At 69.7% G+C, this 112746-nt stretch carries 109 protein-coding genes and 1 pseudogene (2 of these 110 running past the window's edge); 27 read left to right on the top strand and 83 right to left on the bottom strand.

Translation table 11 applies throughout. The features are described from left to right. The 17 genes from C6V83_RS09470 to C6V83_RS09390 all read right to left on the bottom strand — a co-directional run. Nucleotides 1–518: the 5' portion of a TerC family protein gene (locus C6V83_RS09470; protein ID WP_105942196.1), read on the bottom strand. It extends 478 nt beyond the left edge of the window; the window shows 518 of its 996 coding nt (coding positions 1–518); its start codon is at nucleotides 516–518; its stop codon lies beyond the left edge, outside the window. A gap of 232 nt (nucleotides 519–750) precedes the next feature. Further along, the gene (locus C6V83_RS09465) at nucleotides 751–3663 is read right to left on the bottom strand and encodes a DNA translocase FtsK (protein ID WP_199832481.1); all 2913 of its coding nucleotides are present in this window, start codon (nucleotides 3661–3663) and stop codon (nucleotides 751–753) included. Between the two features lie 95 nt (nucleotides 3664–3758). Beyond that, nucleotides 3759–5654 carry a ribonuclease J gene (locus C6V83_RS09460; RefSeq protein ID WP_105942195.1) on the bottom strand — a complete coding sequence of 632 codons (1896 nt, stop codon included), beginning with the start codon at nucleotides 5652–5654 and terminating at the stop codon, nucleotides 3759–3761. Next, nucleotides 5654–6559, bottom strand: a complete 906-nt coding sequence (gene dapA / locus C6V83_RS09455; protein ID WP_199832480.1) for a 4-hydroxy-tetrahydrodipicolinate synthase — start codon at nucleotides 6557–6559, stop codon at nucleotides 5654–5656. Before dapA ends, C6V83_RS09460 begins: the two co-directional genes overlap by 1 nt. 38 nt (nucleotides 6560–6597) lie before the next feature. Beyond that, nucleotides 6598–7347: an FAD-dependent thymidylate synthase gene (gene thyX / locus C6V83_RS09450; protein ID WP_105942194.1), complete on the bottom strand. Its 750-nt coding sequence runs from the start codon at nucleotides 7345–7347 to the stop codon at nucleotides 6598–6600. Between the two features lie 158 nt (nucleotides 7348–7505). Continuing rightward, complete coding sequence (locus tag C6V83_RS09445) at nucleotides 7506–8282, bottom strand: HAD-IIB family hydrolase (RefSeq protein WP_105942193.1); 777 nt, start codon at nucleotides 8280–8282, stop codon at nucleotides 7506–7508. A 10-nt stretch (nucleotides 8283–8292) separates the two neighbouring features. Beyond that, complete coding sequence (locus tag C6V83_RS09440; protein WP_105942192.1) at nucleotides 8293–9210, bottom strand: beta/alpha barrel domain-containing protein; 918 nt, start codon at nucleotides 9208–9210, stop codon at nucleotides 8293–8295. After that, a complete protein-coding gene (locus C6V83_RS09435; protein WP_105942191.1) occupies nucleotides 9203–10423 on the bottom strand; it encodes a CaiB/BaiF CoA transferase family protein in 1221 nt (406 codons plus the stop codon). Before C6V83_RS09435 ends, C6V83_RS09440 begins: the two co-directional genes overlap by 8 nt. Beyond that, entirely contained in the window at nucleotides 10420–10803 is a 384-nt protein-coding gene (locus C6V83_RS09430) for a PNPOx family protein (protein WP_105942190.1), read from the bottom strand. The genes C6V83_RS09435 and C6V83_RS09430 overlap by 4 nt, the downstream gene beginning before the upstream one ends. Before the next feature lie 39 nt (nucleotides 10804–10842). After that, nucleotides 10843–11364, bottom strand: a complete 522-nt coding sequence (locus C6V83_RS09425) for a hypothetical protein (protein WP_234353666.1) — start codon at nucleotides 11362–11364, stop codon at nucleotides 10843–10845. Between the two features lie 10 nt (nucleotides 11365–11374). Next, nucleotides 11375–11782, bottom strand: a complete 408-nt coding sequence (locus C6V83_RS09420) for a VOC family protein (RefSeq protein ID WP_105942189.1) — start codon at nucleotides 11780–11782, stop codon at nucleotides 11375–11377. A gap of 70 nt (nucleotides 11783–11852) precedes the next feature. After that, nucleotides 11853–12251: a helix-turn-helix domain-containing protein gene (locus C6V83_RS09415; RefSeq protein WP_199832479.1), complete on the bottom strand. Its 399-nt coding sequence runs from the start codon at nucleotides 12249–12251 to the stop codon at nucleotides 11853–11855. Continuing rightward, nucleotides 12251–12991 (bottom strand): class I SAM-dependent methyltransferase, encoded by a 741-nt coding sequence (locus tag C6V83_RS09410; RefSeq protein ID WP_108702772.1) that lies wholly within the window; start codon nucleotides 12989–12991, stop codon nucleotides 12251–12253. The genes C6V83_RS09415 and C6V83_RS09410 overlap by 1 nt, the downstream gene beginning before the upstream one ends. A 50-nt stretch (nucleotides 12992–13041) precedes the next feature. Next, a complete protein-coding gene (locus tag C6V83_RS09405; protein ID WP_105942188.1) occupies nucleotides 13042–14262 on the bottom strand; it encodes a winged helix-turn-helix domain-containing protein in 1221 nt (406 codons plus the stop codon). Continuing rightward, nucleotides 14259–14762: a dihydrofolate reductase gene (locus tag C6V83_RS09400; protein WP_105942187.1), complete on the bottom strand. Its 504-nt coding sequence runs from the start codon at nucleotides 14760–14762 to the stop codon at nucleotides 14259–14261. Before C6V83_RS09400 ends, C6V83_RS09405 begins: the two co-directional genes overlap by 4 nt. A 42-nt stretch (nucleotides 14763–14804) precedes the next feature. Then, a complete protein-coding gene (locus C6V83_RS09395; RefSeq protein ID WP_105942186.1) occupies nucleotides 14805–15611 on the bottom strand; it encodes a thymidylate synthase in 807 nt (268 codons plus the stop codon). Nucleotides 15612–15726: 115 nt separating this feature from the next. Then, a complete protein-coding gene (locus C6V83_RS09390; protein ID WP_105942185.1) occupies nucleotides 15727–16377 on the bottom strand; it encodes an NAD(P)-dependent oxidoreductase in 651 nt (216 codons plus the stop codon). Nucleotides 16378–16507: 130 nt separating this feature from the next. Here C6V83_RS09390 and C6V83_RS09385 point away from each other — a divergent pair, with 130 nt between their 5' ends. Further along, on the top strand, nucleotides 16508–16882 hold the full coding sequence (locus C6V83_RS09385; protein WP_105942184.1) for a winged helix-turn-helix transcriptional regulator: 375 nt from the start codon (nucleotides 16508–16510) through the stop codon (nucleotides 16880–16882). On the opposite strand, the pseudogene C6V83_RS09380 reads toward C6V83_RS09385, so the two are convergent. After that, a pseudogene (locus C6V83_RS09380) lies at nucleotides 16879–17136 on the bottom strand (flavodoxin family protein); the annotation flags it as partial. The gene C6V83_RS09385 and the pseudogene C6V83_RS09380 sit on opposite strands and share 4 nt — an antisense overlap. A 147-nt stretch (nucleotides 17137–17283) precedes the next feature. Between C6V83_RS09380 and C6V83_RS09375 the strand changes: the two are divergent. Continuing rightward, nucleotides 17284–17469: a hypothetical protein gene (locus tag C6V83_RS09375; RefSeq protein ID WP_159067487.1), complete on the top strand. Its 186-nt coding sequence runs from the start codon at nucleotides 17284–17286 to the stop codon at nucleotides 17467–17469. 60 nt (nucleotides 17470–17529) lie between these two features. Continuing rightward, entirely contained in the window at nucleotides 17530–18780 is a 1251-nt protein-coding gene (locus C6V83_RS09370) for an AAA family ATPase (RefSeq protein WP_105942182.1), read from the top strand. A 110-nt stretch (nucleotides 18781–18890) separates the two neighbouring features. Here C6V83_RS09370 and C6V83_RS18335 read toward each other — a convergent pair whose 3' ends face one another. The 5 genes from C6V83_RS18335 to C6V83_RS09345 form a co-directional block, all read right to left on the bottom strand. Continuing rightward, nucleotides 18891–19667, bottom strand: coding sequence for a hypothetical protein (locus tag C6V83_RS18335; RefSeq protein ID WP_159067486.1), 777 nt, complete (start codon nucleotides 19665–19667; stop codon nucleotides 18891–18893). A 261-nt stretch (nucleotides 19668–19928) separates the two neighbouring features. After that, entirely contained in the window at nucleotides 19929–20381 is a 453-nt protein-coding gene (locus tag C6V83_RS09360; RefSeq protein WP_105942180.1) for a flavodoxin family protein, read from the bottom strand. Nucleotides 20382–20403: 22 nt separating this feature from the next. Next, nucleotides 20404–20862: a hypothetical protein gene (locus C6V83_RS09355; RefSeq protein WP_234353979.1), complete on the bottom strand. Its 459-nt coding sequence runs from the start codon at nucleotides 20860–20862 to the stop codon at nucleotides 20404–20406. 71 nt (nucleotides 20863–20933) lie between these two features. Beyond that, a complete protein-coding gene (dapB, locus tag C6V83_RS09350) occupies nucleotides 20934–21674 on the bottom strand; it encodes a 4-hydroxy-tetrahydrodipicolinate reductase (RefSeq protein ID WP_199832644.1) in 741 nt (246 codons plus the stop codon). 79 nt (nucleotides 21675–21753) lie between these two features. Further along, nucleotides 21754–23247 (bottom strand): amidase, encoded by a 1494-nt coding sequence (locus C6V83_RS09345; protein ID WP_105942177.1) that lies wholly within the window; start codon nucleotides 23245–23247, stop codon nucleotides 21754–21756. 225 nt (nucleotides 23248–23472) lie between these two features. On the opposite strand from C6V83_RS09345, the gene C6V83_RS09340 reads away from it, so the two are divergent. Both C6V83_RS09340 and C6V83_RS09335 read left to right on the top strand, forming a co-directional pair. Continuing rightward, on the top strand, nucleotides 23473–25518 hold the full coding sequence (locus C6V83_RS09340; RefSeq protein ID WP_105942176.1) for a neutral/alkaline non-lysosomal ceramidase N-terminal domain-containing protein: 2046 nt from the start codon (nucleotides 23473–23475) through the stop codon (nucleotides 25516–25518). Between the two features lie 94 nt (nucleotides 25519–25612). Then, the gene (locus tag C6V83_RS09335) at nucleotides 25613–26071 is read left to right on the top strand and encodes a GNAT family N-acetyltransferase (protein ID WP_105942175.1); all 459 of its coding nucleotides are present in this window, start codon (nucleotides 25613–25615) and stop codon (nucleotides 26069–26071) included. A gap of 68 nt (nucleotides 26072–26139) precedes the next feature. Here C6V83_RS09335 and C6V83_RS09330 read toward each other — a convergent pair whose 3' ends face one another. The 4 genes from C6V83_RS09330 to C6V83_RS09315 form a co-directional block, all read right to left on the bottom strand. After that, the gene (locus C6V83_RS09330) at nucleotides 26140–28389 is read right to left on the bottom strand and encodes a polyribonucleotide nucleotidyltransferase (protein ID WP_105942174.1); all 2250 of its coding nucleotides are present in this window, start codon (nucleotides 28387–28389) and stop codon (nucleotides 26140–26142) included. A 344-nt stretch (nucleotides 28390–28733) separates the two neighbouring features. Next, on the bottom strand, nucleotides 28734–29204 hold the full coding sequence (locus C6V83_RS09325; protein ID WP_105942173.1) for a VOC family protein: 471 nt from the start codon (nucleotides 29202–29204) through the stop codon (nucleotides 28734–28736). Nucleotides 29205–29522: 318 nt separating this feature from the next. Continuing rightward, complete coding sequence (rpsO, locus tag C6V83_RS09320; protein ID WP_105942172.1) at nucleotides 29523–29792, bottom strand: 30S ribosomal protein S15; 270 nt, start codon at nucleotides 29790–29792, stop codon at nucleotides 29523–29525. Between the two features lie 139 nt (nucleotides 29793–29931). Continuing rightward, nucleotides 29932–30897 carry a bifunctional riboflavin kinase/FAD synthetase gene (locus C6V83_RS09315; RefSeq protein WP_105942171.1) on the bottom strand — a complete coding sequence of 322 codons (966 nt, stop codon included), beginning with the start codon at nucleotides 30895–30897 and terminating at the stop codon, nucleotides 29932–29934. A gap of 40 nt (nucleotides 30898–30937) precedes the next feature. Here C6V83_RS09315 and C6V83_RS09310 point away from each other — a divergent pair, with 40 nt between their 5' ends. Beyond that, the gene (locus C6V83_RS09310) at nucleotides 30938–31612 is read left to right on the top strand and encodes a metal-dependent transcriptional regulator (protein ID WP_105942170.1); all 675 of its coding nucleotides are present in this window, start codon (nucleotides 30938–30940) and stop codon (nucleotides 31610–31612) included. A 264-nt stretch (nucleotides 31613–31876) separates the two neighbouring features. Next, on the top strand, nucleotides 31877–33118 hold the full coding sequence (locus tag C6V83_RS09305; RefSeq protein ID WP_456071336.1) for an alpha/beta hydrolase family protein: 1242 nt from the start codon (nucleotides 31877–31879) through the stop codon (nucleotides 33116–33118). Between the two features lie 135 nt (nucleotides 33119–33253). On the opposite strand, the gene truB is transcribed toward C6V83_RS09305, so the two are convergent. The 4 genes from truB to C6V83_RS09285 form a co-directional block, all read right to left on the bottom strand. Then, entirely contained in the window at nucleotides 33254–34153 is a 900-nt protein-coding gene (gene truB / locus C6V83_RS09300; RefSeq protein ID WP_105942169.1) for a tRNA pseudouridine(55) synthase TruB, read from the bottom strand. A 43-nt stretch (nucleotides 34154–34196) separates the two neighbouring features. Then, nucleotides 34197–36296 (bottom strand): acyltransferase family protein, encoded by a 2100-nt coding sequence (locus tag C6V83_RS09295; RefSeq protein WP_105942168.1) that lies wholly within the window; start codon nucleotides 36294–36296, stop codon nucleotides 34197–34199. Next, nucleotides 36293–36961, bottom strand: coding sequence for a 4'-phosphopantetheinyl transferase family protein (locus C6V83_RS09290; RefSeq protein WP_105942167.1), 669 nt, complete (start codon nucleotides 36959–36961; stop codon nucleotides 36293–36295). Before C6V83_RS09290 ends, C6V83_RS09295 begins: the two co-directional genes overlap by 4 nt. A 125-nt stretch (nucleotides 36962–37086) precedes the next feature. Further along, nucleotides 37087–38046 (bottom strand): metallophosphoesterase family protein, encoded by a 960-nt coding sequence (locus C6V83_RS09285; RefSeq protein WP_105943838.1) that lies wholly within the window; start codon nucleotides 38044–38046, stop codon nucleotides 37087–37089. A 126-nt stretch (nucleotides 38047–38172) separates the two neighbouring features. Here C6V83_RS09285 and C6V83_RS09280 point away from each other — a divergent pair, with 126 nt between their 5' ends. Both C6V83_RS09280 and C6V83_RS09275 read left to right on the top strand, forming a co-directional pair. Continuing rightward, entirely contained in the window at nucleotides 38173–39375 is a 1203-nt protein-coding gene (locus C6V83_RS09280) for an NAD(P)/FAD-dependent oxidoreductase (RefSeq protein ID WP_105942166.1), read from the top strand. A gap of 88 nt (nucleotides 39376–39463) precedes the next feature. Continuing rightward, nucleotides 39464–39790 carry a GNAT family N-acetyltransferase gene (locus tag C6V83_RS09275; RefSeq protein WP_105942165.1) on the top strand — a complete coding sequence of 109 codons (327 nt, stop codon included), beginning with the start codon at nucleotides 39464–39466 and terminating at the stop codon, nucleotides 39788–39790. A 389-nt stretch (nucleotides 39791–40179) separates the two neighbouring features. On the opposite strand, the gene C6V83_RS09270 is transcribed toward C6V83_RS09275, so the two are convergent. The 7 genes from C6V83_RS09270 to rimP form a co-directional block, all read right to left on the bottom strand. Beyond that, nucleotides 40180–41415 carry an MATE family efflux transporter gene (locus C6V83_RS09270; protein WP_234353978.1) on the bottom strand — a complete coding sequence of 412 codons (1236 nt, stop codon included), beginning with the start codon at nucleotides 41413–41415 and terminating at the stop codon, nucleotides 40180–40182. A gap of 98 nt (nucleotides 41416–41513) precedes the next feature. Beyond that, complete coding sequence (locus C6V83_RS18715) at nucleotides 41514–42470, bottom strand: DHH family phosphoesterase (RefSeq protein WP_105942164.1); 957 nt, start codon at nucleotides 42468–42470, stop codon at nucleotides 41514–41516. Next, a complete protein-coding gene (gene rbfA, locus C6V83_RS09260; RefSeq protein WP_105942163.1) occupies nucleotides 42467–42940 on the bottom strand; it encodes a 30S ribosome-binding factor RbfA in 474 nt (157 codons plus the stop codon). Before rbfA ends, C6V83_RS18715 begins: the two co-directional genes overlap by 4 nt. After that, a complete protein-coding gene (infB, locus tag C6V83_RS09255) occupies nucleotides 42940–45705 on the bottom strand; it encodes a translation initiation factor IF-2 (protein ID WP_105942162.1) in 2766 nt (921 codons plus the stop codon). The genes rbfA and infB overlap by 1 nt, the downstream gene beginning before the upstream one ends. Before the next feature lie 103 nt (nucleotides 45706–45808). Beyond that, nucleotides 45809–46102: a YlxR family protein gene (locus C6V83_RS09250; protein WP_105942161.1), complete on the bottom strand. Its 294-nt coding sequence runs from the start codon at nucleotides 46100–46102 to the stop codon at nucleotides 45809–45811. Between the two features lie 36 nt (nucleotides 46103–46138). Beyond that, entirely contained in the window at nucleotides 46139–47194 is a 1056-nt protein-coding gene (gene nusA / locus C6V83_RS09245) for a transcription termination factor NusA (protein WP_105942160.1), read from the bottom strand. Nucleotides 47195–47259: 65 nt separating this feature from the next. Next, nucleotides 47260–47808, bottom strand: coding sequence for a ribosome maturation factor RimP (rimP, locus tag C6V83_RS09240; protein ID WP_234353664.1), 549 nt, complete (start codon nucleotides 47806–47808; stop codon nucleotides 47260–47262). 156 nt (nucleotides 47809–47964) lie between these two features. Between rimP and C6V83_RS09235 the strand changes: the two genes are divergently transcribed. Together C6V83_RS09235 and C6V83_RS09230 are read left to right on the top strand one after the other, a co-directional pair. Next, nucleotides 47965–48498, top strand: coding sequence for a hypothetical protein (locus C6V83_RS09235; protein WP_234353663.1), 534 nt, complete (start codon nucleotides 47965–47967; stop codon nucleotides 48496–48498). Continuing rightward, a complete protein-coding gene (locus C6V83_RS09230; protein ID WP_105942157.1) occupies nucleotides 48495–48932 on the top strand; it encodes a ferritin-like domain-containing protein in 438 nt (145 codons plus the stop codon). The genes C6V83_RS09235 and C6V83_RS09230 overlap by 4 nt, the downstream gene beginning before the upstream one ends. A gap of 71 nt (nucleotides 48933–49003) precedes the next feature. Here the strand turns inward: C6V83_RS09230 and C6V83_RS09225 are convergent, their stop codons facing one another. Both C6V83_RS09225 and C6V83_RS09220 read right to left on the bottom strand, forming a co-directional pair. After that, nucleotides 49004–49621, bottom strand: a complete 618-nt coding sequence (locus C6V83_RS09225) for an HAD-IA family hydrolase (RefSeq protein WP_105943836.1) — start codon at nucleotides 49619–49621, stop codon at nucleotides 49004–49006. A gap of 140 nt (nucleotides 49622–49761) precedes the next feature. Next, entirely contained in the window at nucleotides 49762–51495 is a 1734-nt protein-coding gene (locus C6V83_RS09220) for a proline--tRNA ligase (RefSeq protein WP_105942156.1), read from the bottom strand. Between the two features lie 56 nt (nucleotides 51496–51551). On the opposite strand from C6V83_RS09220, the gene C6V83_RS18710 reads away from it, so the two are divergent. Then, on the top strand, nucleotides 51552–52400 hold the full coding sequence (locus C6V83_RS18710) for a YaaA family protein (protein WP_234353662.1): 849 nt from the start codon (nucleotides 51552–51554) through the stop codon (nucleotides 52398–52400). Nucleotides 52401–52582: 182 nt separating this feature from the next. Here C6V83_RS18710 and C6V83_RS09205 read toward each other — a convergent pair whose 3' ends face one another. The 3 genes from C6V83_RS09205 to C6V83_RS09195 form a co-directional block, all read right to left on the bottom strand. Next, nucleotides 52583–53068, bottom strand: coding sequence for a hypothetical protein (locus C6V83_RS09205; RefSeq protein WP_105942155.1), 486 nt, complete (start codon nucleotides 53066–53068; stop codon nucleotides 52583–52585). Then, nucleotides 53065–54297 (bottom strand): uroporphyrinogen-III C-methyltransferase, encoded by a 1233-nt coding sequence (cobA, locus tag C6V83_RS09200; protein WP_105942154.1) that lies wholly within the window; start codon nucleotides 54295–54297, stop codon nucleotides 53065–53067. The genes C6V83_RS09205 and cobA overlap by 4 nt, the downstream gene beginning before the upstream one ends. Nucleotides 54298–54508: 211 nt before the next feature. After that, complete coding sequence (locus C6V83_RS09195; RefSeq protein ID WP_105942153.1) at nucleotides 54509–55483, bottom strand: acyl-ACP desaturase; 975 nt, start codon at nucleotides 55481–55483, stop codon at nucleotides 54509–54511. Nucleotides 55484–55589: 106 nt separating this feature from the next. On the opposite strand from C6V83_RS09195, the gene C6V83_RS09190 reads away from it, so the two are divergent. Together C6V83_RS09190 and C6V83_RS09185 are read left to right on the top strand one after the other, a co-directional pair. Next, nucleotides 55590–56264, top strand: a complete 675-nt coding sequence (locus tag C6V83_RS09190; protein ID WP_105942152.1) for a response regulator — start codon at nucleotides 55590–55592, stop codon at nucleotides 56262–56264. A 3-nt stretch (nucleotides 56265–56267) separates the two neighbouring features. Beyond that, the gene (locus C6V83_RS09185) at nucleotides 56268–56789 is read left to right on the top strand and encodes a pyridoxamine 5'-phosphate oxidase family protein (protein ID WP_105942151.1); all 522 of its coding nucleotides are present in this window, start codon (nucleotides 56268–56270) and stop codon (nucleotides 56787–56789) included. A 213-nt stretch (nucleotides 56790–57002) separates the two neighbouring features. Here C6V83_RS09185 and C6V83_RS09180 read toward each other — a convergent pair whose 3' ends face one another. The 5 genes from C6V83_RS09180 to mqo form a co-directional block, all read right to left on the bottom strand. Next, nucleotides 57003–58694, bottom strand: coding sequence for a GAF domain-containing sensor histidine kinase (locus tag C6V83_RS09180; RefSeq protein WP_105942150.1), 1692 nt, complete (start codon nucleotides 58692–58694; stop codon nucleotides 57003–57005). Continuing rightward, nucleotides 58691–60106 (bottom strand): cobyrinate a,c-diamide synthase, encoded by a 1416-nt coding sequence (locus tag C6V83_RS09175; RefSeq protein ID WP_234353661.1) that lies wholly within the window; start codon nucleotides 60104–60106, stop codon nucleotides 58691–58693. Before C6V83_RS09175 ends, C6V83_RS09180 begins: the two co-directional genes overlap by 4 nt. Beyond that, nucleotides 60103–60720, bottom strand: a complete 618-nt coding sequence (gene cobO, locus C6V83_RS09170; RefSeq protein WP_105942149.1) for a cob(I)yrinic acid a,c-diamide adenosyltransferase — start codon at nucleotides 60718–60720, stop codon at nucleotides 60103–60105. The genes C6V83_RS09175 and cobO overlap by 4 nt, the downstream gene beginning before the upstream one ends. Before the next feature lie 116 nt (nucleotides 60721–60836). Then, complete coding sequence (locus C6V83_RS09165; protein ID WP_105942148.1) at nucleotides 60837–62813, bottom strand: VWA domain-containing protein; 1977 nt, start codon at nucleotides 62811–62813, stop codon at nucleotides 60837–60839. A 5-nt stretch (nucleotides 62814–62818) separates the two neighbouring features. Continuing rightward, nucleotides 62819–64354, bottom strand: coding sequence for a malate dehydrogenase (quinone) (gene mqo, locus C6V83_RS09160; protein ID WP_267893943.1), 1536 nt, complete (start codon nucleotides 64352–64354; stop codon nucleotides 62819–62821). Nucleotides 64355–64497: 143 nt separating this feature from the next. Here mqo and C6V83_RS09155 point away from each other — a divergent pair, with 143 nt between their 5' ends. Genes C6V83_RS09155 through C6V83_RS09145 form a run of 3 tightly spaced genes read left to right on the top strand, consistent with a single transcriptional unit; the run spans nucleotide 64498 to nucleotide 67612 of the window. Further along, nucleotides 64498–65580: an alpha/beta hydrolase gene (locus C6V83_RS09155; RefSeq protein WP_407646276.1), complete on the top strand. Its 1083-nt coding sequence runs from the start codon at nucleotides 64498–64500 to the stop codon at nucleotides 65578–65580. Then, a complete protein-coding gene (locus tag C6V83_RS09150; protein WP_105942145.1) occupies nucleotides 65577–66977 on the top strand; it encodes a mycothione reductase in 1401 nt (466 codons plus the stop codon). The genes C6V83_RS09155 and C6V83_RS09150 overlap by 4 nt, the downstream gene beginning before the upstream one ends. A 2-nt stretch (nucleotides 66978–66979) precedes the next feature. Then, a complete protein-coding gene (locus C6V83_RS09145) occupies nucleotides 66980–67612 on the top strand; it encodes a maleylpyruvate isomerase N-terminal domain-containing protein (RefSeq protein ID WP_159067485.1) in 633 nt (210 codons plus the stop codon). Nucleotides 67613–67681: 69 nt separating this feature from the next. Here C6V83_RS09145 and C6V83_RS09140 read toward each other — a convergent pair whose 3' ends face one another. The 3 genes from C6V83_RS09140 to C6V83_RS09130 form a co-directional block, all read right to left on the bottom strand. After that, nucleotides 67682–68335 carry an HAD family hydrolase gene (locus C6V83_RS09140; RefSeq protein ID WP_105942144.1) on the bottom strand — a complete coding sequence of 218 codons (654 nt, stop codon included), beginning with the start codon at nucleotides 68333–68335 and terminating at the stop codon, nucleotides 67682–67684. 140 nt (nucleotides 68336–68475) lie between these two features. Then, nucleotides 68476–69282: an alpha/beta fold hydrolase gene (locus C6V83_RS09135; protein ID WP_105943833.1), complete on the bottom strand. Its 807-nt coding sequence runs from the start codon at nucleotides 69280–69282 to the stop codon at nucleotides 68476–68478. Between the two features lie 2 nt (nucleotides 69283–69284). Then, nucleotides 69285–70943 carry a cobyric acid synthase gene (locus C6V83_RS09130; protein WP_105942143.1) on the bottom strand — a complete coding sequence of 553 codons (1659 nt, stop codon included), beginning with the start codon at nucleotides 70941–70943 and terminating at the stop codon, nucleotides 69285–69287. A 154-nt stretch (nucleotides 70944–71097) separates the two neighbouring features. Here C6V83_RS09130 and C6V83_RS09125 point away from each other — a divergent pair, with 154 nt between their 5' ends. Next, a complete protein-coding gene (locus C6V83_RS09125) occupies nucleotides 71098–72555 on the top strand; it encodes a serine/threonine-protein kinase (protein ID WP_105942142.1) in 1458 nt (485 codons plus the stop codon). Nucleotides 72556–72585: 30 nt separating this feature from the next. Here the strand turns inward: C6V83_RS09125 and map are convergent, their stop codons facing one another. Further along, nucleotides 72586–73449, bottom strand: coding sequence for a type I methionyl aminopeptidase (map, locus tag C6V83_RS09120; protein WP_105942141.1), 864 nt, complete (start codon nucleotides 73447–73449; stop codon nucleotides 72586–72588). 114 nt (nucleotides 73450–73563) lie between these two features. Between map and C6V83_RS09115 the strand changes: the two genes are divergently transcribed. The 3 genes from C6V83_RS09115 to C6V83_RS09105 are packed head-to-tail and all read left to right on the top strand — an operon-like array spanning nucleotide 73564 to nucleotide 76409. After that, nucleotides 73564–74568, top strand: coding sequence for a heme/hemin ABC transporter substrate-binding protein (locus C6V83_RS09115; RefSeq protein WP_234353937.1), 1005 nt, complete (start codon nucleotides 73564–73566; stop codon nucleotides 74566–74568). Continuing rightward, nucleotides 74565–75623: a FecCD family ABC transporter permease gene (locus tag C6V83_RS09110; RefSeq protein ID WP_105942139.1), complete on the top strand. Its 1059-nt coding sequence runs from the start codon at nucleotides 74565–74567 to the stop codon at nucleotides 75621–75623. Before C6V83_RS09115 ends, C6V83_RS09110 begins: the two co-directional genes overlap by 4 nt. Before the next feature lie 3 nt (nucleotides 75624–75626). Next, entirely contained in the window at nucleotides 75627–76409 is a 783-nt protein-coding gene (locus C6V83_RS09105; RefSeq protein WP_105942138.1) for a heme ABC transporter ATP-binding protein, read from the top strand. A 201-nt stretch (nucleotides 76410–76610) separates the two neighbouring features. Here the strand turns inward: C6V83_RS09105 and C6V83_RS18505 are convergent, their stop codons facing one another. The 4 genes from C6V83_RS18505 to ispG all read right to left on the bottom strand — a co-directional run bounded on the left by C6V83_RS18505 (nucleotide 76611) and on the right by ispG (nucleotide 81629). After that, nucleotides 76611–77564, bottom strand: a complete 954-nt coding sequence (locus tag C6V83_RS18505; RefSeq protein WP_199832611.1) for a hypothetical protein — start codon at nucleotides 77562–77564, stop codon at nucleotides 76611–76613. A 130-nt stretch (nucleotides 77565–77694) separates the two neighbouring features. Continuing rightward, nucleotides 77695–79536, bottom strand: coding sequence for a penicillin-binding transpeptidase domain-containing protein (locus C6V83_RS09095; RefSeq protein ID WP_105942137.1), 1842 nt, complete (start codon nucleotides 79534–79536; stop codon nucleotides 77695–77697). Nucleotides 79537–79596: 60 nt separating this feature from the next. Further along, entirely contained in the window at nucleotides 79597–80433 is an 837-nt protein-coding gene (locus tag C6V83_RS09090; protein ID WP_105942136.1) for a GNAT family N-acetyltransferase, read from the bottom strand. Nucleotides 80434–80477: 44 nt separating this feature from the next. After that, nucleotides 80478–81629: a flavodoxin-dependent (E)-4-hydroxy-3-methylbut-2-enyl-diphosphate synthase gene (gene ispG / locus C6V83_RS09085; RefSeq protein WP_105942135.1), complete on the bottom strand. Its 1152-nt coding sequence runs from the start codon at nucleotides 81627–81629 to the stop codon at nucleotides 80478–80480. A gap of 114 nt (nucleotides 81630–81743) precedes the next feature. Here ispG and C6V83_RS09080 point away from each other — a divergent pair, with 114 nt between their 5' ends. Continuing rightward, nucleotides 81744–82274: a nucleotidyltransferase family protein gene (locus C6V83_RS09080; RefSeq protein ID WP_105942134.1), complete on the top strand. Its 531-nt coding sequence runs from the start codon at nucleotides 81744–81746 to the stop codon at nucleotides 82272–82274. Here C6V83_RS09080 and C6V83_RS09075 read toward each other — a convergent pair. The 8 genes from C6V83_RS09075 to dxr form a co-directional block, all read right to left on the bottom strand. Beyond that, entirely contained in the window at nucleotides 82196–83380 is a 1185-nt protein-coding gene (locus C6V83_RS09075; RefSeq protein ID WP_105942133.1) for an XdhC family protein, read from the bottom strand. The genes C6V83_RS09080 and C6V83_RS09075 overlap by 79 nt on opposite strands. Nucleotide 83381: 1 nt before the next feature. After that, on the bottom strand, nucleotides 83382–83978 hold the full coding sequence (locus tag C6V83_RS09070) for a nucleoside deaminase (protein WP_105942132.1): 597 nt from the start codon (nucleotides 83976–83978) through the stop codon (nucleotides 83382–83384). Further along, on the bottom strand, nucleotides 83965–84477 hold the full coding sequence (locus C6V83_RS09065) for a nucleoside deaminase (protein WP_105942131.1): 513 nt from the start codon (nucleotides 84475–84477) through the stop codon (nucleotides 83965–83967). Before C6V83_RS09065 ends, C6V83_RS09070 begins: the two co-directional genes overlap by 14 nt. Further along, on the bottom strand, nucleotides 84474–86459 hold the full coding sequence (locus C6V83_RS09060; protein ID WP_105942130.1) for a solute carrier family 23 protein: 1986 nt from the start codon (nucleotides 86457–86459) through the stop codon (nucleotides 84474–84476). Before C6V83_RS09060 ends, C6V83_RS09065 begins: the two co-directional genes overlap by 4 nt. Next, complete coding sequence (locus C6V83_RS09055) at nucleotides 86456–89311, bottom strand: molybdopterin-dependent oxidoreductase (protein WP_105942129.1); 2856 nt, start codon at nucleotides 89309–89311, stop codon at nucleotides 86456–86458. The genes C6V83_RS09060 and C6V83_RS09055 overlap by 4 nt, the downstream gene beginning before the upstream one ends. Next, nucleotides 89311–90156 carry an FAD binding domain-containing protein gene (locus C6V83_RS09050; protein ID WP_105942128.1) on the bottom strand — a complete coding sequence of 282 codons (846 nt, stop codon included), beginning with the start codon at nucleotides 90154–90156 and terminating at the stop codon, nucleotides 89311–89313. The genes C6V83_RS09055 and C6V83_RS09050 overlap by 1 nt, the downstream gene beginning before the upstream one ends. Before the next feature lie 162 nt (nucleotides 90157–90318). After that, nucleotides 90319–91557: a M50 family metallopeptidase gene (locus tag C6V83_RS09045; protein ID WP_105942127.1), complete on the bottom strand. Its 1239-nt coding sequence runs from the start codon at nucleotides 91555–91557 to the stop codon at nucleotides 90319–90321. A 16-nt stretch (nucleotides 91558–91573) separates the two neighbouring features. After that, complete coding sequence (gene dxr / locus C6V83_RS09040; protein WP_105942126.1) at nucleotides 91574–92776, bottom strand: 1-deoxy-D-xylulose-5-phosphate reductoisomerase; 1203 nt, start codon at nucleotides 92774–92776, stop codon at nucleotides 91574–91576. A 97-nt stretch (nucleotides 92777–92873) separates the two neighbouring features. Here dxr and C6V83_RS09035 point away from each other — a divergent pair, with 97 nt between their 5' ends. Continuing rightward, complete coding sequence (locus C6V83_RS09035) at nucleotides 92874–93146, top strand: DUF2631 domain-containing protein (RefSeq protein ID WP_105942125.1); 273 nt, start codon at nucleotides 92874–92876, stop codon at nucleotides 93144–93146. 135 nt (nucleotides 93147–93281) lie between these two features. Here C6V83_RS09035 and rlmN read toward each other — a convergent pair whose 3' ends face one another. Then, complete coding sequence (gene rlmN / locus C6V83_RS09030; RefSeq protein WP_105943832.1) at nucleotides 93282–94388, bottom strand: 23S rRNA (adenine(2503)-C(2))-methyltransferase RlmN; 1107 nt, start codon at nucleotides 94386–94388, stop codon at nucleotides 93282–93284. 31 nt (nucleotides 94389–94419) lie between these two features. Between rlmN and C6V83_RS09025 the strand changes: the two genes are divergently transcribed. After that, on the top strand, nucleotides 94420–94830 hold the full coding sequence (locus C6V83_RS09025; protein ID WP_105942124.1) for a LapA family protein: 411 nt from the start codon (nucleotides 94420–94422) through the stop codon (nucleotides 94828–94830). A 49-nt stretch (nucleotides 94831–94879) separates the two neighbouring features. On the opposite strand, the gene C6V83_RS09020 is transcribed toward C6V83_RS09025, so the two are convergent. From C6V83_RS09020 to rpsB, 5 genes are all read right to left on the bottom strand, one after another. Then, complete coding sequence (locus C6V83_RS09020; protein ID WP_105942123.1) at nucleotides 94880–95740, bottom strand: phosphatidate cytidylyltransferase; 861 nt, start codon at nucleotides 95738–95740, stop codon at nucleotides 94880–94882. Next, entirely contained in the window at nucleotides 95737–96294 is a 558-nt protein-coding gene (frr, locus tag C6V83_RS09015) for a ribosome recycling factor (RefSeq protein ID WP_105942122.1), read from the bottom strand. Before frr ends, C6V83_RS09020 begins: the two co-directional genes overlap by 4 nt. Before the next feature lie 78 nt (nucleotides 96295–96372). Then, nucleotides 96373–97107 (bottom strand): UMP kinase, encoded by a 735-nt coding sequence (gene pyrH, locus C6V83_RS09010; protein WP_105942121.1) that lies wholly within the window; start codon nucleotides 97105–97107, stop codon nucleotides 96373–96375. Between the two features lie 222 nt (nucleotides 97108–97329). After that, nucleotides 97330–98154: a translation elongation factor Ts gene (tsf, locus tag C6V83_RS09005; protein WP_105942120.1), complete on the bottom strand. Its 825-nt coding sequence runs from the start codon at nucleotides 98152–98154 to the stop codon at nucleotides 97330–97332. Between the two features lie 61 nt (nucleotides 98155–98215). After that, nucleotides 98216–99037: a 30S ribosomal protein S2 gene (gene rpsB, locus C6V83_RS09000; RefSeq protein WP_105942119.1), complete on the bottom strand. Its 822-nt coding sequence runs from the start codon at nucleotides 99035–99037 to the stop codon at nucleotides 98216–98218. Nucleotides 99038–99282: 245 nt separating this feature from the next. On the opposite strand from rpsB, the gene C6V83_RS08995 reads away from it, so the two are divergent. Beyond that, the gene (locus C6V83_RS08995; RefSeq protein WP_105942118.1) at nucleotides 99283–99894 is read left to right on the top strand and encodes a M23 family metallopeptidase; all 612 of its coding nucleotides are present in this window, start codon (nucleotides 99283–99285) and stop codon (nucleotides 99892–99894) included. A 12-nt stretch (nucleotides 99895–99906) separates the two neighbouring features. On the opposite strand, the gene C6V83_RS08990 is transcribed toward C6V83_RS08995, so the two are convergent. Continuing rightward, nucleotides 99907–100794, bottom strand: coding sequence for a tyrosine recombinase XerC (locus C6V83_RS08990; RefSeq protein WP_105942117.1), 888 nt, complete (start codon nucleotides 100792–100794; stop codon nucleotides 99907–99909). Between the two features lie 217 nt (nucleotides 100795–101011). On the opposite strand from C6V83_RS08990, the gene C6V83_RS08985 reads away from it, so the two are divergent. Beyond that, nucleotides 101012–102457 (top strand): MFS transporter, encoded by a 1446-nt coding sequence (locus tag C6V83_RS08985; RefSeq protein ID WP_105942116.1) that lies wholly within the window; start codon nucleotides 101012–101014, stop codon nucleotides 102455–102457. Nucleotides 102458–102497: 40 nt separating this feature from the next. On the opposite strand, the gene C6V83_RS08980 is transcribed toward C6V83_RS08985, so the two are convergent. Then, nucleotides 102498–103340, bottom strand: coding sequence for a siderophore-interacting protein (locus C6V83_RS08980; protein ID WP_105942115.1), 843 nt, complete (start codon nucleotides 103338–103340; stop codon nucleotides 102498–102500). Nucleotides 103341–103496: 156 nt separating this feature from the next. Between C6V83_RS08980 and C6V83_RS08975 the strand changes: the two genes are divergently transcribed. Next, nucleotides 103497–104177 (top strand): DUF6891 domain-containing protein, encoded by a 681-nt coding sequence (locus tag C6V83_RS08975; RefSeq protein ID WP_105942114.1) that lies wholly within the window; start codon nucleotides 103497–103499, stop codon nucleotides 104175–104177. Between the two features lie 22 nt (nucleotides 104178–104199). Here the strand turns inward: C6V83_RS08975 and dprA are convergent, their stop codons facing one another. From dprA to C6V83_RS08920, 11 genes are all read right to left on the bottom strand, one after another. After that, nucleotides 104200–105333, bottom strand: a complete 1134-nt coding sequence (gene dprA / locus C6V83_RS08970; RefSeq protein WP_105942113.1) for a DNA-processing protein DprA — start codon at nucleotides 105331–105333, stop codon at nucleotides 104200–104202. 5 nt (nucleotides 105334–105338) lie between these two features. Then, nucleotides 105339–106850, bottom strand: coding sequence for a YifB family Mg chelatase-like AAA ATPase (locus tag C6V83_RS08965; RefSeq protein ID WP_159067484.1), 1512 nt, complete (start codon nucleotides 106848–106850; stop codon nucleotides 105339–105341). 9 nt (nucleotides 106851–106859) lie between these two features. After that, on the bottom strand, nucleotides 106860–107267 hold the full coding sequence (locus C6V83_RS08960) for a YraN family protein (RefSeq protein WP_105942112.1): 408 nt from the start codon (nucleotides 107265–107267) through the stop codon (nucleotides 106860–106862). Between the two features lie 173 nt (nucleotides 107268–107440). After that, on the bottom strand, nucleotides 107441–107761 hold the full coding sequence (locus C6V83_RS08955) for a DUF2469 domain-containing protein (RefSeq protein WP_105942111.1): 321 nt from the start codon (nucleotides 107759–107761) through the stop codon (nucleotides 107441–107443). Next, on the bottom strand, nucleotides 107761–108417 hold the full coding sequence (locus C6V83_RS08950; protein WP_105942110.1) for a ribonuclease HII: 657 nt from the start codon (nucleotides 108415–108417) through the stop codon (nucleotides 107761–107763). Before C6V83_RS08950 ends, C6V83_RS08955 begins: the two co-directional genes overlap by 1 nt. 30 nt (nucleotides 108418–108447) lie before the next feature. Continuing rightward, entirely contained in the window at nucleotides 108448–109323 is an 876-nt protein-coding gene (gene lepB / locus C6V83_RS08945; RefSeq protein WP_407646275.1) for a signal peptidase I, read from the bottom strand. Nucleotides 109324–109470: 147 nt separating this feature from the next. After that, a complete protein-coding gene (gene rplS, locus C6V83_RS08940; RefSeq protein WP_105942109.1) occupies nucleotides 109471–109812 on the bottom strand; it encodes a 50S ribosomal protein L19 in 342 nt (113 codons plus the stop codon). A 187-nt stretch (nucleotides 109813–109999) separates the two neighbouring features. Beyond that, nucleotides 110000–111247, bottom strand: coding sequence for a hypothetical protein (locus C6V83_RS08935; protein WP_105942108.1), 1248 nt, complete (start codon nucleotides 111245–111247; stop codon nucleotides 110000–110002). 59 nt (nucleotides 111248–111306) lie between these two features. Continuing rightward, nucleotides 111307–112011 (bottom strand): tRNA (guanosine(37)-N1)-methyltransferase TrmD, encoded by a 705-nt coding sequence (gene trmD / locus C6V83_RS08930; protein ID WP_105942107.1) that lies wholly within the window; start codon nucleotides 112009–112011, stop codon nucleotides 111307–111309. 4 nt (nucleotides 112012–112015) lie between these two features. Then, on the bottom strand, nucleotides 112016–112525 hold the full coding sequence (gene rimM / locus C6V83_RS08925) for a ribosome maturation factor RimM (RefSeq protein WP_105942106.1): 510 nt from the start codon (nucleotides 112523–112525) through the stop codon (nucleotides 112016–112018). A gap of 13 nt (nucleotides 112526–112538) precedes the next feature. Beyond that, on the bottom strand, nucleotides 112539–112746 hold the 3' portion of the coding sequence (locus C6V83_RS08920; protein ID WP_105942105.1) for an RNA-binding protein. The gene runs 35 nt beyond the window's last position; only the last 208 of its 243 coding nucleotides appear in the window; the start codon falls outside the window, past its right edge; the stop codon is at nucleotides 112539–112541.

Genomic DNA, 112746 nt, shown 5'->3' with positions numbered 1-112746 from the left:
AGGAATCGCTTCGCGAAACGCTCGATCCGGCCTTCCCGCTCGCGCTCGTGCTCGACCGGCTCGTCGCTTTCGGTCAGGAGCTTGATCGCGGTGAGGATCAGGAACAGGCCGAACAGGTAGAAGACCCAGCTGTACGCGGCGATCGCGGCGGCGCCGGCGGCGATGAACAGCGCCCGAAGGATCAGCGCCATCACGATGCCCAGCAACAGCACCTTCTGTTGGTAGATCCGGGGCACCATGAACTTGCTCATGATGATCACGAAGACGAACAGGTTGTCGACCGAGAGCGCCTTCTCAGTGACGTATCCGGCGAAGTACTCCCCGCCGTAGGTGCTGCCCCACTTCCACCACACGAACAGTCCGAAGATCACCGCGAGGCTGATGTAGACCGCGGACCAGAATCCGGACTCCCGGAGGGTGGGTTCGTGGGGCACTCGCACGTGCGAGAAGAAGTCGAAGACGAACAATCCGATGATCACCAGAATGGTGATGCCCCAGACGAGGGCAGAAACTTCCATGTCACAACCTCCAGCGCGCAACAACGAGTGAAGCGATGCTGGAGGTCTCTCCCATCCGCGGGGCGGACCGGCGTCCCGGCCGGACCGGTCGCGAGGTGATCGGCACGTCGCGACGAAGTCCGGCGTATTGACGAGATCGCCGTCGGGGGGATACTCCCCTCCTGATCGTCCCGCTCATGGTACGGCACATCACCCGGTCAGCGCAGCCTCCCACGCCCGGCCGGGCCGGCAGTCAGAACGGCGGCGGCTCGTCCGCGCCGTCGTCGTCGCCCCCACCGGTGATCGAGGCGATCACGCCGGCCAGGTCCTCGGGCTTGACCAGCACCTCGCGGGCTTTGCTGCCCTCGCTCGGCCCGACGACGCCGCGCGTCTCCATGAGATCCATCAGACGGCCGGCCTTGGCGAATCCGACGCGGAGTTTGCGCTGCAGCATCGACGTCGAGCCGAACTGGCTGGAGACCACGAGCTCGATCGCCTGCAGCAGGTCGTCGAGGTCGTTGCCGATGTCGGCGTCGACCTCCTTCTTGTCGCCCGCCTTCGCCGCGGTGACCCCGTCGACGAACTCCGGCTCGGACTGCTCCTTGGCGAACTCGACGACGGCGTTGATCTCCTCATCGGTGATGAATGCGCCCTGCAGGCGGATCGGCTTGTTGGCGCCCATCGGCATGAACAGGCCGTCGCCCATGCCGATCAGCTTCTCTGCGCCCGGCTGATCCAGGATCACGCGCGAGTCCGTCAGGGAGCTGGTCGCGAAGGCGAGACGCGAGGGCACGTTGGTCTTGATCAGACCCGTGACCACGTCCACCGACGGGCGCTGGGTGGCCAGGACCAGGTGGATGCCCGCCGCGCGCGCCTTCTGCGTGATGCGCACGATCGCATCCTCGACGTCGCGCGGTGCGGTCATCATCAGGTCGGCGAGCTCGTCGACGACGGCGAGGATGAACGGATACGGTTTGTACTCCCGTTCACTGCCCAGCGGCGTGGTGATCTCACCGGAGCGCACCTTCTGGTTGAAGTCGTTGATGTGCCGCACCCGCGAGGCCTTCATGTCCTGGTAGCGCTGCTCCATCTCCTCGACCAGCCAGGCGAGCGCAGCGGCGGCCTTCTTGGGTTCGGTGATGATCGGCGTGATCAGGTGGGGGATGCCCTCGTACGGGGTCAGCTCCACCATCTTCGGGTCGATCAGGATCAGCCGGACGTCCTCGGGAGTGGCTCTGGTCAGCAGCGACACCAGCATCGAGTTGACGAAGCTCGACTTGCCCGAGCCGGTGGAGCCGGCGACCAGCAGGTGCGGCATCTTCGCCAGGTCGGCGCTGACGAAATCGCCCTCGATGTCCTTGCCCAGGCCGATGACCATCGGGTGCGGATCGGCGACGGTCTCCGGGTGATTGAGGACGTCGGCGAGGCGGACCATCTCCCGGTCGGCGTTGGGCACCTCGATGCCCACCGCCGACTTGCCCGGGATGGGCGCCAGCAGCCGCACGTTGTCCGTGGCGACGGCGTACGCGATGTTGCGCTGCAGCTGCGTGATCTTCTCCACCTTGACCGCCGGGCCGAGCTCCACCTCGTAGCGGGTCACGGTCGGGCCGCGCGTGTAGCCGGTCACGGCAGCGTCGACCTTGAACTGCTCGAGGACGCCGTTGATGCGGTCGATCATGTCGTCGTTCGCGGTGCTGCCGCGCTTGGGCGGGTCGCCGTCGATCAGCAACGCTGTCGACGGCAGCTGGTACTCGCCCGGAGCGTTGCTTCGCGCGGGAACGGGTTTCGCACGAGGCGCCGGCGCAGCTTTGGGCTTGGCCTTGACGCGCGGGGCGACGGCCTGCTTCGGTGCCGCGGCCGGCGGGCCGATGACCTCGGTCACCTGAGCCTCCAGCGGCACGTCCAACAACGGCTCGGTGATCAGGTCTTCCATGTGTGCGTCACGGTCGGCACCCGCGGTGGGCCGGGCCGGGCGGCGTGCCGGCCGTTCGGTCGCCGCGGCCGGACGCCTCGGCGCGCCGGCCGACGAGGTCCGCCCCCCGGCCCGCTGCCGCCGTCGCTCGTCCGGCGGATAGTTCTGGTACGGATCGCCGTAGTCCGCGGCGGCGTCGGGATCGGCCGGCCAGTCCCCGTCGTAGGCGCCGCCGTCGTGAGCTGCCTCGTCGTCGAACGCCTCGTCGCCGGCGCCGTATGCCTCGTCGTCCGGGTAGTCCTCGTCCGGGTAGTCCTCGTCTGCGTAGTCCTCGTCCGCGTAGTCCTCGTCCGCGTAGTCCTCGTCCGCGTACCGGTAGGCGCCGAGACCGAGATAGGCGGCTGCGGCGTCATAGAGCTCACGCACCGTCCGGCCGCTCAGCGCGATGACGCCGGCCACGCCGCACAGGACGAAGATCGGCACCGACAGCCACACCGAGACCGCCTGGGTCAGCGGCGAGCCGACGGCGTACCCGAGGAAACCCGCGGCCTCGTTCCGCGCATCGGACGCCGTCGGCGCACCGAGCAGAAGGTGTGCCAGTCCGAGGCTGGACAGGCCCAGCAGCACTCCCCCGCCCACGTTGCGGACGCGCCGGGAGGGATTGGCGCCCTTGCGCATCAGTGCGACCGCGATGCCGAGAAGAACGATCGGCAGGACGTAGCCGAGAGCGCCGATCACCGCCCGAACCAGCACCTCGGCGAACGCTCCTACCGCACCGGGCACCCCGAACCAGAAGCCGGCGCCGATCACGACCGCCAGCAAGGTCAGCGCGAGTGCCGTGCCGTCGCGGCGGGGCGACCGGACGTGCTCGATCACGTAATCCGGATCTTCCGGATCCGCCTGGGGACGCAGCCCGACGCGGGCGGAGGCGCCCAGTCCCCGAGCGGTCAGATTCCAGGCACCCGCGACGCCCTTGCCGATGCCGCGGCCGACGGCGCCGAGCGCGGAGGGACGCTGGTGCAGTTCTTGCGAGTGCGTGGGCCGAGCCGGGACTCGTCGGCCCCGCGGGGCCGACGTCGCAGTCTGTGTCCGGCCGCGGGACGAGCCGGACCGGTTCGTACCGCTCGAGCGCGCCGCTCCCGCGGTCCGGGCGGAGCCGCCGCGCGTCGTCGTCTTGCCGGCGCCGGACCGCGACGAACCCGAACTCCGGCCGGATGCGGGCGTGCGGCTGCGCGTGCTTGCCTGAGAAGCCATGCCTGCAAGCCTAGTGCCTCTGGTTCACTCCAGTAACACCCGCAACAGCGCGCGTCGGATCCTCGTGTCGATTTCGTGACCGACGGGGGGTCTGCCTAGGGGTTGTCCGGATCGTCCGCCACTTCCAGGACGGTGGGCACGATCATCGGGCGGCGCCGGTAGGTCTGGGCCACCCAGCGGCCGACCACGCGACGCACACCCTGGGCAATCCGGTGGGCATCGGTGACCCCCTCGTTGGCCAGCTCCTCCAGCGCCTTGTCCACCAGGTCGGCGGCCTCGGTGAGTGCACCCGGATCGTCGGAGAAGCCGCGACCGGCGATCTGCGGACGGCTGACCGCGCGTCCGGTGTGCTCGTCGACCGCCACGGTGATGGAGATGAAACCCCCCTCCCCCAGTACCAGACGGTCGGAGAGCGTCGAATCGCCGACGTCGCCGACCGAGTTGCCGTCGACATACACGAACCCGACCGGGACCTTGCCCGAGATACGCGCACGGCCGTCGATCAGGTCGACGGTCACGCCGTCCTCGGCGAGCACGATCCGGTCGGACGGGACGCCGGTGGCCTCGGCCAGGGCGGCGTTCGCCCGCAGGTGACGCCACTCGCCGTGGACCGGCATGGCGTTCGACGGGCGCACCGCGTTGTACAGATACAGCAGTTCGCCGGCCGATGCGTGCCCGGAGACGTGCACCTTCGCGCTCGCCTGGGTGATCACCGTCGCGCCGCGCTTGGCGAGCCCGTTGACCACGGCGAAGACCGAGTTCTCGTTCCCCGGGATCAACGACGACGCGAGCACCACCAGGTCGTCGGCGCGGATGTTGATCTGCCGGTGCTCGCCGCGTGCCATCCGGGACAGCGCCGAGAGGGGCTCACCCTGCGACCCGGTGGTGATCAGCACCAGTCGATCGTCGGGCAGCGTGGCGGCGGTGTCGATGTCGACCTCCACGCCCTCCGGGACGTGCAGGTAGCCCAGATCCTGGGCGATCTGCATGTTGCGGACCATCGACCGTCCCACGAAGCAGATCCGGCGATTGTGCCGATGCGCGACATCGACGATCTGCTGGATGCGGTGCACGTGGCTGGCGAACGACGCCACGATCACCCGCTGCCGGGCCTTACCGATGACGGTGTCCAGGACCCCGCCGATCTCCCGCTCAGGGGTCACGAACCCGGGCACCTCGGCGTTGGTCGAATCCACCAGGAACAAGTCCACGCCCTCGTCCCCGAGCCGGGAGAATCCGGCCAGGTCGGTCAGGCGCTTGTCCAGCGGGAGCTGATCGAGCTTGATGTCGCCGGTGTGCAGGATCAGGCCCGCCGGGGTGCGGACGGCCACGGCGAGCGCATCCGGAATCGAATGGTTGACGGCGAAGAACTCGCAGTCGAACGGGCCGTACGACTGACGATCGCCCTCCCGGACCTCGATCAGCCGGGGGCGCAGTCGGTGCTCGCGGCACTTGGCCGCCACCAGCGCGAGCGTGAACTTGGAGCCCACGACCGGGATGTCGGGCCGCAGTTTGAGCAGGAAGGGCACGGCGCCGATGTGGTCCTCGTGACCGTGCGTCAGAACGATCGCGTCGATCTCGGCGACCCGGTCCTCGATGTACCGGAAGTCCGGCAGGATCAGGTCGACGCCGGGCTGCTGGTCCTCCGGGAACAGCACACCGCAGTCGATGATCAGAAGACGGCCGCCTGTGTCACCGGGCCCGTTCGCTCCGCTCCCGGCGCCCATCTCGAAGACCGTCATGTTCCGGCCGATCTCGCCGATCCCACCCAGAGCGACGATGCGCAGCCCGCCCTTGGGGAGCTTGGGCGGCGGGGACAGGCGATCGATCAGTTCCGCGGTGATCCCGACACCGGTGGCCGCCTCGGCCACCTGTGCAGCACCGCTCTTCTTGCCGCCCCTGGCGTCCCCGGCGCCGTTCGTGGCCGGAGCCTCGTGCTGGGCGGGCGGACCGGCCTTGCGAGCGGCACGACGGCGCTGTGAACCGGCCATCAGGAGATCACCTCCGCGCGGCGGAGCAGCTCGAGTATCCGCTCGATCTGAGGGGGGTCGGCGGGAACTTGCGGCAGCCGCGGTTCGCCGACGTCGAATCCGGTCAGTCGCAGCGCGGTCTTGACCATGGTGACGCCGCCGGTCAGCGCCATCGCATCGACCAGCGGAGCCATCGAGTCGTTCACCTTGCGGGCGGTGGAGAGATCGCCGGCAGCGACGGCCTCGCGCAGCGCCTTCAGACGGTCCGGCACCACGTGGCCGATCACGCTGACGAACCCGAGCGCTCCGACGCTGAGCCACGGCAGGTTCAGCGCGTCTTCACCGCTCAGATACTGCAGATCGGTCTGCGCCATGATCTTGCCCGCCTCGTGCAGATCACCCTTGGCGTCCTTCACCGCCCTGATGTTCGGATGCTCGGCGAGCGCGAGAATGGTCTCGGTCTCGATCGGGACGACCGAGCGCGGCGGGATGTCGTACAGCATCACCGGCAGGTCGGTGGCGTCGGCGATGGTGCGGAAATGCTCCAACAGACCGCGCTGCGGCGGCTTGGAATAGTACGGCGTCACGATCAACAGGCCGTGTGCACCGATCTCGGCGGCCTCGCGACAGCGCCGCACCGACTCTGCGGTGTCGTAACTGCCGGCGCCCTGGGTGATCCGCGCGCGGTCTCCGACGGCCTCGAGCACCACACGCAGCACATCGTTCTTCTCGGCGGGCGTCGTGGTCGGCGACTCGCCCGTGGTGCCGTTGACGACGATCGCGTCCAAGCCCTTGTTCACCAGGTGCTCGGCCAGCTCGGCGGCCTTGTCCAGGTCGACCTTCCCGGCGCTGTCGAAGGGGGTGACCATCGCGACGGAGGTCGTTCCGAAGGGCGCTGCATCGGGCCCGGTGGCAGGCGAATTCATGCCGCTCAGGCTACCGCAGTTGACCGGCGGGTAATCGCTCAGCCCTCGAAGACGAAGGGGGAGGTCGCGACCTCCGTACCGTCGGCGAGTTCCCCGATCTCGAAGTCCCCGAACGCGGTCGGCGCCAGTTCGGTGAGCTGACGAAGGCACTCCACTGCGAGCTGCCTGATCTCGACGTCGGCGTGCTCAGTCGCCCGCATGCCGATGAAATGCCGCCAGGCACGATAGTTGCCGGTCACCACGATGCGGGTCTCCGTGGCGTTCGGGAGCACCGACCGGGCCGCCTGCCGCGCCTGTTTGCGCCGCAGAATCGCGTTGGGCACGCCTTCGAACTTCTCCTCGAGCCGGGCCAGCAGCTCGGTGTACGCCGCGCGGCTCGCGTCGGTGGCGGCCAGGAAGAGTTCCTCCAGTTCGGCGTCTCCGCGGATCGCCGGCGGGGCCACCACGTTGGAATCGTGTTCGGGTACGAAGCGCTGCGACAGCTGCGAGTACGAGAAGTGCCGGTGCCGGATCAGCTCGTGCGTGCACGACCGCGAGATGCCGGTGAGGTAGAAGGTCGCGGTGGCGTGCTCGAACAGCGAGGTGTGCCCCACCTCGAGCACGTGGCGCAGATAGCCCGCGTTGCTCGCGGTACGCGGGTTCGGCTTGTCCCAGCTCTCATAACAGGCGCGGCCGGCGAACTCGATGAGCGCCTCGCCGCCGTCCGCGTCGGTCGACCAGGCCACCTCGGGGACGTCGAACGTGGTCGAGGCGATCAATTGGACGTTGAGGGGGACGAGCTCGGACACGCGATGGTTCTCCCGTTCTGACTACATTCGGGCACCATTGTCCACTCCGTGCCGAGAGCGCCGGGAGCAGCCCCTCCGGTGAGCCCGCGCACCAGACCTCCGCCGAGAATCCGCGTGCACGCGCCGTCGCCGGCGAGTGCGTCACGGCGGAGAGGAGATCACGCGCGGACGATCTCCGACAGCTTGGCGTAGGTGTCTTCCCAACCGTGGACCGGGATCGAGTCGATGCCCAGTTCCATGACCGGACGGTCGTTGCCGCCCTCGTCCAGCCGGTCCCCGAAGAACAGGATGTCGTCGGTGGTCAGCTCCAGGATCTCCATCAGGCGCCTGGCCCCGTAGGCCTTGTCGATGCCCTTGGCGGTGATGTCGACGGAGGTGGATCCTCCGCTGCGGACCTCGAGGTCGGGCAGGCGCTCGGCGGTGTACGCGCGCAGGCTCTCCTTCTTGCGGCCGTCCGGATCCCACGCGGCCTTGGCGTCGACCGGTGCGGACTGACCGAGCGCGCTGAAGGTGATCTGGCTGCCGCGGTCCTCCAGGATGGGCCCCCAGGTCCGGCTCTCCCAGAGGCCGAGTTCTCGCGCCCCCTGCTCGACGACGGTGAGGGCCCGTGCCTTCTGGTCCTCCGACAGGTCCTCGGCGTAGACCGTCGCCCACTCGCCTGCCGGTTCGTCCCACCGCAGGTAACGGGTGCCGTTGGTGGGCATCAGGTGCAGGTTGCCGCGGTCGTCGAAGTCGCCGAGCCGGTCGAGGACCTGAGTGGAGAACTGGCCCATCTGGCCGCCGGAGATGATGCAGCCGAGGCTCTTGCCCAGCATCTCCCGGAACAGCTCGACCATCTCGTCGCTCATGGCGGTCTTCGACGGGGCCAGGGTGTCGTCGAGGTCGAACATCACGAGCCGGTAGGTCTTGCCGTTGCGGTTGAGTCCTTCTGCCATGCCGGACAGCTTAGCCAGCGATCACCCAGCCGAAGGCCGCGGCCTTCGAGCGGGCGCCCTGCGCGGCCTTCGACCGGGACTCCTCGCCCAGCTCGGTGAGCAGCTCCTCGCCCGCGGTCACCAGCGTCCCGAACACCTCGGGCGTCAGATACGCGGGTCTCGTCGCGAACAGGAGGTCTTCGGTGGCGGTGTTGCCGCTCGCGCCCGGCGCGAACGGACAGCCGCCGAGGCCGCCGAGCGCCCCGTCGACCATGCGCGCGCCGCCCTGTTCGGCGGCCAGGGAGTTCGCCACCCCCATGCCCCAGGTGTCATGCCCGTGAAACACCAGACGACGCTCCCCGGCGAGCGGTGCCACCGATGCGAACAGCCGCTCCACCTCACCCGGGGCCGCCTGCCCCAGCGTGTCGGCGAGCACCACGTCGTCGCTGCCCTCGGTGCGGGGGTCGTCGACGATCGCCCGCACCCGGTCGGGGTCGACGGGTCCGTCGAACGGGCAGGTGAACGCGGTCGCGAGGGTGAGCTGGATGCGGCCGCCGGCGGCGCGGACGATCTCCACCGCGGCCGGCATCGCCGCCAGACTGTCCTGCATGAGCCGCCCGATGTTCGCTTTGTTGTGCGCGTCGGAGACCGAGAAACAGTACTGAAGGTTCCGGGCCCCGGCGGCCACCGCCCGTTCGGCGTGCCGCGGTGTGGCGATCCAGATCCAGCAGCGCGCGAGCTCGGCGGGTGTGAGCGCGGCGACCACGTCGAGGGTGTCGGCCATCGGCGGGACCAGGTCGCCCCGCGCCATCGAGCCGATCTCCAGCTCCGGAATCCCGGCCGCCAGCAGCGTGCGGACCAGCGCGACCTTGCGGTCGGTGGGCAGCGGCTTTCCGGTCAGCTGCAGGCCGTCGCGCAGGGTCACGTCCCGCAGGACGAGCTCACTCATCGGCTGCGGCTTCGTCGGGCAGCAGGCGAGCGCGGATCTGGTCGGTGTGCTCGCCGATCTCCGGTCCCAGCGAGCGGATCGGCAGCGACCGGCCGCCCAGCACGGGCACGATCCCGGGGAAACCGACGCGGCTCGGGCCGTCGCCGCCCGCGTCGACGTCGAACTCCTGAATCATGTCGCGCGCCCGGTACTGGGGATCGGCGACGATGTCGGCCGCCGTGTAGATCGGCCCGGCGGGCACCGCGGCGGCATCCATCGCCGCCAGCACCTCCTCGCGGCTGCGGAGTGCAGTCCACGCACCGATCGCCTCGTCGATCTCGTCGCGACGCTCCCAGCGCCCGTCGTTGTCGGCCAGGCCGGGATCGGCGGCGAGGTCGGGGCGGCCGATGGCCTCCATGTAGCGCGGCCAGATGGCGTCGGCGTTGCCGGAGATCACCACCGAGCAACCGTCAGCGCAGACGTAGGCGTTCGACGGCGCGATGCCCTGCACACGCCCTCCGGTCCGTTCGCGCCGAACTCCGTACGCACCCAGATCCGGGACGAGGGACTCCATCATCGAGAAGATCGATTCGTGGAGGGCGACGTCGACGATCCGGTCGTCCAGCGGCAGCGGTTCGGACGACTCCGCGCGCCGGCGCAGGGCTGCGTAGAGCGACATCACCGCACCGAAGGCGCCGTAGAGGCCCGCGATCGAATCGCCGATGGACACCCCGGCCCGCACCGGCGGCCGATCCGGATCACCGACCAGTTCGCGGAATCCCCCGTAGGCCTCGGCGACCGCCGCGAAACCCGGCCGCTCCGAGTACGGTCCGGTCTGCCCGAACGCCGAGATCCGCACGAAGATCAAGTCCGGGTTGCCGACGCTCAGTTCCGCCGGTCCGAGACCCCACTTCTCCAGGGTTCCCGGGCGGAAATTCTCGACGACGACGTCGCACTGCGCGGCGAGCCGCCGGGCGTCGGCTCGGCCCTCGTCGGTACGCAGGTCCAGAACCATCGACTGCTTGTTCCTGTTGAGCGTGTGAAACAGCATGGAGGTCTGGCCCGCGTAGAGCCGCCAATTGCGGAGCTCGTCGCCGGTCTCGCGCTCGATCTTGATCACCTCGGCCCCGAAGTCGGCGAGGAGACGTCCGGCCGACGGCGCGGCGATGTAGTTGCCGAGTTCCAGGACGCGGACGCCTTCCAAGGGCAGCCGACCGGGGTCGGGTTCGGTCACCGGCCGACTCCCGGGTGGTCGGCGGCATCGGTGATTCCCAACGGCTGCAGGATGATCCGCACAGACGTCCCCTTGTCCGACCGCTTGGCCACCGCGGTGCCCGGTCGGTCGACGCCGTCGAGCCGAACCAGGATCGGCCCGGGCTCGGGATAGAAGTTCCGCCACCACGTCTTCTTGTCGGGCAGCGCGACGCCGACCACGATCTCGTCTTCGGCGCGCCGCCGGTAGTTGACCACCAGACGGAAGGTTTGTCCGCTGCGGCGCCCGGTGTAGGTGATCTCGGTCATCGACTTGCCGAGCAGCGAACCCAGTACCGGGACGTTCAGCAGCGGCGCCATCACCTTGTTCGCCTGTCGTGCGACGTTCTGAAAGGTGTTCACGCGCCCCACCTTAGTGCGTGCGAGGCCCCGGGAGCGGCCTCAGTCGTCGGTGCGGTCGGAGAACCCCCGGCTGCCGTTGAGGCCGAAGAGCGCGTCGACCATCCCGATGAACGCGTCCGCCGCGTCGACCGAAGAGAACTCGGCGATCTCTCGAGGGTCCCCGTCCGGGTTGAGCAGGCCGAGGACCTCGCCGTCGGTGCTGGGCACCGCCCACAGGCGGTCGGTGCCCGGTCCGGTGATCCGCACGATCGGATCGGGATCGTCGAGCACCGCCGTCGGCACCACCCACTCCACCCCCGGATGATCGGTGTCGACGCCGCTGCCGATTCCGTCGCCGCCGATCCTCAAGTGTTCGGGCATGCCCGTCATCTTGGTGACCAGATCGGCCGTGCGCCGCGCCGCCTCCTCGTCGAAGGCGGCTGCCAGCGAATCCCACTCGCCGTCTCCGGTCCGGTAGATCACGGCGAACTGTCCGTCGCTGCCGACCACCGCCATCTGTGCCCGGGTGTCGCCGGGCAGCACCGCACCCCACGCCCCGTAGATCTCCATGCCGTCGCTCACCCCGACGACGCTACCCCGCCGCGTTGATCCGGATCATGTTGCCGGCCGGATCGCGGAAGGCGCAGTCACGGGGACCCCACGGCTGCACGACCGGCTCCTGGAGCACCTCTGCGCCGCTGTCCGCGACTCGGGCGAACACCGCGTCCAGATCGCTCGCGGTGAAGATGTACGGACCCATCACGCCTTTGGCGACGAGCCGGTGCAGCGCTTCGGCGTCCTCGGGCGACCGGCCCGCACCGGGCTGCGACAACACGATGTTCCCGTCGGAGTCCGCCGGCCCCAGCGTGACCCAGCGCTCTTCGCCGTTCGGGACGTCGAGCTTCACCACCAATCCGAGCGCGTCCCGGTAGAAGCGGAGCGCGGCGTCCATGTCGTCGACGGTGATGGGGGTGGCAGAGAGGGTGATGTCGTTGCTCATGCGTCTCACGGTAGGCCCGCGCTGGGAAGCGTGCTTCTCCATTCCTGCTTCCCTCTCGACGGGAACGCGATCACCGGAACGGCATCGGCCGTGCCAGGACCTTGGTGATGCAGGACGGCAGCTGCTCCATGCCGGGATGTTCTCTCGCGCGATACGCCGACGGCGTCTCTCCCGCGATCCGGGTGAAGGTGCTGCTGAACGACCCCAACGAAGTGAACCCGACCGCCATGCACGCATCGGTGACGCTCGATCCAGCCCGGAGCATCGCCATCGCCCGCTCCACGCGGCGGGTGACGAGATAGCCGTACGGGGTCTCGCCGTAGGCCGTCTTGAACTCCCGGGAGAAGTGCGCCGTGGACATCAGCGCCCGGGCCGCCATCGCGGGCACATCGAGAGGTTGTGCGTAGTCGCGATCCATCAGGTCGCGCGCGCGTCGCAGATGTGCCAGCGTCTCCGGTGACTGCGGCATCAGGACGACTCGACGACTCGGCCGGCGACCACCGTCACCGGCCAGCTGACATGGCGATATTCGTTGCCCCACAACGGGTACAGGTCCTCCACGAGGCGGGCCACCAGATCGTGTGCGCCTTCCTTCTCCGCGCGACGCACCGCTGACCAGGTGGACAGGAAGCCGGCGAACTCGTCGAGAGTCCAGTCCCGCTCGATGTCGGGCACGGTGATCTCCACCGGTGCGAACGGAAAGTCGATGCCGGAGTAGCGCGTCTCGACGAGCCTGCGCTCGGGCTCCCAGTACGGCCCCAGCTCGTCGGCGTAGAAGCGCCGGAAACGAGGCTGCAGATCGGACTCGAGCTCGGCGGTTCCGTAGGTGATGAGTGCGACCACCGCACCGTCCGCCGCGATCCGTCGCACCTCCCGGTAGAACGCGGGGAGGTCCAACCAGTGTGCGGCCTGGGCCACCGTGATCAGATCCGCACACCGGTCGGGCAGTCCGGTCGCCTCCGCCTGCGCCACCCGGTATTCGATCGGCGGCCGCGGTGACGCGTGCGCCAGCTGGCCGGCGCTGACGTCCAGACCGTAGACCCGCTCGAAGTACTCTGCGAGCAGCGCGGTGAGGAGCCCGGTGCCGCAGCCGACGTCGACCGCGCACGCACGACTCGGTGCGGCGTCGGCGAGCATCCGCGCCAGCTTGGTCGGGTAGCTCGGCCGATGCCGCGCGTAGCCGTCCCCTCCCTCGCAGAACCAGTTCACGAACGTGAACTTACGCCGGTGCGAACGCCTTCGCTCGTCGAGGCGACTGTTCAGACCGCCGCGGCGAGCGCCTCCGACAGGTCGCCGCGCGGGTGCACGTGCACGTCGCCGAGACCGCGCCAATCCGCCATCACCTGCAGATCCGCGGCGAGCGCCTCGGCGACGCGGCCGGGCTCGACGTCGGGTTCGTGGTGCGCCGCCACCACGTGCAGCACCCCGGCCCGGCGGTCGGCTTTCAGATCGACGCGGGCGGCGAGGCGTTCGTCGAGGAGGTACGGCAGGACGTAGTAGCCGTGGACCCGTTTGTGAGCGGGAACGTAGATCTCGATGCGGTAATGGAACCCGAAGAGCCGTTCGGTGCGCGGGCGGAAGAACACCAGCGGGTCGAACGGCGAGAGCAGGGCCGAGCGCTGAACCCGGCGCGGCGCCCGGGCCGACGCGTGCAGATACGCGGGCTCCGCCCAGCCCGCGACCCGCGTCTCGGTGAGCGTGCCGTCGTCGATGAGGTCACCGAGCACGCCGCGGACCTGCGCGGTCTTCAACCGGTAGTAGTCCGCGAGGTCGGCCGCCGTCGCGATCCCGTGGGCGGCGCCGGCCCGTGCGACCAGCTCACGCACCGCGTCCGCTTCGGCGATGTCCGCCGCGCAACGCTCCGGTCCGAGGACCCGTTCGGCGAGGTCGTACGAGCGCGTGAAGTGCCGGTCGCGGACCGAGGCGAGTGCGCCCGCGTCGAAGAGCGCCTCGCAGACGTGCTTCACCTCGCCACGGTTCCACCAACTGCCCGCGGCCCCGGCCTCCCGGTCGATCCCGAGGCGGTCCTCGATCTGGCGCGGTGTCGACGCGCCGGTCTCGGCGATCACGGCGGTCACATCGTCGGCGAGAGGACCGTTGCGCCGCAGCACCTCCCGAGTATGCCGCCAGCGTCCCTCCGCGAACTGGCGTCTCCGCCAGCCGAACAGCGGCCAGTCGTCGATCGGAATGAGCGCCGCCTCGTGCGCCCAGTACTCGGCGAGCAGCGTCGGCGACCGCGCCGACGACTGCCAGGCGGCACGGTCCAGCAACTCGTCGTCGTACGGTCCGAGGCGACTGAAGGCAGGCAGATAGTGCGCGCGAGCGAGGATGTTCACTGAATCCATCTGCAGCAGCCGCGTGCGTCCGACGACCCGCTTCAAGTGCGCGCGCGTGGGGGCACCGGTGGGCGCAGGATCGGCGAATCCCTGTGCGGCCAGGGCGATCCGGCGGGCCGAGGCGAGCGATACTTCGCGAGTCACCTGGTGCCGTAGTCGATGCGGCGGTACTCGAGAAAGCGATACAGGGTGCCGGTGCGCGAGTGCTGCCAGTCCGTGGCCGACGCCTGTTCCCAGGTGTCGAGATCGATCTCCGGTGCGAACGCGTCCGCGCCGGTCACCAGCATGCCGATCTCGGTGACGTGCAGGCGGGAAGCATGCCGCAAGGCGGCGCGGTAGATCTCGCCGCCGCCGATCACCGCGGCGACGCGGCCGACCAGGTCGAGTGCGGCGTCCAGGTCGGGCGCGGTCTCGGCGCCGTCTGCGGTGAACGATCCCGACCGCGTCAGCACGATATTCCGCCGGCCCGGTAGCGGGCGGAAGCGATCGGGCAGCGAGTCCCACGTCTTGCGCCCCATGATCACCGCGCCGTCACCGGTGACCTCGCGGAAGTGCGCCAGGTCCTCCGGGACGGTCCACGGGATCGTGCCGCGGCGCCCGATGGCGCCGGCGCGATCCTGCGCCCAGATCAGAACGATGTCCATCGCTGCTCCCCTCTCCGCTGCCTCGTGCGCCGCAGTCCGGACTCAGACGGCGACCGGCGCCTTGATCGCCGGGTGCGACTCGTAGCCGACCACCCGCACGTCGTCGTACGAGTAGTCGAATATTGAATCCGCCTGCCGCAGTTCGAGTTTCGGGTACTGAAAGGCCTCGCGTGAGAGCTGCTCGCGGACCTGGTCGACGTGGTTGTCGTAGATGTGGCAGTCGCCGCCGGTCCACACGAAGTCGCCGACGTCGAGCCCCGCCTGCTGCGCCATCATATGCGTGAGGAGCGCGTACGAGGCGATGTTGAACGGAACGCCGAGGAACAGGTCGGCGCTGCGCTGGTACAGCTGGCAGCTGAGCTTGCCCTCGGCGACGTAGAACTGGAAGAAGGCGTGACACGGCGGCAGCGCCATCTGGCCGATCTCGCCGACGTTCCACGCCGACACGATGTTCCTGCGGGAGTCGGGATCGCTCTTGAGCAGCTCGAGCGCGGCCTGGATCTGGTCGACGTGCTCGCCCGACGGGGTGGGCCAACTGCGCCACTGCACGCCGTACACCGGTCCGAGATCACCGTCGTCGTCGGCCCATTCGTCCCAGATGGTGACGCCGTTCTCCTGCAGCCAGCGCACATTGGAGTCGCCGCGCAGGAACCACAGCAACTCGTACACGATCGACTTCAGATGCACCTTCTTGGTGGTGATCAGAGGGAAGCCCTCGGCGAGGTCGTACCGGAGTTGCGCGCCGAACAGGCTGCGCGTCCCGGTCCCAGTCCGGTCGGCTTTCGCGGTGCCCGTCGTCAGGACCTGCCGCAGCAGATCCTCGTACGGGGTGGGGACGGTCGCGCTCACAACCGGAGAGTCTACCGATCCGGCGGTCCCGACGAGACGCGGCGCGCGGCGGCTACGCGGGCAACCGCGCCTCGGCGGACCGGGGCCCGTCCTTGCCGCGCGGTGACGGTGGTGCTCAATAGGCCACGGTGAACCGGGAGCGACGGTGCGCCGGCTCTTCGATCTCGTCGACGACGGCCGCGGCCAGGTCGGCACCGGAGATGTTCGACTCGCCCTGGTCGTCGGCCACGAGGACGTCGCCGCCGATGCGGTAGACGCCGGTGGCCTCACCGGCCGCCCACGCGCCGAATCCCCCCGCCGGGCTGACGTAGAACCAGTCCAGCGCGGGATCGCTCGCGCGGAGGTCGTCGAGCACGCCGCCCATCTCGTCGGCTTCGGGCTTGACGGCGGCCGGGAACTCCGGCGTGTCGGCCACCTTCGGCCCTCCCGGGGCCACGAGCAGCGAGCCCGCCCCGCCGATCACGCCGAGGCGGACGCCCGCCGCCGCGGCTGCTCCGGCGAGCTTCTTCTCCAGTTCCCGGAGAACGCCGGCGCCCTCCAGCGCTCCGCGTGGCGACAGCGCCGACACGACGACGTCGGCACCGGCGACCGCCGTCGACAGCACCGCCGGATCGGCCAGGTCACCGGTGCGATACTCGACGCCGTCGACCGGGTTGTCCGGCAGCGACCTGCTGTACGACACCACCGAGTGCCCGCGCTGCGCGGCGACCGCGACCAGGTGGCCGCCCGCGTAACCGGTACCGCCGAGAACCGTGATGCGTGCCATGGAGAGTCTCCTTCTGTTCGTGCGCCGCGACCCGTTCGCGACGACCCGATGATCACTCTAGGAGAGTCGCTCTCTACTGGTAAGTAGGCACTTTGTGGTAACTTAGTCACTCGATCCGGAAGGAACCGCGATGACCGAGACCCCCTTGGCGCCGAATCCCTACGATCGCGCCTGCCCGACGCGCGAAGTGCTCGACCGTATCGGCGACAAGTGGACGGTCCTGATCATCGGCGCCCTCAGCGAGGGACCGCGCCGCTTCAACGACGTCGCGCGGCGGATCGACGGCATCTCGCAGAAGATGCTCACCCAGACCCTGCGCAGCCTGGAGCGAGACGGGCTGGTCAAGCGCACCCAGTATCTGGAGATCCCGCCGCGCGTCGAGTACGAACTCACCTCACTCGGCGAATCGCTCCGGACCCCGTTGCGCGCGCTCGAACTCTGGGCGGAGGCGCACATCGCCGAGATCCTCGACGCGCGCGCGACCGCCGGGTCCCCGAGGCCCTAACTCATCACCTGGGCGGCGACGGTCGCGCCGAGATTCCAGCAGGCCTCTAGTTCGTCCTTCGTCGGCTTGGCTGAGACCACGACGTCGTCGGCCGTCTTGACCCAGCCCAGGCCCCCTGCGATCGAGTGCACACTGCGCTGCGCGCCCTCGGTCCCCTGATTGCCATGCATGAACAGCCCGTACGGCCGGTCCCCCGTCTGGTCCAGACACGGGTAGTAGACGACGTCGAAGGCGTGTGACACTGCCGTCGAGATGGTGAACGACGGGAAGGTCGCCCGCGTCGCCTACACCGACCGCGACCGGGCACGTCGCGCTGCGCACCCTGCACGCCGTCGCACCCCCGCGCCATCCGCGAATCCGGCGACCACAGCGGCGCGGTGCCCCGGCTGATAGCGAACTGTTTGGGCTCGATCACTGGACTCGCGCACCAGCTCTACACCGACAGCGAGGTGTCCCATACCGACGTCGATAGGGCGCTGTTCCTGCCCGCCGACGACCCCGACGCGCGAGCGTTCGCGCTTGCCAACATCACGAGCGGTGCTACGCCGGGCACCTTCGGCATTACCCCAGCGGGCGTGCGGGCCTGAAGCTCGCCCTCCTCCGTGAACGTGAAGGGCCGATTGGCAGAGTTCGGCTAATCTCAGCGCGTGGACCCGCAACCCGAGAAGCTCGTTCCTGAGCAAGTTTTCACCCCCCGCACGCTCGTTACGCGCAAGATGTTCGAACGCCGAAACGAGCCAGATTCAGATGGCAACCCGGGCGTGCAGGACCGTCTCGTCGATGCCATCCGGGACCGTGGGGGCCAAGTCCTCATGTATGGCGACACCGGAGTCGGGAAGTCTTCGTTACTCAAGTATGTCGCCGAGGATTTGGAACTCAAGTTGGTGACTATCGAATGCACTGCCAACACGGACTACGCGGGAATGCTCGACGATGTCGTACGAAAACTGCTCGACGTCCGCGAGACTAAATTCACCAAACGTCGAAATTTCGAGGCAGGGGTATCTGCAGAGGGATCGGTCCCTTGGTTCACCAAACTCAGTGGCACAGTGAAGGGTGCGGTTGGTAGGGACACTGAGTATCAGGTTATAGAGAAGCCTGCTGTAGACGTAGTGACCGAACTGTTGTCCAAGTCGGGAATCTCGCTCCTCGTGCTGGACAATTTCCAAAACGTGCGTACCGAATCGACTCGTGAACTCGTCGCGCAGTTGTTGGAGCGTTTCTCCGATCGCGCCAGTGACGACTGGAATGAGCCGGATGCCAAGTGCGTAGTTATTGGCATATCCGAGGACGCGACAAGCCTGCTGGGATCTTCGCGCTCCTACCTCCGACGAACAGCTCAGATCGGCGTTCCGCGGATGCCGGATGACGAGATTCGTGCGCTTCTAGCGCGCGGGTTCGAGCTGCTGGGGATGGAAGTGCCGGACGGCATCATGAAGGACTTTGTGTTCTACAGTGACGGCTTCCCCTATTTCGCCCATCTCATTGGCCTAAATGTCGCAAGGGCAGCCCTACGGTCAGGTGATGAGGCTGTTGGTCGAGCGCAACTGATGGCGGCGCTGACAGAGGCCGCTCGGTCTGTGACGGCCAGCTATCAGGATCGGGTGCGGCTAGCGAAGGAAAGAAACGGAGATGTGCGTCCGCGAACACAGATCATGAAACTGCTGGCGAACGACTCTCGCCGTAGTTGGACCGGTAGCGAGATCCAGGACCTATGGGTCAGCAACATTGGCGGCCGCGACAACTTTGCTGCTATCCACGTTGCGTTAGGCAACTTGGTGACCGAGCAGTACGGAACGATCCTCAAGCGCACGGGAAAACAGGGCTCGTATCGCTACCGGTTCGCTGATCCACACATTCGTCCATTCTTGCGCATCACCGAGACCGACGAGACGTAGACGACACACTGCCCCCGGTGGGAGATCGGGCACCAGGGGCGGTGCAGAAGGTGACGATGGATGGCCTCGACACCCACCGGCGACGATACGGGCGGTGGGGGCAGCGACGACTACTGCGCGTCCCGCTCCTCGTAGCGGTCGAGCCGCCGCCGAGGCCGAAACGCGGCGTTCAGTTCCTCGTCACCGAGAATCGCATAATCGTTCTCGATCTGGCGCGCGATGCCCTTGTTGATCCGTGTCAGTGCCGCCTTGATCTCACACGGCGCGTCGGTCCGACACACGGTGCATTTGCGATCAGTGCCCTCAAGCATGTGATCGACCGAGTACCGGACCAGCACCTCGCGCCACCGATTGCGGGCTGCGTAGAGCAGCCTCAACCGCTGCTCAGGATCGTCCGAGGTCGGTGAACCCCCGCCCGCCTCCCACAGCGTGATCTCCTCGACGAGACCCTTGTCGAGATTGGTTAACGTCCGCTCAAACCTGCATGGCGCGGCCTCGTGACACTTTCCACACCTCCCGGTGCCGTCATTCGTGACGTGCTCCCGGGTCAGGTCGACGAGCGCTCTGCTCCACTTCTCAAGGGACGCCGCCATCCGCTCGATCTCGGCATCCACGTCGACCGCTGGCCTCGGGGGCGGCAACGGTTTGATCGGTCGCCGGGGCGTGGTCACGACCTTCTTTCGACGCTCGCGACGGATATGATCATCGCGGCGATCAACGCTCACGTGTCGCAGAAGCCTGAGTTGGACGGCGGCGGAAAGCACCGTGTCCCAGTCGCGCGCATTGACTTTCGATTTGGCGCGGGCGGTGAGATAGGCGTTTCGATCGAGGCCGTAATGGTGGCAGAACTCGCGAACGGTTCGACTTGGAAGCGGTTCATCGGACAAGGGGCATCCTCCTGGTGCGTCGCCGCGACCAAGACATCACCGACCCCAATGTGACCAACCCCCTGTTGCGGGGCGCAGGCCACCCTCTAGGCTGGGGCGGTATCGCCAAATACGCGTCGAGCCCTGTCGGAGTCCGCTCTGGCAGGGCCTCGGCGTCTCTGGGCAGACCCAGGTGAGCCTGCCGTTCACCATCGTAAGCGTCGGCTCCGACAACCTCCATCACGCCTGTGGATAACTCTGTGTTTCGCGCGAGTCCTGGGACTACCCCATCAGCCCGGCGGCGATGGTCGCGCCCAGCTCCCAGCACGCCTCCAGCACCGCCTTCTCCGGCTTGTTCGATGCGATGACGTACTCGGCGGCCTTCTCCCAGCCGAGCCCGGCGGTGATCCGGTCGACGGCGTTTTCCGCGCCCTCGGTCCCCTCGTTGCCGTGCAGGTACAACCCGAACGGTCGGCCCTGCGTCGAGTCGAGGATCTGGTAGTACGAGCAATCGAAGGCGTGCTTGAGAGCACCCGAAATCGACCCGAGGTTGGCCGGGCTGCCGAGCACGTACCCGTCCGCGTCGAGGAAGTCGCTCGTCGACACCGACAGCGCCGCGCGGCGCACCACCTCGACACCCTCGATCTCGGGATCGGTCGCACCGCTCACCACTGCCTCGAACATCGCCTGGCAGTGCGGCGAGGGCGTGTGGTGGACGATCAGCAGGCGCGCCATTGAGCTCCTCGGCTTCCCTCGATCAGGACTCGACGTTCAGGTTGCCAGACGCCTTCGCGGCGCGGTAGCCCTCCGACGCCCGGCGCATCAGGGCTCGGGCCCGCTTGCGATCACCGGCGTAGTCGTAGGCGCGTGCGATCCGGTAGCTGCTGATCCAGTCGGTCGGGTCCGCCTCCCATTCGACCTTCACCTGCTGGAAGAGCTCGTCGGCCGCGTCACGCTCCAGGCGGCCCGACGGGCGGCGCGGCAGGTCCGAGACGTCGAGGCTGCGGCCGGCCGCGGCCACCGCGGCGGACATCCGCTGATGTTCGATGCCCGACCGCAGCGTCTGCACGATGATCCAGACGCCGAGCACTGGAAGGATGAACACCGCGACGCCCAGGCCGACGCCGACCACACCGCCGGACTCGATCAGGCGGATCGCCGATCGACTGAGCAGCACCAGGTAGACGGCGATCGCGACGACCATGAACGCGATCATCGCCACGATCGGCCGGGCGTCCTTCTCCTCGGGTCTGCGTCGCGGAGCGCGTCGCTCGCTGTCGGTCACCGTCACAGGTCCATGAAGGCGTCGAGTCCGACGGTCAGACCCGGGTGGGCGCCGATCTCACGGACACCGAGCAGGACGCCCGGAACGAACGACGTCCGGTCGATCGAGTCGTGCCGGATGGTCAGGGTCTCACCCTGGGTACCGAACAGCACCTCCTGGTGGGCGACGAGTCCGGCCAGCCTGATCGAGTGCACGCGCACCCCGTCGACGTCGGCGCCGCGAGCGCCTTCCAGTCCGGTCGAGGTCGCGTCCGGGCTGGGCGCACAGCCGGCGTCGGCGCGCGCCGCGGCGATCAGCTGAGCGGTCCGGCCGGCGGTGCCCGACGGCGCATCCGCCTTGTGCGGATGGTGCAGTTCGATCACCTCGACGGAGTCGAAGTACTTCGCCGCCTGCTGCGCGAAGTGCATGGACAGGATGGCGCCGATCGCGAAGTTCGGCGCGATCAGCACAGCCGACTCCGGGTTCTCCGCCAGCCACCCGCGCACCTGGTCCAGACGCTCCTGCGTGAAACCGGTGGTCCCGACGACGGCGTGAATCCCGTTCTCCACCAAGAACTTCAGGTTGTCCATCACGACGTCGGGGTGAGTGAAGTCCACGACGACCTGCGTCCGCGAGTCGACGAAGTCGCTGAGCGAATCACCCTTGTCCACACCGACGGTGAACTCAGTGTCCGGTGCAGCGACGACGCCGCCGACGATCGCCTGCCCGACCTTGCCCCTGCTGCCCAGCACTCCGACCCGGATCGCACCGCTCATCTGTCCACCTCTAGTCGCTCGTTGGTCTTCACCAGAGTTTAGAGGTGCCGGGTCGCATGCGACGCGGTCAGGCCCGGCGCTTCGGCTGCGCCGGAAAGCGGTGCGCCCACGGCGCGGCCTCTTCGAGCTGTGCAGCGAGTCGCAGCAGGGCGCCGTCGGCGCCGAGCGAAGCGTTGAACTGCACACCGAGCGGCAGCCCGTCGTCGGTCCAGTACACCGGGACGCTGATCGCCGGCCGGCCGGTGAGGTTCGCCAGCTGCGTATAGGGCACCCACCCGAGGTTGTCGGTGATCATCTGGTCGATCAGCCCGCTGGCCAGGAGCAGCTTCCCGGCCCGGGCCTTGTGCGCCACCCGGGCGCCGATCTGCAACGGCACCGGAGTGTCGATCGATCCGACCTCGATCGGTATGCGGGCCAGCGTGGGCGTCAGGAAGAAGTCGAAGTCCTCGTAGAACCGCTCGATCGCGTGCGTGTACTGCACGATCTCGTCGAGCGCCCTGATCAGCTTCTCCGTGCCGTTGGCGCGCCCGAACTCGACCATCGCGACAGTGTCCGCCTCGAAGGCGAAATCGCTCGCTCCGGTGCGGGCCTTGATCTCGGCGACGTTTCCGCCGAGCCGGGCGAACCAGATCGTCAGGAAGGTCTCCGCGAGAGCCTTATCGTCGTACGGCGGCGCGACCTCGACCACCTCGTGCCCGAGGTCCCGCAGCAGCGCAGCGGTGGTCTCGACGGCCGCCACCGCCTCGGGTTCGGGAGTCTCGGTGATCGCCGAATGCGTCGAGTAGCCGATCCGCAGCGCGCCCGGTCTCCTCGTGATCACCTCGGTGAACCTCGTCTCCGGCACGGCACTGAGATAGTCGGCGTAGCGGTTGGCTCCCACGATCGCGTCGAGCATCCCGGCCGAGTCGCGCACCGACCGCGCCACGACGCCCTCCACCGCGATCCCGAAGCCCGACTCCCCCGTCTGCGGACCGTACGGGGTGAGTCCACGACTGGGCTTGAGTCCGACCAGGCCGGTGCAGGCCGCCGGAATCCGGATGGACCCTCCACCGTCGTTGGCGCCGGCCACCGGCACGATGCCGGCCGCGACGGCGGCGGCCGAACCGCCCGACGACCCGCCCGGTGTGCGGGAGGTGTCCCACGGGTTGCGGGTCGGTCCCCACAGCGCCGACTCGGTGACGCCCTTCGCACCGAGTTCCGGGGTGGCCGTCTTGCCCACGACCACCAGTCCGGCCTCCAGGAAACGGTCGGTGACGAGAGCGTTCTCGGTGGCGACGTCGTCAGCGAGCGCCCGGCAGCCGCCGGTCGTCGGATAGCCCTGGTACTCCTGCGAGAGATCTTTGAGCAGAAACGGGACTCCCGCGAACGGACCGGACAATTCGCCGGAGACCTGGGCGTCGGCCTCCGGCCCCGTCTCGATGACGACGGCGTTCAGGTCCGGATTCACCTCGCGCAGGCGTCGACGGGCCAGATCCAGCAGTTCGGCGGGCGTCACCTGCCCGTCCGCGACCAGCTCCGCGAGTCCCGTCGCGTCGTGACTCATGTATTCGTCGAGGTTCATCTGGACTCTCCTGTGGGAAGATCGGCCGCCGACCCGGCGACTCGCACGCGCGCCGCCGTCCCCCAGCCTGGCAGGTCTCGCCGGGCCGGGCGGGGATTCGGTGGGCGACGGGCGCGGTGGCCTCCGTTCACCCGGTCATCGCCACGATACATAGCTGTATTGAATTGGTCTTGTCGTCGGGCTAACCTACCTCCGACAGAAACACGTTCTAGTACAGGAGCACTCGTGACCGGTCCCTCACGACGTCGGGTTCTACAGGCCGCGGCGATCACCGCAGCAGCAGGCGCGGGCGCCCTCGGCGGCGCCGGAACGCAAGCGGGTCCGGCGGCAGCCGACGCCGGCGGGTACCTGGTCGGTGCCGGCAAGGGCGACATGACCGGGGCGGTCGCCGGTCAGGGCATGATGGGCTACTCTGACATGGAGCAGGTGGCCGAGGGCCTCCTCCAGCGGATCTGGGCGCGCGCGTACGTGATCGCGGACGCGGCGACGGGCGACCGCGTCCTGTTCGTCAACGCCGATATCGCGTGCGTCTTCACCTCGCACCACGTGCGCCTGCTGGCCGAACTCCGCAAGCGCTACGGCGCCCTCTACAACGAACACAACGTCAACATCAACGCCACCCACAACCACAACTCGTGCGGCGGCACCTCGTGGGACTACGCCTACGTGCTGGCCGCCCAGGGGCATCGGCGCAATTCCTTCGACGCCGAACTCGCCGGCCTGCTCGATGCCGTCGACGAGGCGCACCGCAGCCTGGGACCCGGTACCGTCGAGCTCGGCTTCGCCGAACTGCACAACGCCAGCGCGAACCGTTCCCAACCCGCATTCGACCGCAATCCCGCACCCGACCGCGCCCACTTCCCCGGCAAGATCGACCCGCAGGTCACCGCGCTCCGCCTGCGCCGCGGCGGCACCACCGTGGGCGAGATCGTCTGGTTCGCCACTCACGGCACCTCGCTGACCGATGCGAACTTCCTGATCGGCCCGGACAACAAGGGATATGCGGCCTATCTGGCCGAGCAGCGCGATCCCGCAGTGGTCACCGCGCACGCGCAGACCAACGCCGGCGACATGACACCCAACCTGTGGCTGCGCAAGATGAACCCGGGCGGACCGACCGCCGACCACCGCGCCAACCGGATCCAGATCGGGCAACGGCAGGACCGTGCGGGCCGGTCGGCGCTCGCCGGAGCACGGCCGGTCCAGGGCGGAATCGCCTCGGCCACCAAGTACCTGAACATGGCCGACATCCACATCGACGGTCACTACACCCCGCACGGCAAAGCCGCGCGCACGGCACCGGCGATGATGGGCCTCGCCTCAGCGGCGACCAGCATGGAAGACAACACACGAAGCCAGCTCGCGATCCTCCAGGAAGGCATGCGCAACGAGTTGACCGTCGCACTCGGCGCCGCGGACCTCCCCTCACCGGAACCGTGGATGCTCTACGCGCAGGCCCCCAAGGCCGAGCTCTTTCCGCTCGGCATCCTGCCGCCGCGCCCGTGGATCGAGCAGACGCTGCCGATCCAGCTGATCCGCATCGGCGACCTGGTGCTCGCCGGCCTCCCCGCCGAGATCACCGTCGTCTCAGGTCTTCGCATCCGGCGAATCGTCGCCGACGCCCTGAAGGTTCCGCTGGAGAACGTGCTGCTGCAGGCGTATTCGAACGGCTTCAGTCAGTACGTCACCACCCCGGAGGAGTACGCCGCCCAGCAGTACGAGGGTGGTGCGACGCTGTTCGGCCGCTGGACGCTGTGTGCGTACATGCAAGAGTTCGACAAGCTCGCTCGCGCCCTGGCCCGGGGCCGCCGAGAACCCGTCGGACCGCGCCCCGCCGACCGCCGCGACGAACCGCACCCCGACCTGCTCGGCAGTCCGCCCGCCGACACCCCGCTGCCCGGCAAGCGCTACGGACAGGTGGTCTCGCGGGTCCCCGCGAAAGCCCGGCCCGGATCGACGGTCACCGTCGGATTCTGTGGCGCGCACCCGGCCAACCGCGTCCGTCGAGGACGGAAAACCAAGGGCTACTACGCGATCGAGAAGCACACCGCGACCGGATGGCAGGTCGCGTTCGACGACGACCACGAGTCCACCGAACTGAAGTGGGAGCGCCCCGGCGGCAGCGGCTCGTCGTCGAAGGTGACTGTCACCTGGCGGATCCCACCGGGGGCCGCGGGGCGCTACCGCATCCGCTACTACGGCGACGCCAAGGCACCGTCCGGAAAGCTCACCGCCATCAGCGGCAACTCCGGCCCCATCGAGGTCGGCTGAACCGTTCCGGGCGTCGGGCCCCGGTCGGCGAGTGCCGTGAAATGGCTCGTGGAGAACCACTTGACAGCACTCATCGGCCGGTAGGGTCCGATGCATGACCGTTCGTCTCGCCTCGATCGACGACGCCGCGCTGCTGGCGCGCCTGCAAGTCGATTTCGACACCGAGTTCGCCGAACCGACCGCGGAGCTCGACGTGCTGACCCGCCGCTACGGGGCGTTGCTCGCCGACCAGGACGGGTTCGCGGTTCTCGCCGGACCGCCGGAGGCGCCGACCGGCTTCGGCACGGTCACCCTTCGCCCGACCATCTACTGCGACGGCCCGCTCGCGGTGCTCGACGAGCTCTACGTGATCCCCGCCCTCCGCGACCACGGGATAGGGACACAACTGCTCACCGCGGTGATGGACGAGGTACGACGACGCGGCGGCGGCGAACTGCACATCAACGTCGACGAGATCGACCACGACACCCGCCGCTTCTACGAGCGCCACGGCTTCGTGAACATCGAGCCCGGCACCGACTACCGGATGCTGCTGTACGTGCAGGAACTGTAGAGACGGCTCCGGCCCGCGACTCCCGGAAGGGAATCGCGGGCCGGATCTCGACTCCGCTCGATCAGAGCTCAGGCGTCGGCCGGAGCGTCCGCCTGCACCGGAACGAGGCTGATCTTGCCGCGCTCGTCGATGTCGGCGATCTCCACCTGCAGCTTGTCGCCGACGTTCACCACGTCCTCGACCTTGCCGATGCGCTTACCGTTGCCCAGCTTGCTGATGTGGACCAGACCGTCGCGGCCCGGCAGCAGCGACACGAACGCGCCGAACGGCGCGGTCTTGACGACGGTGCCCAGGAAGCGCTCGCCCACCTTCGGCAGCTGCGGGTTGGCGATGGCGTTGACCTTGTCGATGGCCGCCTGCGCGGCCTCGCCGTTCGAGGCGCCGATGAACACGGTGCCGTCGTCCTCGATCGAGATGTTGGCGCCGGTCTCCTCGGTGATGCCGTTGATCGTCTTCCCCTTGGGGCCGATCAGCTCGCCGATCTTGTCCATCGGGATCTTGATGGTGGTGATCCGCGGCGCGAACGGGCTCATCTCGTCGGGCTCGTCGATCGCCTCGGCGATCACCTCGAGGATGGTGTGACGGGCCTGCTTGGCCTGACTCAGCGCGCCGGCGAGCACCTGCGAAGGGATGCCGTCGAGCTTGGTGTCCAGCTGCAGGGCCGTCACGAAGTCCTTGGTGCCGGCGACCTTGAAGTCCATGTCGCCGAAGGCGTCCTCGGCACCGAGGATGTCGGTCAGCGCGACGTAGCGCGTCTCGGTCTTGCCGTCGATGGTCACCTCGTCGGACACCAGGCCCATCGCGATGCCGGCGACCGGAGCCTTCAGCGGAACACCGGCGTTGAGCATCGACAGGGTCGATGCGCACACCGAGCCCATCGAGGTGGAGCCGTTGGAGCCCAGTGCTTCCGACACCTGGCGGATGGCGTACGGGAACTCCTCGACGCTCGGCAGCACCGGCACCAGGGCCCGCTCGGCGAGTGCGCCGTGGCCGATCTCGCGACGCTTGGGCGAGCCGACGCGGCCGGTCTCACCGGTCGAGTACGGCGGGAAGTTGTAGTGGTGCATGTAGCGCTTGGAGGTCTCCGGACCGAGCGAGTCGATCTGCTGCGCCATCTTGACCATGTCGAGCGTGGTGACGCCCATGATCTGGGTCTCGCCGCGCTCGAAGAGTGCACTGCCGTGCGCCCGCGGAATGACCCCGACCTCGGCCGAGAGCTCGCGAATGTCGGTGATGCCGCGGCCGTCGATACGGAAGTGGTCGGTCAGGATGCGCTGGCGGACCAGCTTCTTGGTGAGCGAGCGGAACGCCGCACCGATCTCACCCTCGCGGCCCTCGAACTTCGGACCCAGCTCGGCCAGCACGTCGGCCTTCAGCGCGTCAGTGGCCTCCTCCCGCTCCTGCTTGCCGGCGATCGCCAGCACGGTGTTCAGGCGCTCGGCGGCGAAGTCGGAGACGGCGTCGAAGACGTCGCTCTGATAGGCCGGGAACAGCGGGAACTCCCGGGTCTCCTTGGCCGAGGCCGCGGCGAGCTGCTTCTGCGCCTCGCACAGCTGCGCGATGAACGGCTTGGCGGCCTCCAGGCCCTCGGCCACGATGGTCTCGCTGGGCGCGGTCGCGCCGCCGGCGATCAGGTCGAGCACGTTCTCGGTGGCCTCGGCCTCGACCATCATGATGGCGACGTCCGCGTCGGTGCCTTCCCCGGACACGATACGACCGGCCACGACCATGTCGAAGACGGCGCCCTCGAGCTGCTCGACGGTCGGGAAGGCGACCCACTGGCCGGCCTTGTTCTCGTCCGTCGGGATCAGCGCGACGCGCACGCCGCCGACCGGACCGGAGAACGGCAGGCCGGCGATCTGGGTCGACGCCGAGGCCGCGTTGATCGCGACGACGTCGTACAGGTCGTTCGGGTCGAGCGAGAGGATGGTCTCGACCACCTGAATCTCGTTGCGCAGACCCTCGACGAACGACGGGCGCAGCGGGCGATCGATCAGGCGGCAGGTGAGGATCGCGTCAGTCGACGGGCGGCCCTCGCGGCGGAAGAACGAGCCGGGGATGCGGCCCGCGGCGTACATGCGCTCTTCGACGTCGACGGTGAGCGGGAAGAAGTCGAAGTGCTCCTTCGGGTTCTTCGAGGCCGTGGTGGTGGAGAGGATCATGGTCTCCTCGTCCAGGTACGCGACGACGGCGCCCGCGGCCTGCAGAGCCAGGCGGCCGGTCTCGAAGCGGATGGTCCGCTTGCCGAACGCGCCGTTGTCGATCACACAGGAGACCTCGGTGATGGTCTCGTCGAATTCTTCGATGACATCAGTCATGGATTGTTCAAATCCCTTTCGTTGCGCGGAACCAGCTGTCGTGTGGTCTCCGCGAGATATGCAGTTGCCGGCCCCGCGCGGTGCGCGGCGCCGAAACGTTGAACTGCCTTGGGCACGGCCGGAATGCGCGCCGCTCCTCGGGCTCCCTGCGGAATCGCGGGGACCCAGCGGCGTGAGACGGCCATCGATCGAAGCGGCCGGAATCTGCTCGGATCTGATCCGAGATTCCGGCGGCCACTACCGAGGACCGGTCTGCCAACACATCCGATGCACCGTCACCAGCACAATCGTTCTCACAGATCCTATCACTCGACGCCACAGATCCAGGTTCACGACACCGCGCGTCAGCTCCAGCGCTCGATACGATGGCCGAGGAACTCCTCCGCTTCAGCCTGTCCGACGTCGCGTACATGGACCGCGAACGTCCAGTGATGCCCCTCGGGATCGACGGCCCGGTAACGCCGGTCGCCGAAGAACTCGTCGGCGGGCTCGTCGGTGATCTCGGCACCCGCCGACCGCGCGCGCTCGCAATGGGCGTCCAGGCCGGCCGCTCCGACCTCCTCGGGCAGTCGCACGGTCAGCCACTGCGTGTTTCCGCCGGAGTCGTGGGGCGAGCGGGTCCACTCGGCCCAGATTCCGCTCACGGCGAGGGCGGCCGCACCGCCCGGACTCACCTCGTAGTGGCTGCGCGCCGGATCGCCGTCCGGCGACTCGATGACGACGGTCGGAGTGAAGCCGAACGCTGTGCCCAGCCACGCCACGGCGGCTCGCGGGTCGCGATAACAGACGGCCGGGGTGATCGCAGGGTCGCTCATGGTGTGATTCTCCGCCGTCCGCCCGACAGGCTCAAGCATCTGGCCACGACAAAGGCCGCCCCGCCGGGTGGCGGAGCGGCCTTTCGACAAGCTCAAGGGGCTCGACAAGCTCAAGGGGCTCGACAAGCTCAAGGGGCTCGACAAGCTCAAGGGGCTTTCGATGGACGCGAGGACCTTTCGACAAGCTCAAGGGGCTTTCGATGGACGCGAGGACCTTTCGACAAGCTCAAGGGGCTCTCGACAAGCTCAAGGAGCTCTCGACAAGCTCAAGGGGCTTTCGCAAGCTCAAAGTGCTTGGTCGGGCTTGGCTGAACCGGCTCAGCGGCGCAGGCCGAGGCGCTCGATCAGCGAGCGGTAGCGGTTGATGTCCACGTCGGCCAGGTACTTGAGCAGACGACGACGACGACCGACCAGCAGCAGCAGGCCACGACGGCTGTGGTGGTCGTGCTTGTGCTCCTTGAGGTGCTCGGTCAGGTCGGTGATGCGCTTGGTCAGCAGCGCGACCTGGGCCTCGGGCGAACCGGTGTCGGTCTCGTGAACGCCGTACTCGGCGAGGATGGTCTTCTTCTGGTCAGCAGTCAGCGACATGCGTGATCTCCTTGTTTCAGTTCCGTGCCAAGAATCTCCGCTCCGCGGAGGGTGCGCCACCACGGACTGCAGCGAGCACCAGCGATCGAGACTACCAGCGGGCCGTGCCCGGCGGAAATCAGCGCCCGGCCGCCGTCGGTCAGGATTCGGCGGACAAGATCGACCGGGTGCGCTCGACGTCGTCGCCGATCGCAGCGATCAGCGCGTCGAGACTGTCGTACGACTCCATGCCGCGGATCCGGCTGACGAAGTCGACGGTGACGTGCTGGCCGTAGAGGTCGGCGTCGACGTCGAGCACGTACGCCTCGACGGTCCGGTCTCGACCGGAGAAGGTCGGGTTGGTGCCGACCGACACCGCCGCCGGGTAGCGCTGGCCGATCGCCATACCCTCCGGTTCGCGCCCGCTGCCCTGGACGGTGAACCACGCGGCGTACACGCCGTCGCCGGGAATCGCCGCGTACGTCGTCGCCGAGACGTTCGCAGTCGGATAGCCCAGGTCACGCCCCCGCCGCTCACCGTGCACCACGACGCCCTCCACCCGGTGCGGACGGCCCAGCGCCTCGGCCGCGAGTTCGACGTCGCCTGCGCCGACGCACGAGCGGATGTAGGTCGACGAGAAGGTGACCGCGTGCTCGCCGAACAGCGACACAGCCGTCACCTCGAAACCGAAACGCTCCCCCAGCTCACGAAGCTTCGCGACGTCGCCGCTCGCCTTGTGCCCGAAGGTGAAGTTGTCGCCGACCACCACCTCGGCGGCGTGGAGTTGCTCGACGAGGACCTCGTGGACGAACTCCTCCGGCGACTGCGCCGCAACCGTCGTGGTGAACGGGACGACGCAGAAGACGTCGATCCCCATCTCCTCGGCCAGCTCCGCACGCCGACGCAGCGTCGACAGCTGCGGCGGGTGCGTGCCGGGCCGCACCACTTCGGACGGGTGCGGGTCGAAAGTCATCAGCACCGACGGAATTCCCCGTTCGGCCGCAGAACGCGTCGCCGCCGCCACCAACTGGGCGTGACCACGGTGGACACCGTCGAACACGCCGATCGTCACCACGCACCGCCCCCAGCCCGGGGGAACATTCGCCAACCCTCGCCATCGCAACACGTGTCAAGCGTACGACTCGCCGCCAAGTAAACTCACGCGCATGCCCCACTCACGCCCGGTCGGCGACCTCACATCGGTCACCCAGGACTATTTGAAGGTGATCTGGACTTCCCAGGAGTGGAGCGAGGTCAAAGTCACCACGAAGCTGCTCGCCGACAAGCTCGGCGTCTCGCCGTCGACCGCGTCGGAGGGCATCCGCAAGCTCGCCGACCAAGGCCTGGTGGAGCACGAGCGTTACGGCTCGGTGTCGCTCACCGACGACGGCCGCGCCGCAGCGGTGGGCATGGTGCGCCGTCACCGGCTGCTGGAGACCTTCCTCGTGCGCGAGCTGGGTTACGGATGGGACGAGGTGCACGACGAGGCGGAGATCCTCGAGCACGCCGTCTCCGATCGCCTCATGGCGCGTATCGACGCGAAGCTCGGCTTTCCGCAACGCGACCCGCACGGCGATCCGATTCCGTCGGCCGACGGCCGGGTGCCGAATGCCGGTTCCCGCCAGCTGGCCGATCTCGACGTCGGCGAGTCGGGCGTGATCAGCCGGATCTCCGACTCCGATTCGGACATGCTGCGTTACTTCCAGGAGATCGGCATCGATCTGGACCGCACCGTCGAGGTCGTGGAGAAGCGGCCCTTCGCGGGGACCATCTCGGTCTGCGTCGACGACGGCGACCTGATCCACTTGGGCGACGTCGCCTCGCGCGCGATCTTCGTCTGAACCTCCCTAGTGTCTCGTGTCGAAAGTTTCTCGATGGTTGCCGGGAGTCCGATGGGCGGCCGGCAAGGCGGACGAGGGAGGGATACCGGCAGGTATCCTGACCGAGGACAACGCCGCCAGACGTTCATCGGGCCCCGGCATGCCGCGAAAGAACTTTCGACACGGGACACCAGCCGCGTGCAGACGGCACAATCCGACCCGGGAGGGCACAGTACGGCGCTCGATGACCCCGGACCCGTCTCAGGTTCCTGTTACCTTCACGCCATGAAGCTCTCAGGTACTGTCCGCGGGCCGCGCCGAATCCTCACGGTGGCCCTCACCACCGCGGCGCTGACAATGGCGACCGTCGTCGGCGTGGCGCCTGCCCATGCCGACGACGTGGTGTCGATCGGCGTCCCGAACTGGTCCGGCCTGGACGTCACGAACTACTCCGGCCCGATCCCCCACCGCGAAGGCCGCCTGATCGCTCAGGTGCCGCTCGATCCGTCGGTGACGCTGCCCGCGGCGAGCAGCGCCTACCGAGTGCAGTTCTCGGCGAAGAACCAGCACGGGAAGATGGCGACGAGCACCGGTGCGGTCTTCCTGCCGCGCGGGAAGGCACCGGCCGGCGGCTGGCCGGTGATCTCGTGGGCACACGGGACCGTCGGCATGGCCGACGAGTGCACTCCGTCAGCCCATCCGCGCAGCGAGCGCGACGTGAAGTACCTGGGCCACTGGCTGAACCAGGGCTATGCGGTGGTCGCCGCCGACTACGTCGGGCTGGGCACGCCGGGGCTGATGGCCTACCTGGACGGCAAGACTGCGGCCCACGCGATCGTCGCGGCGACGGTGTCCGCACACCAGCTGCAACTGCCCGAAGGCGCCCGGCTCGCCAAGCGCTGGGCGATCATCGGCCAGTCGCAGGGCGCCGCCGCCGCGCTCAACGGCGCCCGCTACGCCACCGAGTTCAGCCGGGGCAACGGCCTGGACTATCGGGGCGTGGTCGCCACCGGAATCCCGGCGAATCTCGAGTACCTGTACGAGCTCCTCGGCCCCCAGATGCCCCCGGTCACCCTGCCCGGCGCACTCAACGCGTACACGGCCTACATCCTGGCCGGCCTCAACGAGACCCGCCCCGGACTGAACCTCACCAGCGTGATGACCGCCAAGGGCAAGCAGCGACTCCAGCAGGGCCGCACCACCTGCTACCCGATCCTCAAGGAGAAGTTGTCCGGCGACGACGTCAAGACCTGGTTCACCAGGCCGGTCCAGTCGATCCCCGGCTTCTCCCGGGCATTGCACACCTACATGCAGACGCCCTACAAGGGCTACGACCGGCCGATCTTCCTCGGTCAGGGTCTGCGCGACGTCGACGTCCCCGCACCGTCGGCGCTCTCGCTGTACGCGCAGATGAAGGCGAACAACCAGCCGGTGACCCTGCACGTCTACCCCGACGACGACCACTCCAGCGCGGTCCTGGCCTCCATGCCGGACTCCACTCCGTGGCTGGCGCGCATCCTGCGCTGACCTGAACGCCCCGATCCGGTCGACGACGGAGCTCGGCTCGAGCTCCGTCGTCGACCCTTGAGCCCCGTCGCCGACCCTTGAGCCCCGTCGCCGACCCTTGAGCCCCGTCGCCGACCCTTGAGCTCCGTCGAAAGGTCAGCGCAGCGTTGCCGGCCGCACCACCATCACCGATGCGGCGCGACGGCCCTTCTCCTGGACCAGCGCGATCGCCTGGCCGTCCGGATCGACGACGACGTAGATCCCCTTGCGTCCGACCGGTTCCAGCCAGCGCCCCTGACTGATCGACTCGGCTTCGTCGCCGGAGATCGCTCGATGCGGAAAACACAGCTTCGCGGCATCGTCGATGCCGAGGCTGACGCCGGGCGTCGCCACCACATCGTCGAGCGTGCGCGCGTGATCGAGGGTGAACGGGCCGACCGCCGTGCGCCGCAACCCAGTCAGATGTCCGCCGACGCCCAGGGCCTCGCCGAGGTCGCGGGCGAGCGAGCGGATGTAGGTTCCAGACGAGCAGTCGACCTCGACGTCGACGTCGACGAAACCGCCGATCCGGTGAATCGCGGTGACCTGGAAGCGGTGGACCGTCACCGGCCTCGCCGCCAACTCGAACTCCTCGCCCGTGCGCACCAGAGCGTGGGCGCGGCGGCCGTCGACCTTGATCGCGCTGACCTTGGCCGGGATCTGCTGCAACTCGCCGGTGAGCGCGGCGATGCCCGCGGCGATCTGCTCGTCGGTCGCGAGCGACGCATCGGTGGATGCGAGCACGTCGCCCTCGGCATCGTCGGTCGTGGTGGACGCGCCGAGGCGGACGGTCGCGGTGTAGCTCTTGGTGGTCAGCGACAGCAGGCCGAGGAGCTTGGTCGCGCGCTCGATGCCGATCACCAACACCCCGGTCGCCATCGGATCCAGCGTGCCCGCGTGCCCCACCCGACGGGTGTTGAAGGCCTTGCGGCAGGTGGACACGACGTCGTGGCTGGTCATCCCGGCCGACTTGTCGACGACGAGCAGTCCGGCGTTCTCAATCGTGGAATCGGCCATGGCGGCAAGTATGCCAACCCGCCGGACCCGGCTGACGAAGCCCTCAGGGCTCGCTCGTCCCGCCGGCGCTCTCGAACCAGCCGAGGGCCTCCGCGAGCGCGTTCTCGATGTACGGGACCATCGTGAGGACGAACGTCTTGGTGTAGTGGTGCGAGTCCCGGTACACCATCACGTTGCCGACCACCGCCGAACACACCTCGGCGTCGCACTGCAGATCGCTGAAGTCGAGCAGGCTGACGCCGGGCATTCCCCCGAGTGCGGTGATCGCCGGATCCTCCGCAGCCAGAGCACGCTCTCTCGGCACGCCGCAGAATTCGGGGTCCTCGCGGACGGACAGACAGTCGAACGGTTGGCGGTGCTCGGCGTCTTCGTCGAGCAGCCACGGCAGGTCCCGGACGCCGAGTGCGGGGATGCCCTCACTGGACAGCCGGGCGAAGACGTCGACGTACCACTGCGGCGTGTAGTCGCCCGTGCCCGCCTTCTCCAGGGGCCGCGTGGACGTGGTGAACACCGCGTCCGGGCGGGCACCGACCACGTGCTCGAGGGCCTTGTCCTGCCAGGCCCGGCAGTGTTCGCGCTCGGTCGATTCGGCGGCGGTCGCGCCGGTGGCCAGTGCGCAGCCGACCATGATCACCGTCTCGACCGTGAAGTCGTTCGCCTTCCCGATCTCGTGGAGCGCCGGCAGATAGTGCTCGGCGTGCGAGCCGCCGACCAGCATCAGCACCTTCCGGCCGGGCGCCCGCGGTGCGCCGTAGTCGCAGATCAGCAGATCGGAGTGGTCGGCGCCGTTGTTCACGCACCCGTCGTCGCCGGTCTGCGGTAGATCGGTGCGAGATGCCTCGGCGCGCGGGACGAAGTCGACGCCGTCGGGCACCTCCCGGCCCTGCAGCGCTGCGGCCCCCGGGTGCTGGGTCCAGTCGATCGAGTCGGCATTGGCGACCGGCACCGGCGCCGCCCACGCCTGGACCGCCACGGTCATCGCAGCCAGCGTTCCGGCGATCACCGCGGGTGTCCGGACCCGCAGCGTGCGGACCGGCGAGTCCTCTTTGAGGAGCCAGTCGGTGCCCGCCGCGAGCAACAGCGACGCGGCGATGATCGCGAGACCGTCGAACAGCCCCACGTTCCGGACCGGCGTGCCGTGATAATTGCGGTACACCAGGTACATCATCAGCAGCGGCCAGTGCCACAGGTACAGCGGATAGGCCAGCGCCCCCAACCGCACCATCGGCGCCGTCGAGAGCGCTCGGGTGAGGACGCTCGATCCCCCGGAACCGGCCAGGAACACCAGCAGCGTGCCGCCGATCGGCAGCAGGGCCGCCGGTCCGGGGAAGGTCGCGGCGCCGTCGACCACGAATCCGGTCGCGAGGAGCATCGACAATCCCAGCACGCCGGCGACCTGTCGCCAGCGCTCTGGCACGGTGAGCCCGGCCACCACCAGCCCCGCCAGCCCGCCGAGGGCGATCTCCCAGAACCGGGAGACCGTGCTGTAGTAGTTCAGCGTCTGACCTGTGCCGACTCCGTAGGTCGCCCAGCCGAACGACGCCGCGGTGGCGACCGCGATCACGGCGATCAGGATTCGGTTGATCGCACTGTGCGGGAGCGCTCCGCGTCGGACCTGCCGCCGCAGCACTCGCCCGAGGAGGACCACGCCGACGATCAGCAGCGCGAAGACCTGCGCTTGGACGGCCAGCGACCACAGCTGCTGGAAGGGCGACGGCAGCGAGGTGGCATCGGCGTAGGTGAGGTTGCGCAAGCCCAGGGCCCAGTTCTCCAGGAACAGATCCGACCAGAGCGCGTCGATCAGCGTCTCCGCCCGCCGCGACGACGGGTAGACGTACCAGGTGGCCGCCACGGTGACAGCCACGGTCAGCGCCATCGGGATCCACAGCCGCTTGAGAATCTTCCACAGCCGCGGCAGCGGATTGTTCACCGGCTCCGTCGAAGTCTGCGAGCGGATCAGCGACGGGATCAGGAAAAAGCCCGAGATGAACAGGAACGCGTCGACGCCGCCGGAGACGGTGCCGAACCAGATGTGGAAGGCGACGACGAGCATGATCGCGACCCCGCGCAGACCCTCGACATCGGTCCGGCGGGTGGTGCGGGGCGCGGCGGCGGCCGCCGCGGTCACGTCGGGGCGGCTCACGTGAGAGCGATGGCGGTCAGTATCAGACCGTCGGCGATCAGCCAGCGTCCGGGGAGCGTGAGCAGGGGCGCGGCCCCGTCGATCGCGGCGCCGTCGATCAGGATGTGCGAAGTGAACGTGCCCGCCGCGACGGCGCCGTCTCCGGCCTCGCGCGAGAAGGTGATGTGAGCGTCCTCGAAGCCGAGCCAGCGCTGGGTGAGCGGGAACCACGCCTTGTAGGTGGCCTCCTTGGCGCAGAAGAGCAGCCGGTCCCAGTGGATCGAGTCGTCGCGCTCGGCGAGGACCGCGCGCTCCTCCGGCAGACTGGTATGGCCGAGGACACCGTCGGGCAGTGCCGCGTGCGGCTCGGCGTCGATCCCGAGCGAGCGGATCTGCATCGAGTAGGCGGCCACGGCGGCGCGATAGCCGTCGCAATGCGTCAGCGAGCCGACCACGTTCGACGGCCACAGCGGCATGCCCCGCTCACCGCGGAGAATGGGAGCCGGCTCCACACCGATCCGGCCGAGCGCGGTGCGGGCGCAGTGGCGGGCGGTGGTGAACTCACGGCGCCTCTTGTCCACAGCCTGCGCGATCAGGCTCTCCTCCGCCGGAAGCAGGCGCGCCTCGTCGGGGTCGCCGAAAGCCTCAGCCGTCCCGACGCCGCGGGGAAAGAGCAGTTCGATCACGCGACACCTCCGACCTTCGACTCTTGCGCGGCACGATTTCGACCACTGATCGTGCCAGCAGAGGCTGAGAGTCGGCTAATCGGGAGAGATCGGTCACTCCCCGGCGGCGGGACGACGCCGGGCTGTCAGCATCCCGCCGAACGGCGCTCCCGCAGCCGTTCGACCTTTTCGCGGAATTCCCGCGCCCGTTCCTCGTAGTCCGGCGGCAGGTCGAAACGCACCCCGAGCTCGTTGAGGTCGGCCGGGCGCACACCCGGATCCGGCGCGATCTGCCGAAGGAGAGGCTCGGGCAGGCCGCGCCGCTTCCACTCGCGCGGGTACCCGACCGAGACCTCCTCGAAGCGGACTCCGTCATACCAGGTGGTCCGCGGAATGTGCAGGTGGCCGTAGACGCAAGCCGCGGCATTGAACCGGGTGTGCCAGTCGGCAGTCAGCTCGCTGCCGCACCAGAGCGCGAACTCCGGGTACATCAGCGCGTCACACGGTTCGCGCCGCAGCGGCCAGTGATTGATCAGGATGGTCTGCTCGTTCGGGTCGATCGCCTCCAGGCGGGTCCGTGTCGCCTCGATCCGCGCCCGGCCCCAGGCATCCCGCGTGGGAAAGGGCTCGGGCGAGAGGAGGAACTCGTCTGTCGCCACCACGTTGCGTTCCCGCGCGAGCGCGAGCGCCTGCAGCGAGGTGGAGGTCCCTTCGGGCCGGAAAGTGTAGTCGTACAGCAGGAACATCGGGACCACACGGACCGCTCGGCCGCCGTCGCCCGGGTCGAACAGGGGGTAGATGTCCTCCGGGGTGATCACCCCTACGTCCCGGCAGGCCTGGACCAGGTAGTCGTATCTGGCCACCCCGTGGATCTGCAGCGGATCCCGGGCCGTCGTGTACAGCTCGTGGTTGCCGGGCACCCAGACCACCTGGTCGAATCGGGCCTTGAGACGGCGCAGCGTGTCGACGACGTCGTCGGTGCGTTCGGCGATGTCGCCGGCCGCGATCAGCCAGTCCCCCGGACCGCTCGGCCGGATCTGGTCGACGATGTGCTCGTTGCCCTTGTGCGCGACATGCAGATCGCTGACCGCCCAGAGCTTCGCCATGCCGACCATGGTGCCACGGTCGGCAGATCCGCCGGGAGCGAGAAGGCAGCCGATCGTCGTGCCGCGGAAGCCGCGCTCCAGGAAAAGCCGGATCACCGCTGCCCACAAGTGGCGTAGCGTGAGGACATGGACGGCTCAGTGGTGATCATCGGTGGCGGTCTGGCAGCGGCGAAGACCGCCGAGGCTCTCCGGACCCGGGGCTACGACGGCGCGATCGCGCTCCTCGCCGGGGAGCGACATCTCCCGTACGAGCGACCACCACTCTCCAAGGGCTTCCTCGCCGGGAAGGACGCGCACGACTCGCTGGCCCCCTTCGATTCGGACTGGTACCGGCGTCACCACGTCGAGGTGCACACCGGCGTCTCGGCGACCAAGATCGATCGCACGGGGCGTTTGGTCTTCGGCGACGACGGTAGCGCGATCCACTACGACAAGCTGGTGCTCGCGACCGGCTCGCGACCACGCCCCTTCCCCGGGGCGCCGGAGGTCGCCTACCTGCGCACCGTCGACGACTCGGAGCACCTCCTGGAACGACTGGGCGACGGCCGCACACTGGTGATCGTCGGCGGCGGGTGGATCGGGCTGGAGGTCGCCGCGACCGCACGCACCTCTGGCACGGAGGTCACCGTGATCGAACCCCAGAGGCTGCCGCTGGCCGGGATCCTCGGCGACCGCGTCGCCGGCGTGATCGCCGGCCTGCACCGCGAACACGGCGTCGATCTGCGGCTGGGCGTCGGCGTCGACGCAATCGAGACTGCGACGGCACCCGGCGGCCGCGTGGTGACCGACGACGGCAGGACGCTGACCGCGGACACGATCCTGGTCGGCATCGGCGCGATCCCCGAGACAGGTCTGGCCGAGTCGGCCGGACTCAGCGTCGACGACGGAGTGGTGGTCGACAGCCGGCTCGCGACCAGCGACCCCGACGTCTACGCGGTCGGCGACATCGCGAACTATCCGGATCCGCGATTCGGCCGCCTGCGAGTCGAGCACTGGGCCAATGCGCTGCATCAGCCGGCCGTGGCGGCCGCCAACATCCTCGGACACGAGGAGACCTTCGATCGATTGCCGTACTTCTTCACCGACCAGTACGACTTGGGCATGGAGTATCGCGGCCACGCCTCCGGCGCCGACCCCGTGGTGATCCGCGGAGACCTCGACGAGAGACGGTTCCTGGCGTTCTGGCTCGACGACCGGAAGCGAGTCCGCGCCGGGATGAATGTGAACCTGTGGGACGACGGCGAAGCCATCGCCGAGCTCGTGACCAGCGAACGGACCGTCGACCCCGCTCGGCTCGCCGACCCCGCGGTCCCGCTGGACCGGGTATAGCGCGTCGCCCGGGACCTTGGTCACCGAGTCGCGCGACTTGCCGAGTGCGTCCCAGACACGACCGCCGGGCACGGTTACCGTGGATGCTATGACACAGGCCACACCGGTTCCGCCGCCGACCATCACCCTCGATCCGTCGCCGACGCTGCGCGACAACCCCGACCGCGACCGCTACGAACTCTGGTCCGGCGACGAACTCGTCGGCGTCGAGGGCTACGAGCGCACCGACGACGGCAACCTGGTGCTGTTGCACACCGTCGTGACCGAGAAGTTCGGTCGCGCGGGCTTCGCGCGGCTGCTCCTCAGCGGCGTGTTCGACGACGTCACCGCCCGCGACATCAAAGTGATTCCGGTGTGCACCTACGCCCAACAGTTCATCGAGCGGTTCCCGCAGTATCAGCCGCTGGTCGCCTGAGCCCGGGCTGCCGCGCCGACGACCTCGCCGATGAGGCGTCGAAGCCCGAGACGAGTGATTTCGACTCGCTGCGCTCGCTCAATCATCGAACACTGCGGTCGCCCGATCAGCGAGCCCTCCGATCACCGAACGAGCCCCCTCGATCGCCCAGCGAGCCTCCCTCGATCGTTGAGCGAGCGCAGCGAGTCGAAACGCCCCCTCGATCGTTGAGCGAGCCTCCCTCGATCGCCCAGCGAGCCTCCCTACCGATCGTTGAGCGTGCCTTCCCTTCCGCATCGCCCAGCGAGCCTCCCTACCGATCGTTGAGCGTGGCTTCCCTTCCGCATCGCCCAGCGAGCCTCCCTTCCGATCGTTGAGCGAGCGCAGCGAGTCGAAACGCCCGACCACACTCAGCGCAGCCACGAACCCGAGCGCACCCGCCACACCACCGCGGCCAGGCGCGTGCCCATGAAGACGAGCAGACCTGTCCAGATCCCGGCGAGCCCCCAGTCGAAGATCAGTGACAGCCAGATGAACGGCAGGAACCCACAGAGCGCGCCGATCAGCGTCGCGGTCCGCAGATAGGCGACGTCTCCGGCGCCCAGCAGGACGCCGTCGAGCGCGAACACGACACCCGCGACGGGGAGCATCGCGACCAGGAACCACCACGGGGTCCGGGCCGCGTCGAGGATCGCCGGGTCGTCGGTGAAGATCCGCGGTATCAGCGACACTCCCGACGCGAAGACCACGGCCAGCAATCCGGCGAGCCCCAGTGAGAGCACGGTGGCACGGCGCGCGTCCGTCTTGGCCGCGGCGAACGCGCCGGCACCCAGTGCGGCTCCCACCAGCTGCTGCGCGGCGATCGCCAGCGAGTCGAGCAGCAAGGCGATGAACTCCCACAGCTGCAGCACCAACTGGTGTGCGGCGACCTGCGCCACCCCGAATCGCGCAGCGACCGCCGCCGCGGACAGAAAGCAGATCTGGAACGACGCACTGCGCAGAATTAGGTCGCGGGCCATCGTCAACTGCGCGCGCATCACGGGCCAGTCCGGCCGGACTCCGGCGGTGCGCGATCCCCGTGACCCGGACTCGCGGATCACGTGCACCAGGAACGCAGCACCGGTGAGCCCCTGACCCACCAGGTTCGAGACGGCGCTGCCCGGCAATCCCAGCTGCGGCACTCCCGCGAGACCGTGCACCAGGAGCACACACAGAACGGCTGAGACCGCCAGTCCCACAGTCACATACAGCACCGGACGACGCGCCTCCTGCACGCCGCGCATCCAGCCGTTGCCCGCCATCGACAGCAGGATCAGCGGCACCCCGAACACCGCGATCCGCAGCCAGCTCGCCGCGTCCGCCGCGACCTGCGCGTCGGGCACCAGCCCGCGCATGATCGCCGGAGCGAGCGGGTAGACGACGCCGATGATCGCCGTTCCGGCGCCGAGTGCGATCCAGCTGGCCTGAACTCCCTCACGCACCGCGGCGGGACGGTCCCCGGCGCCGAAGGCCCGCGCCGAACGCGCAGTGGTCCCATACGCCAGGAACGTCAGTTGCGTGCTGATGATCGCCAGCACCAGCGTCGCGACCGCCAGGGCGGCGAGTTCGGCACCGCCGAGCCGTCCGACCACCGCGAGATCGAGCATCAGATACAGGGGCGGCGCGATCAGCACCAGCAACGCCGAACCCGCGAGCTTCAAAAAGCTCGCGGGCGAATCGGCGTGGACGGCGGACGACGCGGGAACTAGAGCGCCTCTCGCAGTCGTGCGACCACCTCGTCGACGGTGCCCGCATCGCTGTAGCCCGCCGCCCGGGTGTGCCCGCCGCCGCCCAGCGCCCGCGCGATGGGGATCAGGTCGACGGCCGACTTGCTGCGCAACGAGACGTTCCAGTGGCCGGGGGCGCTCTCCTTGAACACCGCGGTGACATCGGCCTCGCGCGCAGTACGGACGATGTCGACGACACTCTCGCCGTCTTCCCAGTCCATACCGGCCATGAGTTCGGCGTTCACCACCGCAACTACCAGACCCGCTCCGTCACAGGCGGTCTCGTCGAGTTGCGTCGTCGCGAGCACGCCCGACACCATCGCGAACCATCCGAACGGATGCGAGTCCATCAGGACTCGGCTCCACTCGGCCGAGTCCACCCCGGCCTCAGTGAGCCGCCCGGCCACCGTGAACGACGCCGGGCGCGCCCACTTGAACGAGCCCGTGTCGGTCACCAGACCGGCGAACAGGCACGTCGCGATGTCTGCGGTGACCTCGGCTCCGAGCGCGTCGAGCACGTCGAGCACCAGCACCGCCGTGCAATCGGCCGTGGCATCGATCAGATCGAAGTCGGCGAAGCCGGTGTTCGACACGTGATGATCGATGCACACCGTCCGGCCGGAGGACCCGAACACGGCGGCGAGACCGCCGAGCCGCTCCAGGGTCGCCGCATCGACGGCCACCGCCACCGGTGCGGCCGGCAGCCGGTCGTCGGCGACGATCAGTTCCGACCCGGGCAGCTGCCGCAGGGTGCCGGGCAGTTCTTCGGGCCCGGGAAACGAGACCGCCACGTCCACCCCACGCTCGCGCAGGGCCAAGCCCAGCGCGAGCGCGCTGCCGATGGTGTCGGCATCGGGGCGTACGTGACTGATGATCGAGACCTGCTCGGTGTCGGCGAGCAGTTCGGCGATCGTCGATGCGGAGGCCGCGGTCACCCGCGTGCCCCGGTCGGGTTCTGCCCGGCCTCGTCCTCATCCTCGTCGTGCCGGTACGGATCGGCGTCGCCGGCCGGCGTCGCCTCCCGTGCCGCCCGGGCGACCATCTCGTCCTGGGCGCGAGCGCGGGCGAGGAGCTCGTCCATCGCCCGCGTCGCGTCGGGAACGGTGTCCAGCTCGAAGCGCAGGGTCGGCGTGAACCGGACCCCGGTGCCCGCACCCACCAGGGAACGCAGCGCCCCGGTGGCCTTGGCCAGACCGGCTGCCGCCGCTTCGACGTCGGGCTCGGCGTCGACCGACTCCCCCATCACCGTGTAGAACACCGTGGCGTCGTGCAAGTCCCCGGTGACCCGGCAGTCCGTGATGGTCACGTGTGCCAGCCGGGGATCCTTGATCTCCGTACCGATCGCCGAGGCGACGATCGTGGTGATCCGCTTGGCGAGCCGGGCGGCTCGTGCGTGGTCCACCATCAGTCTCGCGCCTTCTCCACCATCTCGTAGGTCTCGATGATGTCGCCGACCTTGATGTCGCTGTAGGTGAGCGTCAGACCGCACTCGAAGCCCTCTCGGACCTCCGTGACGTCATCCTTCTCCCGGCGCAGCGAACTGACCGTGAGATTCTCGGCGACGACGGTGTTGTCGCGCAGCAGACGCGCCTTGGCGTTGCGCTTGACCACACCGGACTGCACCATGCAACCTGCGATGTTACCGACCTTGGACGACTTGAAGATCGCCCGGATCTCGGTGCGGCCCAGCTCGACCTCTTCGTAGATCGGCTTGAGCATGCCCTTGAGCGCCGCCTCGATCTCCTCGATCGCCCGGTAGATGACCGAGTAGTAGCGGATCTCGACGCCCTCGCGGTTGGCGAGTTCCGTGGCCTTTCCCTCGGCGCGCACGTTGAAGCCGATGATGATCGCGTCCGAGGCCGCCGCCAGGTTGACGTTGGTCTCGGTGACGCCGCCGACGCCGCGGTCGATGACGCGCAACTGCACCTCGTCGTCGATCTCGATCCCCAGAAGAGCCTCTTCGAGGGCCTCGACCGTACCGGAGTTGTCGCCCTTGAGGATCAGGTTCAGCTGGCTCGTCTCCTTGAGCGCCGAATCCAGGTCCTCCAGGCTGATCCGCTTGCGGCTGCGTGCGGCCAGTGCATTGCGCTTGCGCGCGGCACGACGATCGGCGATCTGGCGCGCGATGCGGTCCTCGTCGACCACCAGCACGGTGTCGCCCGCACCGGGCACCGAGGTGAAACCGATCACCTCGACCGGACGCGACGGCAGCGCCTCTTCGACGTCGTCACCGTGCTCGTCGACCATGCGGCGGACGCGGCCGTAAGCGTCGCCGGCGACGATCGAGTCGCCGACGCGCAGCGTGCCGCGCTGCACCAGGACGGTCGCCACCGGACCGCGGCCGCGGTCCAGGTGCGCCTCGATGGCCACACCCTGCGCGTCCATCTCCGGGTTGGCTCGAAGATCGAGCGAGGCGTCGGCGGTCAGCAGAACCGCCTCCAGCAGACCGTCGATGTTGGTGCCCTGCTTGGCGGAGATGTCGACGAACATGGTGTCGCCGCCGTACTCCTCGGGGACCAGGCCGTACTCGGTGAGCTGACCGCGGATCTTCTGCGGGTCGGCGCCCTCCTTGTCGATCTTGTTGACCGCGACCACGACCGGCACGTCGGCCGCCTGCGCGTGATTCACCGCCTCGACCGTCTGCGGCATGACGCCGTCGTCGGCCGCGACCACCAGGACTGCGATGTCGGTGGCCTTCGCACCGCGAGCACGCATGGCCGTGAAGGCCTCGTGACCGGGGGTGTCGATGAAGGTGACCAGCCGCTCCTCCTCGTTCAGCACGGTGTTCACCTGGTAGGCGCCGATGTGCTGGGTGATGCCGCCGGCCTCGCCCTCGCCCACGTTCGCCTTGCGGATCGTGTCGAGGAGGCGGGTCTTGCCGTGGTCGACGTGACCCATCACGGTGACCACCGGCGGACGCTGCTCGAGGTCTTCCTCGCCGCCGAGGTCCTCGCCGTAGGTGAGGTCGAAGCTCTCCAGGAGCTCGCGGTCCTCGTCTTCCGGACTGACCACCTGGACGACGTAGTTCATCTCACTGCCGAGCAGCTCCAGCGTCTCGTCGTTCACCGACTCGGTGGCGGTGACCATCTCGCCGAGGTTGAACAACGCCTGGACCAGCGACGCGGGATTGGCGCCGATCTTGTCGGCGAAATCCGAGAGCGATGCGCCGCGAGCGAGACGGATGGTCTCGCCGTTGCCGTGCGGCAGCCGGACGCCGCCGACGGCGGGCGCCTGCATCGAGTCGTATTCCTGCCGCTTCTGCCGCTTGGACTTGCGGCCCTTGCGGGGTGCGCCGCCGGGTCGGCCGAACGCACCGGCCGCGCCGCCGCGACCACGTCCGCCACCGCCGCCGCCTGGGCGACCGCGGAAGCCGCCGCCTGCCGGTGCGCCGCCGCCGCCGGGACCACCGCGGAAACCGCCGCCGCCACCACCGGGTCCGCCGCGACCGGGACCGCCGCGACCGCCGGGACGAGCGTCGGGACGTGCCGCGCGCTGCGGCATCGCTCCCGGGCTCGGGCGCGGAGGCATGCTGCCGGGGCTGGGACGGGGGCCGCCGGCACCCGGACCGGGCCGACCGGCCGCGGGCCGACCTCCGCCGGGACGGGGGCCTGCCTGACCGGGACCCGGACGCGGGCCCTGCGGCCGCGGTGCGGGCGCAGGCGACGACGAGTACGGATTGTTGCCCACGCGCGGCTGGCGTGGGGCCGGCCGCGGACCCGGACGGGGTCCGGGCGCTGCCGGTTTCGCGGCGGGCGCCGCCTCGGCGGGCTTCGGGGCCGGAGCCGCCGGTTTGGCTGACTCGGGCTTGGCCGGCTGGGGCTTGACCGGCTCGGGCTTGGCGGGCGCCGGCTTGGCGGCCGCGGGCTTGGGCGCCGGAGCCGGCTTCGGGGCGCCGGGCTTCGGGCCGTCGGAGCCCGCCGACGCCGCGGGCTTGGCGGCCGGCTTGTTCGCCGGAGCCACCTTGGCGGGCGACGCTGCAGCCGCCTCGCTCTTGCCGCCGGACTCGCCGGCGGGCTTGAAGGACTCGCGAAGTCGACGGGCCACGGGGGCCTCAACGGTCGACGACGCAGATTTGACGAACTCGCCTTGGTCCTTCAGGCGCTCCAGCACGATCTTGCTGGTGACGCCGAGTTCCTTGGCCAATTCGTGGACGCGGGCCTTGCCTGCCACTGCTCTCCTCACTTGGAGGCCGAGCGGGCTTCCGCTACGGCCTCGGTTTAACTGACGAACGTGCTCATCGTGGCGACTTCACGGTGTGCTCATGATCTTCTACTCACCTGTCCTGACTCCCTGCGGAGCCCTCATGGCCGGCCACGCCGAAAAGCTCGGCGAGGTCGTCCGGCTGCACTTTCAGTCCGCGCACCCGGAGTGCCGGACCGAATGCCTGCCGCCGCACCGCCGCCGCCACGCAGGACTGCGACGGGTGCAGCCAGGCTCCTCGTCCCGGCAGGTTCCTCCGGTGATCGATCACCAGGCGCGCTCTCTCTCGACCGCACTCCGGCACCCCGACCACCGCCACCCTGACCAGCTCTGTCACCGGGCCGCGCTCGCGACAGCCCAGGCACATGCGGATCGGATGTGTCGACTCTGGAAGAACCACCGATCAGTCTAGCCCATCGCCCGGCGTATCGGAGACTCCGGAAGCCTCACCGGCCGTGTCACCCCGATCGGCGCCTTCGGCATCGGAACGGATGTCGATCCGCCACCCGGTCAGCCGGGCCGCCAGGCGGGCGTTCTGTCCTTCCTTGCCGATCGCCAGCGACAGTTGATAGTCGGGCACCACCACACGGGCGGCCTTGGCCTCGGGATCGATCACCTCGACCGAGACCACCTTGGCCGGCGAGAGGGCGTTGCCGACGAACTGCGCCGGATCTGTCGAGTAGTCGATGATGTCGATCTTCTCGCCGCCCAACTCGCTCATCACGTTCCGCACGCGCTGGCCCATCGGGCCGATGCAGGCACCCTTGGCGTTGAGCCCGGGCACTCCGGTGTGCACCGCGATCTTCGACCGGTGACCGGCCTCCCGGGCCACCGACACGATCTCCACCGACCCGTCGGCGATCTCCGGAACTTCCAGTGCGAAGAGTTTGCGGACCAGGTTCGGGTGCGTGCGCGACAGCGTGATCTGCGGTCCGCGGATCCCCCGCGTCACCCCGACGACGTAGCACTTCACCCGGTCGCCGTGCCGCAGATTCTCACCGGGCACCTGCTCGCCGGGCGGGATCACCCCTTCGCTCGCATTGGCCTCGGTGCCGATCTGCACCACGACGAGACCCTTGGACTTGGCGCGCGCGTCGGCCTGGACCACGCCGCCGACGATCTCGCCCTCGTGCGCGACGAGCTCGCCGAACTGCTTCTCGTTCTCCGCGTCGCGCAGACGCTGCAGGATCACCTGCCGGGCGGTGGTCGCGGCGATGCGGCCGAAGCCCTCGGGGGTGTCGTCGTACTCGTGGACCACGACTCCGTCGTCGTCGATCTCCTGTGCCATCACCCGCACCTCCCCGGACTTGCGGTCGATGTCGATGCGCGCGTGCGGGGCGAAGCCGTCGGTGTGACGGTATGCGGTGAGCAGCGCGGTTTCGATCGCGGTGATGACCGTGTCGGCGGGGATGCCCTTGTCGGACTCGATGAGCCGCAGTGCGGTGACGTCGATGTGCATGGTGGTGACTCCTATTCGTTTGTCTATTCGTTTGTCGGATTGAATTGTCGGGGTCGAGTCGTCGGTCAGCGTGCTGGTTCGCGACGGCGCGCGATCTCGTCGTCGTCGAGCCCGCAACGTCGCAGCTCGGCGGCGCCCGGGCGGGTGAAGTCCACCTCGATCACCGCGCGTTCGACGTCTGCCAGCGCCACCACGGTGGTGGTGAACCGGCCCTTGTCGTTGTGGATCACCGTGACCTCGTCGTCGTCGGAATCGCCGATCCGTCCGGTCACCGTCTCGGTCGCGCCGTCGAGGCAACGCCGGATCGAGACCGTGCGGCCCCGGTTCCGTCGCCAGTGCCTCGGCAGGGTCAGCGGGCGGTCGACGCCCGGTGTGCTCACCTCGAGGTCGTAGGCGTCGTCGCCGAGCAGGTCGGTCTCGTCGAGCGCTTCGGAGAGGGCCCGGCTCACCTCGGCCAATTCGTCGAGACTCGCACCGCCGTCTCGGTCGACGGTGATCCGCACGCCCCGCCGGTAGGCAGGTCCGGTGACGGCGACCTCCTCGAGGTCGTAGCCGAGGGACGCGGCGATCGGCTCGGTCACCTCGCCGATCTGCACGCGCAACGCGTCGCTCACCGCGGTCCTCCTCGTGATCGTCGTCGTACTGGGCCACCGCAGATCGCGGGGCACAGGACATTTCATTCTAATCCATCGCCGAGCGCGGCCCGTCCACGCCGCACCCGCTGCACCGAGGTGTCCGCGACCGCCCGCGAAGCTGGCAGAATCGGCCGGGTGACGTCAGCAGATCCGAGACCGCACAGCCCATCGGCACCGCCTTCCGCGCCGGCCCGGCCGACTCGCACCCTGTCTCGCCGCACCGTGCTGCGCGGCGGCGCAAGCCTGACCGCCGCCGTGGCGGCCGGCTCCGCGGTCGCCGCGTGCTCCACCGGTCCGACAGAGCGCGAACTCGCCGCCGACAAGCTCGTCCCGCTCGCCCGGACCGCCGATCTGCAACGTCGTCAGGCCCAGCAGCTCGCCCCGCGCGAAACCGCCTACACCGCAGCTCTTCAGCAGGTCGCCGAGGAGCGCGGTGCCCACGCGACGGCACTCGTCGACGAGATCAACCGATTGCACTCGCCTGCCGCATCGGCCGCATCGACCGCACCCGGAGCCCCCGAGGTCTCGCTGGACGAACTGCGCGACGCGCTGGGCAAGGCCGCCCGGGAGGCGACCGGCACCGCGATCTCGTCGTCCGGGTTCCAGGCGGGCCTGCTGGCCTCGATCAGCGCGTCGTGCGCCGCGCTGCGGGAGGTGCAGCTCGCGTGAGTCCGACCGTCGACGCTCTCGACCACGCCGTGGACGCGGAGAACGCCGCGATCTTCACCTACGGCGTCACCACCGCTTTCATCGGCTCCGGCGAGCGCGACACCGTCGCCGAATACGTCGCCGCCCACCGCGTCCGGCGCGATCAGCTGAACGACGATCTGACCGCTCTCGGCGCCCCGGTCCAGGTCGCAGCCACCGGCTACGAGTTGCCGGAGCAGGTGACCGGCCCGGAGTCGGCGGCCGCCGTGCTGCTCGCGGCCGAAGAGGAGTGTGCGCGCGCCTATCGCGCGATGGCCGAACAGGTCGACCGCCCCGAGCTCCGGCAGCGCGCCGTCGACGGCCTCACCGACTGTGCGCTGCGCGCCGCGCACTGGCGGATCGTCCTGAAACGGTCGCCGGTCACCACGGCGTTCCCGGGCGCTCCGACGCAGTAGCCCGACCGGTTCCGTGCGCATCCGAGATGAGGGTGCCCGGCACCTCTGCGTGGATCCGGGATGACCGGAGACTAGGGCGTGCTCACCGCGAGCGCGCGCATGTCCTCGACCACCGCCTCCGCCTCCGAGAGCGCGCTCCGGTCGTGGGACGTGGCGACCGCCAGCACCGCCGCCCCCGAGGCGCGGCCCGCCTCGATGCCGGCGGGCGCATCCTCGACGACGAGGCAGCGGTCGGGATCGACGCCCAGCGCGGCGGCCGCAGCGCGATATCCCTGCGGATCGGGCTTGCCGTGCTCGACGTCCTCGGCAGCGATCAGCACCGACGGAACGGGCAGCCCGGCGGCGTGCGGCCGCGCCGGCATCAGACGCTGCGAACCGGAGGTGACCGCCGCCCAGCGATCGGCGGGAAGCCGGCTCAGCACAGCGTGCGCCGCAGGCAGCGCGACGACGTCCCCGAGATCGTCGAGCTCGAGCGCCTCGAGCTGGGCCGCGGCGTCCGGAACCTCGGAGGCCGGCAGCAGATCCGCCAGTGTGTCCTCGGTGCGGCGGCCATGCGAGATCCGCAGTATCTCCTCGACGTCCAGGGATCGCGCGTCGGCGAACGCTTCCCAGGTGCGCACCACCGCCGGTGTCGAGTCCACCAGCGTCCCGTCGATGTCGAACAGGATCGCGACGACCTCAAACCTCATGTCGACCACCGTATCCGGAACACCGGCTACTGCCGCTGTCGCGCAGTGCAGCCCTCCTCGCCGCACCTACGCCGGCGTGCGTCCGCCCGGAAGGACCAGCCGGACGGCACTCGCGGCCGTCGTCGGTGTTTCGGGCCGGACTACTCGCCGGCGACCGCGGCCAGCACCGAGCTCACCGCATCGGCGATCGGCACCGCGGCGGCCTCGCCGGTCGCCCGGTCGCGGATCTCGACGGTGCCGTCGGCCCAGCCGCGCCCGACCACCACGACAGTCGGCATGCCGAGCAGCTCAGCGTCCTTGAACTTCACTCCCGGCGAGGCCTTGCGGTCGTCGAACAGGATCTCCAGGCCGGCGGCGTCGAGCTCGCCGGCGAGCCGGTGCGCCCCGGCGACGGCCGCCTCGTCCTTGTTGGCGATCACGAGGTGCACGTCGAACGGCGCGACCTCGCGCGGCCAGACCAGGCCCTTGTCGTCGTGCAGCTGCTCGGCCAGGACTGCGACCATGCGCGAAACGCCGAGACCGTAGGAACCCATGGTGACGCGCACCGGCTTGCCGTTCTCACCGAGGACGTCGAGTCCGAAGGCATCGGCGTACTTGCGGCCGAGCTGGAAGATATGGCCGATCTCGATGCCGCGCGCCGCCTCCAGCACGCCCGTGCCGTCGGGCGACGGGTCCCCGGCGCGCACCTCGGCGGCCTCGATCACCCCGTCCGGGGTGAAGTCGCGACCGGCCACCAGGTCGACGACGTGCTTGCCCTGCTCGTCGGCGCCGGTGATCCAGCGGGTGCCGGTCACCACGCGCGGGTCGACCAGGTAGCGGCCGCCCGCGGCCTGCACGCCCTGGGGACCGATGTAGCCGCGCACCAGCGCCGGATGGGCGGCGAAGTCGTCCTCGTTGAGCAGTTCCACCTCGGCCGGCTCGACCGAGGCTTCGAGTCGCTTGAAATCGACCTCACGGTCGCCGGGCACCCCGATACCGGTGATCTCCCAGTCCCCGCCCGGCTTGCGGATCTTCACCAGCACGTTCTTGAGGGTGTCGGCGGCGGTGACCTCGCGGTCGAGTGCACCGTTCGCCCAGTCGACCAGGGTCGCGATGGTCGGGGTCTCACCCGTGTCGTGGGCGACGGCCGCCGGGGCGTCGTCGTACGGCAGGGGCTCGGGTGCCGGAGTCACCACGGCCTCCACGTTCGCCGCGTAACCGGACTCGACGCAGCGGACGAAGGTGTCCTCGCCGACCTCGCACTCGGCCAGGAACTCCTCGGAGGCGCTGCCGCCCATCGCACCGGAGGTGGCTGCCACGATCACGTACTTCACACCCAGCCGGTCGAAGATGCGCTGGTACGCCTCGCGATGCAGATCGTACGAGCGCTGCAGGCCGGCGTCGTCGACGTCGAAGGAGTACGAGTCCTTCATGACGAACTCCCGCCCGCGCAGCAGGCCGGCGCGCGGACGCTCCTCGTCGCGGTACTTGGTCTGGATCTGGTAGAGGATCACCGGCAGATCCTTGTACGAGCTGTACTCGCCCTTCACCAGCTGCGTGAACAGCTCCTCGTGGGTGGGTCCGAGCATCATGTCGTTGCCCTTGCGGTCCTTGAGGCGGAACAGGTTGTCGCCGTACTCGGTCCAGCGGCCCGACGTCTCGTAGGGCTCACGCGGCAGCAGCGCGGGCAGCAGGATCTCCTGCGCGCCCATCGCATCCATCTCCTCGCGGACCACGCTCTCGATGTTGCGGAACACCTTCAGTCCCAGGGGCAGCCACGAGTAGATGCCCGGCGCCGCGCGACGGATGTAGCCGGCCCGGACCAGCAGCTTGTGGCTGGGCACCTCGGCGTCGGCGGGGTCGTCGCGCAGGGTGCGCAGGAACAGGGAAGACATACGCGTGATCACGGGGCATAACTGTAGTCGCCGGGCCGCCTCGCTACGGTGTTCGGGTGCTGGTGATCCTTCCTCCCTCCGAGACCAAGTCCGACGGCGGCCGCGGCGCGGCGCTGCAGTGGGAGACTCTCTGCCTGCCGGAGCTGAATCCGGTACGACGACGCGTCGCCGACGCACTGGTCGAGCTGTCCTCGGATCTGGACGCTTCGCAACGCGCGCTGGGACTGGGCAAGGCGCAGCTGGCCGAGGTCGATCGCAATGCAGACCTGTTCGAGTCCCCGACTCGCCCGGCGATCGAGCGGTACACCGGCGTGTTGTACGACGCGCTGGACTACGGGGGCATGACCCGCGCCTCGAAGACCAAGGCCGCCGATCGCGTGCTGATCGGATCGGCACTGTTCGGCGTGGTCCGCGCCACGGATCACATCCCGGCCTATCGCCTGTCGGGCGGATCCAGGCTGCCGGGCTTCGGCACGCTCGCCTCGACGTGGAAGCCGGTGCTCTCGCCCGCCCTCGACGCGCTCGACGACTTCGTGCTCGATCTGCGTTCGGGCGCGTATCTCTCGCTCGGGCCCGTCACCGGCGCCGGGAGCGCAGCGAGCGGGCCGAATCGTCACGGCGCCGGGAGCGCAGCGAGCGGGCCGAATCGTCACGGCGCCGGGAGCGCAGCGAGCGGGCCCCGTCCTCACGGCGCGGTCACCGCAACTGTCGTCACGCAGGGGCCCGACGGTTCACGAAAGGTGGTGAGCCACTTCAACAAGCACTACAAGGGGCTGATCGCCCGGGACCTGGTGACGACGCGCGCCAAGGTTCGTGACATCGAGAAGCTGGCGGCGGTGCTCTCCGATGCCGGTCACCGCGTGGAGATCACCTCACCCGTCGAGATCACCGTGGTGACCGAGTGACTCCTCCGTGATGTGATCTGCGGATCGTTGACGGGCCGGGGTCGTGGACGCCGACGAGACGAGGGTGCCCGGCACCGTCGTCTCGTTGTGGCACCCTCGACCGTAGGCGCCAGAACGAGGTCGGGGTGCCGAGCACCCTTGTTTCGGCCTTCAGCGCGGCAGCGTAGTCAGGGTTGCGCCGTTCAGAAGTCGCGGCGGTCGAAGTTGCGCAGCCACTCGTTCGGGTCCACCTCGTCGTTCTCGTCCGGGAGCTCGGCGACGGGGCGACCGTACTGCTGCTCGGCCACCTGGACCTTCTGCGCGCGCACCCGGCCGTAGCCGTAGGCGGCGGCCATGAAAATCACGCCGGTCACGAAGCCGACCGTCATCTGGGTCATCCCGGACTCGCCGCCGCCGTCCGCGCCGCGTGAGACCTGCATGATCCAGCCGTTCAGCGCGGTCACGGCGAGACCGCCGAAGAGCACCGGGACGCCGATCGTGATCCAGTTGTTCGACGACGCCGGCGCGATACCCCTCGCGCGCCGATAGCCCTGCCACACCGACATCACCAGCACCGCGACGCCCACCAGCACCGCGGTCACCGTCGGTGAGAACCACCACGATCCGACCGCTGCCACCAGCAGGATCAGCCCGCAGAGCGTCCCGACGATCCAGCCGCTGCGTTTCACAGCCCGATCGCCCGCTCGGCATCGGTGAAGGCCGCCACCGGACCGATCACCACGATCGCGGGCGGCTTCAGGCTGTGCTCCTGCGCGGTCTTCGCGGCGTGCGCCAGGTCGGTGCGGATCAGCCGCTGATCGGGACGCGAGGCGTTCTCGATCAGCGCTACCGCGGTGTCGCCGGGCTTTCCGCCGTCGAGCAGGGCGTTCGCGAACGCGTCGAGCCGCTGCACAGCCATCATGAGCACCAGCGTGCCGCGCAGCTTGGCCAGCGCATCCCATTCGGTGAGCGACTCGGGGTGTCCGGGCGCGACGTGCCCGGACACGATCACGATCTCGTGGGTGATGCCGCGGTGCGTCACCGGGATGCCGGCGAGCGCGGGCGCGGAGATGGGCGAGGTGATGCCCGGCACCACGGTGACCGGGACGCCGGCCGCGACGCAGGCCTGCAGTTCCTCGTAGCCGCGGCCGTACACATACGGGTCGCCGCCCTTGAACCGCACGACGAACTTGCCCGCCTTCGCCCGGTCCACCAGGATTTCGTTGATCTTCTCCTGCCGCATGGCACGGCCGTAGGGCACCTTCGCCGCGTCGATCACTTCGACCTGCGGGCCGAGCTCGTCTAGCAGCGCCCCGGGCGCGAGCCGGTCCGCCACCACCACGTCGGCCTGCGCGAGCAGACGGCGTCCCCGAACGGTGATGAGTTCGGGATCGCCCGGTCCCCCGCCGACGAGCGCGACACCCGGAGCATGCGGCTCGTGATCGAGGCTGAGTGTCGTACCGTCGGCCAGCGCCGAGCTGATCGCCGCCCGGACGGACGCCGAGAGCCGGTGATCGCCACCGGCCAGGACACCGAACTGGACCCCGCCGTCGCCGATCACGCCGTGACGTCCGGACGCCGGCGTCACCGCGGTGCCTTCCCGCGCGTCGTCGGCCCGGACACAGAAGATGCGCCGCGCGGTGGCCTCGGCGACCACCGCCGCATTGACCTGCGGATCGTCGGTGCAGGCGAGTGCGTACCAGGCGCCGTCGAGGTCGCCTTCGGCGTAGGCGCGGGTGTGAACGGTCACCGCGGGCTCGGCCTCGACGGTCGGCCTGGGGTCCAGCGCGATCACGTGCACGTCGGCGCCCGCCGCGATCAGAGTGGGCAGCCGCCGCTGCACGACGCTGCCCCCGCCGACCACCACGACCTTGCGTCCGGTCAGGTCCAGCCCGGCCAGATAATGTCCATCACCCATGGGCAATGAGCCTACTGCGCCGATTGTTACCGCCCGATTACCGGAGTCGCCAGGTCGCGACAGCCGCGACAACTGCGGCACAGCTGCGACCACCGGCCGGAGAAGCGACAGCTGGGGGTGTCGCTTCTGCAGTCGGCGGTCGCGGCTGCCGTACGCCCGTCGCGCCTGCCACGGGCCGGCCGCCTCCGTGCGGGCGTCCGGGCAGCGGTGCTCAGGCGCCCTTGGCCCGTGCCCGGGCCAGAGCCCGCTCGCGGGCGGCCTCGAACTTCGCGACCTTGACGTTCATCTGCTCCAGGAAGTCGGCCAGCTTCTCCCGGTACATCTCGCCGAGCGGACCGAAGTCGTCACGCTCGAAGATCCGCCATTTGCGGAGCACCGGCATCACGACGTCTTCCATGTGCTGCGGGAGGTCGTAGATGCCGCCCTTGGCGATCAGCACCGCGTTGCGCCGGAAGTTCGGCATGGTGGCCCCGGGCATCTGAAAGTTGGAGACGATCGCGTAGATCGCCGCCATCGCCTCGTCGGGCACCAGGTCCAGCGCACCGGACACGATGTTCCGGTAGAAGAGCATGTGCAGGTTCTCGTCGGCGGCCACGCGCTGCAGCATCCGGTCGGCGATCGGATCCCCGCAAGCCTTGCCGGTGTTGCGGTGACTCACCCGGGTGGCGAGCTCCTGGAACGAGACGTACGTGACGGCGAAGAGCATGTCGTAACTGTGGTCGCGCTGGCCGTCGTCCTCGGGCAGCGGGTTGAAGCCCGAGGTCATATGCGCCATCCGGATCTCTTCGAGCTCCACCGGGTCGACGCCCCTCGTCACGACCAGGTAATCGCGCATCACGACCGAATGGCGGTTCTCCTCCGCGGTCCACCGGCCCACCCAGAAACCCCAGGCGTCGTCGAGGCTGAAGTTCTCGGCGATCACCCGGTGGTACGACGGCAGGTTGTCCTCGGTCAGCAAGTTGGTGATCATCGCCGCCTTGGCTGTCTCCGACAGCTTCGACTGCTCCGAATCCCAGTCGGTTCCGCCCAGCATCGCGAAGTTGCGTCCGTCGTCCCACGGCACGTAGTCGTGCGGATGCCAGTCCCGGGTCATCTTCATGTGGCGCTCGACTTCGCTCTCGCACACGGGCAGCAACTCCCGCAGCAGGTCCGAGCCGCTCATTCTCTTTCCGACGAGTGTTGTCATGTCTCCCATCGTCGTCGCGTGACACAAGAGGTTCCTGAGCCCAAGGTCCTGAACCGGCCGGGTCTACCGTCGGCAATCGGTCGGGGCCCTGCGGTACCGTTCTTGCATGGCAGTTCCACAGTCCGCGGCCCCCGGACGACCCATCCGAGTGTTCCTGGTCGACGATCACGAGCTGGTCCGCCGGGGCCTGCGTGACCTGCTCGGCACCGCCCCCGACCTGCAGATCGTCGGGGAGGCCGCCACGGTCAAGGAAGCGATCACCGGTATCGGCGCCACCCGGCCCGACGTCGCCGTGCTCGACGTGCGCCTCCCCGACGGCAACGGCGTCGAGTTGTGCCGCGAGGTCCGCTCGCGCAACTCGAAGGTCCGTTGCCTGATGCTGACGAGCTACGCCGACGACGACGCGCTGCTCGCCGCGGTGCTGGCCGGTGCGTCCGGGTTCGTCCTGAAGCAGATCCTCGGCCAGAACCTGATCGCCGCGGTGCGCACCATCGGTCAGGGCGGCTCCCTGCTCGACGACCGGAGCACCGCCGCGCTGCTCGCCAAACTTCGCGACGGCAAGACCGAGAAGAAGGATCCGCTCGCCGAGCTCACCGGGCAGGAGCGCGAGGTGTTCCACCTGATCGGCGAGGGCCTGACCAACCGGCAGATCGCCGAGCGGATGTTCCTGGCCGAGAAGACCATCAAGAACTACGTCTCGCACATCCTGGCCAAGCTCGACATGCAGCGCCGCACGCAGGTCGCGGTGATGGCGACCAAGCTGCGCGAGCGGGAGCGCTGACGCATGACCGCTACGGGTCCGACGCAGGACGGCCCCCGCCCCGACCGCCCCGAGTTCCCGGACGGCTACGGTCTCCCGGAGACCACCGACGGCTTGCTCCCGTGGTCCGATGTCGAGCCGAAACTCGTGTCCGCCAAGCACTACTGGCTCTCATCGGTCCGACCCGACGGGCGCCCGCACTGCGTGCCCCGGTGGGGCGTGTGGCTCGACGGCCGCTTCTATTACGACGGCGCACCCACCACCCGGCACACCCGCAACGTGGAGGCCAATCCCCACGTGACGCTCACGCTGGAGAGCGGCACCGACGTGGTGATCGTCGAGGGGACGTCGATGGCCGCTCGCGCCGAGGCCGAGGGGCTCGGCGCCCGGCTGGCGCAGTCGTTCGCGAAGTACCACGGCGACGGTTACGAGCCGGAGGCCGACTCGTGGTCCGGTGAGGACGGCGGCGGTCTGCGGGTGATCGTGCCCGACCGGGTGCTCGCGTGGACGTCGTTCCCCACCGACTGCACCCGCTTCCGCTTCTGAGTCGTCCGCGCGCGAGCGGTGCCCCTTCCCGAGTATCGAGTCGCCTCCCGAGTGTGAAACGGCTTCCCGCGGCCCTCCGGAAGTCCGCGCGATCAGGAGCGACACTCGCGGACCGGATCGGCACTCGGGAGCCGGATCGACACTCGGGAGGGATCGGTACGCGGGTACCGAGCCGAGGCCCGCCGAACCGCGCAGAGCACGTCCACCCGGGCACTAGGACGGCCCCAGCGGCACCTCCCAAAGGAGGGTGGTGCCCTTGCCGGGGCGGGTGTCGACGGTGAAGTTGCCGTCGCATTGGTCGGCTCGCCGAGTGAGGTTGTCCAGTCCGCGGTAGCCGATGTCGGTCGCGATTCCCTTGCCGTTGTCGGAGATCTCGACGGTCAGCACGTCGTCGGCCACGATCCGCACGCCGATGCGGTCGCCCCCGGAGTGCCGCAGGGCGTTCGAGAGCCCCTCCCGCAGCACGGCCTCGATGTGCGGTCCGAGTTGGTCCGGCACCAGGGTGTCGACCGGCCCGACGAAGGCGACGCTCGGCACGATCGGCGCGTGCCTCGCGAGTTCGGCGACGACGTCGAGCGCCTTGCGCCGCAGCGTGACCGGTTCACCGTTGATCGACGCGGACTGCAGATCGAAGATCGAGGTGCGGATCTGCCCGATGGTGGCGTCGAGGTCGTCGATCACCTGCGCGATGCGGGTCTCGAACTGGTCCGGGGCTGCCTGCATGGTCTGCAACGACATGCCGATCGCGAACAAGCGCTGAATCACGTGGTCGTGCAGGTCGCGGGCGATGCGATGGCGGTCCTCGAGCATCTCCAGATCCCGGGTCAGCTGCTGCTGTTCGGCGTAGGCGACGGCCAGCGACGCGACCCGTGCCACACCGGCCAGCCCGGCGATCTCCTCGGCCTCCCAGTTCGGCCGGTCGGTGTGCGTCAGCACGATCGCGCCGTAGTCCCCGGGTGACTGCTGCAGCGGCTGGGCTGTCTTCCATCGTGCGCCGCGCCGCAGCCACTCGGCATCGGCTCCGTCGGCCTCGCTCACGCTGAACGCCAGGCCCGGCCAGGTGATCGCGGCCGGATCGACCGGCCGCCCGGTGTGTCCGTGCAACCGCGGGCGGCCGCCCTCGAACGACACGATGAAGACGTCGACGGCACCGGTCAGGGCCGCCACATCGGCGCACAGCCCGTTGAGAGTGTCTTCCAGCGCCAGCCCCGCCATCGGCTCGGAGCCGCGATGCGCGAGGATCTCCATCCACCGGTGCCGGGTGCGCTGCCGCTCGTACAGTCGCGCGTTGTCGACCGCGATACCGGCCGCGACCGCGATCACCGACACGATCTGCTCATCCTCGGCGGTGAACTCCGGTTTGGACTTCTTCTCTGTCAGATAGATGCTCCCGAACAGCTCGCCGCGGACGATGATCGGCGCCCCGAGGAACGTGTCCATCGGCGGGTGATGCGGCGGGAACCCGACTGAGGCACTGTGTTGCGACAGGTGCGGGATCCGCAGAACCTCGGGATGATGGAGTAGCTCCCCGAGCACCCCGTGCCCGACAGGCAGTCCGCCCATCCTGGACCGCACCTCCGGAGAGATCCCCGCGTAGACGAACGCCTGCAGACGCAACTCCGGGCCTCGCACGCCGAGCGCGCAGTACTGTGCATCGAGTACCGAGGCGGCGACATCGACGATCCGCTGCAGCGCGTCGGCCAGGTCCAGCCCCTGCCCCACCAGCAAGACCGCCTCCAGGAGCTCCCGCAGGACGGTCGGATCCGAATGTTCGTCGGTCAGCGCATCCAGTGCCGTGCGCAACGCCTCCGATCCCGAAGTCACCCGCCGCGGAGCTGTCGAGCGCTGCGCGGTCAGGTCGGCGTAGTCGCCGCGCTCGGCGCCCGGTTCGTCTTCTGTGCTCATGTCCCCTCACCCGCTGCGGCCCGGACGAATCGGGCGATGGCCGCAGGATATCCCGCCGGGTGGACATGCAGGTACGAGGCGTGCACGCCGGCGGTCACCGCGCCGTCGCGCACGGGCCGCGCTTCGACGCCGCGCCACGCCCACGCCGAGCCGGGCGCGGCGTCCCAGTCGACGACGCTGCGGTGGAACTCGTGGCCCGTCACCCGCTCGCCCGCGACGAAGAGCACCGAGTCGGTGAGCGCGACCGCGTCGCGGTACCCCAGAGTCAGTCGCGGCGTGAACCGCCCCCGGCCCGGCAGCGCTCCCGCCATCGCGTGCTCGCCGAGGGCCTGCTGCAGGTAAAGCAGCCCCGCGCACTCGGCGTGTACCGGTCGTCCCGCCGCGGCGTGCGCGCGCAGGGCGTCCCGCAGCACCACGTTGGCGCTCAGAACGTCCGCGTGCTCTTCGGGGAATCCACCGCCGATCACCAGCGCCGTCGTGCCCGCCGGCAACGAATCGGTCAGCGGATCGAACCCGGCGATCTCGGCACCTGCGGCTCGCAGCAGCTCGACGTGTTCGGTGTACGAGAAGGTGAAGGCCGGGCCGCGGGCGACGGCCACGAGCGGTCGCGCGTCGGTGTGCCGCTCCCCGATCTCGTCGTCGGCGTTCCACGGTCGAGCGCTCTGCGGCCGCGCCTGACGGGCGGTCGCGATGATCGCCGGTAGATCCAGCGCCGCACCCACGGTGGCGGACATGGCGGCGACCGCCTCGACCGCATCCGGCTCCCGTTCGGCCGCCGGGATCAGTCCGAGGTGGCGCGAGGGCACCGCGAGAGCGGAGTCCCGGTAGAGCGCGCCGAGGACGTCGAGCCCGGCCCGCGCACAGGCCTGGCGCAGCACCTCCTCGTGGCGAGGCGAGCCGATCCGGTTCAGGATCACCCCGGCGATGCGCACCTGCGACGAGTACCCGGTGAAACCCTGGAGCAGAGCGGCCAGTGACTGCGAGTGCCCGGCGGCGTCGACCACCAGCACGACCGGTGCACCCAGCAAGGCGGCGACGTGCGCCGTCGACCCGAGCCCGAGCTCGTCGGCCGGATCGGCACCCTCGGCGATCCGGCCGTCGAACAGGCCCATCACACCCTCGACGACGGCGATGTCGGCGCCGCGCGAGCCCGCCGCGAACAGCGGCGCGATCCGCTCTTCGCCGACCAGGTTCGGATCCAGATTCCGGCCCGGCCGGCCCGCAGCGAGCGCGTGATACCCCGGATCGATGTAGTCCGGCCCCACCTTGAACGGCGCGACGGTGTGCCCGGCGGCGGTCAGCGCGCCGATGAGCCCTGTCGTGATGGTCGTCTTGCCGCTGCCGGAAGCCGGTGCGGCGATCACGACCGCGGGAATCGCCTGAGCCGAGCCATCGAGCGACGGCGAGGTCACCACTCGATGCCCTTCTGGCCCTTGCGGCCTGCATCCATCGGGTGCTTGATCTTGGTCATCTCGGTCACCAGGTCGGCCGCCTCAACCAGGACCTCCGGGGCGTAGCGGCCGGTGATCACCACGTGCTGGCCGCCCGGCCGCTCCCGCAGCGCGGCGACCACCTCGTCGACGTCGATCCACCCCCAGTGCAGCGGATAGGTGAACTCGTCGAGGACGTAGAAGTCGTGCTCGGCGGCGGCGATCCGCCGCGCGATCTCGGTCCAGCCTGCGCGGGCGGCCTCGGCGTGATCTTGCTCGGCGTCGTCGCTGCGTCTGATCCACGACCACCCCTGCCCCATCTTGTGCCATTGCACCGGCGCGCCCTGTCCGGTCTCCTCGTGGACGCGGCCGAGGGCGAGCAGGGCGTTCTCCTCGCCCACCTTCCACTTCGCGCTCTTGACGAACTGGAACACCGCCACCGAGAGCCCCGCGTTCCAGGCGCGCAGCGCCATGCCGAAGGCCGCGGTGGACTTGCCCTTGCCGGGCCCGGTGTTCACCGCCAGCACGGGCTGATTGCGGCGCTGACGGGTGGTCAGTCCGTCGTTCGGGATCGACTCGGGCACTCCTTTGGGCATGGAGACCAGCCTAGGGTCTCGACTCCGCTCGACCAACGAGCAGGACTCCGCTCGACCAACGAAGGGACTGCGCACGACCGACCACAGGTCTCGACTGCGCTCGACCAACGAAGGGATCAGGCGACGCCGCCGACGCGGCCGGCGAGACCATCGACGGTCAGCTCGTCCATCGACGCGTACTGAGCGCCCATCCGTTCAGCGAGTTCCCTCGCCAGACCGAGACGGATCATGCCCTGCTCGCAGTCCACGACGAGTGACGAGATGCCCTGGCGCGCCACCGAGTCCGCGGCCGCCGAGGCTCGCTCGGCGGCGCCCGGACCTGCCGTCGCACGCCCGTCGGTCAGCACCACGAGCAACGGCCGGCGGGCCGGATCGGTGCGCGCAGCACGGTCGATCACGTCAAGCGCCTGCGCGAGCCCCTCGGCCAGCGGAGTGCGGCCGCCGGTCCGCACCTGCGCCAGCCGGGCGACGGCGACGTCGACCGACCGGGTAGGCGGCACGGCGACGTACGCGTCCGCGCCTGCGGCGACGACGACGGCCACCCGGTCCCGCCTGGTGTACGAGTCGCGAAGCAGGTCGACGCAGGCCATGCGGACCGTCGTGAGTCGGGCCCGCGCCGTCATCGACCCAGACAGATCGACGACGAACACCACCAGATTAGACTCGGAGCCGATCCGCTCCGCGCCCTTGAGGTCGTCGGCACTAATCGAGGGCAGCCCCGAACCCGTCGAACGCCCGGCTGCGGCGAGCACCGTCGCGAACAGATGAACCGGTGTTTCTCGCTCGAAATCGACTGCGCGGGAGGTGCTTCCACGACGACTGCGGGCCTTGGAGCGTCGCCCGTCGTCACCGTCGCCGAGTCCGGCGGCCCGGAACGTGCGCAGCCGCGGACCGGAACCCGTGGGTGGAGCACCGAACGCCGGCCCGGACGGCCGGTCTTGCTCACCTGGAGCCGCCTCGGATTCGGCATCCGGATCGGTCTCCGGCGCCTCGACCTGATCGGGAGCGGAGTCGTCGCCGGACTCGGAGTCCGGCGACGGATCAAAAGGGGGCGGCTCCTGGGCGGCCTGCTCGCCGCGCTCGAGCGCCTCATCGAGTTCGTCGCGATCCATGCCCGGCGAATCGAACGGATTGCGGCGGCGTCGATGCGGCAGGGCCAGTTCGACTGCCACCTTCACGTCGGCCTCGGTGACCTCGGTCCCGCCTCGCCACGCCGCGTGCGCCGCGGCGGTCCGGGCGACGACGATGTCGCCGCGCAGACCGTCCACCTCCAGCGCGGCGCAGACCGCGGAGATCCGGCGCAGCTCGGTGATCGGCACGGCGACGTCGTCGATGGCCGCACGGGCCGCGGCGATTCGGTGGGCCAGGTCGGTCTCCTCCTCCGCGAACGACGTCGCGAAGTTCTCCGGGTCGGCGTCGAAGGCCATCCGCGAGGTCACGATCGCGACGCGCTCGTCCACGTCGCGCGGTCCGGCGACGTCGACCACCAGTCCGAAGCGGTCGAGCAGCTGCGGCCGCAGCTCACCCTCCTCCGGATTCATGGTGCCCACCAGGACGAAGGCCGCGGACTGCGTGTGCGAGACGCCGTCGCGCTCGACCGTCACCCGGCCGCTGGCGGCGGCGTCGAGCAGCACGTCCACCAGATGGTCCGAGAGCAGGTTGACCTCGTCGATGTACAGCACGCCCCCGTCGGCCTGCGCCAGGAGCCCCGGGGTGAAGTGGGCCTGACCGTCGCGCAGCACACGGGTCAGGTCCAGCGAACCGATCACCCGGTCCTCGGTGGCGCCGATCGGGAGCTCGACGACGGACGCGCTGGGTGGATTCGGCCCGCTCGCTTCGCTCCCGGCGCCGCGCAGATTCGGCCCGCTCGCTTCGCTCCCGGCGCCGCGCAGATTCGGCCCGCTCGCTTCGCTCCCGGCGCCGGCGTCGAGCAGCGGCCCGAGACCACGCACGATCGTCGACTTGGCGGTGCCCTTCTCGCCCCGGATCAGCACCCCGCCGATCCCCGGCGCGACGGCCGTGAGGATCAGGGCGAGCTTGAGCCGGTCCTGACCGACGACGGCGCTGAACGGATAGCGGGCAGGATGGGACACGGCGATCAGGCCGGCTCGACGGCCTCGGGCTCGGCGGCCGGAGCGGCGCCGGCCTTGGCCGTCCCCGCACCGGTCAGCTCGAGGCTGCGGTTGGTCCAGTCCCACAGCCGGCGGAACAGCGCAGGTTCGTCGTTCAGCTTCTTGCCGTACGACGGAATCATCTCGGTCAGCTTGGGAGTCCACCCGTCGAACCGGCTGCCGAAGCACTGCTGCAGGACGTTCAGCATGGCCGGCACGGCGGTCGACGCTCCCGGCGAAGCGCCGAGCAGACCGGCGATGGTGCCGTCGCCGGCCGCGACCACGGCCGTGCCGAACTCCAGGTTGCCGCTGTTTCCGGTGGCCCGGATCACCTGGACGCGCTGGCCCGCGGTGATCATCTCCCAGTCGCCTCCGGTGGCCCGCGGCACGAACTCCTGCAGGGTCTTCACCCGGTCGGCGGAGGTGGCGGCGAGCTCACCGATCAGGTACTTGAGCAGGCCGAACTCCTTGGGCGCGATCGACATCATCGGCAGCAGGTTGCCCGGCTTCACCGACTTCGGCAGATCCATCACGCCGCCGGTCTTGAGGAACTTGGGCGACCAACCGGCATACGGACCGAAGAGCAAACCCTTGTCGTGATTGATCACGCGGGTGTCCAGGTGCGGCACCGACATCGGCGGAGCGCCCACCGCAGCCTGGCCGTACACCTTGGCCGAGTGCTCGGCGATCAGTTCGGGATTGGTGCAGCGGAAGAACTGGCCGCTGACCGGGAACCCGCCGAAGCCCTTGGCCTCGGGGATGCCCGACTTCTGCAGCAGATGCAGCGCACCGCCGCCGGCGCCGATGAAGACGAACTTGGCCTCGACGCGCAGGATGTCGCCGGTGCCGGTGTTCTTGATCTTGAGGACCCACGACCCGTCGGACTGCTGCGAGAGGTTGCGCACCTCGTGGCCGTAGTACAGGTGCGCGTCGCGGCCCACGTAGTTGAGGAGCTGCTGGGTGAGCGCGCCGAAGTCGACGTCGGTGCCTTCGGTGTACCAGTTGAGCGCGACCGGGTCGGAGTAGTCGCGGCCGGCGGCCATCAGCGGCAGGCGGGCCGCGAACTCACCGTCGTCGGTGATGAACTCCATGTCCTCGAACAGGGTCTGACTACTCAGCGCAGCGTGCCGCTTCCGCAAGAACTCGACACCGCTCTCACCGTGGCAGAAGGCGACGTGCGGGATCGGGTTGATGAACTCGTCGGGGGCGCCGAGCACTCCGTTGTCCACGCCGTATGCCCAGAACTGCCGCGACTGCTGGAACTGCTCATTGATGTTCAGCGCCTTGGTGATGTCGATCTCGCCGTCCGCGCCGGCCGGGGTGTAATTCAGCTCGCAGAGCGCCGAGTGACCGGTGCCGGCGTTGTTCCAGGGATCGCTGCTCTCCGCGGCGGCCGCATGCAGCCGCTCGAACAGGCTGATCGACCAGGTCGGCTCCAGCTGCCGGAGCAGCGCACCGAGCGTCGCGCTCATGATGCCCGCGCCGACCAGCGCCACGTCTGTCTTGATCACGTTCTGGGACACGCCTACCCACTTCCTCACCGCCCGTATCGCGCGATGGAGTCCGACTGTGAAGGTCATTGTCCACCATGGCTCGCGCGGCCCGGGAATCGACACCGGCAATTGTGGGATGCGCGACAGCACCGGGGCCACCTCTAGACTCGAGCATCGTGAGCCCACTCGATTCTTCTCCGCAGCCCGGAACGCCTTCGTCGCCGATTCGGTCCGGGCACAACTGGCGACCCGATCAGTTCCTGGACCACTACGAACTCCTGACTGTGCCGCTCGGGGCGGACCCCGACGGCGAGGATCCGATCAGCGCCACCCTGGTGCGCAAACCCGGCGAGGCGGAAGCCGGCCGCGGCGCGGTGCTGTACGTGCACGGGTTCACCGACTACTTCTTCCAGGAAGAGCTCGCCGACTTCTTCCACGAGCGCGGCTACGAGTTCTACGCACTCGACCTGCGAAAGTGCGGTCGATCCCTGTCGGTCCACCACACCCCGCACTTCACCACGGACCTCGCCGTGTACGACGAGGAGCTCAACGCGGCGCTGGACATCGTCGCCGAGGAGATCGCCGGCGCGGGCGGAGCCCCGCGGATCCTGGTCGCCGGTCACTCCACCGGGGGCCTGGTGACCGCCCTCTGGCTCGACCGCCTCCGCAAGAACGACCCCGACCGCCACGCGCGCGTGGCCGGACTGCTGCTGAACAGCCCGTGGCTCGACCTGCAGGGCGAGGCGGTGCTGCGCACCGGAGCCGTCGCCCAGGTGCTCGCCGCCGCCGCCCGTTTCAAGCCCAAGACCCAGGTGCCGCGCGAGTTGTCGTCGGCTTATGGCGAGAGCCTGCACAGCGACGCCCACGGCGAATGGACCTATGACCTCGAGCGCAAACCGCTCAGCGGCTTCCCGGTGACCTTCGGCTGGCTCAACGCGGTGCGGCAGGGGCAGCTGCGGCTGCACCGGGGGCTCGACGTCGGCGTCCGGGTGTTGGTGCTGCGCTCGGACAAGACGCGCTTCGCCGACGACTACGACATCGCCGTCGACACCGCGGACTGTGTCCTGGACGTGCGGCAGATCGCCCAGTGGTCGTCGTCCCTGGGCCCGCGGGTGCTGTCCGTGGCCATCCCGGACGCACGGCACGACGTCTTCCTGTCCAAGGATTCCTCGCGCCAGCGCGCCTACGAGGTGGTCGGCGAATGGCTGAGCTGTGAGCTCGGAGATCGGGCCGACGCCGGGGCGGAGACGGCGTGAGCGACGCACAGCGGGTCGATCTGGCCGTCATCGGTTCGGGCAGTGGCAACTCGATCCCCGACGAGCGCTTCGCGCACACCTCCATCGCGATCTTCGAGGAGGGCGTGTACGGCGGCACGTGCCTGAACGTCGGCTGCATCCCGACCAAGATGTTCGTCTACGCCGCCGACGTGGCCGCGCAGGTGCGACACGCCGGGAAGTACGACGTCGAGGCCACCTTCGACGGCACCCGCTGGCCAGAGCTGGTCCGGCGCGTGTTCGGGCGGATCGATCCCATCTCGGCCGGCGGCGAACGCTACCGGGTCGAGGACTGCGACAACATCACCGTCTACCGCTCGCACGTGGTGTTCGACGGCCGCGACACCGACTCCGGACGGTATCGCCTGGTCACCGCCGACGGCGACGTGGTGCTTGCCACCGAGGTGGTGATCGCGGCCGGCGCCCGCCCGGAGATCCCCGAGCCGATCGCCTCCTCCGGGATCCGCTACTACACCAACGACGACGTCATGCGGCTCCCCGAGCTGCCGGAACGGATGGCGATCATCGGCAGCGGCTACATCGCCGCGGAGTTCGCGCACGTCTTCGCCGCGCTCGGCACTCAGGTCACGGTGATCGCCCGCGGGCCCGCCCTGTTGCGCAAGATGGACACCGAACTCAGCGAACGCTTCACCGCCGTCGCCCGTGAGCAGTGGGACGTGCGGCTGAACCAGACTTGCTCGGCCGCCGCCGAACTGCCCCGCGGCCGGATCCGCCTGACCCTGGACGACGGCGACCTCGACGTCGACGTCGTCCTCGTCGCGATCGGTCGCACCCCCAACGGCGACCGTCTGGGTCTGGACACGATCGGTCTGCCGCTGACCGACGACGGCCGCGTTCGGACCGACGAACACGGCCGAACCCCGGCCCGTGGCGTATGGGCGCTCGGCGACGTGTCCTCGCCGTATCAGCTCAAGCACGTGGCCAACCAGGAGCAGCGCACGGTGCAGGAGAACCTCCTGAAGGGCTGGGACGCACCGGATCTCGCCTCGTTCATGCACCGCGACGTGCCGGCGGCGGTGTTCACCCGCCCGCAGATCGCGGCGGTCGGGCTCACCGAGGCGCAGGCACGCGACGCCGGCTACGACATCGCGGTGAAGGTGCAGGCCTACGGCGACGTCGCCTACGGCTGGGCGATGGAGGACACCACCGGCTTCTGCAAGCTGATCGCCGACCGGGCCACCGGCAGACTGTTGGGAGCACATCTGATGGGCCCGCAAGCGTCGTCGATCATTCAACCGGCGATCCAGGCGATGAGCTTCGGCCTCGGCGTCCGCGAGATGGCCCGCGGTCAGTACTGGATCCATCCCGCGCTCCCCGAGGTGCTGGAGAACGCCCTGCTGGGCCTGGACCTGGACTGATCGTGCCGCCGTCGTCTGCCGAACTCCGCCTGTGGTTCGAGTACGCCGCCGGCGGCTTCGCCGAGCTGATCGATCTGATCGATCCGGCGAAGCTCGACGACCCAGGGCTCGGCGAGTGGTCAGTGCGCTCCCTCCTCGGGCACAGCTGCCGGGCGTTCACGACCATCGAGGACTACCTGGCGGCGTCGCGAGCCTTCGATCCCGGTGAGCAGCTCCACGGTCCGGTCGCCTATTTCCACGCGGCCTTCGCCTCGGTCGGCGACCCGGCGGACGTCGCCGCGCGCGGAGTGGCGGCCGGTCAGGCGCTCGGCGACGACCCGATCGCCGCCGCGCACGCGATCGCGGACCGCGTCCGGCCCGTGGTCCGAGCGACCCCGGACGAGGCGATCCTGGTCACCCCGGTCGGCGTGATGCGGCTGATCGACTACCTCCCGACGCGGGCATTCGAGTTGACCGTGCACTCTCTCGATCTGGCAGGCGCCACCGGCATCGAACCAGGCTCCGCCCTCGAGCACGCGGTGCCGCCCGCCGTCAGGCTCGCGACCGCGCTGGCCGGCCCAGGCGACGCGATCGCGGTCCTGCGCGCGATGACCGGCCGCGGCCCCCTGCGTGCGGACTTCACCGTGCTGGGCTGATCCGAACGGCGCCGCCGAACAGGCCGACGCACTTTCCCGGTCCGCCGCGAGGCCGGCCGGCTCCGCCGGTCAGAGGATGCCGGGCAGTTCGAGCAGCGAGTCGACGATCGTCGCGCGCGCGGCTTCCGGGCGCGTGGCATGCAGATGTCCCCACGGTCCGCGCCGGATCAGGATCGGCCGCATACCGGCATCGGCCGCGGGCAGCACGTCGTTGTCGGTCCGGTCCCCGACGTAGGCGATCGCCTCGGCGGGCACCCCGGCGAGCCCGGTGACGGCGGCGAAGAACGCCGGCGACGGCTTCTCCACGCCGAGCTCGGCGGAGTTGGCGATCTCGTCGACGGGCAGATCCATGGCGTGAAGCGCCGCCAGCGCTCGCGGCGGCTGATTCCCGGCGATCACCAGGCGCAGTCCACGCCCGGAGAGTGCGGCCAGCGCGGGCCGCACATCCGGGTAGAGATCGTCGTCGTCGAACCCGCTGCGCAGGCCGTCCGGATCCTCGACGGCCCATGCCGCGTCGGCGACCTCGACGTCGAAGCCGGGACGAACCAGCTCGAACGCCGCCGACACCTCCCGATCGGTGGCCGCGCACGCGCCGATGGCGCCGAGGAAGGTCAGCGGTGTGACCCCGAGTCGATCGGCCCAGCGCAGCCAGATCCGGGACTCGTCGATCAGGGTCTCGCCGACGTCGAACACGACGGCCTCGATGCGGTGCGGGTCAGACATGACGACGACGCTACCCGGCCCCGATTCCGGCCTATCGCACAATCCTCGGCACCGGCCACGTCTCCTGCGGCACGCTGTTCGGATCCACCCAGAAGTGGCCGGCGGCGCCGAAGAAGGTGTGCACGAATCCGCACCGCACCTCAGTACTGCGCCGAGCGCAAGGCGATCTCGCTCGCCACCGCCTCCGGCGCGTTCTCCGGGACCCAGTGGTCCACGCCGTGCAACTCGGAGAAGCGGTAGTCGCCGTAGACGAACCGCCCGCTCCCCTCGGCCTGCTCGCGGCCGAGGGCGGCGTCGCCGTCGCTCCACAGCATGGTGGTCGGGAGCTCCACCGGCGGGCACGCGAGCGTCTCGGCGACCTTCCCCGTGAAGTTGGCCCGGTACCAGTTCAACGGGCCGGTCATCGCGCCCGGCTCCAGGATCGGCTTCAGTTCCTCGGCGCTCACGCCCGCACGACGGAGCAGAATCCCGTTTCGGCCCGTCAGCTTCTCCTCGGCGTCGTCGGCGACGAAGCTCTTGATGTACGCCGACCGCTCCCGCTGATCACCCCCGGATGCCAGCGCGGCCGCCATCGCCGACGGATGTCCGGTGCTCACCGCCACCAACCCGGTGAATCGTTCGGGGTGCTTGGCCGCCAGCTGCCAGGCGACGACCCCTCCCCAGTCGTGCCCCACCAGCATCGAGTAGGCGATGTTCAAGTGTCCGAGGACACCGAGCACGTCGTCGGTCAGTCGGTCGAGGCGGTAGTCGTCGACCTCCGGCGGCCGGGCCCCGGGGCTGTAGCCGCGCTGGTCGACGGTCAGCGTCCGCAGACCCGCGTCGTGCACCCGCGGCAGGACCTTGTCCCAGCACATCGAGTTCACCGGGAACCCGTGCAGCAGCACCACCCAGGGGCCGCGGGACGGACCGCTCCGATGGACGTCGAAAGTCAGGCCGTCGTGATCGATCTTCAGGTGTTCGGACTCCACGACAACGAGCTTAGAACGCTCGGCAGGTCCGGCGGCCCGTCTGTGAGCAACCGGTCCAGTGCGACGACGTCGAGATGTTCGTCCACCAGATCTGCGAGCAGGTCGAGCTGCGCCTCCCGCACCGCCGCGACCTGCAGGCGTGGGTCCGTCCGGAAGCGCCGCAGCCCCGCGGCGCGGGCGACCTCGGCGAGGAACGCACGACGGAAACCGTCACTCTCGAGCAGACCGTGACAGTGCGTCCCGAAGACCGCGCCCCGGCGCGCTCCCTCGGGCCCGGACTCGTCGTCGTGCAGCCACGGTTCCTCACCGCTGCGGACCACCCGCCCGTGATGGATCTCGTAACCGTGCACCGGATCGAGCCCGCCGTGTCCGCTGAACCGGCGGAGCGTCTTGTCGCGATGGAAGACCACGTCGACGTCCAGCAGCCCGAGCCCGTCGACCGCGCCCGCACCGGACTCCACGTCGTCGTCGATCGATCGCGCGAGGATCTGGAAACCGCCGCAGATCCCGAGGATCGGCCGGCCTCGTGCCGCCCGCTCGACCAGCGCGCGGTCGAGACCGCGTGCGGTGATCCAGCGCAGGTCGTCGACGGTGGCGCGCGTCCCCGGAAGCACGGCGAGGTCGGCTGCGGCGAGGGAGGCGGCGTCGTCGACCCAGGTCACGTCGACGTTCGGCTCGCACGCCAGCGCCTCCACATCGGTGGCATTGGAGACGCGCGGCAGACGCAGGGCTGCGACGGTCATCCTTTCGACAAGCTCAAGGGGCGGGTCCGGCTCACGGGGCAGGTCCGGCTCACGGGGCAGGTCCGGCTCACGGGGCAGGTCCGGCTCAAGGGGCAGGTCCGGCTCAAGGGGCAGGTCCGGCTCACGGGACTGGAACGACGACGGCGGGCCTACGCGGCGGCCGACGGCGCTGGCGAGCGAGTCCTCCGCGTCGATCCACACGTCGTCGCACCACGGGAGCACGCCGAGGGTCGGCCGTCCGGTGCGCACGTGCAGCATGTCCAGCCCGGGTGCCAGGATGGCGGGATCTCCGCGGAACTTGTTGATCACGTAACCGGCGACCAGCGCCTGGTCGCCGGGATCGAGCACCGCCGTCGTGCCGTAGAGGCTCGCCAGGGCCCCTCCCCTGTCGATGTCGGCGACGACGAGCACCGGCAGGTGCGCACGGCGCGCCAAGCCGAGGTTCGCGATGTCGTTCGCGCGCAGATTGATCTCCGCGATCGATCCGGCGCCCTCGGCGATCACGACGTCGAAATCGCTTCGGAGCGCGGACAACTCATCCTGAACCAGGTCGGAGAGATGAGCCCGCCAGGTCTGATAGTCGCGGGCGCCGACGTCCCCGACGGCTCGGCCGCGCACCACCACCTGCGACCGGCGATCGCCACCCGGCTTGAGCAGCACCGGATTGAAGCGGGTGTCGGGCTCCAGACCGCACGCGGCCGCCTGGAGCGCCTGTGCCCGCCCGATCTCGCCGCCGTCGAGCGTCACCGCAGAGTTGTTGGACATGTTCTGCGCCTTGAACGGCGCCACCGACACGCCTCGACGGCGCAGCGACCGGCACAGACCCGCAGTCAACAGGCTCTTGCCCGCATCGCTGGACGCGCCCCCGATCAGCAGGGCTCCCCGGATGTCCGCCACGCCGCCACCCTATCGGGCCGCTCCACCGGCCGCCGCGCCGACGCGCATCGGTTGACGTACCGGTGCACGGCACGACGCGGCCCGGCGTCCGGCTACGATCGGCTCACGGCTCAGAACGCCCGAGAACCCGAGGCGCCGGAAAGGAGTGCATCCCATGGCCATGCCGCAGCCCGGCGGCGAGTTCGCCGGCTACGACGTGCTGTCGCTCCTCGGCCGCGGCGGGATGGGCAGCGTCTTCCTGGTGCACAATCCCCACCTCGACCGCCGCGAGGCCCTCAAGGCGCTGTCGGTGAACTCCTCCGGTGATTTCGCCGCGCGGTTCGCCGCCGAGGCCCGCACCGTCGCCAAGCTCGATCACCCCGGCATCGTGACCGTCTACCACCACGGCATCACCGACGACATGCCATGGTTCACCATGCAGTACCTGGAGGGATCCGACCTCGACGGCGCCGGAACCCTCCCGTACGGCGACGTGGTCGCGATCGTCTCCCAGACCGCGGCGGCCCTGGACTACGCCCATCGGCGCGGCGTGGTGCACCGCGACGTCAAGCCCGCGAACATCCTGGTCCGGCGCGACGCACACGGCGCTATCGACCGGGTCACCGTGCTCGACTTCGGGATCGCCCGGCTGGCCGGCGCCACTTCGATGACGGCGGCGGGCTCCTTCGTCGGCACGCTCAGCTACGCCGCGCCGGAGAGCGTCGACGGGCGCCGGGACATACCCGCCGCGGACCAGTATTCGCTGGCCGCCACCGCCTACGCGCTGCTGGCCGGACGACCGCCGTTCGCCGGTCTGCCCACTGCGGCGCTGCTGCACGCCCAACTCTCCGAGACACCGCCACCGATCAGCCGCTTCGTGCCCGAGCTGGCCGGACTCGATCCCGTCTTCGCCACGGCGCTCGCCAAGGATCCGGCACAGCGCTATTCGTCGTGCCAGGCATTCGCGGCCGCTCTGGCCTCCGGCGGAGATCCGAAGACCCGGAAACAGACCCTGGTCGCACCGGTGAGCACACCGGCGCCGTACACGCAGTCCGGCACCGGGTATCCGCCGACCGGGACCGCCTATCGACCCGCGGCCGGCCCTTACCCCCCGGCGCCGGCCAAGACCTCTCGCACCACGATCGTCCTCGCGCTGATCGCGATTCTCATCGGTATCGCGGTCATCGCCGGGGCCATCGTTCTGGCCACCCGGGGCGACGACTCCTCCCGGACGTCGTCGGCGGCCGGCAGTTCCACGGCGTCCACAGCGGATCCCGCCGGATCCACGCCGGCCGACGCCCCCAGCACGACGACCGCCTCGGACCGGGTGTGGGGCTTCGTCGTCAGCCCGGAGGGGCGGGTCATCCGATTCCGGAACTACGCCAGTCGCGAGGCCATGCTCGGCAAGGCGGCCGAGTACGGTTACAACTCCACCTGGGGATACGCCTCGTTCACCAGCGGGTGCGGCGCCGTCGCACGGGCCGCGGCGGCGGGATCGTCAGACTCCTACTTCGTCGCCCGCGGCAGCGACCGCGCCTCCGCGGAGAGTCAGGCCCTGTCGGAGGCCCGCCGCAGCACCGGTGCCGCCGGCACCACCGTCTCGTCGTTGTGCGTGGGCGACTCGCTCAGCTGACGCACCGCCGGCGTTCGCCGCCGCGGTCGCTCAGGCGTCCGGGAGCGTGAGGATCTCCGCGCCGGCGTCGGTCACCACCAGGGTGTGCTCGAACTGCGCGGTCCACTTGCGGTCGGCGGTCACGACCGTCCAGTCGTCGTCCCACTGCTCCCACTCCAGGCCGCCCAGATTGATCATCGGTTCGATGGTGAACACCATCCCCGGCTCCAGTACGGTGTCGACGGCCGGCTGGTCGTAGTGCAGGACCACCAGGCCGTTGTGGAAGGTCTCACCGATCCCGTGCCCCGTGAAGTCGCGGACCACCTGGTAGCCGAAGCGGTTCGCGTAGGCCTCGATCACCCGGCCGATCACGTTCAGCTCCCGGCCCGGTTTGACGGCTTTGATGGCGCGCTCGGTCGCGATCCGGGTCCGCTCGACCAGATCGCGATGCTCGGGCGACACGTCCCCGGCGAGGAAGGTGGCATTGGTGTCGCCGTGCACGCCGTCGATGTAGGCGGTGACGTCGATGTTCACGATGTCGCCGTCCTGGATCACCGTCGAATCCGGGATGCCGTGGCAGATCACCTCGTTCAGAGACGTGCAGCACGACTTCGGAAAGCCCTTGTAGCCCAGGGTCGACGGATACGCGCCGTGGTCGATCATGTACTCGTGCGCGATCCGGTCCAGCTGGTCGGTGGTGACTCCGGGCGCCACCGCGCGGCCCGCCTCCGCGAGCGCGTTGGCCGCGATGCGGCCCGCGACCCGCATCTTCTCGATCGTCTCCGGGGTCTGCACCCACGGCTCGCTGCCCTCGCGGACGGTGTCCTTCCACGCGTACTCGGGGCGGGCGATGGAATCGGGAACCGGCAGCGTGGGCGAGACGATGCCGGGAGCCAGGGGTGTGCGAACGGTCATGACCGATCAGTCTACGGACTCGCCCGCGCCCGGGTTCGGGCCGCTCCGGGCCACTGTGACCGGCCCGGTAAGGTGTGCCTACACACACCAGTCCCGAAGGGTTCCCTCGTGCCGTTGACGCGTCGACCGCAGCGTCGTGCCTCCACGACGATCGCGCTGGCGGCATCGCTGGTCGTCTGCCTGCTCGCCGTCGCCGGCTGCACCACCGAACCGCTCGATGTGGGGGCACTGACCGACCCGTCGACCGCTCAGCTGCGCGACGGAGCACGCATCGCGACCCTTCCGAGCCGTGACCCCGTGCCGGTCGAGCACGATCCCGCGGCGTCGTCGACCGCGTCACGGATCGTGGCGATCGACCGGAACGGCACCCTCGGCGCGACGGTGTACGCGCTCGGGCTGGGCCCCAACGTGGTGGGACTGAGCGGCTCGACCACCTTCCCGGCCGCCGCGGGCGTCCCGCGCGTCACCGACCCCGGGCATGCGGTGAACGTCGAGAAGGTGCTCGCCCAGCGTCCGACGATCGTGCTCGCGGGCGCCGACTCCACGCCCTCCGGCTCGCTCGGACAACTCCGCTCGGCCGGCATCGAGGTGGTGGAGTTCACCGGAGAGCGCAGCGTGGCCGGGACGCCGGAGCTTCTGCGCCGGGTCGCCGAGGCGCTCGGCGCACGCCAGGCCGGGGAGAAGCTGGTGCAGCGGACGCAAGCGCAGATCGATGCCGCACGATCCTCGCTGCCCGACCCGACAGGCGATCCGACCATGGCGTTCCTGTACATCCGCGGCGATCGGCTGATCCTGCTCGCCGGCCCCGGATCGGGCGCCGACGACCTGATCGTCAACCTCGGCGGTCGCGACGCCGGGACCGAAGCGGGCCTCTCGGCGTCGTTCACGATGGTCAGTACCGAGTCGCTGATGCGCGTCGATCCCGACGTGATCCTGGTGATGACCCAGGGCGCCGAGACGGTCGGCGGCCTGGACGGGGTCGCACAGCTGCCGGCCGTGGCGGGCACCAGCGCGGGCCGCGCCGGCCGCATCATCGCTATGGACGAGACCGAGGTCCTGGCCTTCGGACCCGACACCGGTCTGGTGCTCGGGACCCTGCGTGAGGCGATCTACCGATGAACGTGTGGGAGAGGATCAAGGCCGATCGCCCACACACCGGGCGTGCCGTCGCGGTGATCCTCGGCGGCGTGGTGCTGCTCGGCGTGGTCGTCGTGGTCTCGGCAGGCACCGGCCAGGTGCACGTGCCGCCGGCGGAGGTCCTCGGTTCGATCGCCCACCACTGGCACCTGCACATCGGACCGCTCCCCGATCAGCCGGGCGAGAATGCTCTCTGGGTCTCCCGGTTCCCGCGGATCCTGCTCGGCCTGCTGGTCGGGATGGCGCTCGGCGCAGCCGGGTGCCTGCTGCAAGGGGTACTGGCCAATCCGCTCGCCGAGCCGGGCATCATCGGCGTGTCGTCGGGGGCGGCGGTGGGCGCCTGCCTGATGTTCGCACTCAGCGGCAGTGCAGCCAACGGCTGGGCCGTGGCCGCGATGGCCGCACTGTTCGGCCTGGCCACCACCTTCGCGGTGTACATCCTGAGCATGCGCGACGGCGGGACGTCGGTGGTGATGATCGTGCTCACCGGTATCGCGGTGAACGCCTTCGCCCTCGGCATCATCGCGTACCTCACCACCATCGCTTCCACGGCGACCCGCGAGCAGATCGTCTTCTGGCAGCTCGGTTCGCTCGCCGGAGCCGTCACCTGGAACCACGTCACCGTCGTCGCACCGCTGGTGATCGCCTCCATCGCCGCGTCGGCCGTGCTGGTGAACAAGCTCGACCTGCTGGCCCTCGGCGAGCTCCAGGCAGCGGCCCTGGGCGTCAACGTCGAAGTGGTTCGACGGCAGGTGATCGTCCTCGTCGCGATTCTCACCGCCGGGGCCGTCGCCTTCACGGGGATCGTGATGTTCGTCGGCCTCATCGTGCCGCACGTGATGCGGCTACTCGTCGGTCCCCGCCACCGGGTGCTCCTGCCCGCCTCGGTGATCGGAGGCGCCCTGTTCATCGCTGCGGCAGATCTGGCCGCCCGCACGCTGACCGACGGCGAACTCCCCCTCGGCATGCTCACGTCGCTGATCGGCGGTCCGGTGTTCTTCGTCCTGCTGCGTCGCACCGCGAAGACCGGGTGGTGAGGCATGCATGTTCCCGGTCGCCGGCTCAGCGCCCACGACGTCCACGTCCACCTCGCCGAACGGCCGGTGCTGCACGGAGTGAGTCTGACCGCCCACCCCGGTCAGATCCTCGCGCTGGTGGGGCCCAACGGGTGCGGCAAGTCGACCCTGCTGTCGGTGCTGTCCGGGGTCCGCCACCCGCGCTCGGGGACGGTGCGGCTCGACGACGAGCATCTGCACTCGATCCCCGTCCGCGAACTGGCCCGGCATCGGGCCCTGGTGACCCAGCAGAATCGGGTGGACACCCCGTTCACCGTGCGCGAAGTGGTCGAGCTCGGCCGCTATCCGTGGCTGCGGACTCCCGAAGCGGCGCGCACGGCGGAGATCGTCCGCGCCGCCGTCGCGTCCTGCGGCATAGCCGATCTCGTGGACCGGCAGTTCCCGCAACTCTCCGGAGGCCAGCAGGCCCGCGTCTCGCTGGCCCGCGCGCTCGCCCAGGACACCCCGGTGCTGCTGCTCGACGAACCCACCGCCGCCCTCGACATCGGTCACACCGAGCAGACACTGCGGATCCTGCGCCGTCGCGCCGATGCAGGCACCACGATCATCCTCGTCGTGCACGATCTGTCGCTGGCCGCCGCGTACGCCGATCAAGTGGCCCTGATGAAGGAAGGCCGGCTGCTGGCCACCGGCACGGTCGACGAGGTGATGACCGCCGAACTGCTGAGTGCCACCTACGACCACCCGGTCTCGCTGGTCCGGCATCCGGACACCGGCGAGCTGATCGTCACCCCCGACCGCTCCTGATCCCCGGCCGTACGGCCCCCGCACCCGCCCCGCGCTTCCGACTGCCGGGTTCGCTTCCGCCTGCCGGATCAATGCGGCAGCACGACGACGATCCGGCAGCGCGACACGAATCCGGCAGCCGGAACCTCCGGATCGTACGACGACGCCCCGCCCGCCGGAAGATCCGGAGGGCGGGGCGTCGCGCGAGTATCGGGTGTCAGTTCACTTGTCGGCGAACTGACGGAAGTACAGGGTGGCGGCACCGACTCCGATGAGGCCGATCGACATGACCAGCATCAGCCAGAGTCCGAAGCCGGTCGAGACTGACAGATCGCCGTACGCCTTGCCCAGGTCGATACCGTACTGCGAGGCGTCTCCGGCCTGGCGCTTCGCGGCGTCGATCTGATCCTGCGCGTCGCTGACCTTGTTGAAGTCCACGGCGAAGATGATGATGCCGACCAGCCCGGTCAGGCCGGCGATCCCGGCGGAGACCAGCGGCAGCACTTTGAGTTGCTGGGTGAAGAACAGCGCGCCCGCCGCGACGGCGATGGTGAAGAGTCCGAGCAGGAGGACCCAGATGCCGTGCAGCGACTCACCGCCGCCGCTGGCCAGACCGTTGTCCGAGTCTCCGCTACCGGAGACCCACGGCAGGAACACCGAGATGAAGACGAGCAGTCCGAGGACGGCGGTGGCCGCCAACAGGATCTTCACCGTCGGCGAGACGCCGGCGCCGAACGCCGGAGCCGCTCCGTTCGGAGCCCCCTGCTGCGGACCGCCCCATTGCGGCTGGCCGCCGTACTGGGAGCCTCCGTACTGGTGGCTGCCCTGCGGCTGTCCACCGTTCTGACCCGGCTGGCCGTACTGGCCCGGCTGCCCGTACTGACCCGGCTGCCCGTACTGACTTGGCTGTCCGTACTGACTCGGCTGCGGAGTGCCGTACTGCGGCTGCTGCGGACCACCGTGCTGGGGCTGCTGCGGAGACTGGCCGTAGCCGGGCTGCTGGCCGTAGCCCGGCGGGGCCTGACTTGGCTGCTGACCGTAGCCGGGAGGCGGACCGTAGCCCGGCGGCGGACCGGGCTGTGGCGGCTGTTGCCCGTAGCCGGGCTGCTGGCCCCACGGTTGCTGACCCGCGCCCGGCTGCTGCGGGTGCTGGCCGTACGGATTCGGTCCACTCATGGGCGGTTTCCCCTTGTGTCGTCAGGTGATTCCGGGCTCTGTCCGCCCGGGACTTTCGTCACGATAGTGGACGACGACGCGCTCGGCCACGGTCGGATCCGGGTTTGAGTAGAAACCCCTATGACTGGGATCACCCGCGCCCGGGTGGCAGCAGCTGGAAGAAGTCCCGGGTCATGTTGACCGCGTTCGCGGAGTCGCCGCCCAGCACGATCAGCGTGGCGAAGGCGAGGTCGCCCCGGAAACCGGCGAACCAGGCGTGCGAGCCGCCCGCCACTTCGGCCTCCCCGGTCTTGCCGAACACCGGACCGGCTCCGGCGATCGAGGTGGCGGTGCCGTCGGTCACCACGGTCCGCATCATCGGCCGCAGCTGCTCGTAGATCTCCGCAGCGAGTTCGGGACGAGGACCGGCGACCGTGGTCTCCCGGCCCTCGATCAGCACCGGCACCGGAGCCTTCCCGGTGGCGGCGGTCGCGGCCACCAGCGCCATGCCGAGCGGGCTGGCCAGCACCTTGCCCTGACCGAAGCCGTCCTCGGCGCGCTGGACCAGGTCGGGTTCGATCGGCACCGATCCCGACGCGGACTCGATCCCGGCGATCCCGTAGTGCGCGCCCAGGCCCATCGCGGCGGCGGCGTGCGGCAGATCCGACGGGCCCATCCGGCCCGCGAGGTGGGCGAACGAGGTGTTGCAGGAGTTCGCGAACGCCCGCCAGAGCGGCACCGGGCCGAGCGCGAATCCGTTGTAGTTCGGGATCAGTCGCGAGCCGATCTGGATCTCGCCCGGACACGGCACCGTCGCATCCGGATTCGACATGTCGGCCGCCATCGCCGCCGCCGAGGTGACGATCTTGAACGTCGAGCCGGGCGGATAGGCGCCCATCGTGGCCAGCAGCCCGCCCCGATCGGCGGCCGCGTTCTGTGCGACGGCGAGCAACTTGCCGGTCGAGGCCTGCACGACGACCATCATCGCCTGCCGCCCGGCGACGTCGACCGCCCGCTGCGCGGCATCCTGCACCGAACGCGAGAGGGTGAGCTGCACCGCCGGCGCCGGTGTCGCCGGATGGTCGTCGAGCACGTCGGCCACCAGCCCGTTGGGATTGATCACCGAGATGCGCCAGCCCGACGTGCCGCCGATCTCGTCGGCGACCCGGTTCTTCACCTGCCCCAGCACGGCGGAGGCGAACCGCGGGTCCCGCGGTTCGAGGACGGCCTGCTCGGCGGCGACCAGTCCGGGGATCGTCAGCCGGTCGCGCAGCCGGTCGTACTCGGCACCCGGGAGCCGGCCGAGCGGCAGCGGCTCGGCCGAGGCGGTGCCGCGCTCGGCGAGGCTCTGCACCGTCAGTCCGGGGAACACCGGCCCGAGCACCTCGACGACGCGGGTCGCCGAGTCGACCACCGATCCCTGCTCGGCGGCCGCGCGGGCATCGAAACTGAGCGCCGTGATGGTGGCGTCGCCCATCACCTCGCTGCCGTCGGCCTCGTTGACCGCGGCGCGCGGCGGCGCGAAGGTGTCCAGTTGCAGACGCTGATCGGCGCCGAGTTCCGGATGCACATTGGTCGACGTCCAGCGCACCGCCCAGCCGGCGTCGCTGCGGCCCATGGTCAGCGTCGCCGGATAGCTCCACTCACGCCCGCCCGGCAGGGTCCAGGTGTAGGTGACCTCCACCTCGGCGATGTCGCGCTCCACGCGTGCGCGGCCGGTACGGGTGGTCAGTTCCCGGGCCGCGAGACCGGTCCAGGCGGCACTCAGCATCCGCTCGGCGCGCGCCGGGTCCGTGGTGAGGGCCGCGGCCGCGGCGTATTCACGAGCGGCGAATTCGTGGAGGAAGTCCTCGGCGATGCCGCGCGGACCGTTGTCCTCGGCCGTACACGCGACCAGCGGGACCAGCAGAAGCAGCGCCACGGCGAGCACCGATGCGCGCCATCCCGCACGGCGTCGGCCCCGCCTCGTCGTCTCCCACCCGGTAGCACCCATCGGAGTGATCCTAAGCGGCACGCCCACCCCGGCCCGGTCGCCGCGCCGGGTGCTCCCGACTCAGTCGATCAGGACCGTCGCGAAGGTGCCGACCTCGTCGAAGCCCACCTTCCGGTAGGTCTCGCGGGCGGCACAGTTGTACTCGTTGACGTACAGGCTCGGGATGCGGCCCTGGCGGGCGATCGCCGCACACACCGCGGCGGTTCCGGCGGCGCCGTGGCCGCGACCGCGGAACTCCGGGTCGGTCCACACGCCCTGGATCTGCCCGACCCGCCGGGACAGTGCGCCGATCTCGGCTTTGAAGATCACCCGCGGACCGTCGAACCTGGCGAAGACCCGGCGCGCCGAGATCAGCGAGGCCAGCCGCCGACGGTACGAGCGACCTCCGTCACCCGAACGCGGATCCACCCCGACCTCACCGATGAACATCTCCACCGCCGCCGGAAAGTAGACGTCCAGATCGGCGCCGGTCACCAGGCGCACGTGCGGATCGATCGGCACGTCCGGAAACCCGTTCAGCGCCAGCAGTGGCTGCACCCCGCGAATCTCCCGGGGCGGCCCCCATTCCCCGGAGACTCGCTCCCAGAGGCCCAGGGCCAGCTCCGCTGGACCGACGACCGAGGTGCACTGACGCGGCGCCGCGAGCGCACGGTCGGCGAAGTGGTCCAATTGCTCGGTGGTGGCAGCGAGGGGCATGAGGTTGGCGCCCGAGAAGCACAGGGAGTCCTCGGGGTGCGAGGCCGTCCACAACTCGCCGCCGAGAAAGCGCGGGGTCAGACCGTAGGCCTCGACGCGGGCGGCCACCATGCACGAGGTGATCGGATCGTCGTCGAGCGCGCGAGCCACCGCGGGTGCGTCCCGGGAACCGAGCGGACGATCACGCAGGAGTCCGAGCATGATCCCTCCTCGCCTCGCGGAGCTTCCCCGGCGAAGTCCGTCGATCAGCTGACCGAGACCACCGGGGTGCCTGTTCCAGTGTCCCCCGATTCTTCTGCGATGCGCATCGCTTCTTCGATCAAAGTCTCGACGATCTGCGCCTCCGGAACGGTCTTGATCACCTCGCCCTTGACGAAGATCTGTCCCTTGCCGTTGCCCGACGCGACGCCGAGATCGGCTTCGCGCGCCTCGCCAGGTCCGTTGACGACGCAGCCCATCACGGCCACCCGCAGCGGAACCTCCAGGCCGTCGAGGCCCGCGGTCACCTCGTTGGCCAGTTTGTACACGTCCACTTGGGCACGGCCGCACGACGGGCAGGAGACGATCTCCAGTTTGCGGGGCCGCAGGTTCAGCGACTGCAGGATCGCATCGCCGACCTTGATCTCCTCGGCCGGCGGCGCCGACAGCGACACGCGGATGGTGTCGCCGATGCCCTCGGAGAGCAGCGCGCCGAAGGCCACCGCGGACTTGATGGTGCCCTGGAAGGCCGGACCGGCCTCGGTGACGCCCAGGTGCAGCGGGTAGTCGCACTGGGCGGCGAGCTGCCGATAGGCCTCCACCATGATCACCGGATCGTTGTGCTTCACCGAGATCTTGATGTCGCCGAAGCCGTGCTCCTCGAACAGGCTCGCCTCCCAGAGCGCCGATTCGACCAGCGCCTCCGGGGTGGCCTTGCCGTACTTCTTGAGAAGCCGCGGATCGAGCGAGCCGGCGTTCACGCCGATGCGGATCGGGATGCCGGCGTCACCGGCGGCCTTGGCGACCTCTTTGACGCGGCCGTCGAACTCCTTGATGTTGCCCGGATTCACCCGGACCGCGGCGCACCCCGCGTCGATCGCGGCGAAGATGTACTTGGGCTGGAAATGGATGTCGGCGATCACCGGGATGTTCGCCTTGCGGGCGATCTCCGGCAGAGCCTCCGCATCCTCTTGACGCGGGCAGGCGACCCGGACGATGTCGCAGCCCGAGGCGGTCAGTTGCGCGATCTGCTGGAGCGTCGCGTTGACGTCGTGCGTCTTGGTGGTGCACATCGACTGCACCGACACCGGCGACTCGCTGCCGACGCCGACAGCCCCGACCTTGAGCTGGCGAGTCTTGCGCCGGGGCGCCAGCACCGGCGGCGGGACCGGGATACCGAGTCCGATCGGTTCGGCCACGTGGGCATCACTCCTAGGAGAAGAATTCGCGTCCGACTCGAGCCGTCGGCGCACCTCCTCGATGATACCCGCGGACCCGGCGGGATCGCCCCGTGCGGCGTAGCGTCGGCGACGATGCACACCGACGGACTGATCCTGGCGGCCGGCGCGGGACGGCGCCGCGGCCTGCCCAAGGCACTGGTGCCCGGTGCCCTCGACGGTGCCGTCGCCGCACTCACCGCGGGCGGCTGCACCGGGGTGACCGTGGTTCTCGGCGCGCGGGCCGACCAGGCGCTGCCGCTGGTCCCCCGCGGAGCCCGTGTGATCGTGGCCGCGGACTGGGCCGCGGGGATGAGTGCATCCCTGCGGGCCGGCCTGTCCGCGGCGACCGGTGACGCGGTGCTGGTGCATCTGGTCGACCTGCCGGACGTCGGCCCCGCGGTGATCCGCCGCCTGCTCACTCGCGCCGCACCGGACGCGCTGGCGCGCGCGGTGTACGGCGGACGGCCCGGGCACCCGGTGCTCATCGGCCGCGACCACCTCGAGCCGGCCGCCGCGGCCGCGGCCGGGGATCGCGGAGCGCGCGACTACCTCGCTTCGGCGGCGGTGACGCCGATCGAGTGCGGTGATCTCGCCACCGGCCGGGACGTGGACTTCGCCGAGTGAATCGGCCCCGGTGACTCGGTGAGACGGCGGCCGGTGCCCCCGCCTCGCTCGGCGAGGATCTCCGCGACGATCGACACCGCGGTCTCCTGCGGCGTCCGCGCCTGCAGATCCAGGCCGATGGGGCTGCGCAGGCGGTCGATCGCCGCCTCGTCGACGCCGTCGGCCCGGAGCGCGGCGAGCCGGCGGGCATGGGTGCGCCGGGAACCCATCGCTCCGACGTAGCCGAGCACCTCGGTGTCGAGCGCGAGCGCGAGCAGCGGCCGGTCGAAGCGTTCGTCGTGCGTCAGGACGCAGATCGCGGTGCGGTCGTCGACCCGGCCGGCCTCGATCTCGGCGGCGAGATACTCGTGCGGCCAGCGGCGGACGACCTCGTCGGCGGCCGGGAAGCGGTCCGGCACCGCGAACACCGGCCGGGCGTCGCACACCGTGATCCGGTAGCCGAGAAAGGCTCCGGCCCCGGCCAGTGCCGCGGCGAAGTCCGTCGCCCCGAAGACGATCAGCCGGGGCCGCGGGGCGAAGACCTGGACGAACACCTCGACCGTGTCCTCGGCGGCGAAGTAGTCGGCGACCCGGGTCTCCCCGGCCGCCAGCAGCACCGGGAGATCCGCGTACAGGGCGGCGTCGAGGTCGTCCGAACCCGTGGTACCCCAGCTCTCCGTCTCGGTGATCACCAGGCGCGCACCGGGTTCGGTTCCCGAGCGACCGCGGCGGGAGGTCCGCAGCACCGTGGCCACCGTGACCGGGACGTCGGCCGCGACCAGGTCGCACAGCTCGGGCAGGCCGGGGAATCGGCGGTCGTCGAGCCGGGTGACGAACACCTCCAGGGTGCCGCCGCACGTCAGGCCGGCCTCCAGCGCGTCGTCGTCGCTCACCCCGTAGCTCGCCAGTACGGGGCGGCCGGTCGCCATCGCGTCGACGCATTCGGCGTACACCGCCGATTCGACGCACCCGCCGGAGACCGAGCCGACGGCCTCCCCGCGCGGACCCACTGCCATCACCGAACCGGCCGGAAGCGGCGCCGAGGCGAAGGTCCGCACCACCACCGCGACGGCCGCCGGCGCACCGCCGGTCGACCATCGCGCCAGTTGGCCGAGATGCTCGCGCATGTCAGGCCAGCGCGATGTTCCCGGAGCCTTTGCTCCGCTGATAGCTCGCCGAGAGTTCCGCGTAGGTCTCTTCGAGCCCGGCGAGCAGCTCCGGGAACGCTGCCCGGGCCGGCGGCATCAGGTCGGCGGAGACGAAGAACGCGTTCTCCCGGTTGTACAGATCCCGATCCGGCGCCGCCGCCGCGCGGTCCGGGTCCGGCACCGCGTACACCTCCTTCAGGATCGCGATGTCGTACGGGATCGCGAAACTCTCAGCCGAATCCCGGTGACTGAACAGATAGGCGAACTCGTCGAAGCCCGCCCAGGCGATCCCGGACAGGCACAGCGAGCAGGGCTCGTGCGTCGCCAACAGCAGACAGTCCGCGACCGCGGGTCGGCCGGGCAATTCGTAGAATCGTTTGATGGCGTGAATCTCCCCATGCCACAAGGGATTCTCTATCTCGTTGTTGGTCGCCGCGACCACCGTCGACAGATCGTCCTTGCGGACGATCGCAGCACCGAAGATCTTGTTGCCCGCGGCCACCCCCTCCCGGGTGAGGGGCACCACTTCGTCACAGATCACCTCGAGCAGACGCCGGACCCGATCAGTACCGGACACGGTCGGCCTCGGCGTTCCAGGCCGCGAACGGCGCGAAGGCGTTGTCCGGGCGGACCGGATCGATCACCATCGGCCATTCCGTGCGCGGCGTGGCGAAGAGCTCGTAGAACTCACGGTCGTCGAACCCGCCGCGGGCCGCGTCCTCCCGGTCGGCGGCATAGACGACGCGATCCACCCGCGCCCACAGGGCCGCCGACAAGCAGAGCGGGCACGGCTCGCACGAGGTGTACAGGGTGTGGCCGAACAGCGAGAAGTCGCCGATCACCTGGCAGGCGGACCGGATGGCGATGACCTCGGCGTGCGCCGTCGGATCGTTGTCGCGGGTCACCCGATTCTGGCCGACCGCCACCGCGACGCCGTTGCGCACGATCACGGCGCCGAACGGACCACCGCCCTCGGCGACGCTCTCGGTGGCCAGGTCGACGGCCGCCGCGAGCCAGCGGGCGTCGTCGCTGCGGGTAGATGACTCGTGCGGCGGGGTTCGGTTGGCAGACGTCACTGTCCGACCTCCTTGAATCGCTGGAACCGGGCCGTCGAGATCGGATTGGCGTCGGCGACCAGTTTGTTGAACCGGTGGTTGAAGATCTTGGAGACCTCGATCAGCGTCTCCTGCCGCTCGGCGGCCGGCGAATTGTCCATCCGCGCCCAGTAGGAGCCGAGCATCTGCGCGAAACTCGCATCGTCACGCTCGGAGATGATCAGCGGGAAGCCGAACTTCTCCCGGTGTGCCCGAGCCACCTCGATCAACTCCTCGTGTTCCTCGTAGGACGGCTGCCCGAACACCGGGTCGATGCTCGCGAACGCCTCCGCCTGCTCGACCGGATCATCCGATCCGAAGTCCGCGTACGAGTTGATCAGGGTGTCCTGCTCGTCGTTGGTCGCGGTGAGGAGCGAGTCCTGGAAGGCCTCGCCGAGTTCCATCGGCGAGGCGAACGGCCGAAGGCCGTACACCACGTCGAGCGCCCAGTCCTGCTGCTGGACGACGTGCCCGAAGGTCTCGCCGAACTCGGCACGGCTCATCTCGTTGATCTGATCCAGGTGGACCAGATCGCCGGCGCTGTCGGTGGTGACCGCCGGACCGTGGTCGCGGCCGATGTGGAAGAAGATCAGGTTCAGCAGGATCGTCGTGAACGCGCCGGCGGCGATGCCCCCGGAGAAGTACCACTCCAGCCACGACGGCACCGCGTCGGTGACTCCCGGGAAGGCCATCACGTACATGCCCATCGCGATGCCGGTGCCGGCGACGATCAAGTTGCGATGGTCGTTGAAGTCGACGCTTCCGAGCAATTGGATACCGACGACGGCGACGGCCGCGAACAGCATGAGTGCCGCGCCGCCGAGCACCGGCTCCGGAATGAGGGCGACCACCGCGGCCGCCTTCGGGAACAGGCCGAGCAGGACCATGAAGACCGCCGCCATCGCCACGATCCACCGGCTCTTGACCCCGGTCACCCGGACCAGGCCGATGTTCTCGGCGAAGCAGGTGTACGGGAACGAACCCATGCTGCCGCCGATGGTGGTGGACACGCCGTCCGCGCGCAGGGCGGCGGCGACGTCGCCCTGCGTGATGCGCTTGCCCACGATGTCCCCGGTCGCGTACAGGCTGCCGACCGTCTCGACGGCGGTGATCATCATGACCAGCAGCACCAGGATCACTCCGGACACCGTCACCTGGGGCATGCCGAAGTGGAACGGCGTGGCGAACCAGAACCAGCCGGCCTCGTTCACCGCGGTGAAATCGGTGTCCTGAGTCAGGAACCACACCACGGACCCTCCGATCAGGCCGAGCAGCACCGCGATTGTGGAGAGGAATCCGGTGAAGAACCGCTGCAGCACCAGGATCAGGATGATCGTGCCGACGGCGAAGTAGAAGTTGGTCGGGCTCGACGGATCGCCGTGGCCGCCGGGCGAGGCGCCCATCACGCCGTACGCCCAGTCGAAGCCCGGCAGGCCGAGCTGACCGCCGATCGCGTGATTGGCCGCCACCGGCATCAGCGTGACGCCGATGATCGTGAGCACCGTGCCGGTCACCACCGGTGGGAAGAACCGCACGATCTTCGCGATGAGCGGTGCGACGAGGAAGAAGACGATGCCGGAGACGATCACCGCCCCGAAGATGAAGGGTAAGGCGGCCGATCCACCTCCGTGAGCGCTGCCGATCGCGATGAGCGGCGCGACTCCGGCGAAGGCCACCCCCTGGAGCAGCGGCAACTGAACACCGATCCGGAACTTGCCGATCCGGATGCCGACGGCCTGCAGCAGCGACGCGATGCCGCAGGTGAGCAGGTCCGCCTGGATCAGTTTGATCATGTCCGACCCGGAGACCCCGAGCGCACCGCCGATGATGATCGGCACGATCACCGCGCCGGCGTAGAAGGCCGCCACGTGCTGGAAGCCGTAGGTCAGCAGCTTCGGCACCGGTGGAACCTCGTCCACCGGATGGACGCGCGGCGCGTCGGTCGCCTTCTGGACAGTGCTCATGCTTGTACTCCTTCGTTGTTCGGCGCGGTCACTCGTCCAGCGAGGCGCCAGATCCGGTCACGAGACATCGGAAGTTCGTGCGGTCGTACCCCGAGGGCGCGCGTGATCGCGTTCGCCAGGGCCGGAGCGACCGGGTTGTACGGCGATTCGCTCATCGACTTCGCCCCGAACGGGCCGAGGTCGTCGTGCGTGGCCGCGAAATGGATCTCGGTGTCGGGGATGTCGGCCATCTGCGGCACCCGGTACGTGCGGAAGACCGGGGTCACCACGCGCCCCGCGCCGTCGAGCATGATCTCCTCGTAGAGCGCCGAGCCGATGCCCTGCGCGACGCCGCCCTCGATCTGGCCGCGGCACTGGGCCGGATTGACGACGGTCCCGGCGTCCGCGCCGTGTACAGACGCGAGGATCCTCACCGCCCCCGTGCCGGTGTCCACCGCCACCCGGAACCCCTGCACGTTGAAGGCGATCGACCGCAGCGCCCCGTCTTCGGATCCCTCGGCGACGATCTCGCCGCCGTCGAGGTGCTCGTCGTCGATCGCCGGCCGCAGACGCGCGAACCCGAGCAGACCGTCGCGAGTCCGGACGCCCGCGGACTCGATCCGGGGCTCCGGATCGCCGGACAGCACCGTCGCCGCGACGAGCAGTCGTTCCCGCAGAGCCAGCGCCGCGGCGTGCACGGCCTTGCCCGCCACCGTGGTTCCGGCCGAGGCGAAGGCCCCGGTGTCGTACGGCGCGGCATCGGTGTCGCCGTGACGCAATCGGATGCGGTCCGCGGTGGTGTTCAGCACGGTGGCCGCCAGCTGAACGTGCACCGTCGTCGTGCCGTTGCCGAACTCGGCGGTGCCGACGCCGACCGTGTAGATCCCGTCGTCGCCGACACGGACCGTCGCACGAGCGAAGTGACCGCGCGGCGCCATGGTCGCGATGGCCGAGAGAGCGATGCCCTCGCCGATCCGCCAGCGAGGTCCGCGAAACTCCGCGGCGACGTCGCCGGCCGAGGCGGCCAGGCCCCGCTGCACCGCGTCCAGGCACTGATCCAGGCCGTAGCTGCCGTAGATCAGGTCCTCCTCGGGTTCCGGATGGGCGATCAGCAGCGGATCGCCGTCGGCGACCATGTTGCGGCGCCGCAGGGTGTACGGATCGATGCCGAGCTCGAGCGCCAGCTGGTCCATCGCCGATTCGACGGCGAAGATCACCTGACCCAACCCGTATCCCCGGAACGCGCCGGAGGGCGGGTTGTTGGTGTATACGGACTCGGCGTCCACGCGTCGCACCGGGCAGCGGTACACCGAGACCGACTCGGCGCAGCCGTGGAACATCACGCCCGGCGAATGGTTTCCGTAGGCCCCGGCGTCGGTGAGCACGTCGAGATGCATCGCGGTGAGGACGCCGTCGGCGTCCGCACCGAGCCGGACGGAGACCCGGAACGGGTGCCGGTAGGTGGTGCGGGTCAGCTCCTCGGTGCGCGTCATCTCGTAGGCGACGGGCTTGCCGGTGCGCAGCACCGCCAGCGCCACCAGGTCCTCGGTCAGCATCTCCTGTTTGCCGCCGAAGCCGCCGCCGACGCGCGCGGTGAACACCCGGATCGCCTCGGGTGCCAGTCCGAGCAGGTGCGCGAGCTCGTCGCGGACCAGGAACGGCACCTGGGTGCTGGTCCGCAGTGTCAGGCGGCCGTCGTCGCCGAGCCAGCCGAGGGTGCCGTGGGTCTCGAGCTGAGCGTGTGAGACGCGCGACGTGCGCCACTCCCCTTCGACGGTCACCGCCGAGACCCGCAGCGCCTCGCCGATGTCACCGCCGTAGCCGTCGTGCATCGCGGCGACCACGTTGCGCCGGGCGTCGGCGACGCGGTCGGCCTCGGTGCGATCGGCATGCAGCAGCGGCGCGCCCGGCCGACGCGCCTGCTCGGGGTCGTAGACCGCGTCCAGCGGTTCGTAGACGACGTCGAGCAGGCGCAGCGCGCGCTCGGCGGTACCCGGATCGGCGGCGACGACCGCGGCCACCCGCTGACCCCGGAAGCGGACCACGGGGTCGAAGACGAGCGTGTCGTCCGGATCGTCCGTGCGCAGTTCGTGGCGAGCGGTGGAGAACCGCGGGGTGTCGACGTTCCGGTGCGTCAGAACCAGTTCGACTCCATCGACGGCCTCCGCCGCCGCGGTGTCGATGGAGACGATACGGGCGTGCGCGTGCGGCGAGCCCAGCACTTTGATGTGCAGCAGGCCGGGGATGTCCGTGTCGAAGGTGTACGGCTCGGTGCCGGTCACCACCCGCTCGGCCGCGAGCGGCCGCAGCGACTCCCCGACGCCCTTCGACCGCGCGTCATCGCACACTCCGCCGCGCGAACTCAGGACTCTGCTCCGCGGCGCCTCCGACCGCGCGTCGTCGCACGTCCGACCACACGTCTCGGGCCGCCGAATCTCCGTCGGCCCCACCACGCCCCGGATCGCCTCCCGGATGGGCCGATATCCGGTGCAGCGGCACAGATTGCCCTTCATCTTGCGGTCGAGGTGATCGAGATCGTCGGGGGTGAGAGTCGATGCGGTGACCAGCATCCCGGCGGTGCAGAAACCGCATTGGAAGGCGAAACCGTCGGCGAAGGCCTGCTGCATCGGGTGCAGCTTCTCCGGCGTGCCGAGACCCCGGACCGTCGTGATCGCCCGGCCCTCGGCACGCACGGCGGGATAGATGCACGAGTGGACCGGCACCCCGTCGACCAGCACGCCGCACGCACCGCAGTCGCCCGCGTCGCACCCCTTCTTGACCTCGAAGCGGCCCTGCTCGCGCAGCAGTGTCCGCAGACACTGGCCCGGGCGGGGCTGCGCGGCGACCGCGTCACCGTTCACGACGAACTCCATCACGCGACCCCGCCGACGATCTCGTCCTCGTCCACGGCGGCGCCGTCGGTCAGCTCGTCCAGGATCTCCGCCGCCAGCACCCCGGCCACCGCGCGCCGCCAGTCCGCGGAGCCCAGCGGATCGGTGTAGTACCCCTCCAGCGCTTCGGCGTCGGCGACCAGCGTCGCGGCGGCCGGCGGGTACCGGTAGCGCAGCACGCGCGGAGCGACCGTCGCCGCGGTGATCCCGAAGGTCAAGGCTCCGCCCGGGTCGCGGCGACCGGTCACCACCGCACCGGAGCGCCCGAGTTCGGCGAGGGCGATCTTGCGCATCGCCGCCCGCCCGCGCAGCGCGTAGCCGGGCAGATCGATCGCCCGGAGGACCTCGCCCGGCGCCAGCTCGTTACGTCCGTTCCCGGTGACCAGCGCGGCGACCGGCAGCCGTCGCGCGCCGCCGCCCGGCGTCCAGATCAGTGCGGTGCCGTCCAGCGCGACAGCCAGCGAGACCATCGACGCCGCGGCGAAGGAACGGCAGACGTTGCCACCGACGGTGGCGGTGTTCCAGATCTTGAACGACGCCAGCAGCGCGTCCGCACAGTCGGCGAACAATCGCTGGGCCGGCCACTGCGGACGCGGCGGCAGCGCGACCAGATCGGCGATGGTACAGGTGGCGGCGATCCGCAGGCCGTCGCCCAGTTCCTCGATCGGTGTCCAGTCCAGGCCCGTCACGTCCACCAGCCCGGTGATCGACGGCTGCGGCTCCGAGAACATCCAGGTGCCGCCGGCCACGATCGCCTCGCCCGGGGCCAGCGCGAGGTCGCTCCGTCGCCGGGCCACGCGGTAGCCCTGAACGTCGTACAGATCCATGGGTCAAGCACACCCAGGATTTGTCACCGATCTGTTACGCCGATGTGGCCGCCAGGGACAGATCTGTATCGGATTCCGGGCCTCCTTGGAGGTTCCTCCATGCCCGGAGATGCGGTGCCGGACGGTGCTGGTGATTCTTACCGGAACGGTCGCCGGACGGTGTCAGAAGACCTTGATCGGGTTGATGATGTCGGCGGTCAGGGTGAGCACCATGAAGGCCGCCATCACCGCCACCACGCCGTAGGTCAGCGGCAGCAGCTTGAAGTAGTCGACGGGTCCGGCCGCGGTCTTGCCGAACAGCCGGCGCACGGAGTTCCGGGCCTTCTCGTAGATCGCGACGGCCATGTGACCGCCGTCCAGCGGCAGGAGCGGAACCAGGTTGAACGCGCCCAGGAAGAAGTTCACGCTGATCAGCAGCAGGAAGAAGACGTCCCAGTAGCCGCGGTCGACGGCGTCGCCGCCGATGACCGACGCACCCCAGACACTCACCGGGGTGTCTATGGCGCGCTCGCCGCCGGTGACCGCCGTCCACAGCTTGCCCACCTTGGACGGCAGCGAGACGAGTGCGTTCCACGTCTCCACGAACATGTCGCCGGTGAAGCTCGCCGCGCCCGCCCAGATTCCCGCCGGACCGTACTCGCGCACGTTCTGCTGGTCCAGGCCGACGCCGATCGCACCGACGGTCACCGGCGACAGCGTCTCGTCCGGATTCCTCGTCATGCGCTGGACCTGAGTCACCGGCACCGTCAGCTCCTGCCGGGCGCCGTCGCGCTCGACGGTCAGCTGCACCTGGCCGTCGCTCTGCTGCACCTTCCCGATCAGGTCCGACGATCCGCTCACCGTTTGACCGTCGACAGCCAGGATCTGGTCACCCGAGCGCAACCCGGCCGCTGCGGCCGGCGCCGGTCCGGTGCAGTCGACCGGTTTGCCGTTCGCATCCGTCGACGGCGCGACGCAGCTGATCTCGGTGGCATAGACCGGCTTGTCCCCCAGGATCGGCAGGCCCCACGTGAGACCGACGAGGATCACCAGCACGAACCCGAGGAGGAAGTTCTGCGCCGGGCCGGCGAACAGCACGACGAGCCGCTTCCAGGTGGGCTGGCGGTACATGGCCCGCTCGCGATCGGCGTCGGTCAGGTCCTCGTGCGGGGTCATCCCGGCGATGTCGCAGAAACCGCCGAGTGGAATCGCCTTGACGCCGTACTCGGTCTCGTCCCCCGCCGTCAGGCCCTTCCGGGTCGACGTCCGCCGGGTCGACCAGAGGGTGGGCCCGAAACCGACGAAGTAGCGGCGCACCTTCATGCCGGTGGCCTGCGCCGCCCACATGTGGCCGCACTCGTGCCACGCGATGGAGATCAGCAGGGCCAGTGCGAACAGCACCACCCCGAGAACAAAACTCACGTCGTACTCGCCTCGTCTATCGTGCGCTCACCAGCGCTGCTGCCCGCTCCCGCGCCCAGGCGTCGGCAGCCAATACCTCCTCCACAGTACCGGGCGGCGACGTCCAGGAGTCCGCCTGCTCCAGCACCTGCGCGATGATCGCGACGATGTCCGGAAAGCCGATCGCTCCTGCGAAGAACCCGTCGGCGGCCACCTCGTTGGCCGCGTTGTAGATCGCGGTCAGACACCCGCCGCCCTCCCCGGCCTGCCGGGCCACCCGGATCGCCGGGAACACGTCCTCGTCCACCGGCTCGAACGTCCACTCCGCGGCCGCGGAGAAGTCGCAGGCGACAGAGGAACCGGGGACCCGCTCCGGCCAGCCGAGCGCGAGGGCGATCGGCAGCTTCATCGAGGGCGGCGAGGCCTTGGCGATGGTGGCTCCGTCGACGAACGTCACCATCGAGTGCACGATCGACTGGGGGTGGACCGTCACGTCGATGCGGTCGTACGGCACGTCGAACAGCAGGTGCGCCTCGATCACCTCGAGCGCCTTGTTGACCAGCGTCGCTGAGTTCAGGGTGATCATCGGACCCATCGACCACGTCGGATGCCGGCCCGCCTGCTCCGGAGTCACCGTCCGCACCTGCTCGGCCGTCCAGCCCCGGAACGGTCCGCCCGACGCGGTCAGTACCAGCCTGTCCACCTCCTGCGCGGTGCCGCCGCGCAGGCACTGCGCGATGGCCGAGTGCTCGGAGTCCACCGGCACGATCTGCCCGGGCGCCGCCGCGCCGGTCACCAGCGAGCCGCCGGCCACCAGCGACTCCTTGTTCGCCAGCGCCAGTCGTGCACCGCTCTTCAGCGCCGCCACGCTCGGGCGCAGGCCGATCGAGCCGACCACCCCGTTGAGCACCACGTCCGCCTCGGTCTCCTCGATCAGCCGCACCATCGCGTCGTCGCCGCCTAAGACGCGACCGCCCAACCGCTCCGACATCGCCTCTGCTCCCGCGGCGTCGGCCACCGCGATCGCGCCGGCGCCCAGACCGGTGGCGGCCGCCTGAGCGGCCAGCAGATCGAGGTTGCCCCCGCCCGCGCCGAGGCCGACCGTCTCGAAGCGCTCAGGGTGCTCGGCGATCACCTCCAGGGCCTGCGTACCGATGGAACCCGTCGAACCCAGAATCAGCACCCGGCGCCGGGAACGAGGCGAGCGGGCCGAATCAACACGTGTGGTCACACCGGTCATTGTCGCGCACCGGCATCGGGTTATGCTGTAGCCCTAGCTACTACCGGTCGTCATACATCGGTAGCCGAGCCTGACCCCGACACCGAGGAGTACTCAAGTGGCAAGCACCGAGGTCGATCACATCGATACCGGCTGGGTTCGCGAGGATCCGGAAGCGCCCTCGGCGCGTTTCGGCTGGTCGGGCACCGCTCCGCGCACCTACGCGATCGCTTCGTTCATCAGCGGCCTGATCATGTTCGGCATGCTCGTCGGCAACCACGTCGGCCACGTCGAAGACATCTGGCTCATCATCTTCGGCGTCGTACTGATCGCCTACCCGATCTACAAGCTCCGCCCGAAGAAGAACGAGTGGAAGCGAGGCGGCAAGTAGCCCGCTGACCCGTACGACGACGCGCAGCCGCCCCGGAACTCCCACCGGGGCGGCTGCGCGCATCAGCCCTCCTCAGCGGCCAGCTGACCGCACGCTGTCACACTCCTTCACCGCGTGACGGACAGCTGACTCGAGCTACCCCTCCTCAGCGGCCAGCTGACCGCACGCGGCCGCGATCTCCTGGCCGCGGGTGTCTCGCACCGTGCACGAGACACCCTGCTCGCGCACGCGCCGCACGAACTCGCGCTCGACGTCTTTCGGACTGGCATCCCACTGTGACCCGGGAGTCGGATTCAACGGGATCAGGTTCACGTGCACCATCGAGCCCAACGCCGCACGCAGCTTCTTGCCGAGCAGGTCGGCGCGCCAAGGTTGATCGTTCACGTTCTTGATGAGCGCGTACTCGATGGAGACCCGGCGCCCGGTCGTGTCGGCGTAGTAGCGTGCGGCGTCGAGCACCTCCTGCACCGACCAGCGGTTGTTCACCGGGACCAGCGTGTCGCGCAGTTCGTCGTCGGGGGTGTGCAGCGAGACCGCCAGAGTCACCGGGATCCCCTCGTCGGCGAGCTTCCGGATCGCCGGGGCCAGGCCCACCGTCGAGACCGTCACCGAGCGCGCCGAGATCCCCAGACCGTTCGGTTCCGGCGACGTGATCTTGCGGACCGCGTCGACCACCCGCTTGTAATTGGCCAGCGGCTCCCCCATGCCCATGAAGACCACGTTCGAGAGCCTCCCGGGCTCACCCACCTCGCCGTCGCGCAGAGCCCGCGCCGCCGCCCGCACCTGGTCGACGATCTCGGCGGTCGAGAGGTTGCGGTCGAGTCCGCCCTGTCCGGTGGCACAGAACGGGCACGCCATGCCGCAGCCGGCTTGTGACGAGATGCACAGCGTATTGCGATCCGGATACCGCATGAGCACGGATTCCAGGAGAGTGCCGTCGTGCAGACGCCACAGCGTCTTGCGGGTGGTTCCCTCGTCGCACGAGATGTGCCGGACCGGAGTCATCAGCGGGGGAAAGAGTGCGGCGCCGACGTCGTCCCGGATCCCGGCGGGCAGGTCGGTCATTTCGGCGGCGTCGGCGTTGAGCCGGCCGTAGTACTGCTTGGCCAGCTGATTGGCCCGGAACTTCGGCAAGCCGAGGTCGGCCGCCGCCGCGATCCGTCCGGCCTCGTCGAGGTCGGCGAAGTGCGTCGGCGGTTTGCCGCGCTTGGGCGCGGAGAAAACGAGGGGAAGGCTGCTCACGCCCACCATTCTCTCATGCGATGATGGGCCGATGAGCACACCAGAACCGCACGATGACGGCGAGGCCGTTCCCCCGACGCCCGAGCCGGTGCCGGTGCCGGTGCCGGCCGACGAGGCGCCGAACCGTGAACGCCAGGCGCTCAGCGAGGCTCGGCAACAGGTGCGCAAAGTAGCCCACACGCGGTCCCGGGCGACTTATGTCGGCTGGGTGCTCGGCATCGTCGTACTGATCCTGCTGCTGGTGTTCATTCTGCGGAACCAGGGCTCGCAGGAGATCGACCTGTTCTTCTGGAAGGTGGAACTCCCGGTCGGCGTGAGCCTGCTGATCGCCGCCATCCTGGGCGCGATCCTCACGCTCGCCGTCACCACGGCCCGCATGCTGCAGCTGCGCCGGGCCCTCACCAAGGTCGATCAGGCGCGCCGGGCCGCCGAGCGAGGGTGATCTCGACTCCGCTCGATCAACGAGGCACACGACTCCAGTCAGGAGTCGCTCACAACAATGCGGTCAGCACGCACCAGGTGACGAACGCACCCGGCAGCAGCGAATCGATCCGATCCATGATGCCGCCGTGGCCCGGCAGCAGCGTGCCCATGTCCTTGATGCCGAGATCGCGCTTGACCTGGGACTCGACTAGATCACCGCCCGTGCCGACGACCACGAGGACCGGGCCCAGGACCAGGCCGACCCACCAGTGCGTGCCGAGGAGCCAGTGCGCGCAGGCGACCGCGCCGACGGTGGCGAAGACCAGCGATCCGCCCAGGCCTTCCCACGACTTCTTCGGGCTGATCGCCGGAACCATCGGATGCTTGCCGAACAGCACTCCCGCGGTGTATCCGCCCACGTCCGAGCAGACGAGCACGATCAGGAAGGTGAAGACGCGATAGCGTCCCCCGCCCGGGTCGTCGCCGACGCCCTGCTGCACCATGTCGACGGCGAACACCGCCATCAGCGGGATCCACGCCAGCACGAGCAGTGAGAGGGAGGTGTCCCTGGTGTACTCGTGCGGGGCAGCCGAGAGTCCCTGGGAGAACAGCTTCCACGCGAGGATCGTCAGCGCGGTGGCGGCGAAGGCCACCAGAGCACCAGGCAATCCCCACGGCCACGTCGACCACACGATCGCCTGACCGCCCACCAGCAGCGGGATCAATGCGACATGACGGTCGCCCTCTCGCAGCCGCTTGGCCACCTCCCACGTCGCGACGGCGATCGCCACAGCGACGACGCCGAACCAGACACGCGGAACCAACGCCAGCACGGCGATGAGGCCGGCGCCCAGCGCCACGCCCACGCCGATGGCCGCCGGAAGGTTGCGTCCGGCCTTGGACGCCGTGGGCTGCGAGTCGGTGGTCATACTTCGAGCAGCTCGGCTTCTTTGTGCTTCACCAGTTCGTCGACCTGGTGCGTGTAGCTGTCGGTGGTGGCCTGCAGTTCCTTCTCCGCACGCTTCACCTCGTCCTCGCCGGCCTCGCCGTCCTTCTGGATCCGATGCAGTTCCTCGACGCCCTTGCGGCGGATGTTGCGGATGGCGATCTTGGCGTCCTCGCCCTTGCCGCGGGCCTGCTTGCCGAGCTCCCGGCGTCGTTCCTCGGTGAGCTGCGGAATGGCCACGCGGATCACGTTGCCGTCGTTGGTCGGGTTCACACCGAGATCGGAGTTGCGGATCGCGGTCTCGACGTCGCCGAGGATCGACTGCTCGTACGGCTTGATGACCACCAGTCGCGGCTCCGGCGCGTTGATGCTCGACACCTGAGTGATCGGCGTCGGCGCACCGTAGTACTCCACCATCACCTTGTGGAACATCGCCGGGTTCGCGCGGCCGGTCCGGACCGAAGCCATGTCGTCGCGCAGATGGGCGACGGCCTTCTCCATCTTCTCCTCGGCGTCGAGCAGGGTTTCGTCGATCATCGTCAAGGTCCTATCGCTGGTGGTTCACGTCTGAATGGGTGGATGGTTCGGGTCGGGCACGGCCCGACGGGACCGAGGTCACGAGGAAACGAGCGTGCCGATGCTCTCCCCCGCGACGGCGCGGGCGATGTTGCCCCGCTGGAGAAGATTGAACACCAGAATCGGCATGTTGTTGTCCATGCAGAGCGAGAACGCGGTCGCGTCGGCCACCTTCAGCTCCTTCTCCAGCACCTCGCGATGGGTGATCTCGCGGTACAGCTCGGCCTCCGGGTCGATGCGCGGATCGGCGGAATAGACACCGTCGACGGCCTTGGCCATCAGCACTGCTTCGGCCTTGATCTCCAGCGCGCGCTGAGCGGCCGTGGTGTCGGTGGAGAAATACGGCATGCCCATGCCCGCCCCGAAGATCACCACGCGTCCCTTCTCGAGGTGACGGACGGCACGCAGCGGAAGGTACGGCTCGGCGACCTGACCCATGGTGATAGCCGTCTGGACACGGGTGTCGATCCCACGCTTCTCCAGGAAGTCTTGCAGCGCAAGGCAGTTCATCACGGTCCCGAGCATGCCCATGTAATCCGAGCGGGCGCGGTCCAGGCCGCGCTGCTGCAGTTCCGCGCCGCGGAAGAAGTTGCCGCCGCCGATCACGATGCCGATCTGGACGCCGCCCGCGACGACCTCGGCGATCTGGTCGGCCACCGTGCCCAGCACATCGGGGTCCAGGCCCACGGATCCGCCGCCGAACATCTCACCGCCGAGTTTCAGCAGCACCCTGCTGAATCCTTCGCGCCGTACAGGTGTCTGCGACTCCGTCATCGTGCCCCTTCGCTGCTGGTCTGCGGTCCGGCCCGTCCGACGGCCAAACTCTCCTGATCATAGTGGTGCTCCGGCCGCGAAAGCACTCCGGCCCCGGCCCTTCGACTTCGCTGGGGAGCGAAGCGCACGACGCTCAGCGAGCGGAATGCGGCGAAGGGCCGGGGCCGGAGGTCAGGGCCGGAGGTCGACGGGGTCAGACCCGTCCGGCGTCGAACCGGGCGGTCAGGCCTGGCCGACCTCGAAGCGGGTGAACCCGACGACGGAGGCGCCGGCCTCGTCCAAGATCTGCTTCACGGTCTTCTTGGAGTCGGTGACCGACGGCTGATCCACCAGGACCACGTCCTTGTAGAAGCCGTTGACGCGGCCTTCGACGATCTTGGGCAGCGCCTGCTCGGGCTTGCCCTCGGCCTTGGCGGTCTCCTCGGCGATGCGGCGCTCGTCGGCGACGACGTCGGCGGGCACGTCCTCACGCGAGGCGTACTTGGCCTTGAGCGCGGCGACCTGCATGGCTGCGCCGCGCGCGGCCTCGGCGGCGGTCTCGCCCTCACCGGTGTACGAAACCAGAACGCCGACGCTCGGCGGCAGATCCGAGGCGCGCTTGTGCAGGTAGACCGCGACGGGACCGTCGTACGAGGCGACACGGCGCAGAACCAGCTTCTCGCCGATCTTCGCCGAAAGACCCTCGACCGCGGAGGCGACGGTGCCGTCGCCCAGCGGTGCGGCGAGCAGGGCATCGACGTCGTTGGAACGCAGCGCGACGGCCGCACCCAGGACGTCGTCGGCCAGCGTCTGGAACTCGTCGTTCTTCGCGACGAAGTCGGTCTCGGCGTTCAGTTCGATCATGACGCCGTCGCGAGCGGCGACCAGGCCCTCGGCGGTGGCGCGTTCGGCACGCTTGCCGACGTCCTTGGCGCCCTTGATACGGAGCTCTTCGACGGCCTTGTCGAAGTCGCCGTCGTTGTTGGCCAGGGCGTTCTTGCAGTCGAGCATGCCCGAGCCGGTCAGTTCGCGCAGACGCTTGACGTCTGCCGCGGTGTAGTTCGCCATGGGTGGCGACTCCCTTCGGGAAAGAAGTGGATGGGTTCTGCCGTGATCAGCCTAAAGGCGATCACTCAGCGGCGGGCGCCTCGGCGACGACGGTCTCTTCGACGACCACCTCGGGGGTGACCAGGAGCTCCTGCTCCCACTCCGCGAGGGGCTCGCCGCCGCCGGCCTCCGGCTTGGCGTCGCCGGCGGTCTGGCCGGCACGGGCCTGAACGCCCTCGGCCACTGCCGACGCGATGACGCGGGTCAGCAGCGCGGTGCTGCGGATGGCGTCGTCGTTGGCCGGAATCGGGTAGTCGACCAGATCCGGATCGCAGTTGGTGTCCAGGATCGCGATGACAGGGATGTTCAGCTTGCGCGCCTCGCCGACGGCGATGTGCTCCTTGTTGGTGTCGACCACCCAGAGCGCCGACGGCACCTTGGCCATGTCGCGGATGCCGCCGAGCGTGCGCTCGAGCTTGTTCTTCTCACGCGTGAGCATGAGGATTTCCTTCTTGGTGCGACCCTCGAAGCCACCGGTCTGCTCCATCGCCTCCAGCTCCTTCATGCGCTGGAGACGCTTGTGCACGGTGTTGAAGTTGGTGAGCATGCCGCCCAGCCAGCGCTGGTTGACGTAGGGCATCCCGACACGGGTCGCCTCGGCGGCGATCGACTCCTGCGCCTGCTTCTTGGTGCCGACGAAGAGCACGGTGCCGCCGTGGGCGACGGTCTCCTTGACGAACTCGTAGGCGCGATCGATGTAGGTCAGCGTCTGCTGCAGATCGATGATGTAGATGCCGTTGCGGTCGGTGAAGATGAATCGCTTCATCTTCGGGTTCCAGCGACGGGTCTGGTGTCCGAAGTGGGCGCCGCTGTCGAGCAGCTGCCGCATGGTCACGACTGCCATGGGTATTCCTTTATCTCGGTTCTCACCGGACGCCGGGGCGGCGCCGGTCCTGGCGTCCGCCGGTCGATCCGCCCGGAAACCCGGGACCGTGTGATCGTGCCGTGGTGTCCGGCCGTGGGGCCGGACGCGCGGACGCGCGAAGTCACCCCGCCGAAGCCCGGCGGGATGCAATCGTCCACTCTACGCCGCGACACGCCGGAGGACCAAAACGGATCCGGACGGGACCCCGCTGCGTCTGACCTTGTATGAGCACACCGCCTCGCGCGCGCACCCTGCGCCGTAGGACCACGCCGCACCCCACGACCAGCCTGCGCCGCAGAACCAGCCCGCGCTCCCGGATTCGGGCGGTGCTGCTCCTGATCGGCGTCCTGCTCGCCGGGACCGGCACGACGGCCCCGGGGGCTCCGCACGCCGCCTACGATTGGCCGCTGGCGCCGCGACCAGCCGTCGTTCGCGGGTTCGATCCCCCGGCACAGCGCTGGCTGCCCGGTCATCGTGGCGTCGACCTGGGCTCGGCGGCCGACGCGGCAGTCCTCGCCGCCGGTGCCGGCACGGTGCGCTTCGCCGGCGCGGTGGCCGGCCGCCCGACCGTGTCGGTGTCGCATCCGGACGGGATCATCACCACCTATGAGCCGGTCCGGGCAGTGGTGCAGGCCGGCGAGACCGTCGGCCTCGGTCAAGTGCTCGGCTATCTGGACGCCGGACACCCCGGCTGCGCGGCGACGGCGTGCCTGCACTGGGGCGCCCGGCGCGGAGCGGGCCGCACCGCGCACTACCTCAATCCCCTGGCACTGGTCGGCGCCGTTCGGGTGCGATTGAAACCGATCGGTGAGCCACCTGCGGGGACACCCCGGTGAGGATCGGGTCCGTCAGGCCCGCGGATGGGCCTGGTCGTGGACCGCACGCAGTCGTTCGACGCTGACGTGCGTGTACAGCTGGGTGGTCGCCAGCGACGAATGCCCGAGCAGTTCCTGAACCACGCGCAGGTCGGCACCGCCCTCCAGCAAGTGGGTCGCTGCGCTGTGCCGCAGGCCGTGCGGCCCGACGTCGGCGCCCTGCGCCGCGGTCGCCCGGTGCACGACGGTCCGCGCCATCCGCTGATCGAGCCGCCTTCCGCGGGCGCCGAGCAGGAGCGCCTCCCCCGACGCGGTGGTCGCCAGCGCGGGCCGGCCACGTCGCAGCCACGTGTCGATGGCCTCTTCGGCGGGCACCCCGAAGGGCACTGACCGCTGTTTGTCGCCTTTGCCGATCACGCGCAGCACCCGCCGCGCCGCGTCGACGTCACCGAGGTCGAGGCCGCACAGTTCGCCGACCCGGATACCGCAGGAGTACAACAGTTCGAGCACCAGTCGGTCCCGGAGGACGAGGGGCCCGCCGTCGTCGTCGCGGGCGAGTGACTCGACCGCTCGCGCCGCCTGCTCGGGGCCCAACACTGCGGGCAGTGCTCGATGCGCCTTCGGCGCCTGAAGGCGGGCGGCCGGATCGGATCCGAGGATGCCCTCGCGTACCGCCCACGCACAGAAGGTCTTGACGGAGGACACCTGGCGGGCGACGGTGGTACGGGCGACGCCGCGCCGCGTCTGCTCGGCGAGCCACCCCCGCAAGAGCGACAGATCGATCGCGGAGAGGGCTACCCCGCGTGCACCGGCGTAGGAGATCAGGCCGCGCACGTCGCCGGTGTAGGCCCGGACGGTGTGCTCGCTACGAGCGCGCTCGAGCCGCAGGTGTTGCGCGAACTCGTCGAGCACCTCGGCCATGACCGCCAGTGTAGGCCGCCGAGCCGAACGGCGGTTCGACCCGTTTCGCCGGAGGCGCCGGCCCGTGCACCAGGCGCCGGCCCGCGTTCTCGTCGGGTACGCACCGGTCGGGGTGCGCGGCGAACGAGTCGACGTATACCGTCGATGAGCGAGCGCTTACTCCCCTCGTGTCCCGTCCATCGCTCGCTGCCGAGCCCGCTTACGAATCGCCGCCGTGATGACCTCCAGCCCCGAGAAGCACCCCCGCCTCGCCGTCGCCGTCCTGTGCGCGGCCGGGATCGTCGTCGCAGTGATGCAGACGATCATCGTGCCGCTGATCCCCGCACTGCCGACGCTCCTGAAGACGTCGTCGACCAACGCCTCCTGGGCGCTGACCATCACGCTCCTCGTCGGCGCGGTGATCACCCCGATCGCCGGGCGGCTCGGCGACATGTTCGGCAAACGCCGGATGGTGGTCGCCTCGATGGCGGCGGTGGCAGTCGGCTCCGCCGTGTGTGCGCTGGCGCCGGGCCTGGTCGTGTTCCTCATCGGGCGCGGGCTGCAGGGACTCGGCATCGGGACCATCGCCCTGGGAATCTCACTGATGCGCGACATCGTGCCCGCCGACCGGCTCGGAGCCTCGGTCGGCGCGATGAGCGCCTCACTCGGCGTCGGAGGCTCGCTCGGTCTGCCGTTCGCCGCGGTGATCGCCCAACAGCTGAACTGGCATGCGCTGTTCTGGGTGTCGGCGGCCGTTGCCCTCGCGGCCGGCGTCGCCGTCGTCTTCACGGTGCCGGTCCGCGGCCGGCCCACCGGCGGCCGCTTCGACGTCGTCGGCGCACTCGGCCTCACCGTCCTGCTGACCTGCGTGCTGCTGGCGGTGTCCAAGGGTGACGAATGGGGATGGAGAAGCCCCGTGACGCTCGGGCTGTTCGGCGGCTTCCTCGTCGCCGCTGCCCTCTGGTGCCGATGGGAGTGGCGCGTCCCCGATCCACTGGTCGACCTCCGACTCAACACCGGGCGCGCCGTGGCCCTGACGAACGTCGCATCTATCGCGGCCGGTTTCGCCTTCTACGCGATGCAGATGATTCCCATCCAGATACTGATGGCCCCGACCGCGGCCGGCGACGCAGGCAGCACCGGTCTCGGCCTTTCGATGGTGCTCGCCAGCCTGGTCCTGATGCCGGGTGGCCTGGTGATGTTCGTGTTCTCGTCGGTATCGGCGGCGCTGACCAGCCGCTTCGGGGCCCGCGTCTCACTGGCGCTCGGCTCAGTGGTGATGGGCGGCGGCTACGTCGTGCTGCTGGTGATGATCACCGGACCGTGGACCGGCTGGCTGTGGCTGCTGGCGGCCAACATCCTCTCCGGCGCCGGCCTCGGCATCGCCTACTCCGCCATGCCCGCGTTGATCATGAATTGGGTGCCGGTGTCGCACACCGGGGAGGCCAACGGAGTCAACGCCCTGATGCGAGCGGTCGGCACGTCACTGGCGACCGCGGCGATCGGGATGATCCTGGCCGCCTCCACCACCGTCGTCCGCACCGGTGGCGCCGCCGTGTCGCTGCCGACCTCCGCCGCCTACGTGTGGGGCGCGGCGATCGCGCTGGGCGCGTGTGCGGTGGCCGCGGCCACCGCCCTGGTCATACCGGCGAAGGCCCCGGTCGACGAGCAGCCGGTGGTCTGAGCGCCGGCCCGACGCCGTCGCCCGGCGCGGGCCCTGCGTGTCAGGCCCCGCCGACGGCGCGCTGCTCGGCCTTCCACTGGCGGAAACCCTCTTCGGTGCGACCGCGGCGCCAGTACCCGGAGATCGACGCGGCCCGCTTGGCGCTCACGCCCCGCTCCTTGCGGACGTACGGGCGGAGGTTCTTCATCACCGCCTGTGCCTCGCCGTGGATGAAGACCTGCGGCTCGCCGTCGAGCCACTGCGCCGCCCGGACCGCCTCGATCACCGGAGCGTTGTCGCCGGCCAGGTCTTCGCCGACGGCGTCCGAGGAGGCTCCCCGGTGCACCCACGTGATCTCGGCCCCCGCCGGGGCGTTCAGATCGAGTTCGTCCTCCGGGCCGCCCACCTCGATGAAGACCTTCGCGACGGCATACGGCGGGAGCGCTTCGAGCGCCGCCGCCAAGGCCGGCAGGCCCGCCTCGTCGGAGACGAGCAGGTGCCACGGGGCGTCTGGATCCGGGCGGTAGCCGCTGCCCGGTCCGAAGAAGTGCACGGTCTCCCCCCGCTGCACGCGCGCGGCCCACGGGCCGGCGATCCCCTCGTCGCCGTGGACCACGAAGTCGACGGCGATCTCGCGAGCCTGCGGGTCGTCGTACCGGATGGTGTAGGTCCGCAGCACCGGTTGCTGCTCCGGCGGGAATTCCGCGGCGATCCGGTCCATGTCCAGCGGCTCGGGATAGGCGACGTCGGTCCCGGGCGGCGGGAAAATGAGCTTGACGTACATGTCGGTGTCGCCGGTCGCGACGAAGCGGTCGTAGCCGTCGCCGCCGAGCCACACACGGACCAGGTGGTCGGTGAGCCGCTCGGTCCGCTGGACGGTCATCGTGTTCAGTCTGCGCGCCATGCCCACCACGCTACCCGGGGCCCCGAACACTTTGTGAGGCCACCCTAAGTTCCGATGTGTGGAATGACCCACGCGCCGGGGATGACGGCACCTGGGGCACCCGCCGATTCATCGACCGGTCGTGTCACTCGGGCGATCGCCGGGTAGAAAGGTCGCATGACTCCGGACTTCTACGCCCGACCCGACGGATACGCCCTTCCCCAGGATTGGGACCTCGGTGAGGACGCCGACTACGTCGAAGAGCAGACCTGGCAGCAGGCGCTGCGCGGGGAGAACGGCGTCGACATGTACCTGGAGCACTTCACCGAGGAGCTCGAGGCAGCCGGGATCCCCGAGGAACGGGCCGCGCAGTGGTTCCGGTCGGTGATCCTCGCCCGCCGGGATCAGCAGGCTCGGTGGGGGCTGCCGGTGCCCGGGACTGCGCTGGACCGCGGCTTCACCGAACTCGCGGACCACGGCATCGTCGCGCGCGCGGACTTCACCTGCTGCGGAACGTGCGGCAGTTCCGAGATCTTCGCCGAGCGTGACGACACCCGGGAGTGGCGCGGCTACGTCTTCTTCCACACGCAAGACACCGACAGCATCTTCGAAGAGCGCAGCACTTACCTCAACTACGGCGCCTTCCTTCCGGCGTTCTTCACCGAACACGACTGGGGCGCCATGACCGACACCCAGCGCGAGGAGAATTACGCACGCGTCACCGTCGGGCTGATGAACGACGTCGTGCTCCCCGTCCTGCGACGACACGGCGTCGGGATCGAGTGGAACGGCGACCTCGACACCCGTATCAAACTGACCGGCGTCGACTTCGTCGTGCCGATGGCCGAGCCGGTCTGAGCCACCCGCGGCCCTGCCCGTCTCAGCCTGCCGTCCCGGCGAGCACCCAGACACCGGCCGCCGATTCGACGAGGCCCTTCACTTCGAGGACGGCCAACGCCGGGCGGACCTGCGTCACCGGCAGCCCGGCGACGAACGCGATCTCGTCGATGCTCAGCCCGCCCCGGGCCGGGAGCGCTTCGATCACCCGGAACTGCACGGGATCCAGGTCGTCGGTGGGCTTGGGCGGCGACGGCAGATGCGTGTCACGACCGTCGACGTCGACCAGCGCGATCGCGGCCTTCGCGTCGGTCACCAGCGTGGCGTCGCCGTCGGCGATCATCTGATGACACCCCACCGAGGTCGCACTGGTCACCGGGCCCGGAACCGCCCCGAGCGGACGCCCGAGATGTCTCGCCCACGCCGCGGTGTTGGCCGCCCCGGACCTCCGTCCTGCCTCGACCACCACCAGCGCCCCCGCCAGCGCGGCGACCAGCCGGTTGCGCGTGAGGAACCGGTGCTTGGCCGCGGTGGTGCCCGGCGCGTACTCACTGATCACCAGACCCCGGCGGGCGATCTCGGACAACAGCTTCGCATGGCCGGCCGGATAGTCGCGATCGATTCCGCAGGCCAGCACGGCGACGGTCGGACCGCCCGCGGCGAGCGCGCCCCGGTGGGCCGCGCCGTCGATCCCGAAGGCCCCGCCCGAGACCACGCACCAGCCTGCGCCGGCCAGCTCTGAGCCCATCCGGCCGGCGACGTGCTCGCCGTACGACGTCGCCGCCCGGGAGCCGACGAGCCCGATCGCCGAGGCCGTCGCCTCCACCGGTGATCGCGGCCCCCGGACCCAGATCGCGAGCGGGGCGCCCCCGCGCGCCGCGGTGCTCGCCTGATCCAGCGCCAGCAGGCACCAGGCGGGCCACTCGTCGTCCTCACGGGTCACCAGCCGAGCGCCGAGGGCGGCCGCGGTCTCCAGGTCTCGGGCAGAGGTGTCGGTCGCGTAGCGCGCCTCGGTGGCGACGAGCGCCGCGCTGTGCCCGGCCGGCACCGCGCGCGACCTGACCATCCGGGCCGCCTCGATCACGCCGTGCCGTTGCACCAGGTCGATCAGCGGCGCGCACGGCGGCTCGGCGACCGCCGTCAGGTATGCCCACGCGCGCAGTTCCCGCTCGTCCATCGCGCTCACCGGAGCTCTCGGTCGCGGTACAGCAAGGCCTGCGCGACGTCGTCCGGGCCGGGCCGATCACCGCCGCGCAGGTCGCAGAGCGTCCACGCCAGCCGCAGTGCCCGATCGGCGCCGCGCGCGGTCACCCGCCCGTCCCGCAGATACTTCTCGATCGGCGCGAGAGCATCAGGGGCCAGCGGAAAGTCCTGTCGCAGAGCCTTTCCCGGTACCTCAGCATTGGTCAGCCAGCCGTGATCGCGCCAGCGCTCCCGTGCGCGTTCGCGCGCCGCAGCCACGCGTCGCGCGATCGTCGCGGACGGTTCGCCTCGCTCGCTCAAGAGCATGGTGCTGCCCGGCGGCTCCATCTGCACCCGGATGTCGATGCGATCCAGGAGCGGGCCCGAGAGCTTCCCCAGGTAGCGCCGCCGCGCGATCGAGGTGCACACACAGTCGACGTCGTGCGCGGGCGCACAGGGGCACGGGTTCGCAGCGAGCAGCAGCAAGAACCGCGCCGGATAGCTCGCGTCCCCGTCGCGGCGCGACACCGTGACACGCCCCTCCTCCAGCGGCTGGCGCAGGCCGTCGAGCACCTTGGGGCCCATCTCGGCGCACTCGTCCAGAAACAGCACGCCACGATGGGCCCGCGAGACCGCTCCGGGCCGCGCCATGCCGGTGCCACCGCCCAGCAGCGCCGTCGACGTCACACTGTGATGCGGGGCGACCAACGGCGGCACGGTGATCAGCGGATGGTGCGACGGCAGCGTGCCGGCCACCGAATGGATCGCGGTCACCTCCAGCGCCTCCTCCGGAAGCAGCGGAGGCAGGATCCCGGGGAGCCGGGAAGCCAGCATCGTCTTGCCGATGCCCGGCGGGCCGGTCATCAGGACGTGGTGCCCGCCCGCCGCGGCCACCTCCAGGGCATGGCGCGCTTCGGACTGCCCGGCGACGTCGGCCATGTCCGGGATCGGCGGCGGCGGCCCGGGCTTGCCGTCGGGAATCGGGTCCAGCGTCGTCATCCCGGCCAGCCACGCGACCACCTGCGACAGCGATTGTGCGCCACCGACCGACAGATCGTCGACCAGCGCGGCCTCGCGCAGATTGCCGACCGGGACCACGGCGCGCCGGAACCCCGCGTCGCGGGCCGCCAGCAGCAGCGGCAGCACGCCGCGCACCGGACGCACCCGGCCGTCGAGGGCGAGCTCGCCCAGGACCACCGTGCCGACCAGCCGCTCCGGATCGGCAGACCGGTCGGCGATCAGCACCGACAGCGCCATGCCGAGATCGAATCCCGAACCCTCCTTCCGCAGGTCGGCGGGGGCCAGTGCCACCGTGACCTTCAGTTCCGGCCACTTGAGACCGCTGTTGACCACCGCTGCCCGCACACGGTCCTTGGCCTCGCGCAGCGAGCCGTCGACGCTGCCGCTGATGGTCACCCCCGGAAGCCCGGAGGCGATGTTTCCCTGAATCTCCACCGGCGAGGCCACGAACCCGCACAGGCCCATCGAATGGACGTTTCCCACGACACGCATCGCAGGCCCTCACTCGACCAGGCCGGCGTGATGGCACAACCGGGCCGCAGAGCGGTCCTCGGGGTGGTTCAGGTCGAGCTGAATCGACACCGCGTCGAAGCGGATCACCTCCCACCACGGCGCGCCGTCGGGCTGCTCGGCGAGCCACTGTCGGGCCAGCAGGCGCATCCGCCGCAGTTTGGGCGGGGTGACCGCGGCCACCGGATCGGTGAACGTGCGCGACGCCCGGGTCTTCACCTCGACGATCACCAGGGTGCTGCCGTCGGCGGCGATCAGATCGAGCTCGCCGTAGCGTGTCCGCCAGTTGCGGTCCAGGATCCGCCACCCTCGCGCTCGGACGAACTCCGCCGCGAGATCCTCGCCGATCCGGCCCACGTGTCGGCGGCGATCGCGGCGCACCGTGTTGTTATCCCCCATGGACGAATCATGGTGTCCGCCGTCCGGGGGCGTCACCCACGGCCGGCACCGGGCTGTGGACAACTGCTGCTGTCCACAACATCCGCTCGGGGCCTTGACACGACCGCTGCGTCAGGGAGCGAGGCGCGCAGACGCCGACCCGACAGGCTCGCCGGTGCCGTCCGCGCCGGGCCTCACCCGATCGGGGGCTCGTCGGGCAGCCGCAGCTCCGACCGCTCGAGCTCCTCGATGTTCACGTCCTTGAAGGTCACCACGCGGACCTGTTTGACGAATCTCGCCGGCCGGTACATGTCCCACACCCAGGCGTCGGTCAGGTGAATCTCGAAGTAGACCTCGCCGTCGTTGTTCCGCGGCACCAGATTCACGCCGTTGGCCAGGTAGAACCGGCGTTCGGTCTCCACGACGTATGAGAACTGCCCGACCAGATCCTTGTACTCGCGGTACAGGGACAACTCCATCTCGGCTTCGTACTTCTCGAGATCTTCAGCGCTCATCAGGCAAGCCTAGCGCGCACGTTCTTGTAGGACATCCGGTGCTCCGGCGAGGGCCCGAGCGTGTCGAGGCGGGCCATGTGGAGCGCCGTGCTGTAGCCCTTGTGCACGGCGAAGTCGTACCCCTGGTGCACGTCGTCGAGGCCCGCCATGATCCGGTCGCGACTGACCTTGGCCAGCACCGAGGCGGCGGCGATGCACGCCGCGTTGGCGTCCCCGCCGATCACCGGCAGCGACGGCGCCGGCAGCCCGGGAACGGTGAACCCGTCGGAGAGGACGTAGCCCGGTCGCACCGCCAACCCGGCGACGGCCTGGCGCATCCCCCGGATGTTGGCGACGTGGATGCCGATGCGGTCGATCTCCGCCGCCGGGATCGTGACCACGTTCCAGGCGACCGCGTGCCGCGTCACGGCACGGTAGAGCCGTTCGCGCATCGTCTCCGACAGCTTCTTGGAATCGTCCAGCTCGGCGAGAGACTTGAGCTGGGTCGGACTCAAGATACAGGCGGCCACCACCAGCGGCCCCGCACAGGCGCCGCGCCCGGCCTCATCGACTCCCGCGACCGGGCCGAGGCCGCTGCGCTCCAAAGTGAACTCGTACGTGCGCAGCGACGCCGCCCGGCGCACGGTGGTACGGGGCGGCCACGTCCGAGACGTCACGCGAGCCAATTCGACCTTCCCGACCCGACGCTATTGGGGGTCGACCGAGCCCACGCCGCCCATCCTGGAGAACGGATACAGGATGAAGCGGACCTTGCCGCGGATGTCGGACACCGGCACCGTGCCCTGGTATTCGTCGTCGACGTGCGCACGCGAGTCGGCCGAGTTGGACCGGTTGTCGCCCATCACCCACACGTGATCCTTCGGCACGGTGATCGGTCCGAAGTCGCTGCCGTGGCAGCTGCCCATCTCTGCGTCGTTCTGCAGTTCCTGGTCGATGTAGGGCTCGTTCAGCGGCTTGCCGTCGACGGTGACGCCCTTGCCGTCCTCGGCGCGGCACTCGACGGTCTGGCCACCGGTGGCGATCACCCGCTTCACGAGGTTGTTCTCGTCGGGCGGCTGCAGGGAGAACAGGGCGAGCGCGTCTTGCAGCTTGTGGATCACGGCGTTGGTCGATCGCGGCGAACTCCAACCGCCGTCCCAGCTCTCGGTCGGCGCCTTGAACACCACCACGTCACCCGGCTGGGGGTCGGAGAAGCGGTAGGTGAGTTTGTCGATCACGATCCGGTCGTTGGTGCAGCCGTAACAGCCGTGCAGCGTCGGCTCCATCGATTCGCTCGGAACCACGTACTGGCGGAACAGGAACTGCGTCGCCACGAACATCAGGACCAGGACGATCGCGACGATGATCGCGATCTCCTTGAGGAGACCGCCCTTCTTCTCGTCCCCGTCGCCGTCCTCCCCGTCGGCCTCGTCGCGGATCTGGAACCGGGGCGCGTCACCGGTCTCCTGCGGCTGCGGCGGCGGCGCGCTCCCCGCCGATCCGGCGGCCGCATGCCGCTGCGGATCCTCCGGCTGGTGCCGATCCTGCTGGTTTCCGTCCTCAGACGATGGCTCGGCGTCGATGTCGCTCACAAGGAACCAGATTAACGCACCGGCGACCGGTGACGCCGCGGCCGTGCCGGGCCCCGGAACGCCGAAGACCCCGGACCCGTACTCGGGTCCAGGGTCTTCCGCTCACGGGTGGCGCCGCAGCTCAGCGGCGCCGCCGGATCAGCGCTTCTCTTTGATCTTCGCAGCCTTGCCGCGCAGGTCGCGCAGGTAGTACAGCTTGGCGCGACGGACGTCGCCGCGGGTGACGACGTCGATCTTGGCGATGTTCGGGCTGTGCACCGGGAAGGTGCGCTCCACGCCGACGCCGAAGGACACCTTGCGCACGGTGAAGGTCTCGCGGACGCCGCCGCCCTGGCGGCGGATCACGACGCCCTTGAACACCTGGATGCGCTCCTTGGAGCCCTCGATCACCTTCACGTGGACGTCGACGGTGTCGCCGGGGCCGAACTCGGGGACGTCGTCACGGAGAGACTGCTTGTCGAGGAAGTCGAGAGTGTTCATGATGGATCCAATCTGGCGTTGCGTGGTGCAGAGGAACCTGGCGCCCGAGCGCGCGGCGGATGCGCCGCGACGGATCGACCGGTTCGTGCCCGTGTCAGTAGTCGGTGCCCGGCGGGCGGGCAACCCGACCTATTCTGCCAGACCGCCGCCCGGAGATGAAATCCCCGCTCACGCCTACGCCTCCCGATCACAGAGTCAGGTCCAGGTCCTGATCGTCCTCGTCCGCGTCGACCGGACCGGACCCGTCCAGCTCCGGGTCAGAGGCATCGGGTGCGCCTGCGGTCGGCTCCCCCAGCACGGGCGGCCCGGCCAGCGGCAACGGCCCGATCAGGTCCACCGCGGACTGCGTGGACACCAGGTAGTCCGGGCGACGTCGCTCCTCGTCCTCGCGGGCCCCGCGCAGGCCCGCTGCCGGTGGAAGACCCGACGACCCGCGCGCGCCCGGCGACGGCGCGACGGCCGACGGCCGGGACTGTGTCGACCCCGGCGGCGCCACACCGGACGCCGGACCTGTCGGCGACGGCACCCGGGACGCAGCGGTGGGTCCAGGCGTCGCCACAGCGGGACCCGATACCGTTCCGGGCGTCCACAGCCCCGCCGGACCCTGCGGCGCACCGCCCACCGGCGGCACGCCGAGCGGTGGTCCCGCTACGGGGACGACGCCGGGAGCCCCGTGGGCTGCGGGGACCACTCGGGCCGGAGTCGGTCCGGCAGGATACGCGCCGGTGCCGGCCGGGCCGGGCGGCGCGGGCGGCGCGGTACCGGCCGCACCGGGGCTGCCCGGCTCCCCGCCGACGGGAACGGGGCCGGGCGACGGCGGCGCGCGGCCCGGTGCAGGCGCCGCCGGAACCGGGCCCGCGGCGTCCAGCGGGCCCGGCGACCGGTTCGGCGCGGCCCCCGGAGCCCGGGACGTCTCCGCAGCCGGCGGTCCCGCGGGGCCGACCCGTTCAGCGGCGTCGCGTCCGTCCGCCCCGGCCGGGGGGACCGCCCCGGACAGGTCCGCGTGCCCGGCCATCGGATCGCTGTAGACACTGTTCATGACGGCCGCGATCATCTGATTGGCCTGCAGGTGTTGGGCGACGTTCCCGGAGTTCACGGCATGCAGGGCGATGACCTGCGGCCTGACCGCTGCGGTCGCAGCGAGGTCGGAGGCGGCGCCCGTCAGATTCCGCCCTGCCCACTGAAGCGGCCGAGCGCTGTCCGTCAGACGCCGGGAGAGCTCGACCCCGGCAGCATCCGCCGCGACCGCACCACGCCCGGCCAGCACGTACTCGCCGGCACCGAACCCGATCCAGAGGCGTTGCCCGATCGATTGCGCGGCGTTCGCGATACGCACGAGTTCGGCGGCGTCGGCCGAGGCGCCGCCGGGATCCATCGAATCGATGCGGGCCAGGACGACGTCGATCGCGACCGCCCAGTCAGATCGGGGTGTCATGCTCCCTTAGACGCAGGCGAGCCGCCACCGGTTCCCCGACACGCCGGGCGCACCGGAATTCAGTCTGCGGAGGGTCGCGGGGCGGGGTCGTCGAGCAGCTCCGGACGCCGTTCCCGGGTGCGTTCCAGTGCCTGCTCGCGCCGCCAGGCTGCGACCTTGCCGTGGTCGCCGGACAGCAGCACGGGTGGGACTTCGAGGTTGCGCCACACCTTAGGCCTGGTGAAACTCGGCCCCTCGAGCAGACCGTCGGAGAACGAATCCTCTTGGTGCGACTGAGGATTCCCGATCACTCCGGGGATCAGGCGGGTGGTGGCCTCGACCATGCAGAGCACTGCCGCCTCCCCGCCGATGAGGACGAAGTCGCCGAGGGAGACCTCTTCGACGCGGACGCGCCGCGCCGCGTCGTCGAACACCCGCTGATCGATGCCTTCGTAGCGTCCGCACGCGAAGACCAGGTGCGCCTCGGCACTCCATCGCTCCGCGGTGGCCTGGGTGAACGGCCGCCCAGCGGGTGTCGGGACCACGAGCAGCGCCTCGTCCGGGCAGACGTCGTCGAGCGCCGGGCCCCACACGTCGGGCTTCATCACCATGCCCGGGCCGCCGCCGTACGGCTGATCGTCGACGCTGCGGTGCACGTCGTGCGTCCAGTCCCGCAGATCGTGGACGCCGACCTCGAGCAGACCGGCGTCGACGGCCTTGCCCAGCAGCGCCACCCGTAGCGGCTCCAGGTATTCGGGGAAGATGGTGACGACGTCGATGCGCACGCCGTCAGCCCTCCAGCAGGCCTTCGGGCGGGTCGACGACGATCCCGTCCCGGGTGACCGTCGGGACGATCGCCGCGACGAACGGAACCAGCACTTCGCCGGCGGGGGTCTTCACCGCGAGCAGCTCGCCTCCGGGCAGGTGCAGCACATCGGAGACCTCGCCGACCGACGCTCCGTCCACGGTGCTCACCGGCAAGCCGATGAGCTCGTGGTCGTAGAACTCGTCCGGGTCGTCACCGGAGTCGACGTCGGCGGCGTCGATCAGAAACAGGGTGCCGCGCAACGCATCCCCTGCGTCGCGGTCGGTGATCCCCTGCAGGGACACGAGCAGCCGCCCGGCATGGGGCCGGGCGGCTGTCACCGTGTAGTTCTTCTCGCCGGCGCCCTTCGGCGCGCGGCCGCGCAGGACGTTCCCGACGGCGAAACGCTCACCGGGATCGTCCGTGCGCACATCCACCACGAGTTCTCCGCGAACACCGTGCGTCTTGGCCACTCGGCCGATCACGAGATCCATCGTGGCTCTGGCGTCAGCGGTCGGTGTCGACGATGTCGACGCGCATACCGCGGCCGCCGACACCGGCGACCAGGGTCCGCAGCGCGGTGGCGGTCCGGCCGTTGCGGCCGATCACCTTGCCGAGGTCCTCGGGGTTCACGTGAACCTCGATCATCCGGCCGCGACGGCCGGTGATGAGCTCGACCCGCACGTCGTCGGGATTGGCGACGATGCCGCGCACC

Origin of the sequence: Gordonia iterans (genome assembly GCF_002993285.1) — a bacterium.
Lineage (GTDB): Bacteria > Actinomycetota > Actinomycetes > Mycobacteriales > Mycobacteriaceae > Gordonia > Gordonia iterans.
This window is presented reverse-complemented; position numbering and strand designations above follow the sequence as displayed.

What these genes read in the sequence shown, in the direction of transcription:
- C6V83_RS09465 (WP_199832481.1), bottom strand. Translation starts at nt 3,663, where the DNA reads ATGGCTTCTCAGGCAAGCACGCGCAGCCGCACGCCCGCATCCGGCCGG.
- C6V83_RS09460 (WP_105942195.1), bottom strand. Translation starts at nt 5,654, where the DNA reads ATGGCCGGTTCACAGCGCCGTCGTGCCGCTCGCAAGGCCGGTCCGCCC.
- dapA (WP_199832480.1), bottom strand. Translation starts at nt 6,559, where the DNA reads ATGAATTCGCCTGCCACCGGGCCCGATGCAGCGCCCTTCGGAACGACC.
- C6V83_RS09445 (WP_105942193.1), bottom strand. Translation starts at nt 8,282, where the DNA reads ATGGCAGAAGGACTCAACCGCAACGGCAAGACCTACCGGCTCGTGATG.
- C6V83_RS09440 (WP_105942192.1), bottom strand. Translation starts at nt 9,210, where the DNA reads ATGAGTGAGCTCGTCCTGCGGGACGTGACCCTGCGCGACGGCCTGCAG.
- C6V83_RS09420 (WP_105942189.1), bottom strand. Translation starts at nt 11,782, where the DNA reads ATGAGCAACGACATCACCCTCTCTGCCACCCCCATCACCGTCGACGAC.
- C6V83_RS09415 (WP_199832479.1), bottom strand. Translation starts at nt 12,251, where the DNA reads ATGCCGCAGTCACCGGAGACGCTGGCACATCTGCGACGCGCGCGCGAC.
- C6V83_RS09400 (WP_105942187.1), bottom strand. Translation starts at nt 14,762, where the DNA reads ATGGACATCGTTCTGATCTGGGCGCAGGATCGCGCCGGCGCCATCGGG.
- C6V83_RS09390 (WP_105942185.1), bottom strand. Translation starts at nt 16,377, where the DNA reads ATGGCACGCATCACGGTTCTCGGCGGTACCGGTTACGCGGGCGGCCAC.
- C6V83_RS09385 (WP_105942184.1), top strand. Translation starts at nt 16,508, where the DNA reads ATGACCGAGACCCCCTTGGCGCCGAATCCCTACGATCGCGCCTGCCCG.
- C6V83_RS09360 (WP_105942180.1), bottom strand. Translation starts at nt 20,381, where the DNA reads ATGGCGCGCCTGCTGATCGTCCACCACACGCCCTCGCCGCACTGCCAG.
- C6V83_RS09355 (WP_234353979.1), bottom strand. Translation starts at nt 20,862, where the DNA reads ATGATCGCGTTCATGGTCGTCGCGATCGCCGTCTACCTGGTGCTGCTC.
- C6V83_RS09345 (WP_105942177.1), bottom strand. Translation starts at nt 23,247, where the DNA reads ATGAACCTCGACGAATACATGAGTCACGACGCGACGGGACTCGCGGAG.
- C6V83_RS09335 (WP_105942175.1), top strand. Translation starts at nt 25,613, where the DNA reads ATGACCGTTCGTCTCGCCTCGATCGACGACGCCGCGCTGCTGGCGCGC.
- C6V83_RS09330 (WP_105942174.1), bottom strand. Translation starts at nt 28,389, where the DNA reads ATGACTGATGTCATCGAAGAATTCGACGAGACCATCACCGAGGTCTCC.
- C6V83_RS09325 (WP_105942173.1), bottom strand. Translation starts at nt 29,204, where the DNA reads ATGAGCGACCCTGCGATCACCCCGGCCGTCTGTTATCGCGACCCGCGA.
- rpsO (WP_105942172.1), bottom strand. Translation starts at nt 29,792, where the DNA reads ATGTCGCTGACTGCTGACCAGAAGAAGACCATCCTCGCCGAGTACGGC.
- C6V83_RS09310 (WP_105942170.1), top strand. Translation starts at nt 30,938, where the DNA reads ATGCCCCACTCACGCCCGGTCGGCGACCTCACATCGGTCACCCAGGAC.
- C6V83_RS09305 (WP_456071336.1), top strand. Translation starts at nt 31,877, where the DNA reads ATGAAGCTCTCAGGTACTGTCCGCGGGCCGCGCCGAATCCTCACGGTG.
- truB (WP_105942169.1), bottom strand. Translation starts at nt 34,153, where the DNA reads ATGGCCGATTCCACGATTGAGAACGCCGGACTGCTCGTCGTCGACAAG.
- C6V83_RS09285 (WP_105943838.1), bottom strand. Translation starts at nt 38,046, where the DNA reads ATGGCGAAGCTCTGGGCGGTCAGCGATCTGCATGTCGCGCACAAGGGC.
- C6V83_RS09280 (WP_105942166.1), top strand. Translation starts at nt 38,173, where the DNA reads ATGGACGGCTCAGTGGTGATCATCGGTGGCGGTCTGGCAGCGGCGAAG.
- C6V83_RS09275 (WP_105942165.1), top strand. Translation starts at nt 39,464, where the DNA reads ATGACACAGGCCACACCGGTTCCGCCGCCGACCATCACCCTCGATCCG.
- C6V83_RS09270 (WP_234353978.1), bottom strand. Translation starts at nt 41,415, where the DNA reads ATGCTCGATCTCGCGGTGGTCGGACGGCTCGGCGGTGCCGAACTCGCC.
- rbfA (WP_105942163.1), bottom strand. Translation starts at nt 42,940, where the DNA reads ATGGTGGACCACGCACGAGCCGCCCGGCTCGCCAAGCGGATCACCACG.
- C6V83_RS09250 (WP_105942161.1), bottom strand. Translation starts at nt 46,102, where the DNA reads ATGTGCCTGGGCTGTCGCGAGCGCGGCCCGGTGACAGAGCTGGTCAGG.
- nusA (WP_105942160.1), bottom strand. Translation starts at nt 47,194, where the DNA reads ATGCACATCGACGTCACCGCACTGCGGCTCATCGAGTCCGACAAGGGC.
- C6V83_RS09225 (WP_105943836.1), bottom strand. Translation starts at nt 49,621, where the DNA reads ATGAGGTTTGAGGTCGTCGCGATCCTGTTCGACATCGACGGGACGCTG.
- C6V83_RS09220 (WP_105942156.1), bottom strand. Translation starts at nt 51,495, where the DNA reads ATGTCTTCCCTGTTCCTGCGCACCCTGCGCGACGACCCCGCCGACGCC.
- cobA (WP_105942154.1), bottom strand. Translation starts at nt 54,297, where the DNA reads ATGGGTGATGGACATTATCTGGCCGGGCTGGACCTGACCGGACGCAAG.
- C6V83_RS09195 (WP_105942153.1), bottom strand. Translation starts at nt 55,483, where the DNA reads ATGACAACACTCGTCGGAAAGAGAATGAGCGGCTCGGACCTGCTGCGG.
- C6V83_RS09190 (WP_105942152.1), top strand. Translation starts at nt 55,590, where the DNA reads ATGGCAGTTCCACAGTCCGCGGCCCCCGGACGACCCATCCGAGTGTTC.
- C6V83_RS09185 (WP_105942151.1), top strand. Translation starts at nt 56,268, where the DNA reads ATGACCGCTACGGGTCCGACGCAGGACGGCCCCCGCCCCGACCGCCCC.
- C6V83_RS09180 (WP_105942150.1), bottom strand. Translation starts at nt 58,694, where the DNA reads ATGAGCACAGAAGACGAACCGGGCGCCGAGCGCGGCGACTACGCCGAC.
- cobO (WP_105942149.1), bottom strand. Translation starts at nt 60,720, where the DNA reads ATGCCCAAAGGAGTGCCCGAGTCGATCCCGAACGACGGACTGACCACC.
- C6V83_RS09140 (WP_105942144.1), bottom strand. Translation starts at nt 68,335, where the DNA reads ATGTCTGACCCGCACCGCATCGAGGCCGTCGTGTTCGACGTCGGCGAG.
- C6V83_RS09125 (WP_105942142.1), top strand. Translation starts at nt 71,098, where the DNA reads ATGGCCATGCCGCAGCCCGGCGGCGAGTTCGCCGGCTACGACGTGCTG.
- map (WP_105942141.1), bottom strand. Translation starts at nt 73,449, where the DNA reads ATGACCGTTCGCACACCCCTGGCTCCCGGCATCGTCTCGCCCACGCTG.
- C6V83_RS09110 (WP_105942139.1), top strand. Translation starts at nt 74,565, where the DNA reads ATGAACGTGTGGGAGAGGATCAAGGCCGATCGCCCACACACCGGGCGT.
- C6V83_RS09105 (WP_105942138.1), top strand. Translation starts at nt 75,627, where the DNA reads ATGCATGTTCCCGGTCGCCGGCTCAGCGCCCACGACGTCCACGTCCAC.
- C6V83_RS18505 (WP_199832611.1), bottom strand. Translation starts at nt 77,564, where the DNA reads ATGAGTGGACCGAATCCGTACGGCCAGCACCCGCAGCAGCCGGGCGCG.
- C6V83_RS09095 (WP_105942137.1), bottom strand. Translation starts at nt 79,536, where the DNA reads ATGGGTGCTACCGGGTGGGAGACGACGAGGCGGGGCCGACGCCGTGCG.
- C6V83_RS09090 (WP_105942136.1), bottom strand. Translation starts at nt 80,433, where the DNA reads ATGCTCGGACTCCTGCGTGATCGTCCGCTCGGTTCCCGGGACGCACCC.
- C6V83_RS09080 (WP_105942134.1), top strand. Translation starts at nt 81,744, where the DNA reads ATGCACACCGACGGACTGATCCTGGCGGCCGGCGCGGGACGGCGCCGC.
- C6V83_RS09075 (WP_105942133.1), bottom strand. Translation starts at nt 83,380, where the DNA reads ATGCGCGAGCATCTCGGCCAACTGGCGCGATGGTCGACCGGCGGTGCG.
- C6V83_RS09060 (WP_105942130.1), bottom strand. Translation starts at nt 86,459, where the DNA reads ATGAGCACTGTCCAGAAGGCGACCGACGCGCCGCGCGTCCATCCGGTG.
- C6V83_RS09055 (WP_105942129.1), bottom strand. Translation starts at nt 89,311, where the DNA reads ATGGAGTTCGTCGTGAACGGTGACGCGGTCGCCGCGCAGCCCCGCCCG.
- C6V83_RS09050 (WP_105942128.1), bottom strand. Translation starts at nt 90,156, where the DNA reads ATGGATCTGTACGACGTTCAGGGCTACCGCGTGGCCCGGCGACGGAGC.
- dxr (WP_105942126.1), bottom strand. Translation starts at nt 92,776, where the DNA reads ATGACCGGTGTGACCACACGTGTTGATTCGGCCCGCTCGCCTCGTTCC.
- C6V83_RS09025 (WP_105942124.1), top strand. Translation starts at nt 94,420, where the DNA reads ATGAGCACACCAGAACCGCACGATGACGGCGAGGCCGTTCCCCCGACG.
- C6V83_RS09020 (WP_105942123.1), bottom strand. Translation starts at nt 95,740, where the DNA reads ATGACCACCGACTCGCAGCCCACGGCGTCCAAGGCCGGACGCAACCTT.
- frr (WP_105942122.1), bottom strand. Translation starts at nt 96,294, where the DNA reads ATGATCGACGAAACCCTGCTCGACGCCGAGGAGAAGATGGAGAAGGCC.
- pyrH (WP_105942121.1), bottom strand. Translation starts at nt 97,107, where the DNA reads ATGACGGAGTCGCAGACACCTGTACGGCGCGAAGGATTCAGCAGGGTG.
- tsf (WP_105942120.1), bottom strand. Translation starts at nt 98,154, where the DNA reads ATGGCGAACTACACCGCGGCAGACGTCAAGCGTCTGCGCGAACTGACC.
- rpsB (WP_105942119.1), bottom strand. Translation starts at nt 99,037, where the DNA reads ATGGCAGTCGTGACCATGCGGCAGCTGCTCGACAGCGGCGCCCACTTC.
- C6V83_RS08995 (WP_105942118.1), top strand. Translation starts at nt 99,283, where the DNA reads ATGAGCACACCGCCTCGCGCGCGCACCCTGCGCCGTAGGACCACGCCG.
- C6V83_RS08990 (WP_105942117.1), bottom strand. Translation starts at nt 100,794, where the DNA reads ATGGCCGAGGTGCTCGACGAGTTCGCGCAACACCTGCGGCTCGAGCGC.
- C6V83_RS08985 (WP_105942116.1), top strand. Translation starts at nt 101,012, where the DNA reads ATGACCTCCAGCCCCGAGAAGCACCCCCGCCTCGCCGTCGCCGTCCTG.
- C6V83_RS08980 (WP_105942115.1), bottom strand. Translation starts at nt 103,340, where the DNA reads ATGGCGCGCAGACTGAACACGATGACCGTCCAGCGGACCGAGCGGCTC.
- C6V83_RS08975 (WP_105942114.1), top strand. Translation starts at nt 103,497, where the DNA reads ATGACTCCGGACTTCTACGCCCGACCCGACGGATACGCCCTTCCCCAG.
- dprA (WP_105942113.1), bottom strand. Translation starts at nt 105,333, where the DNA reads ATGGACGAGCGGGAACTGCGCGCGTGGGCATACCTGACGGCGGTCGCC.
- C6V83_RS08965 (WP_159067484.1), bottom strand. Translation starts at nt 106,850, where the DNA reads ATGCGTGTCGTGGGAAACGTCCATTCGATGGGCCTGTGCGGGTTCGTG.
- C6V83_RS08960 (WP_105942112.1), bottom strand. Translation starts at nt 107,267, where the DNA reads ATGGGGGATAACAACACGGTGCGCCGCGATCGCCGCCGACACGTGGGC.
- C6V83_RS08955 (WP_105942111.1), bottom strand. Translation starts at nt 107,761, where the DNA reads ATGAGCGCTGAAGATCTCGAGAAGTACGAAGCCGAGATGGAGTTGTCC.
- rplS (WP_105942109.1), bottom strand. Translation starts at nt 109,812, where the DNA reads ATGAACACTCTCGACTTCCTCGACAAGCAGTCTCTCCGTGACGACGTC.
- C6V83_RS08935 (WP_105942108.1), bottom strand. Translation starts at nt 111,247, where the DNA reads ATGACACCCCGATCTGACTGGGCGGTCGCGATCGACGTCGTCCTGGCC.
- rimM (WP_105942106.1), bottom strand. Translation starts at nt 112,525, where the DNA reads ATGGATCTCGTGATCGGCCGAGTGGCCAAGACGCACGGTGTTCGCGGA.